At 60.4% G+C, this 101,312-nt stretch carries 91 protein-coding genes, 3 tRNA genes and 1 other RNA gene; 45 read left to right on the top strand and 50 right to left on the bottom strand.

The genetic code is table 11. The features are described from left to right. Positions 1-295 precede the first annotated feature (295 nt). Positions 296-1,672, bottom strand: a complete 1,377-nt coding sequence (asnS, locus tag G453_RS0116025) for an asparagine--tRNA ligase (protein WP_027191871.1) — start codon at positions 1,670-1,672, stop codon at positions 296-298. Between the two features lie 179 nt (positions 1,673-1,851). Here asnS and ftsY point away from each other — a divergent pair, with 179 nt between their 5' ends. The 6 genes from ftsY to G453_RS0115990 all read left to right on the top strand — a co-directional run bounded on the left by ftsY (position 1,852) and on the right by G453_RS0115990 (position 10,788). After that, complete coding sequence (gene ftsY / locus G453_RS0116020; RefSeq protein ID WP_027191870.1) at positions 1,852-3,267, top strand: signal recognition particle-docking protein FtsY; 1,416 nt, start codon at positions 1,852-1,854, stop codon at positions 3,265-3,267. 111 nt (positions 3,268-3,378) lie between these two features. Continuing rightward, entirely contained in the window at positions 3,379-3,912 is a 534-nt protein-coding gene (locus G453_RS24595) for an HD domain-containing protein (RefSeq protein ID WP_027191869.1), read from the top strand. A 495-nt stretch (positions 3,913-4,407) separates the two neighbouring features. Then, entirely contained in the window at positions 4,408-6,333 is a 1,926-nt protein-coding gene (locus tag G453_RS0116010; RefSeq protein ID WP_027191868.1) for a RecQ family ATP-dependent DNA helicase, read from the top strand. 124 nt (positions 6,334-6,457) lie between these two features. Next, on the top strand, positions 6,458-8,647 hold the full coding sequence (locus G453_RS24590) for a tetratricopeptide repeat protein (protein ID WP_084502419.1): 2,190 nt from the start codon (positions 6,458-6,460) through the stop codon (positions 8,645-8,647). Positions 8,648-8,692: 45 nt separating this feature from the next. Next, positions 8,693-10,360, top strand: a complete 1,668-nt coding sequence (locus tag G453_RS0115995) for an ABC1 kinase family protein (RefSeq protein WP_027191866.1) — start codon at positions 8,693-8,695, stop codon at positions 10,358-10,360. Between the two features lie 116 nt (positions 10,361-10,476). After that, positions 10,477-10,788 carry a phasin family protein gene (locus G453_RS0115990; RefSeq protein WP_027191865.1) on the top strand — a complete coding sequence of 104 codons (312 nt, stop codon included), beginning with the start codon at positions 10,477-10,479 and terminating at the stop codon, positions 10,786-10,788. Between the two features lie 580 nt (positions 10,789-11,368). Here the strand turns inward: G453_RS0115990 and G453_RS24585 are convergent. From G453_RS24585 to carB, 3 genes are all read right to left on the bottom strand, one after another. Continuing rightward, positions 11,369-11,704 (bottom strand): hypothetical protein, encoded by a 336-nt coding sequence (locus G453_RS24585; protein ID WP_051272511.1) that lies wholly within the window; start codon positions 11,702-11,704, stop codon positions 11,369-11,371. Between the two features lie 8 nt (positions 11,705-11,712). Continuing rightward, the gene (gene purF / locus G453_RS0115980; RefSeq protein WP_027191864.1) at positions 11,713-13,125 is read right to left on the bottom strand and encodes an amidophosphoribosyltransferase; all 1,413 of its coding nucleotides are present in this window, start codon (positions 13,123-13,125) and stop codon (positions 11,713-11,715) included. 61 nt (positions 13,126-13,186) lie between these two features. Continuing rightward, a complete protein-coding gene (carB, locus tag G453_RS0115975) occupies positions 13,187-16,417 on the bottom strand; it encodes a carbamoyl-phosphate synthase large subunit (RefSeq protein ID WP_027191863.1) in 3,231 nt (1,076 codons plus the stop codon). Between the two features lie 202 nt (positions 16,418-16,619). Here carB and lspA point away from each other — a divergent pair, with 202 nt between their 5' ends. The 6 genes from lspA (at position 16,620) to G453_RS0115945 (ending at position 19,989) form a co-directional block, all read left to right on the top strand. Further along, the gene (lspA, locus tag G453_RS0115970; protein ID WP_027191862.1) at positions 16,620-17,099 is read left to right on the top strand and encodes a signal peptidase II; all 480 of its coding nucleotides are present in this window, start codon (positions 16,620-16,622) and stop codon (positions 17,097-17,099) included. Between the two features lie 88 nt (positions 17,100-17,187). Next, complete coding sequence (locus G453_RS0115965) at positions 17,188-17,409, top strand: PLDc N-terminal domain-containing protein (RefSeq protein ID WP_051272510.1); 222 nt, start codon at positions 17,188-17,190, stop codon at positions 17,407-17,409. Further along, positions 17,406-18,257 carry a tol-pal system protein YbgF gene (ybgF, locus tag G453_RS26570; RefSeq protein ID WP_027191860.1) on the top strand — a complete coding sequence of 284 codons (852 nt, stop codon included), beginning with the start codon at positions 17,406-17,408 and terminating at the stop codon, positions 18,255-18,257. The genes G453_RS0115965 and ybgF overlap by 4 nt, the downstream gene beginning before the upstream one ends. A gap of 12 nt (positions 18,258-18,269) precedes the next feature. Next, complete coding sequence (locus G453_RS0115955; protein WP_027191859.1) at positions 18,270-18,698, top strand: NIL domain-containing protein; 429 nt, start codon at positions 18,270-18,272, stop codon at positions 18,696-18,698. A gap of 20 nt (positions 18,699-18,718) precedes the next feature. Then, entirely contained in the window at positions 18,719-19,255 is a 537-nt protein-coding gene (locus tag G453_RS0115950; protein ID WP_027191858.1) for a PilZ domain-containing protein, read from the top strand. Next, positions 19,255-19,989, top strand: a complete 735-nt coding sequence (locus G453_RS0115945; RefSeq protein WP_027191857.1) for a protein phosphatase CheZ — start codon at positions 19,255-19,257, stop codon at positions 19,987-19,989. Before G453_RS0115950 ends, G453_RS0115945 begins: the two co-directional genes overlap by 1 nt. Before the next feature lie 309 nt (positions 19,990-20,298). Here G453_RS0115945 and G453_RS0115940 read toward each other — a convergent pair whose 3' ends face one another. The 7 genes from G453_RS0115940 to G453_RS0115915 all read right to left on the bottom strand — a co-directional run bounded on the left by G453_RS0115940 (position 20,299) and on the right by G453_RS0115915 (position 25,802). Then, positions 20,299-20,667, bottom strand: a complete 369-nt coding sequence (locus G453_RS0115940; RefSeq protein ID WP_027191856.1) for a pyridoxamine 5'-phosphate oxidase family protein — start codon at positions 20,665-20,667, stop codon at positions 20,299-20,301. Between the two features lie 249 nt (positions 20,668-20,916). Continuing rightward, positions 20,917-21,828 carry an aminotransferase-like domain-containing protein gene (locus tag G453_RS28875; protein ID WP_328285408.1) on the bottom strand — a complete coding sequence of 304 codons (912 nt, stop codon included), beginning with the start codon at positions 21,826-21,828 and terminating at the stop codon, positions 20,917-20,919. Positions 21,829-21,834: 6 nt separating this feature from the next. Further along, complete coding sequence (locus G453_RS28870) at positions 21,835-22,362, bottom strand: GntR family transcriptional regulator (protein WP_235731780.1); 528 nt, start codon at positions 22,360-22,362, stop codon at positions 21,835-21,837. A 143-nt stretch (positions 22,363-22,505) separates the two neighbouring features. After that, on the bottom strand, positions 22,506-22,694 hold the full coding sequence (locus G453_RS0115930; protein WP_027191855.1) for a hypothetical protein: 189 nt from the start codon (positions 22,692-22,694) through the stop codon (positions 22,506-22,508). Further along, positions 22,691-23,209, bottom strand: a complete 519-nt coding sequence (locus G453_RS0115925) for a zeta toxin family protein (protein WP_027191854.1) — start codon at positions 23,207-23,209, stop codon at positions 22,691-22,693. Before G453_RS0115925 ends, G453_RS0115930 begins: the two co-directional genes overlap by 4 nt. Positions 23,210-23,211: 2 nt before the next feature. Then, positions 23,212-24,486, bottom strand: coding sequence for a CgeB family protein (locus G453_RS0115920; RefSeq protein WP_027191853.1), 1,275 nt, complete (start codon positions 24,484-24,486; stop codon positions 23,212-23,214). After that, complete coding sequence (locus G453_RS0115915; RefSeq protein WP_235731779.1) at positions 24,483-25,802, bottom strand: glycosyltransferase family 9 protein; 1,320 nt, start codon at positions 25,800-25,802, stop codon at positions 24,483-24,485. Before G453_RS0115915 ends, G453_RS0115920 begins: the two co-directional genes overlap by 4 nt. On the opposite strand from G453_RS0115915, the gene G453_RS0115910 reads away from it, so the two are divergent. Genes G453_RS0115910 through G453_RS26565 form a run of 8 tightly spaced genes read left to right on the top strand, consistent with a single transcriptional unit; the run spans position 25,801 to position 31,825 of the window. Beyond that, positions 25,801-26,478, top strand: a complete 678-nt coding sequence (locus tag G453_RS0115910) for a precorrin-2 dehydrogenase/sirohydrochlorin ferrochelatase family protein (protein WP_027191851.1) — start codon at positions 25,801-25,803, stop codon at positions 26,476-26,478. The two genes, G453_RS0115915 and G453_RS0115910, sit on opposite strands and share 2 nt — an antisense overlap. Then, positions 26,465-27,289, top strand: coding sequence for a cytochrome C assembly family protein (locus G453_RS0115905; protein ID WP_027191850.1), 825 nt, complete (start codon positions 26,465-26,467; stop codon positions 27,287-27,289). Before G453_RS0115910 ends, G453_RS0115905 begins: the two co-directional genes overlap by 14 nt. Beyond that, entirely contained in the window at positions 27,289-28,611 is a 1,323-nt protein-coding gene (gene hemA / locus G453_RS0115900) for a glutamyl-tRNA reductase (RefSeq protein WP_027191849.1), read from the top strand. Before G453_RS0115905 ends, hemA begins: the two co-directional genes overlap by 1 nt. Then, positions 28,612-28,947 carry a hypothetical protein gene (locus G453_RS0115895; protein ID WP_027191848.1) on the top strand — a complete coding sequence of 112 codons (336 nt, stop codon included), beginning with the start codon at positions 28,612-28,614 and terminating at the stop codon, positions 28,945-28,947. A 9-nt stretch (positions 28,948-28,956) separates the two neighbouring features. Next, positions 28,957-29,364, top strand: a complete 408-nt coding sequence (locus G453_RS0115890; RefSeq protein ID WP_027191847.1) for a bacteriohemerythrin — start codon at positions 28,957-28,959, stop codon at positions 29,362-29,364. Between the two features lie 4 nt (positions 29,365-29,368). After that, on the top strand, positions 29,369-30,436 hold the full coding sequence (gene tilS, locus G453_RS28865; RefSeq protein WP_235731778.1) for a tRNA lysidine(34) synthetase TilS: 1,068 nt from the start codon (positions 29,369-29,371) through the stop codon (positions 30,434-30,436). A gap of 39 nt (positions 30,437-30,475) precedes the next feature. After that, complete coding sequence (locus tag G453_RS28860) at positions 30,476-31,147, top strand: adenylate kinase (protein WP_027191846.1); 672 nt, start codon at positions 30,476-30,478, stop codon at positions 31,145-31,147. Between the two features lie 57 nt (positions 31,148-31,204). Continuing rightward, the gene (locus tag G453_RS26565; protein ID WP_027191845.1) at positions 31,205-31,825 is read left to right on the top strand and encodes a uracil-DNA glycosylase; all 621 of its coding nucleotides are present in this window, start codon (positions 31,205-31,207) and stop codon (positions 31,823-31,825) included. 25 nt (positions 31,826-31,850) lie between these two features. Here G453_RS26565 and G453_RS0115870 read toward each other — a convergent pair whose 3' ends face one another. After that, positions 31,851-32,984: a glycosyltransferase gene (locus G453_RS0115870; protein WP_027191844.1), complete on the bottom strand. Its 1,134-nt coding sequence runs from the start codon at positions 32,982-32,984 to the stop codon at positions 31,851-31,853. Further along, entirely contained in the window at positions 32,977-34,620 is a 1,644-nt protein-coding gene (locus G453_RS0115865) for a glycosyltransferase family 4 protein (protein WP_027191843.1), read from the bottom strand. The genes G453_RS0115870 and G453_RS0115865 overlap by 8 nt, the downstream gene beginning before the upstream one ends. A 124-nt stretch (positions 34,621-34,744) precedes the next feature. Between G453_RS0115865 and G453_RS0115860 the strand changes: the two genes are divergently transcribed. From G453_RS0115860 to G453_RS26560, 3 genes are all read left to right on the top strand, one after another. Beyond that, positions 34,745-36,232, top strand: a complete 1,488-nt coding sequence (locus G453_RS0115860) for a GGDEF domain-containing protein (RefSeq protein ID WP_027191842.1) — start codon at positions 34,745-34,747, stop codon at positions 36,230-36,232. A 37-nt stretch (positions 36,233-36,269) separates the two neighbouring features. Then, positions 36,270-36,346, top strand: a tRNA-Arg gene (locus G453_RS0115855). Between the two features lie 106 nt (positions 36,347-36,452). Beyond that, on the top strand, positions 36,453-37,613 hold the full coding sequence (locus G453_RS26560) for a tyrosine-type recombinase/integrase (protein WP_156920975.1): 1,161 nt from the start codon (positions 36,453-36,455) through the stop codon (positions 37,611-37,613). Here G453_RS26560 and G453_RS29125 read toward each other — a convergent pair. Beyond that, positions 37,585-37,824, bottom strand: coding sequence for a helix-turn-helix transcriptional regulator (locus G453_RS29125; protein WP_328285407.1), 240 nt, complete (start codon positions 37,822-37,824; stop codon positions 37,585-37,587). The genes G453_RS26560 and G453_RS29125 overlap by 29 nt on opposite strands. A 469-nt stretch (positions 37,825-38,293) precedes the next feature. Here G453_RS29125 and G453_RS0115845 point away from each other — a divergent pair, with 469 nt between their 5' ends. After that, positions 38,294-38,701 carry a KilA-N domain-containing protein gene (locus G453_RS0115845; protein ID WP_084502417.1) on the top strand — a complete coding sequence of 136 codons (408 nt, stop codon included), beginning with the start codon at positions 38,294-38,296 and terminating at the stop codon, positions 38,699-38,701. A gap of 21 nt (positions 38,702-38,722) precedes the next feature. On the opposite strand, the gene G453_RS0115840 is transcribed toward G453_RS0115845, so the two are convergent. After that, positions 38,723-39,127: a hypothetical protein gene (locus G453_RS0115840; protein ID WP_043646067.1), complete on the bottom strand. Its 405-nt coding sequence runs from the start codon at positions 39,125-39,127 to the stop codon at positions 38,723-38,725. A 385-nt stretch (positions 39,128-39,512) separates the two neighbouring features. Between G453_RS0115840 and G453_RS24555 the strand changes: the two genes are divergently transcribed. After that, on the top strand, positions 39,513-40,103 hold the full coding sequence (locus G453_RS24555; RefSeq protein WP_043646065.1) for a tetratricopeptide repeat protein: 591 nt from the start codon (positions 39,513-39,515) through the stop codon (positions 40,101-40,103). 1,096 nt (positions 40,104-41,199) lie between these two features. Here G453_RS24555 and G453_RS0115825 read toward each other — a convergent pair. From G453_RS0115825 to G453_RS24545, 4 genes are all read right to left on the bottom strand, one after another. Next, complete coding sequence (locus G453_RS0115825; protein WP_027191838.1) at positions 41,200-42,021, bottom strand: helix-turn-helix domain-containing protein; 822 nt, start codon at positions 42,019-42,021, stop codon at positions 41,200-41,202. A 482-nt stretch (positions 42,022-42,503) separates the two neighbouring features. Further along, a complete protein-coding gene (locus G453_RS0115815) occupies positions 42,504-43,049 on the bottom strand; it encodes a hypothetical protein (protein WP_027191836.1) in 546 nt (181 codons plus the stop codon). Further along, positions 43,049-43,432, bottom strand: coding sequence for a hypothetical protein (locus G453_RS0115810; protein WP_027191835.1), 384 nt, complete (start codon positions 43,430-43,432; stop codon positions 43,049-43,051). Before G453_RS0115810 ends, G453_RS0115815 begins: the two co-directional genes overlap by 1 nt. A gap of 978 nt (positions 43,433-44,410) precedes the next feature. Beyond that, positions 44,411-44,986: a recombinase family protein gene (locus G453_RS24545; protein ID WP_043646061.1), complete on the bottom strand. Its 576-nt coding sequence runs from the start codon at positions 44,984-44,986 to the stop codon at positions 44,411-44,413. Between the two features lie 894 nt (positions 44,987-45,880). On the opposite strand from G453_RS24545, the gene G453_RS26555 reads away from it, so the two are divergent. Further along, positions 45,881-49,147, top strand: coding sequence for a PAS domain-containing protein (locus tag G453_RS26555; RefSeq protein WP_156920973.1), 3,267 nt, complete (start codon positions 45,881-45,883; stop codon positions 49,145-49,147). Positions 49,148-49,207: 60 nt separating this feature from the next. Here the strand turns inward: G453_RS26555 and G453_RS0115790 are convergent, their stop codons facing one another. The 6 genes from G453_RS0115790 to G453_RS24535 form a co-directional block, all read right to left on the bottom strand. Beyond that, positions 49,208-50,977: a methyl-accepting chemotaxis protein gene (locus tag G453_RS0115790; RefSeq protein ID WP_027191833.1), complete on the bottom strand. Its 1,770-nt coding sequence runs from the start codon at positions 50,975-50,977 to the stop codon at positions 49,208-49,210. Positions 50,978-51,043: 66 nt separating this feature from the next. Next, the gene (locus G453_RS0115785; RefSeq protein ID WP_084502415.1) at positions 51,044-51,553 is read right to left on the bottom strand and encodes a chemotaxis protein CheW; all 510 of its coding nucleotides are present in this window, start codon (positions 51,551-51,553) and stop codon (positions 51,044-51,046) included. Beyond that, positions 51,550-51,828 carry a hypothetical protein gene (locus tag G453_RS28110; protein ID WP_156920972.1) on the bottom strand — a complete coding sequence of 93 codons (279 nt, stop codon included), beginning with the start codon at positions 51,826-51,828 and terminating at the stop codon, positions 51,550-51,552. Before G453_RS28110 ends, G453_RS0115785 begins: the two co-directional genes overlap by 4 nt. 23 nt (positions 51,829-51,851) lie before the next feature. Further along, entirely contained in the window at positions 51,852-52,883 is a 1,032-nt protein-coding gene (locus G453_RS0115775) for an HD domain-containing phosphohydrolase (RefSeq protein WP_027191830.1), read from the bottom strand. Between the two features lie 241 nt (positions 52,884-53,124). Beyond that, positions 53,125-54,513 (bottom strand): sigma-54-dependent transcriptional regulator, encoded by a 1,389-nt coding sequence (locus G453_RS0115770; protein WP_027191829.1) that lies wholly within the window; start codon positions 54,511-54,513, stop codon positions 53,125-53,127. Further along, positions 54,510-54,920 carry a response regulator gene (locus G453_RS24535; protein WP_051272507.1) on the bottom strand — a complete coding sequence of 137 codons (411 nt, stop codon included), beginning with the start codon at positions 54,918-54,920 and terminating at the stop codon, positions 54,510-54,512. Before G453_RS24535 ends, G453_RS0115770 begins: the two co-directional genes overlap by 4 nt. 1,708 nt (positions 54,921-56,628) lie before the next feature. Here G453_RS24535 and G453_RS26550 point away from each other — a divergent pair. From G453_RS26550 to G453_RS0115735, 4 genes are all read left to right on the top strand, one after another. Further along, the gene (locus G453_RS26550; RefSeq protein ID WP_084502413.1) at positions 56,629-59,181 is read left to right on the top strand and encodes a PAS domain-containing protein; all 2,553 of its coding nucleotides are present in this window, start codon (positions 56,629-56,631) and stop codon (positions 59,179-59,181) included. Positions 59,182-59,500: 319 nt separating this feature from the next. Continuing rightward, on the top strand, positions 59,501-61,246 hold the full coding sequence (locus G453_RS24520; protein ID WP_051272505.1) for a sensor histidine kinase: 1,746 nt from the start codon (positions 59,501-59,503) through the stop codon (positions 61,244-61,246). Between the two features lie 146 nt (positions 61,247-61,392). Then, positions 61,393-61,863, top strand: a complete 471-nt coding sequence (locus G453_RS0115740) for an RpiB/LacA/LacB family sugar-phosphate isomerase (protein WP_027191828.1) — start codon at positions 61,393-61,395, stop codon at positions 61,861-61,863. Between the two features lies 1 nt (position 61,864). Next, positions 61,865-62,479 carry an HAD family hydrolase gene (locus tag G453_RS0115735; protein WP_027191827.1) on the top strand — a complete coding sequence of 205 codons (615 nt, stop codon included), beginning with the start codon at positions 61,865-61,867 and terminating at the stop codon, positions 62,477-62,479. A 78-nt stretch (positions 62,480-62,557) separates the two neighbouring features. Here the strand turns inward: G453_RS0115735 and G453_RS0115730 are convergent, their stop codons facing one another. Further along, positions 62,558-64,855: a hypothetical protein gene (locus tag G453_RS0115730; protein ID WP_027191826.1), complete on the bottom strand. Its 2,298-nt coding sequence runs from the start codon at positions 64,853-64,855 to the stop codon at positions 62,558-62,560. A 184-nt stretch (positions 64,856-65,039) separates the two neighbouring features. Here G453_RS0115730 and G453_RS0115725 point away from each other — a divergent pair, with 184 nt between their 5' ends. The 7 genes from G453_RS0115725 to cysS all read left to right on the top strand — a co-directional run bounded on the left by G453_RS0115725 (position 65,040) and on the right by cysS (position 71,530). Then, on the top strand, positions 65,040-65,939 hold the full coding sequence (locus G453_RS0115725) for an NAD(P)/FAD-dependent oxidoreductase (protein WP_027191825.1): 900 nt from the start codon (positions 65,040-65,042) through the stop codon (positions 65,937-65,939). 71 nt (positions 65,940-66,010) lie between these two features. Beyond that, positions 66,011-66,086 (top strand) — tRNA-Ile (locus G453_RS0115720). Positions 66,087-66,213: 127 nt separating this feature from the next. Next, positions 66,214-67,233: a Nif3-like dinuclear metal center hexameric protein gene (locus tag G453_RS0115715; protein WP_027191824.1), complete on the top strand. Its 1,020-nt coding sequence runs from the start codon at positions 66,214-66,216 to the stop codon at positions 67,231-67,233. Positions 67,234-67,397: 164 nt separating this feature from the next. Then, positions 67,398-68,150 carry a zinc ribbon domain-containing protein gene (locus tag G453_RS0115710; protein WP_027191823.1) on the top strand — a complete coding sequence of 251 codons (753 nt, stop codon included), beginning with the start codon at positions 67,398-67,400 and terminating at the stop codon, positions 68,148-68,150. An 81-nt stretch (positions 68,151-68,231) separates the two neighbouring features. Then, positions 68,232-68,601, top strand: an RNA gene (gene rnpB / locus G453_RS26575) — RNase P RNA component class A. 139 nt (positions 68,602-68,740) lie between these two features. After that, a complete protein-coding gene (gene ispD, locus G453_RS24515) occupies positions 68,741-69,976 on the top strand; it encodes a 2-C-methyl-D-erythritol 4-phosphate cytidylyltransferase (RefSeq protein ID WP_051272504.1) in 1,236 nt (411 codons plus the stop codon). Between the two features lie 96 nt (positions 69,977-70,072). After that, positions 70,073-71,530, top strand: coding sequence for a cysteine--tRNA ligase (gene cysS / locus G453_RS0115700; protein ID WP_027191822.1), 1,458 nt, complete (start codon positions 70,073-70,075; stop codon positions 71,528-71,530). Here cysS and G453_RS0115695 read toward each other — a convergent pair. Beyond that, entirely contained in the window at positions 71,527-72,099 is a 573-nt protein-coding gene (locus G453_RS0115695) for a hypothetical protein (RefSeq protein ID WP_156920971.1), read from the bottom strand. The genes cysS and G453_RS0115695 overlap by 4 nt on opposite strands. Before the next feature lie 227 nt (positions 72,100-72,326). Beyond that, complete coding sequence (locus G453_RS0115690; protein WP_235731777.1) at positions 72,327-72,932, bottom strand: FkbM family methyltransferase; 606 nt, start codon at positions 72,930-72,932, stop codon at positions 72,327-72,329. Between the two features lie 221 nt (positions 72,933-73,153). Here G453_RS0115690 and G453_RS26545 point away from each other — a divergent pair, with 221 nt between their 5' ends. After that, complete coding sequence (locus G453_RS26545; RefSeq protein WP_051272503.1) at positions 73,154-73,627, top strand: tetratricopeptide repeat protein; 474 nt, start codon at positions 73,154-73,156, stop codon at positions 73,625-73,627. 85 nt (positions 73,628-73,712) lie between these two features. On the opposite strand, the gene G453_RS24510 is transcribed toward G453_RS26545, so the two are convergent. Continuing rightward, positions 73,713-75,179 carry a response regulator gene (locus tag G453_RS24510; protein ID WP_051272502.1) on the bottom strand — a complete coding sequence of 489 codons (1,467 nt, stop codon included), beginning with the start codon at positions 75,177-75,179 and terminating at the stop codon, positions 73,713-73,715. A 445-nt stretch (positions 75,180-75,624) separates the two neighbouring features. Here G453_RS24510 and G453_RS0115675 point away from each other — a divergent pair, with 445 nt between their 5' ends. The 5 genes from G453_RS0115675 to G453_RS0115655 all read left to right on the top strand — a co-directional run bounded on the left by G453_RS0115675 (position 75,625) and on the right by G453_RS0115655 (position 80,763). Further along, on the top strand, positions 75,625-76,836 hold the full coding sequence (locus tag G453_RS0115675) for an ammonium transporter (protein ID WP_027191818.1): 1,212 nt from the start codon (positions 75,625-75,627) through the stop codon (positions 76,834-76,836). A 12-nt stretch (positions 76,837-76,848) separates the two neighbouring features. After that, on the top strand, positions 76,849-77,187 hold the full coding sequence (locus G453_RS0115670) for a P-II family nitrogen regulator (RefSeq protein ID WP_027191817.1): 339 nt from the start codon (positions 76,849-76,851) through the stop codon (positions 77,185-77,187). 43 nt (positions 77,188-77,230) lie between these two features. After that, complete coding sequence (gene glnD / locus G453_RS24505) at positions 77,231-79,807, top strand: [protein-PII] uridylyltransferase (protein ID WP_043646057.1); 2,577 nt, start codon at positions 77,231-77,233, stop codon at positions 79,805-79,807. 63 nt (positions 79,808-79,870) lie between these two features. Continuing rightward, positions 79,871-80,539, top strand: coding sequence for a peroxiredoxin (locus tag G453_RS0115660; protein WP_051272501.1), 669 nt, complete (start codon positions 79,871-79,873; stop codon positions 80,537-80,539). Then, a complete protein-coding gene (locus G453_RS0115655; protein WP_156920970.1) occupies positions 80,503-80,763 on the top strand; it encodes a hypothetical protein in 261 nt (86 codons plus the stop codon). Before G453_RS0115660 ends, G453_RS0115655 begins: the two co-directional genes overlap by 37 nt. Before the next feature lie 445 nt (positions 80,764-81,208). Here the strand turns inward: G453_RS0115655 and G453_RS0115650 are convergent, their stop codons facing one another. The 7 genes from G453_RS0115650 to G453_RS0115620 all read right to left on the bottom strand — a co-directional run bounded on the left by G453_RS0115650 (position 81,209) and on the right by G453_RS0115620 (position 88,751). Continuing rightward, positions 81,209-84,052 carry an FAD-binding and (Fe-S)-binding domain-containing protein gene (locus tag G453_RS0115650; RefSeq protein WP_027191814.1) on the bottom strand — a complete coding sequence of 948 codons (2,844 nt, stop codon included), beginning with the start codon at positions 84,050-84,052 and terminating at the stop codon, positions 81,209-81,211. 521 nt (positions 84,053-84,573) lie between these two features. Next, positions 84,574-85,296 (bottom strand): FAD-dependent thymidylate synthase, encoded by a 723-nt coding sequence (gene thyX / locus G453_RS0115645; protein WP_027191813.1) that lies wholly within the window; start codon positions 85,294-85,296, stop codon positions 84,574-84,576. A 3-nt stretch (positions 85,297-85,299) separates the two neighbouring features. Continuing rightward, positions 85,300-86,274 (bottom strand): Holliday junction branch migration DNA helicase RuvB, encoded by a 975-nt coding sequence (ruvB, locus tag G453_RS0115640; RefSeq protein ID WP_027191812.1) that lies wholly within the window; start codon positions 86,272-86,274, stop codon positions 85,300-85,302. Then, a complete protein-coding gene (gene ruvA, locus G453_RS0115635; RefSeq protein WP_027191811.1) occupies positions 86,271-86,885 on the bottom strand; it encodes a Holliday junction branch migration protein RuvA in 615 nt (204 codons plus the stop codon). The genes ruvB and ruvA overlap by 4 nt, the downstream gene beginning before the upstream one ends. Further along, complete coding sequence (ruvC, locus tag G453_RS0115630) at positions 86,882-87,382, bottom strand: crossover junction endodeoxyribonuclease RuvC (protein WP_027191810.1); 501 nt, start codon at positions 87,380-87,382, stop codon at positions 86,882-86,884. Before ruvC ends, ruvA begins: the two co-directional genes overlap by 4 nt. A 10-nt stretch (positions 87,383-87,392) precedes the next feature. After that, positions 87,393-88,139 (bottom strand): YebC/PmpR family DNA-binding transcriptional regulator, encoded by a 747-nt coding sequence (locus tag G453_RS0115625; protein WP_027191809.1) that lies wholly within the window; start codon positions 88,137-88,139, stop codon positions 87,393-87,395. After that, positions 88,140-88,751 (bottom strand): RlmE family RNA methyltransferase, encoded by a 612-nt coding sequence (locus G453_RS0115620; RefSeq protein WP_027191808.1) that lies wholly within the window; start codon positions 88,749-88,751, stop codon positions 88,140-88,142. A 40-nt stretch (positions 88,752-88,791) separates the two neighbouring features. Here G453_RS0115620 and G453_RS0115615 point away from each other — a divergent pair, with 40 nt between their 5' ends. Both G453_RS0115615 and G453_RS0115610 read left to right on the top strand, forming a co-directional pair. Then, positions 88,792-90,261 (top strand): glycosyltransferase family protein, encoded by a 1,470-nt coding sequence (locus tag G453_RS0115615; RefSeq protein ID WP_027191807.1) that lies wholly within the window; start codon positions 88,792-88,794, stop codon positions 90,259-90,261. Between the two features lie 38 nt (positions 90,262-90,299). Next, positions 90,300-90,375 (top strand) — tRNA-Ala (locus G453_RS0115610). A 128-nt stretch (positions 90,376-90,503) separates the two neighbouring features. On the opposite strand, the gene G453_RS0115605 is transcribed toward G453_RS0115610, so the two are convergent. From G453_RS0115605 to G453_RS0115555, 14 genes are all read right to left on the bottom strand, one after another. Continuing rightward, complete coding sequence (locus tag G453_RS0115605; protein WP_027191806.1) at positions 90,504-91,259, bottom strand: hypothetical protein; 756 nt, start codon at positions 91,257-91,259, stop codon at positions 90,504-90,506. A gap of 3 nt (positions 91,260-91,262) precedes the next feature. Then, positions 91,263-91,661: a hypothetical protein gene (locus G453_RS0115600; protein ID WP_027191805.1), complete on the bottom strand. Its 399-nt coding sequence runs from the start codon at positions 91,659-91,661 to the stop codon at positions 91,263-91,265. Continuing rightward, positions 91,658-92,575 carry a minor capsid protein gene (locus tag G453_RS0115595; RefSeq protein WP_027191804.1) on the bottom strand — a complete coding sequence of 306 codons (918 nt, stop codon included), beginning with the start codon at positions 92,573-92,575 and terminating at the stop codon, positions 91,658-91,660. Before G453_RS0115595 ends, G453_RS0115600 begins: the two co-directional genes overlap by 4 nt. Continuing rightward, entirely contained in the window at positions 92,572-92,931 is a 360-nt protein-coding gene (locus G453_RS28105; protein ID WP_156920969.1) for a hypothetical protein, read from the bottom strand. Before G453_RS28105 ends, G453_RS0115595 begins: the two co-directional genes overlap by 4 nt. A gap of 641 nt (positions 92,932-93,572) precedes the next feature. After that, positions 93,573-94,496, bottom strand: coding sequence for a major capsid protein (locus G453_RS0115590; RefSeq protein ID WP_027191803.1), 924 nt, complete (start codon positions 94,494-94,496; stop codon positions 93,573-93,575). Between the two features lie 3 nt (positions 94,497-94,499). Further along, the gene (locus G453_RS0115585; protein WP_027191802.1) at positions 94,500-94,874 is read right to left on the bottom strand and encodes a hypothetical protein; all 375 of its coding nucleotides are present in this window, start codon (positions 94,872-94,874) and stop codon (positions 94,500-94,502) included. Positions 94,875-94,906: 32 nt separating this feature from the next. After that, positions 94,907-95,326 (bottom strand): hypothetical protein, encoded by a 420-nt coding sequence (locus G453_RS28100; RefSeq protein WP_156920968.1) that lies wholly within the window; start codon positions 95,324-95,326, stop codon positions 94,907-94,909. Then, positions 95,316-96,593 carry a hypothetical protein gene (locus tag G453_RS0115580; protein WP_027191801.1) on the bottom strand — a complete coding sequence of 426 codons (1,278 nt, stop codon included), beginning with the start codon at positions 96,591-96,593 and terminating at the stop codon, positions 95,316-95,318. Before G453_RS0115580 ends, G453_RS28100 begins: the two co-directional genes overlap by 11 nt. After that, positions 96,594-96,992: a hypothetical protein gene (locus G453_RS0115575; protein WP_027191800.1), complete on the bottom strand. Its 399-nt coding sequence runs from the start codon at positions 96,990-96,992 to the stop codon at positions 96,594-96,596. It lies immediately after the preceding gene. Next, the gene (locus G453_RS0115570; protein ID WP_027191799.1) at positions 96,993-98,648 is read right to left on the bottom strand and encodes a hypothetical protein; all 1,656 of its coding nucleotides are present in this window, start codon (positions 98,646-98,648) and stop codon (positions 96,993-96,995) included. Then, on the bottom strand, positions 98,641-98,970 hold the full coding sequence (locus G453_RS0115565) for a hypothetical protein (RefSeq protein WP_027191798.1): 330 nt from the start codon (positions 98,968-98,970) through the stop codon (positions 98,641-98,643). Before G453_RS0115565 ends, G453_RS0115570 begins: the two co-directional genes overlap by 8 nt. 144 nt (positions 98,971-99,114) lie before the next feature. Continuing rightward, positions 99,115-99,774: a recombinase family protein gene (locus tag G453_RS0115560; RefSeq protein ID WP_027191797.1), complete on the bottom strand. Its 660-nt coding sequence runs from the start codon at positions 99,772-99,774 to the stop codon at positions 99,115-99,117. Positions 99,775-100,086: 312 nt separating this feature from the next. Then, positions 100,087-100,521, bottom strand: coding sequence for a hypothetical protein (locus G453_RS28095; protein WP_156920967.1), 435 nt, complete (start codon positions 100,519-100,521; stop codon positions 100,087-100,089). A 16-nt stretch (positions 100,522-100,537) separates the two neighbouring features. Then, positions 100,538-100,792 carry a hypothetical protein gene (locus tag G453_RS0115555; protein WP_027191796.1) on the bottom strand — a complete coding sequence of 85 codons (255 nt, stop codon included), beginning with the start codon at positions 100,790-100,792 and terminating at the stop codon, positions 100,538-100,540. Positions 100,793-101,312: the final 520 nt, after the last annotated feature.

The following is a 101,312-nucleotide window of genomic DNA, read 5'->3' as shown; positions in this document are numbered from 1 at the left end:
AGCGGGAGGGGACTTCTACGTGCGCGCCCCGTTCCCGTCAACAACTTTTTTCATCGTCGCTGACTTTTCGTCCCCGCCGCATCGCAGCGCGAACATTCGGAGCACCCACCAGAGTGCCGCCTCGTCTCCAAGATCAGTTGTAAAAGAGCTTTCCGTCCCCGCCCGCAGCAACTCGCGTCCCCGCAGGCAGAAGGGGGCTTTTAGAGACATGGCGGGCAAAGGTCAACACCTTTTCGGAATTTTTCCCAAACTTCTTCCCGCCACAAGCCCCCGACACCCCCCTCTTCCAAGCCTGCTAGAACTCCAAGTGCTTGTACGTCCTGGGGAACGCGATCACGTCGCGGATGTTGGTCACGCCGGTGGCCAGCATGACCAACCGCTCGAAGCCCAGGCCGAAGCCCGCGTGCGGAGCCGTGCCGAAGCGCCGGGTATCCAGGTACCAGTCGTAGCATTCCATATTGAGGTTCATCTCGGCGATACGCGCTTCCAACCGGTCCAGGCGCTCCTCGCGCGCGCTGCCGCCCACGATCTCGCCGATGCGCGGCACCAGCACGTCCATGGCTGCCACGGTGCGCCCGTCCTCGTTCTGGCGCATGTAGAACGCCTTGATATCCTTGGGATAGTCATACACGATGACCGGCTTCTTGAAGTGCTCTTCCGCCAGATAGCGCTCGTGCTCAGTTTGAATGTCCTTGCCGAAGGCCGCCTCGTACTCGAAGGATTTCGGTGCCTTGCGCAGGATTTCCACGGCCTCGGCGTAGGGGATGCGTTCGAAGGGGTCGGCGACCAGCTTCTCGAGGGTTCCCATGAGCGAGGTGTCCACCCACTTGGCGAACAGCTCCAGGTCCCCTGCCCTGCGTTCCATCACATCCCGGATGCAGTGCTTGAGGAGATCTTCAGCCAGATCCATGTTGTCGGCCAGGTCGGCGAAGGCCATCTCCGGCTCCACCATCCAGAACTCGGCGGCGTGGCGCGCCGTGTCGGAAGGCTCGGCCCGGAAGGTCGGCCCGAAGGTGTACACGTCGCCCAGTGCCAGGGCGAACGGCTCGGCGGAGAGCTGCCCGGACACCGTCAGGTTCGCCTCTTTACCGAAGAAGTCCGCCTTGGCTCCCTCTGGCCCCAGCGGCTGGCCGGGGTGCATGGTGGTCACGCGGAACATCTCGCCCGCGCCCTCGCAGTCAGAGCCCGTTATAATGGGCGACTGCAAATAGAAGAAGCCCCGGTCCTGGAAGAAGCGATGCACGGACAGGGCCAGCTCCGAGCGGATGCGGAAGGCCGCGCCGAACTTGTTGGTGCGCGGGCGCAGGTGCGCGATGGCGCGCAGGAACTCGTCCGAGTGGCGCTTCTTCTGGAGCGGAAAGGTGTCCTGGTCGGCACCGCCGATCAGCTCCACCTCGGAAGCCTTGATCTCCCAGGCCTGGCCCTTGCCCGGCGAGGCGATGAGCGCCCCGGTTACGGCCACGGACGCGCCCGTGCCCATGTCCTTGATATGCTCGTAGCCCTTGGCGTCGGAATCGACCACGGCCTGGATGTTGGCCAGGCAGGAGCCGTCGTTTATCTCCAGGAAGGAGAAATCCTTGGCGTCGCGGCGCGTGCGCACCCATCCTTTGACGATAATCTGCTCCCTGGGGCCGTCGGCCGAGAGCAGAGCGGCAATTTTCGTGCGTTTCATCCCCATATCATAATCCAGCCCCACCGACCGGGGCAAGCCTTGTCTCGGGCGGGACTGTAGGATAGGAGAGACCCCGGCGGCAGTGGGATACACTCTCTGGACTCCACTATGGGCGTCACGCCTGGATTTCGGGCGTTTTCCAGCGCCCACCCCCTCTTTACGCAGACCAAGGAATACCAATGGGATTTTTTTCCAAGCTCTCGTCCTGGCTGGGCGGCAAAAAGCCCGAAGAAGCACCCGGAGCAACGCCCGAAGCTGAAGCTTCCGCATCTGTCGAAGCATCCGAAACACCTGAATCCCCGGCGGCGGAAGTCTCCCCGACCGATGCCGAAGCGCCTCCAGCCGAGGTCGCGCCCACCGATGCGCCCTCGCCCGTCCCTGCGCCGAACCTGGTCACCGAGGACTGGCAGAAGGACCTGACCCTCTCGCTACGCCAGGCCGAACCCAAGCTGTCCGTCTGGCTGGGCATCATCCTGCAAGACGTGGCCGTGGCCGGGCCGGACCTCTGGCAGCGCCTGCGCTTCCTGTTCACCTCGCTGGAGGCTCCCGCAGCGGAAGCCGACGACTTCATCGCGCGCTTCCAGAAGTGGCTTAACAACATGGGCTACGAGGAAGTCGAGGAGTTCCGCTCCGAACTTCAGTACCGCCTTGCCCTGGCCCTGGAACTGGAAGACGAAGAGGACGAGCGTTCGCGCCTGTTCATCAAGCTCTCCGAGGGGCTGGCCAAGACTCGCGAGCAGATCGCCGCGCGCATCGACAACCTGCTCACCTCCCACTCCTCCATGGACGACGACTTCTGGGAGGAGCTGGAAGAGATCCTGATCATGGCGGACGTGGGCTTCGAGCCCGCAGGCAAGCTCCTTGCGCAGCTGAAAAACCGCGCCCGCAAGGCTGGCGTCACCGATCCCGCCGGGTTCAAGGAAATCCTGCGCGAGGAGCTGGCCCAGATTTTCCGCGCCCCCAAAACCATCAAGGCCATCAACCCGCCCGAGGTGGTCATGGTGGTGGGCGTCAACGGCGTGGGCAAGACAACCTCCATCGCCAAGCTGGCCTACCGCGCCCAGCTTCAGGGCCGCAAAGTGCTCATCGTGGCGGGCGACACCTTCCGCGCCGCAGCCATCGAGCAGCTCCAGATCTGGGCTGACCGCGTGGGCGCAGGCTTCTTCTCCAAAGGCGAGGGCGCCGACCCCGCCGCCGTGGCCTTCGAGGCCATGGAACGCTGCCTGGCCGAAGGCTACGACTTGATGCTCCTGGACACCGCCGGGCGTCTGCACACCAAGATCAACCTCATGGAAGAGCTCAAGAAGATCGAGCGCGTGCTCGGCAAGAAGCACGCCGGAGCGCCTCACCGCACCATCCTGGTGGTGGACGCCACCACCGGCCAGAACGCCCTCTCCCAGACCAAGCTCTTCAACGAGGCCGTTGGCGTGGACGAGATCGTGCTCACCAAGCTCGACGGCACGGCCAAGGGCGGCGTGGTGGTGGGCATCGCGCTGGAGCACGCCATCCCCATCACCTTCGTGGGCCTTGGCGAAAAGATGGAAGACATGCGCCCCTTCTCCGGCGAAGACTTTGCCAAGGCGCTCCTGGTGTAGTATGTTCCTGATTGCCGGACGGACCGGCATCCTCAAAGATCAATCACCGCCGCCCCGCCCCCACGGGGCGGCGCTGTAAGAAACCTCCAGCCACTACACCACCTTATGTATATGAGCACACCCACCAGAGCCGATGCCGTCGCCACCCTTGAAAAGCATCTGGGCGACAAGCCCGCCAGGCTCGCCCATTCGCTCAAGGTCGCCGGGCTTGCCGTCACCCTGGGCCAGATGCTGATCGCCAAGGGTATTTCCCTGAACCTGCCCCTGATCGAGGCAGCCGCGATCCTGCACGACATCTGCAAGGGCCAGCCCGACCACGACCGCGCAGGCGGCGAACTCCTGCGCTCGCTGGGCTATCCCGAGGTCGCCGCCATCGTTGAGGTCCACACCCGCCTGGGAGGACGCACCCCCTCTCCCGACGAGCCCCTCTCCGAGGCCGAGGTGGTCTACATGGCCGACAAGAGCTATCGGCGCGTCAACCGCGTCAGCATCGAAGAGCGTTATGGCATCTGGCGCGACACCTGGAAAGACAACCCGGAGCGCCTGGAGAGCCTGACCAACGGCGAGAACCGCGCCAAGGCCGTGCGGGCGCGCATCGAAAAGGCGCTGGGGATGGCGCTTAGCGACGTGAAGAGCGAAGAGTAAGAGCAAGAGAAGATGCCTCCGGCGGCCAAAGAGGAAACTTTTTGGAAAAAGTTTCCTCTCTGGACTCTCCTTCAAAAACTTTCAATGAGCTTCGCATTCCAGCGCGGCAATATGGCGTTCAGGCGAGGCTGGTTGCTGGGAGCCCTTTGGCACTCTTTCGGGGCAAGTTACGTGATCTTCAGGCGGGTGCCGATGGCTGTAACGGTCGCGTCCTGGTCGGCGGGCGACGAATCGTCTTCAAATCGGTTCTAGCCCGCCGACCAGGACGTGAACGGAACAGCCATCGGCACCCGCCTTGCCAGGACACGAACGGGACAGCACCCTGCCAACGACGCAACCCGCAACCACCAGACGCGAAGCTCACTGAGGGTCCAGGGGGATCATCCCCCTGGCGGGTCAAGGGCGGAGCCCTTGCGGGTCCAGGGCAGAGCCCTGGCAGGGTCCGGGACGGAGTCCCGGCAACGCCTGTTCACAACCAGTCACAAACGAGTCCCCATGCAAGTCCCTCCTGTCGTAACCGGCCTGCTGCGAGACACCTTCGGCTTCGATTCCCTGCGCCCCGGCCAGACCGAGGCCATCACCCGCCTGCTTAACGGCAAAAGCGTCCTGGCCATCTTCCCCACGGGCGGCGGCAAGAGCCTGTGCTACCAGCTGCCCGCGCTGGCCCTGCCCGGCGTGACACTGGTCATCTCGCCGCTTATCGCCCTGATGAAGGACCAGATCGACTTCCTGAAGGCGCGCGGCATCGCCGCCGAACGTTATGACTCGAGCCTGGACGCGCAGCAGTCGCGCGACGTGCTGGGCAGGCTCAGGGACGGCCAGCTGAAGCTCCTGTACATCTCGCCGGAACGGCTGGCCAACGAGCGCTTCCTCCAGACCATCCGGCGCGCGGACGTGTCGCTGCTGGCCGTGGACGAGGCCCACTGCATAAGCCAGTGGGGCCACAACTTCCGCCCGGAATACCTGAAGATCGCCCGTGCGGCCAAGGAGCTGAACATCCCGCGCGTGCTGGCCCTGACCGCCACCGCAGACCGCGAGACCGCCGCCGACATCGCCCGGGCCTTCGACATCAACGCCGGAGACATCGTCCACACCGGCTTCTACCGCCCCAACCTGGAGTTGCACGCCTCGCCTGCCAAGCCCGGCGGCAAGAAGGCCCTGTTGCTGGAGCGGCTGCGCTCGCGCCCCAAAGGCCCGGCCATCGTGTACGTCACCTTGCAGCACACGGCGGAAGGCGTGGCCGCGTATCTGGCCGAAAACGGCATCGAGGCGCGCGCCTATCACGCGGGCATGGCTAACGAAGTCCGCTCGGAAGTCCAAGAGGCCTTCATGGCCTCGGACTCCATGGTCATCGTGGCCACCATCGCTTTCGGCATGGGCGTAGACAAGGCCGACATCCGGGCCATCTACCACTACAACCTGCCCAAGGGCGTGGAGAGCTACGCCCAGGAGATCGGGCGCGCCGGGCGCGACGGCAAGCCCTCGGTCTGCGAGATGTTCGTCTGCCTGCAGGACACGCTGGTGCTGGAAAACTTCGTGCTTGGCGACACGCCGGACATCCAGTCCGTCACCTCGCTGTTGGAGGAGCTCTTCGGCGGCGAGGACCACCTGCTGCTCTCCCCGCCCGCCCTGGCCAACCGCCACGACATCCGGGAGCTGGTGGTGCGCACCCTCCTCACCTACCTGGAGCTGGACGGCTACCTGCGCGCGCTCGGGCACATCTATACCAGCTACACGCTCACGCCCAACAAGACCTCCGCCGAGATGCTGGCCCCCTTCGACGAGGCGCGTCAGGCGTTTCTGAAGAAGGTGCTGTCTCGCTGCAAGAAGAAGCGCAACGGCAGCTTCGGGCTGGACGTGGAGGAGGCGGCCCAGGCCATCGGCGAGTCGCGCGACCGGATATTGACCGCGCTGGAATACCTGGAGGGCAAGGGCGATATCGACCTGAAGGCCAGCGGCACACGCCAGCGGTTTCGGGTGGACAGGCGGCCCGTGCATCTGGACGGGCTGGCGCGGGAGCTGGAAGTGCGATTCGCGGAGCGCGAGGGGCGCGAGCTTGAGCGCGTGCGCCAGATGCTGGTGCTGGCCGGGGAGCCGGAGTGCCTGACCATGCGGCTGCTGCAATACTTCGACGAGAAGAGCGGCCCGTGCGGGCACTGCGGGCCGTGCCTGGGGGAGGAACCCTGCGTGCCGCCGCCGTTCGCGCCCAGAAGGCCGCGCGAGCGCTCGCTCAAGAAGCTGGACGCCCTGCTGGCGGAGGGTTTGGCGCAACTTACCACGCCGAGGCGGCTGGCGAAGTTCCTGTGCGGGCTGTCGTCGCCTGCCACGACGCGGCTGAAAGAACACGAAGCGTTCGGGCTGTTCGAGCGCGTGCCCTTCAAGATGGTGCTGGAAATGGCGGAGAGGGTGATGAAGGCGTAGGATGTGTCCGTATTTCTGATACCCTCGAACGCAGGACAAACGCTGGGTTAGCTGTTTGCATATCCTGTTTTCGACTTGCACTCACAATTGACCTCCCTCAGTCATATCATATAACGTAAAGTCTATGCGCAAGCTGAAAGCAATCGCTCGTCATCTCCGCTGGATTTTTGTCTTTCTTGCTCTCATTTTCCTCTCCTGGCTTTTCTATGACTACCTCTTGCACAACGCCAGCCAGGGCATGGGTAACTATCTCATCCAGGTCATCGGCCTTGTAGCCAACATATTTGGCATCCTGGCTGGATTCAGTAAAGACCCAGCTCCTGAGATCAAGAACCATATCGACGCCTCGGCTCATCAGGCAGAGAAATCCCAGCAGACGCGTCATGATGTCATGAATGGTAAACTTGATGCTATTTACGACAAGCTTGCCCAACAGGGTATTGCGGAATCACGTATCCCGGATGTCATCAAGGAGCGAGATGACAAGATACGGGAACTCTCTGAAAAACTTAAGAAGTACGAGGGGCAACCAACAGAACTCCGCAACAAGGCACTCTGCGCCTTACGCGAAGGCAGAACGGAAGAGGCAGAACTATTCTTTAAGAGTGAACAGGGCAGACTAAAATCTTTCGCGCTAGAATATGCAGAGGCCACGTACCAATTGGGGCAAACTCAGTTCGCAGCCTTGAAATTTCATGACGCCCTAGCGTCTTACAAGAGTGCTGTGAATCTCTCCCCAGACAATGTTGAGTATCTCAATAGTCTTGGGAACTTGCTAAACGACTTTGGAGATTTGGATGGCGCAATCCAAGCGCTTCAACAGGCATTAATTGTTATTCAGGAAAGTTTGGATGATAGTCACCCAGATTACGCACCGGTCCTCAACAATCTAGGCTCGGCATGGCAAGCCAAAGGCGACCTGGACAAGGCTATCGACTTCTTTACCCGCTCCCTGGCCGTCAGCGAAAAAACCTTTGGCAAAGAGCATCCAAAGGCCGCCATCAGACTCAACAACCTCGGTTCGGCATGGCGAGACAAAGGCGACCTGGACAAGGCCATCGACTTCTACACTCGAGCCCTGGCCGTCAACGAAAAGACCTTTGGCAAAAAGCATCCCAACATAGCCATAAACCTCAACAATCTCGGCGAGGCATGGCGACACAAAGGCGACCTGGGCAAGGCTATCGACTTCTATACCCGCGCACTGGCCATCGACGAAAAGGCCTTCGGCAAGGAGCATCCCAACGTTGCCAGAGAGTTCAACAATCTCGGCTCGGCATGGCAAGACAAGGGCGACCTGGACAAGGCCATCGACTTCTATAGTCGCTCCCTGGTCATCGTCGAAAATACAAACGGTAAAGACCATCCCAACGTCGCCATCTGCCTCAACAACCTCGGTTCGGCATGGCAAGACAAGGGCGACCTGGACAAGGCCATCGACTTCTATAGTCGCTCCCTGGTCATCGTCGAAAATACAAACGGTAAAGACCATCCCAACGTCGCCATCTGCCTCAACAACCTCGGTTCGGCATGGCAAGACAAGGGCGACCTGGACAAGGCCATCGACTTCTATAGTCGCTCCCTGGTCATCGTCGAAAATACAAACGGTAAAGACCATCCCAACGTCGCCATCTGCCTCAACAACCTCGGTTCGGCATGGCAAGACAAGGGCGACCTGGACAAGGCCATCGACTTCTATAGTCGCTCCCTGGTCATCGTCGAAAATACAAACGGTAAAGACCATCCCAACGTCGCCATCTGCCTCAACAACCTCGGTTCGGCATGGCAAGACAAGGGCGACCTGGACAAGGCCATCGGCTTCTATACCCGCGCACTGGCCATCGACGAAATGACCTTCGGCAAAGAGCATCCTAACGTTGCCAGAGAACTCAACAACCTCGGTGGAGCATGGCAAGCCAAGGGCGACCTGGACGAGGCCATCGACTTCTATACCCGCTCCCTGGCCATCGACGAAAAGACCTTCGGCAAAGAGCATCCTAACGTTGCCAGGGAACTCAACAACCTCGGTTTGGCCTGGCATGACAAGGGCGACCTGGACAAGGCCATCGACTTCTATACCCGCTCCCTGGCCATCGACGAAAAGATCTTCGGCAAAGAGCATCACGAAGTCGCCGCCAGCCTCAACAACCTCGGCGGAGCACGGCAAACGAAAGGCGACCTGGACAAGGCCATCGACTTCTTCACCCGCGCTCATGCCATCATGCTTACTACCTTTGGCTTGGATAATCCCTCCACCCGCATAGTAGCCGCCAACCTCGCCGCCGCCATCGCCGCCCGTGACGCCGCCAAGTAGCTCCCGCTTGTTCCGGCTGAGAATCTACGCTATCAGCCAGATAGCATGAACGCATCCGACCTCATCCGCTACACGCCGCTGGCTTCGGCCAACCGCATGCGCATCATCGTGTCCGTCCTGGCCAAGCACGGCTTTGAGGAGCTCCTCATCCGGCTGGGCCTGCGCCGCCGGTTCCCCTATTTCTGGCGCAAGAGCCCGCCTCCCCCGGCAGCGATTCCCCTATGGAAGCGCCTCAAGCTCATCATCGAAGAGCTCGGCCCCACCGCCGTCAAGATCGGCCAGATCCTCTCCATGCGCCCGGACCTCATCCCGTCCGACCTCTGCGACGAGCTGAAGACCCTCCAGGAGGCGCTGCCCCCGACTCCGTTCGAGGACATCCGCGCCGCCATCGAGAAGGCCTATGGGCGCCCGCTGGAGACACTCTTCTCCGGGTTCGAGCATCATCCCGTGGCCACGGCCTCCATCTCGCAGGTTCACCGGGCGCGCCGCGCGGACGACGCCAGCCTGGTTGCCGTCAAGGTGCAGCTGCCCGATGTGGCCGACACCCTGGCCGCAGACCTGGACATCCTGGAATACCTGGCCGAACTGCTGGAGGAGCGCGCGCCTTCGGTCCGCCCCTTCAAGCCCGTGGAGGTGGTGCGCGAACTTCGCAAGGTGGTGCGCCGCGAGCTCGATTTCACCAACGAGGCCGTGAACATGCTGGCCTTCAACGCCCTCTTCGAGGACAACCCGCGCGTGTTCGCGCCCGCCGTGCATGCGGATCTCGCGCGCCCGGGCGTCCTGGTGATGGAATTCATCGACGGCGAACGCCTGGACGAGTTCCTGGGCACCAGCGAGGAGCGCGCCGAACTGGTCTCCCTGGGGCTTGAATCCACCGTGCGCCAGATCATGCAGGAGGGTTTTTTCCACGCGGACCCGCACCTGGGGAATCTGCGCATCGTGGGCCGCAGCAGGCTCTGCTACCTGGACTTCGGCATGTGCGGACGGCTGGCCCCGGCGCTTCGCAGCGCGCTGGTGGACTGCCTCATCGCGCTGGGCGGCAAGGACACGGCGCGCCTCGCCCGCGTGGTGGAGGACATGTCCTACTCCGCACCGCCGGACCTGGACGTGTTCAGCCTGGAATCGGACCTCATGTTCATCATGCAGAAGTTCCACACGCCCTGCGGACACGGTTTCATGGGGCGGCATATGCTGGACCTGACGGCCATCTGCCGCGAACACGGCCTCTCGCCCCGGCCCGACTTCATCCTGGTGGCGCGTGCGCTGCTGGCCTCCGAATCAGCCCTGAAATCCCTCGACCCGACGCTGAACCCGGCATCAAGCCTCTCCTCCCTGGCTCAGGCGTACTCCATGCGCCGCCTGATCCCCGGCCTGTCGGACCGCTCCATCTGGGCCGAACTGGAAGAAGCCGGTCGGATCATCACCGCCTTCCCTCGCAGGATAGACACCGTGTTGCGCAAACTCAGCGCCGGCCAGCTGACCGTGGAACACAAGCAGCACGACTTCGGCCGCCTGCCCGCCACCTTCCAGCGCATCGGCAACCGCCTGGGCGGCGCGCTGGTCACCTCGGCCCTGGCGGTCTGTTCAGCCGTGATCTTCAGCTCGGACCTGGGGCCGCACCTCTGGGGCATGCCCGTCATCGGGCTGGCCGGATTCGCCCTGTCCGGGATGCTTGGCACATACATCACGTTCAAGATGTTCCGGGATACCTAGTGTCGCGATTTTGAAAAACATGATTTTGTTTTTCAAAATTCAAATCAATGGTTTTGGCTGTTTGTCTTGAAAATCCGTATGGACGGATTTTGAGGACGCAACACTGGAGGATACTCATGAGCGATCTGCTGAAAAAAGGCTTCTATACCGGGCTTGGCGCTGGGCTTTTGCTCAAGGACAAGATCATGGACGCCCTGAACGCGCCCGTTCGGGTGAACGATTCGCACGCCGAGGAACTCAGGCACGCCCTGGACGCCCTCTCCAACAATCTGGAACAGGGCGTGGACGTCGCCAAAGAGGTCGGGCAGGAAGAACTGGACCGGATTCTCAAAAGGCTCGGACTGGTGAAAGCGGAAGACCTGGAAGAGATGAAGGCCCGGATCGCGGAGCTGGAAAAGAAGCTCCAGGAGCGCGAGGGGAAAGGCTGAAGAGGCGGATGCCTCCGGCGGGCAAAGAGGGCTCCGCCCTCTCTGCACTCTCCCGCCTGGGGGGTGATCCCCCTGGACCCTCAATGAGCTTCGCGTAACGAACAGATACGTTTCAGATATCTCGCGAGAAAGCCCTGAAGCGCGCAATGCCGCGCTTCAGGGCTTAATAGTTCATGAAATCACCGCCCACTACGATTTCTGCTGGCTGGGAAGTACTGTGTTGAATGTTTCAATCCGACCACATGCGCCTTCGTCCTGACTCACGTTTCATCGCAGCAGAGCATGCTTTCATTTTGGCAGAATGGATTTTAAATGCGGCAGAGCGTGCGTTCGGCGGGTGCTGCGGGCTGTCACGGTCGGGTTCTGGCGGGTGGGCGACGAATCGTCTTCAAATCGGTTCTAGCACGCCCGCCAGGACACGAACGGGACAGTCACCAGAGCCAGCCATCAGCCCGAATTGCCGCGCGCGACGCGAAGCGGAAAGCCGGGTGCAGGGGAGGCTTCTCCCCTGCCGGGTCCAGGGCAGAGCCCTGGCGGGTCTGGGCGGAGCCCAGCCAGGGTCTGGGACTTAAATCCCAGCCTAAATATACTGTTTCAGCAGCTCGTAAGGCGTGTCTTCGGGGAGGGTGATCCGGTTTTCAGGAAGAAAGCTGGACGCCAGCGCCCCCAGCCATTCACGGCTGAACTCCAGTCGCTCAAAGGCCAGTACGGCCCTGCCGTTTTCGTGCAGCAACCGATACCCTACGATCTCCACCTGAACGACCGTGCTCTCCCCCTTGGGGAGCGCTTCGACCAGCATGGTCTTGTTCGAAGAGTTCAAGGTCAGCTTGAACGAATGGCAGTATTCCTCGAACAATGGCGACAGCTTATTGGTTATGGCCGTCGAGACGGCCATATCCTTGATGGCTCCGAACATCGGGCTACCTACCAGGTGAGGGCGTTGGATTCATCGAGACAGTTCTTGGTGCCCTCGGCGCAGGGAGGGATCGCGTACTCGCCGTTGAAGCAGGCAAGACAGTACTGCGGGTCGTTCAGGTCCGCGCCGACGGAATTGAGCAGCCCGGGTATGGACAGATAATGCAGGCTGTCCAGGCCGATGTAGCGCGCGATGTCTTCCACGGAGTTGTTGGCGGCGATGAGTTCCCCCTTGGAGGAGAAGTCGATGCCGTAGAAGCAGGGGAACTTGATGGGCGGACAGCTGACGCGCATGTGAATCTCGCGCGCGCCGAGCTCGCGCAGCTTCTTCACGCGGGTGCGGATGGTGGTGCCGCGCACGATGGAATCTTCAACGATGATGATGCTCTTGTTCTTGATGAGCGAGCGCACGGGGTTCAACTTCACGCGCACGGAAAAGTCGCGCATGTCCTGCGAAGGCTGGATGAAGGTGCGGCCCACGTAGTGGTTGCGCACCATGGCCACCTCGAAAGGCAGTCCGGACTGCTGGGCATAGCCCACGGCGGCGTACACGCCGGAGTCCGGGAAGGGCATGACGTAGTCCGCGTCCACCGGCGCTTCCAGGGCCAGGGTCTGGCCCATGAGCTTGCGGCGAGAATAAACCACCTCGCCGAAGACCACGGAGTCGGGCCGGGCGAAGTAGACCAGCTCGAAAATGCAGCGGCTGGCCTTGATGGGCTCGCAGAGACGGTAGGAGCGCATGCACTTGTCCTGGATCACCAGCATCTCGCCGGGTTCCACTGCGCGCAGGTACTCTGCCTCGATCAGGTCGAAGGCGCAGGTCTCGGAGGAGATGACGTAGTGGTCGTCCAGACGGCCAAGGGCCAGGGGGCGCACGCCGTGCGGGTCGCGCAGGGCGATCAGCTTGTCGTTGGCCAGGATGAGCAGCGAATAGGAGCCGCGCACCTTCTGGCAGGCCTTGATGACGGCTTCCTCGATGGTGCCGCCGTTCAGGTACTTGGCGATCAGATGGACGAAGATCTCCGAATCCATGGTGGTCTGGAAGATGGAGCCGGAGGCTTCCAGTTCCGCGCGCAGTTCCATGGTGTTCACCAGGTTGCCGTTGTGGGCGATGGCCAGACGCCAGTCGCCGAAGCGCACCAGAAAAGGCTGGGCGTTGCGCAGGAGCGAGGCGCCGGTGGTGGAGTAGCGGACGTGCCCCACGGCGATGGAACCCTTGAGTTCCCGGCTGAGGTGGCGTTCGCTGAACACGTCGGCCACCAGCCCCATGCCCTTCTGCTCACGGATGTTGTCGCCATCCCAGGTGACGATGCCCGCCGACTCCTGCCCGCGATGCTGCAGGGCGTAGAGGCCGAAGTAGGTCATGCGCGCGGCCTCGGGATGGCCGTAAATGCCGAACAATCCGCAGTATTCTTTTTTCATGTCGCTGCTCTCAAGCCTTCTCGTAAAGGCAGACAGATAAGGCCAGAACCTCTGCTGTCAACTAGGCGTAGTGTTCCTGAAGGCTCTTGACGCCAAGACCGGAGCCTTTGAGTTCCTGAATGGCCAGGGCCGCCGCGCGCGCGCCCGCCACTGTGGTGGTGTAGGGCACGCCGTACAGCACCGTGGTCTGGCGCAGTTGCGAGGAGTCCTGCACCGTCTTCTTGCCGGAGACGGTGTTGATCATCAGCTGGATTTCACCGTTGATCACGTGGTCCGCCGCGTTGGGGCGCCCCTCGTAGACCTTGAGCACCTTGGTGGCCGTCACGCCGTTGTCGTTCAGGAACTTGGCGGTGCCGCCGGTTGCGATCACCTTGAAGCCCAGCTCCTGGAAGAGCTTGGCCACGGGCAGCACGGCGTCCTTGTCGCGGTCGTTCACCGAGATGAACACCGTGCCTTCGAGCGGCAGGCGTTGTCCCGCAGCCAGCTGGCTCTTCATGAACGCGCGTCCGAAGTTGGAATCCACGCCCATGACCTCGCCGGTGGAGCGCATTTCGGGTCCCAGCAGCACGTCCACGCCGGGGAAGCGGTTGAAGGGAAACACCGACTCCTTGACGGAGACGTAGCCGGACTTGCGCCCGCTCCAGGGGTCGAGGTCCTTGAGCTTCATGCCCATCATGACCTTGGTGGCCAGCTTGGCCAGGGGCACGCCCGTGGCCTTGGACACGAAGGGAGAGGTGCGCGAGGCGCGGGGGTTGACCTCCAGGATGAACACCTCGCCGTCTTTCAACGCGAACTGGATGTTCATGAGGCCCACCACGTTCAGCTCCAGGGCCAGGGCCTTGGTCTGACGCTCGATCTCGGCGATGACCTCGGCGGAGAGGGTGTGCGGGGGCAGCACGCAGGCCGAGTCGCCGGAGTGGATGCCCGCTTCCTCGATGTGCTCCATGATCCCCGCCACATAGGTCTCTTCGCCGTCGCACACGGCGTCCACGTCAACCTCGATGGCGTTCTCCAGGAACTTGTCGATCAGAATGGGGTGCTCGGGCGAGACCACGGCGGCCTTCTTGAAGTAGGCGGCCAGGCCTTCGTCGTCGTAAACCACTTCCATGGCGCGTCCGCCCAGCACGTAGGAGGGGCGCACCACCACGGGATAGGTGATGTCGTTGGCGATGACGCGGGCCTGCTCCCCGGACATGGCGGTGCCGTTGGGAGGCTGCTTGAGGGCCAGCTTCTTGAGCAGGGCCTGGAAGCGCTCGCGGTCCTCGGCGCGGTCGATGGAATCGGGCGAGGTGCCCAGGATGGGCACGCCTGCGCGCATGAGCGGCACGGCTAGGTTCAGCGGGGTCTGTCCGCCGAACTGCACGATGACGCCCTCGGGCTTCTCGTGCTCGATGATGTTCAGCACGTCCTCGAAGGTCAACGGTTCGAAGTACAGCTTGTCTGACGTATCGTAGTCCGTGGACACGGTCTCCGGGTTGGAGTTGACCATGATGGACTCGATGCCAAGCTCCCGCAGCGCGTAGGAGGCGTGTACGCAGCAGTAGTCGAACTCGATGCCCTGGCCGATGCGGTTGGGACCGCCGCCCAGGATGACCACCTTGCGCTTCTCGGAGGGGGCGATCTCTGCCCCGGTCTCGTAGGTGGAGTAGAAATACGGCGTGTAGGCCTCGAACTCGGCGGCGCAGGTGTCCACCAGGTAGTAGGTAGGCTTGACGTTGAGCTTCTTGCGGATGTCGCGGATATCCAACTCGGACTTCTTCCACAGGGTGGCCAACTGGCGGTCGGAGAAGCCGAACTGCTTGGCCTTGGTCATGACCGGAGCCAACTTGGGGTTGGAGGCGCTGACGGACTCCTCCAGCGCGAAGGCGTGGAGTTCGGCCTCCATGTCCACGATCTCGCGGATCTGGCGCAGGAACCAGGGGTCGATCTTGGTGGCCTCGAAGATTTCCTCTTCAGTCATGCCGCACAGGATGGCCGAGCGCAAATCGAACAGGCGGCGCGAGTTGGGCTTGCGCAGGGAGACCAGCAGGGCTTCCTTGTCCCAGGTGCAGCGGTCGAAGTCCTTGGAGAGGCCGGGCATGCCGACTTCCAGGGAGCGCATGCCTTTCTGCAGGGCTTCCTTGAAGGTGCGCCCGATGCTCATGGCCTCGCCCACGCTCTTCATGGCGGTGGTCAGGAAGTCTTCCGCGCCAGGGAACTTCTCGAAGGTGAAGCGCGGGATCTTGACCACCACATAGTCGATGGTGGGCTCGAAAGAGGCCATGGTCTCGCGGGTGATGTCGTTGGGAATCTCGTCCAGCGTGTAGCCCACGGCCAGCTTGGCCGCGATCTTGGCGATGGGGAAGCCCGTAGCCTTGGAGGCGAGCGCCGAGGAGCGCGACACGCGGGGGTTCATCTCGATGACCACCAGCTCGCCGTCCTCGGGGTTGATGGCGAACTGCACGTTGGAGCCGCCGGTCTCCACGCCGATCTCGCGCATGACGGCCAGTGCGGCGTCGCGCATGCGCTGATATTCATCGTCCGTGAGGGTCTGGGCCGGGGCCACGGTGACGGAGTCGCCGGTGTGCACGCCCATGGGGTCGATGTTCTCGATGGAGCAGATGATGACGCAGTTGTCGCGCACGTCACGCATCACTTCCAGCTCGAACTCCTTCCAGCCCAGCACGGATTGTTCAAGCATCACTTCAGATTTCATGGAGAGGGCCAGCCCGCGCGAGGCGATGGCTTCCAGGTCTTCCATGTTGTAGGCCACGCCGCCGCCGGAACCGCCCATGGTGAAGGCCGGGCGGATGATGATGGGGAACGGGATCTTGCGTCCCCAGGCGCGCACGTCGTCAATGGTGCGGCAGATGCCGGACTCGGGAACCTTGAGGCCGATCTTGATCATGGCCTCGCGGAATTCCTGGCGGCTCTCGGCCTTCTTGATCACGGCCAGGTCAGCTCCGATGAGCTCCACGCCGAACTTCTCCAGCACTCCGGATTCGGCCAGGGCCACGGCCGTGTTCAGGCCGGTCTGCCCGCCCAGGGTGGGCAGCAGGGCGTCCGGGCGCTCTCGCTCGATGATCTTGGCCACGATGTCCGGGTCGATGGGCTCCACATAGGTGCGGTCCGCAAGGCCCGGGTCGGTCATGATGGTGGCCGGATTGGAGTTGACGAGCACCACTTCATAGCCCTCTTCTTTGAGGGCCTTTGTGGCCTGGGAACCGGAATAGTCAAACTCGCAGGCCTGACCGATGACGATAGGGCCGGAGCCGATGATGAGAATCTTTTTGATGTCGGTGCGTTTGGGCATGACTGGCGGGGTTGTGGTTAAGGTTGGGTACGGCGTTGGGTTCCAGAAATGTGACGTGAAATGTCAATTTGGGGTTTTCACCCCGGCGTGGGTTTACGCAACTTATCCCCCCCCGGCAAGATATTTGAGGGCCTCCCGGTGATTGACTTCCCCGCCAGCTTGCATAAAGGAGCAGCAACCGGACACAAATCAAGGAACCCCCGTGAAGCCCCAGTATACCCTGGCCGCAAGCCTGGCCGCCGTCGTGGTCGTTCTGGACCAGATAACCAAGCTCCAGATCCAGAAGCACCTCACCCTTTTCACCTCCGTGGAAGTGATTCCGGGATACTTCAACCTGGTCCACACGTTGAACCGGGGAGCGGCTTTCGGCTTCCTGAACAACCCAGACACCTCCTGGCAGACCTACTTCTTCATGGGCGCCACGGCCATGGCGGTGATGATCATCCTCAACCTGCTCGCCAAGGCCTCCCCCGGCGACAAGCTGCTCATCGTGGCCCTGGGGCTCATCCTGGGCGGAGCCGTCGGCAACCTTATTGACAGGGTCCGCACCGGCGAGGTCATCGACTTCCTCGATTTCGCCATCGGCTCCTATCACTGGCCCGCCTTCAACGTGGCGGACATCGCCATAAGCTGCGGGTCGCTGGCGCTCATCTTCTCGTTCTACGTCCGCAAGAAAGACTGAAGGCCCCGCCGGACCTCCCGGAAGCCAGGCCCCGCAAGCCGCCCCGGCCTTGCAAAATGCACCGGCCAGGCGTAACAAGGACACCCTTATGACGCTCACCACCACCATCGGAGGGTTCCCCCTCTGGTTCTTCCTTGTCCTGGCCCTGCCCGTGTTCCTGAACTTCTGGGCCATCGGGCACGCATTCTACCGCAACTTCCCCACCTATCAGGAAAAGATGGTCTGGTTGTGCCTGTCGGTTTTCGTACCGGTGCTGGGCGGCCTGATCTACCTGTTCGTTGGCAGGAAAAGAGGAACGAAAGAATCATGAACGCACGCATTGCGGCCCTGGCCGCGCTCCTGCTTCTGTCCGGCTGCGCCGGGACCAGCTCCGACAGCCCCGTGAAGGGCAAGCCCATCGATCCCCAGGCCCAGGCCCAGGCCAACCTCCTCGCCGAGGTGGACGGGCTGAAATCCCAGGTGCAGCGCCTCTCCGCCGAAGTGGAGGACCTGAACCTCCAGATCCGCACCATGACCGACGGCGACGGCTCCGGCGGAGCGACCACCCTGCCGGAACTCTCCAAGCGCATCCAGAAGGTCGAGGGCAACCTGAAGCAGATGGGATCCCAGCTTGGCGTGGAGATCGACGGCCAGCAGCCCGGTGCGGGACAGCCCCATGATCCGGGTGCCCCTGCTCCCGGACCCCAGGGCAATCAGGCCCCCGGCCAGCCCCAGGTGAACGCCCCGGCCGCCCAGACCCAAGCCCCCTCGCAGGCCCAGGCCCGCCCCACCGACGTGCCCGCCGCCACCAACGCAGACCCGGCCGAGGCCATCTACGCCAAGGGCATGCAGGCCTTCCAGGCCAAGGACTACGACAAGGCCGCAGGCATGTGGCGGGAAGTGGCCAAGACCTATCCCAAGCATACCCTGGCCCCCAACGCCTATTTCTGGATGGGCGAAGCCTACTTCCAGAAAGGCGACATGGGTCAGGCCGTACTGAACTACAACGAAGTGGTGGAAAAGTTCCCCAAGAGCAACAAGGCCCCCTCGGCCATGCTCAAGATGGGAATGGCCTTCCAGAAGCTGAACAAGAAAGAGGCAGCCCGCCTCATGTTCTCCGACCTCATCAAAAAATTCCCGGATTCAGCCGAGGCGCGCCGGGCCAAGAGCCTCCTCTAAAGGTCTGAACTTATGAACGAAGTCCGCAAAATCGTCCATCTGAGCTTCCCGCCGGATTCCTCCGGCAAGCCGGTTGTCTGCAACATCATCAAGCTTTTCGACCTGTGCTTCAACATCATCAAGGCCCAGATCAACCCCCGCGAGGTGGGCGAGATGGTCCTTGAGATCAACGGCCTGGAGCCTGCCGTCAACGACGGCCTGGCCTACCTGCGCGAGCACGGGCTGACCATAACCCCAGTGGCCCAGACAGTCCGCAAGGACGAGGACTCCTGCGTCCACTGCGGCGTATGCACCGCCCTGTGCCGCCCGCGCGCCCTGGAGATCGACCGCGCCACCTGGAAGGTGCGCTTCGACTCCGAGAAGTGCGTGGCCTGCGGCCTGTGCGTGAAGGTCTGCCCGGTGAAGGCCATGGAAACCCAGTTGGAGAACGGCTATCTGTAACCCCTTCCGGGAGGCCGGCCATGGATGAGGAGCAACGCACCTTCCTGCGCATCCCGACCAATCTGCACGGTCGCATGCGCTTCCTCTCCTCCGGGAAGGAGCTTCAGCTGTTTCGCGAGGCGCCCATCACCAGCACCTCGGTGTCCTCGATGGACCTCAAGGCCGCAGGCGTCAACGAGGCCCTCATAAGCGCCTTGCAGGCCATGGACCGCAAGCTGGACATGCTGATCGGCATCCACAGCCAGGACAGCCTGCAGGAGGATTTCCCGCACCTGTTGGAGGTCGTGGAGATCTCCGGGGCCGGGGTGAAGATCGCCTGCGCCTACCCGCTCACGATTGGCCAGCATGTGGAGGTCGTCATCACCATGACGCAGCTTCCGGTGCGTCTGGCCGGAGCACTGGCCCGCGTGGTGCGCGAGGAGACGCTTGACGGCAGGCAGATCTGGGCGCTTGATTTCACCCGCATCCGCGACCGCGACCTGGAGACCATCGTTCAGTTCGTTTTCCAAACACAGCGCGATGAATTGCGCGTCAAGAAGTGGGAGCAGCACTCGTGATGGCCAACACAGACACCGTGATCGACAGCCTGATGGACCGCTACATGGACGAGATGGTGGAGAACCTGAAAGGGGCCATCACCCAGGCCGTTGAAAAGGAGCTCTCCAAATCGCTGACGCGCTCGCTGCTCCAGAGCGAGTTCTACAAGCGCCTGAGCGACGACATGCGAAACGGCCTCCAGTCCATCTACAAGGAGCTCTCCACCGCCCGGCAGGACGAAGGCGGGTCGGTCATCGTCAAGGAGAAGAAGCGGGCCGACCAGCTTTTCAGCGAAGCCGCCGACCAGCTGGACACCATCCTCTCCACCACCGAGCAGGCCACCGGCGAGATCATGGACGTCGTGGAAAAGCATCTGGAGATGCAGGCCAAGTCCAACACCATCCTGCACAGCCTGAAGTCCGGCGGCGTCACCAAGGAACAGCTCCAGGAGCTGCGCGACATGAGCGACGCGCTCAACGCCGACCTCATGAGCATCATGACCACCCTCTCCTTCCAGGACCTCACCGGCCAGCGCATCAAGCGCATCATAGGGGCCATCAAGAACGTGGAAGCCATCGTGCTGGACCTGTACCTGTCCACCGGCCTCAAGGTGAAAGCCCACGAGGAAGCCCCGGACATGGACCTGGACCAGATCGAGGCGGAAGCGGACAAGAAGGTGTCGGACCTGAAGGGACCGCAGACGGACTCCAACCAGGCGTCCGTGGACGACCTGCTGGCGTCGCTGGGTTTGTAGCGGATCGCGGGAAGATTTTTCGAGCATACAAGGGGGCTTCGGCCCCCTTTTTTTATGGCCGCGAGCTTCTCCCGGATCTGAACGGCGGCAAAGCTCCACCTGCCTGCGCCGCCCTGTTTGCGCCGCCAGCCCGGAGGCACTGGCCGTCTCGGCAGGCATGAGCCCTGGCGGTCTCCGACAATCCGGGTTGATGGCCGGGACCGGAAGGCACTTCCAGTTGAACTGCCTCGCCGGTCCCGGTAGTTGTATCGATCCCGGTCTTTCAGGCCATCTGGGCCGTCCGGATCAACCGGGCCGCATCAGGAAAGGCTAAAGCGTCTGCTCCACGGACGTGACCGTGATCACCAGCGCGGCACGCGCCCACTTGAACTTGGCCACGGCCTCGAAATCCGGGCCGGAGGTCTCGAAAGCGGCCACGCCCCGGATCAGAAAGCCCGTGCCCGGACCGTTTCTTCCGGCCACCTTGCGGCTTCCCACGGTCATCAGCACGTTGTTGTTTCCGGCCACGTTCTTCTCGGTCTTCTGCATTCCGCCCACAGGAATGATGATCCGTTTGCCGTCGGCGATCTTCAGGTAGCTGTTCCAGGTGTTTACCAGATGGGGGCCGTCCGCCCCCTGGGTGGCGATGGCCACCACGCCTTCGTTCTTTATGACTTCGAGCATTTTTTCAGGAATCATTTTCAAACTCTCCATGCTGTCGTGTTTCGCGCGCATACGCCGCCCCGCTCCGGGAATCCGCAGGTCTGGCGGACCGGCAGGCCTTGGCACGCACGCGTCATCGCGGGTGTAGCGAAATCGTCCGGGAATAACAGGGGCAGATGCGAAAAATAACACGGGGTCAGATTCCTGAACGACGCGGCTGGCCCAAAACCGGAACCCGCCGGGAGAAACTCTCCGGCCATGACATCAAAGGCCGAAGCGGCAGGATCAGCCCCCTGCCGCAAAAGGCTCCACGGGCGGGCTCAAACAGACCCTGGACAGCAACTCCACTGCCCGGTCAATCTCCTCGGGTTGCATGGCCCCGAAACCCAGGAGCAGCATGCCGGAATCCTCACCGCCGCCGTCCAGGGTCTCGGAAAACGGGAACAGCCTGACTCCAGCCGCTCCGGCCTTTTTCACGAGTTCCTCCTCGCTCATTGAGACGCCGGAAAGCCGCAGCACGACGTGGAGGCCCGCCCCCTGCCCGATGATGTCGGCGCCGTCTCCGAAATGGCGGTCGATGGCGCGCAGCAAGGCGTCGTGCTTCCTCTTGCAGCCTGTGCGCACGCGCCTGATATGCCGCTCCCAGTGGCCGTGCTCCATGAATCTGGCCAGCGTGCTCTGCTCCAGCAGCGAGGAAGAGGACTGGTAGTCGCCGAAAAGGCGGCGATACGCTGGCAGCACGGCCTGCGGGAGCACCATGTAGCTCAGGCGCAGAGCCGGTGAGAGAATCTTGGAGAATGTCCCCAGGTAGAAGATGTTGCCGTCGGGAGAGAGCCCCTGCAGCGAGGGTATCGGCTCGCCCTTGTACCGCAGTTCGCTGTCGTAATCGTCCTCGATGACGGCGTGCCCCTCCGCCCTGGCCCACTCGATGAGCTTCAGGCGGTTCTCCACGGGCATGACGTGCCCCAACGGGAACTGGTGCGAGGGCGTGACGTAAGCAACGGAGCATCCGCTCTGCCGCAGGGCGTCCAGGTCCATGCCGCCGGAGCGCACGGGAACGGGGACCACCTCCAGGCCGTGGTTTCGCAGTACCGACCGTGGAAGGAAGTAGCCTGGATTCTCTACCGCGACCCTGGGACGGGAGTGCCGGAACAGCCCCGCCACGAGACTCAAGGCGTGCTGCAATCCGGCGCAGATGACGATCTATTCGGGAGTGCAGACCACCCCGCGCGAGCGTTCCAGATAGCCCTGGATGCACAGGCGAAGTCGCTGATGCCCCTGCATCTCGCCGTACACGGCGAGATCGGAGGAATGCTCGCGCAGGCTTTCCAGATAGTACTTGCGCCACAGGGGTGCCGGGAAGCTGTCGCGGTCGAGTCTGGCGGGATGAAAATCGTACCGGAAGACAGGTCGGGTCTGGGGCGGCGCGTCTGCCAGATTTGGCAAGTCTCGCACGTGCGGCCTTGGCCTCGATACCGGCGGCGCGGGCTCGCGGTCCAGGGCGGACACGAAGTAGCCGCTTCGTGGCCTTGCGTAGATGAACCCTTCGGCGTGCAACTCCAGATAGGTGCTTTCAACCGTGTTGCGGCTGACCGAGAGCTCTGCGGCCAGGTCCCTGACCGAAGGAAGCTTGCTGTCCGCAAGCAGCTTCCCGGAGAGCACGCGCTCCCTGATCTGCCGGGAAAGCTGCACATACAGCGGCTCAGGGGCGTTGTGGTCGAGGACGAACATGGCGCTCCGATTTGCTGCCGACTACTCCTGCCTGACCCCGTACTGTTTGCGCCACTCGTCCAGGAACAGAATGGCTGTCTCCACGGGAGAGAACTTACCAGCCCTGGCGCGGGCAGGACCGCCCATCGTGGCGCTGGCCGGATTCAGGGCTCCGAACGGACCTTTACGACTCCCTTCGGCTCCAGGTACTTTTCGACGAGCTTGCCGTTTTCCCAAACCACGAGCGGGGTCCCGTGGAGGCGCGCCGTATCCTTGGCTATTTCAGCAGCACGGCACAAGGCCCTCTCTATGTCTTCCACCTTGAGGGACTTAAATCCCTGTTTGCAATTCATGGATTGCTCCCTTCTTCAACAAGGATTGGCACTTCGCTTGAGTTATCAAACAAGAACCACTTGTTCACCAAAGACTTGTACTTTATTTCAAAGTTATGCAGACCCTTCACAAATCGCCGTGTCACATCACCATCCGGGATCGCATGTCCACCCTGCGCGACACGAAATCGCACACGTTTCAAAGCCGCCTCGCTGCTGGGCAAACGCAGGAATACTAGAGTAACCGTGTAGCCCAAGGCCTGCCATTGCGGTATCTTCCTGGCATAGACAAGCCCGCTCAAGGTTGTTTCAATCGTGAACGACTCCCCCTTCTCAAGCATCCGATCAATCTCCTTGATCATCAGCTTTCCCGCACGAACAGCTCCCAGCTCCGGGGCAAGAGGAGACAATCCTTGAGCAATATAATCAGCATTGATGAACGTGAGGCAACCGCCTTCGCGCGGCAAAAAGGTCCGGGCAAATGTGGTCTTCCCGGCTCCGTTCGGCCCCGCAATGATAAGAATATCCTTGGGCACGCCTACTCCTGCCTGACCCCGTACTGCTTGCGCCACTCGTCCAGGAACAGAATGGCTGTCTCCACGGGGGAGAGCTTCCCGGCCCTGGCGCGAAGCGCCCAGACCAGATCGGAGAACGCGGCGTCCGGCGTCAGGCCAAGCCCGGTCAGAAGCTTTGCCGCCTCCTCGCGGTACTCTTCGGGCAGCACGGACATGGCGTCCTCGTCCTGGCGCGGCTTGGGCCACCCTTCCAGGCGTTCTTCAAGAAATGCGATCAGGGTCCGCATGCGGGACTGATAGGTGTGATCCGCAAGCGCACGCGCACGCGCCTTTCGGGCGTACTCAGCGCGTTCGTCAGGGGCAGCCAGGAAGTGCTGAATCTTCTCGATCAGCTCTTCCATGTTGCCGAACGTGGCAAGCTCGTCCGGGCCGAACATCTCGGGCAGCAGCTGGCGGCGGTCCACCAGTTGGAACGCGCCGCACATGGCCAGTTCGAAGGTGCGCGGATTGACGAAATCCCCGCCTGAGACCAGCTCCTTGGCCGAAACGCTGGAGTGCAGGTTCAGGTTCACAGCCGTGGAGTTAAAAATCTTCACCGAGTCCTCGGAGGAGATGCGCTCGCCCCCGCGCTGCACCAGCGGTGCCAGGATTTCGTCGCCTTCCCAGTCCGAGCCCCAGATCTTCAGGCCAAAGCGCATCAGCTCCTTGAAGGCCGTGCGCCGGTTGGGATAGCCAGCGCCCAGGAAGGCCAGGTCCGCACCGAACTGGCGCTTCTCCACGGGCGAGAGTTCCAGCGGCTTATGAAACTCCGGATCGGCGGCCAGCGGCAGATACAGCCCGTTGGGCTGACCGGCCTCGGCCAGCTTGGAAAGGAGCGGCTCCCTCTGGATCACCGCGAAGGCGTCGTAATGTGCGGCGTAAGCCTCCCAGTAGGTGAACAGCCGGAAGTCCTCCACGAACCACATCACCGAGGGGATGCCAGCCTGGCGCAGGCGTTTGAGCACCTGTTTGGTCAGGGGAGCCTGGGCCATGGCCAGCACCAGGTCAGGCTGAAAGGTCTCGGCCTTGGAGAGGATGGCCTGGGCCACCACCTGCAAAAAGGCGTGCTCCAGGTAGTCCAGGCGCTCCGAGGTGACGCGAAGCCCCTTGAGGGCCGAAAACGCCCCGTGGAACTCGGGTGCCTCGAAGGTCTCCACCACGTGTCCCAGCGAGGCCAGGGCACGCTGGCAGGACCGCCCCACCGGCAGGGAGCCGCCGTAGAGCGGCAGAACCACGAGTATGCGCAGGGGGCGGCTCATAAAATCTCAAGTAACGCTTGATGTTTGTCCAGCATGAAATCAGGCTCCTCCACCAGACGTTCGGCCAGATCGGGCGCGGGCGGCGCGACGCTCCCGGCCTCTATTCCCAGATGCCGCGCCACGAAGGCCCGCACCCTGCGACGCTCGGCCTGTTCGGCCTGCTCGCGGGGAACAGCCCCTGCAAACGGCTCGCACACCACCCCAAGCGCGTCAAAATCGGTTTGGCAGCCAACCAGACCAGCGGGCGGATCTCCCTGCCCTATGCCTCCGGCCAGACGCAGGAATTCGCGCTGGCGGAATACGTCCAGGCAGGCGGTCCCGCAGAGACAGGGCGCAGACTCCAGACACGGTGAACAGTCCTGCACGGCCTGCCAGATGGTGTGCCCCCGGCCGTAGGGGCCTGTCTCGTGGCACCAGGCCGAGGACAGAAACACCGCCGACACCGGCACGCCGAAATGCGCGGCCAGATGCATGATGCCGGTGTCAGGCGTGAGCAGCCGGTCCAGTCCGGCCACCGTGTCGGCCAGCTCCTGCCAGCCGGTGCGCCCGGTGAGGTCCACCACGCGGTCCAGCAGGCGCGCGGGCAACCGCGACATGAGCTCCCTGGCTGCGGGACGCTCGGACGCGGTTCCGAAAAGTGTGATCCTGGCGTCTCCGGCCAGAGGCAGCATGGCCTGCACCACCGGAGCCAGCACCTCCGGCGGCAGGGAGCGTCTGGCGTGGCGACCGGCCATGGCCACGCCCAGGCCCCCGCCTCGCGGCGCGGCGTCCGGATTGACCGATGAAGCATCTGCCATGGGCAGGCTGAACCCGGCCCAGAAGTCCGCCAGATTGACTGCCCCGAGGCGTCGGTTTTTCGTCCAGCGCATGGCCATGGCCGCCCAGGGATCGCGCGTGGGCTGCCCGGACTCCAGGCGGTAGCCGCGCACGGTGTCCGGGTCGAACAGGCTGCTGACGGCCATGCTCAGACCGGCGAAATTGAGGTTGTACACCCGCCCGAACCCGGCGGCAGCCAGACCGGACAGTGAATCAAGCAGCCGCAAGGGGTCCGGCGCGCTGTGCGCGTTCACGGTGTGCACCACGGCGGCCGGGTACAAGAGCCCGGCCAGACTCTTGAGCGAGGCGTCCACCAGGAGGTGCACCTCGCGCCCGGCGCGGATCAGCCCAAGCACCAGCCGCTTGGTCTGCACGAGGTCCCCGAAACGGGCAAGCTGCACAACCAGCACGGGTTTCATGGGAATCTGGGTTATCCCAAGGCCGGGGGGAAAGAAAGTGGCTTTGCGTACAGGGCCGGATTTGTTATGGTGCCTGCCCATGCGATACTACCCCCTGTACGCGGACCTTTCCCGCAAGCGCTGCCTCGTGGTGGGCGCCGGAGAAGTCGGCCGCCGCAAAATCGGAACGCTGGCCGCCTGCGGCGCCAGCGAAGTCCTGGTCCTGGAGACCCGCGCCCCGGACGCGGACCTGCTGGACACCCTGGCCCTGCCCTCCGTGATCTTCGAGCAGCGCTCCTTCAAGGACTCGGACCTGGACGGGCGCTTCCTGGTCATCGCCTCCACCTCCAACGAGGAGCTCAACTGGCGCATCAGCCGCGCCTGCGAGGAGCGCGGCATTCTGTGCAACATCGTGGACCAGCCCGAGAAGTGCAGCTTCATCGTGCCGGCGCTGTTCACCCAGGGCGACCTGACCGTGGCCATCTCCACCGGGGGCGGCTCCCCGGCCCTGGCCCGCAAGATCAGGAAGGAACTGGGCGAGTTCCTGGGGTCGGAATACGGCGCGGTGCTGGTGCTCATGAGCAGGCTTCGGCCCATGGTGCTGGAGCTTGGCCTGGGCTCGCCCAGGAACGCAGCCATCTTCAGGGGCCTCGTGGACTCGGGGCTCCTTGACGCACTGGAACGCAAGGACCAGGCCATGGCCTCGGACCTGCTGGCCGGGCACATTCCCGGCGAACTGCATGCGCGCATCCCGGAGATTCTGGATGGCCTTTGCTGAAATGCTCCCCTACGCGGTTCTGGCCCTGTACCTGATAGGCAGCGGCGGCCACATCTGCGGCATCATCACCCACAGTGAGCGCCCCAAGAGGCTCGGCGGGGCCATCTCAGGAGCGGGCTTCGCCCTGCATGCCCTGACCCTGGGCCTTCAACTGGCGGACAATCCCGCCGTGGCCCTGACCAGCGGCGAATTCTACCTGAGCCTTTTCTCCTGGAGCCTTCTGCTCATCCTGTTCACCCTGTGGATTCGTCTCAAGATGTCCTTCCTCGGGCTCATCGCCACTCCGCTGGCCATGGTGGTGCTGCTGGGCTCCCAGGCGGTCACCTCGGCGCGCGTGCCCCTGCCGTCCTCGCTGGCGGGCCTGTTCTTCGGGCTGCACATCGGCACGCTGTTCGTGTCCATGGGCCTCATGGCCATGGCCGCCGCAGCCGGAGCCGCCTACCTGAAGCTCGAAAAGCGCATCAAGTCCAAGGAAAAGCTGCTGGGAGTCTGGGCGGCCCTGCCCTCGCTGGACAAGCTGGACGCAGCCAACCGCCTTGCGGTCACGGCTGGCTTCCCGCTGTACACCGTGGGCCTGGTCTCGGGCTTTCTCTGGGCGGGACTCACCTGGACCCGCTTCTTCTCCTGGGACCCCAAGGAAGTGGCCGCCGTGTTCATCTGGCTCTTGTTCGCCTACCTCTTCCATCAGCGCGTGGCCCTGGGCTGGCGCGGCAGGAAGACCGCCTGGCTGGCCATCTGGGTTTTCGGGCTGACCCTTGCCTCGATGTTTGGAATCAACTTTCTGGTCAAGACGCACCATAGCTTCACCTGATGCAGCACGACATCCATCTTTTCGGCCTGAATCACCGCACTGCCGACGTAGGCGTGCGGGAGTGCTTCGCCCTCAAGGACCAGGAACGCTTCGAGGAGTGCGTGCGCTCCCTGGGGCGCGCCGTGGACGAGGTGCTGGTGCTCTCCACCTGCAACCGAGTGGAAATCCTGGTGGTGGCCCCTCGCGGCTCGGGAGTTTCCGACAAAGTCCTGGAGTGCTGGGCTCGGGCCAGCGGCAAGGAAGGCCACGAACTGGCCCCCCACGTCTACGAACACCGCGACCTGGACGCCGTGGAGCACCTCTTCCTGGTGGCCTCCGGGCTTGATTCCATGGTGCTTGGCGAGCCGCAGATCCTGGGGCAGCTGAAGCAAGCCTACAAGTCCGCCGTGGACAAGGCCCAGGCCCGCGTGGTGGTCAACCGCATGCTGCACAAGGCCTTTTCAACGGCCAAGCGGGTGCGCACCGAGACCGGCATCGGCACCAGCGCCGTGTCCATCAGCTACGCCGCCGTGGAGCTGGCCAAGCGGATCTTCGGAGAAATGGGCGACAAGAAGGCCATGCTGATCGGCGCGGGCGAGATGGCGGAACTTGCCGCCACCCACCTGGTGGGCGCAGGCGTCAGCTCGCTGTACGTGGTCAACCGGACCCTGTCGCGCGCGGAGGAGCTGGCTTCGCGCTTCAAGGGCAAGGCCTACTCCTTCACGGAGCTCATCGAGCGGCTGCCGGAAGTGGACATCGTCATCAGCTCCACCGGCTCCGCCGAGCCCATCATCCGCGCGCGCGACATCAAGGACGTCCTGAAAAAGCGCAAGTACCGCCCCATGTTCTTCATCGACATCGCCGTGCCGCGCGACATCGATCCCGACATCAACAGCCTGGACAACATCTACCTCTACGACATCGACGACCTCAAGGAAGTGGTGGAGGAAAACAAGGCCCAGCGCCAGAACGAGGCCGAGAAGGCCCGCGAGATCATAAAAAGCGAGACCGCCAAGTTCGGACAGTGGCTGGACTCCCTGGACCTGCAGCCCACCATCGTGGACCTGCTGACGCACGGTGAGGAGCTGGCCCGCAAGGAACTGAAAAGGACGCTCAAGCGCCTGGGCCCCGACTGCGACGACGCGGTCAAGGCTGCGGTGGAGACGCTGGCCCTGTCGCTTTCGCGAAAGCTCTACCACGACCCGCTCACCTTCCTGAAGCGGCGCTCCCAGGAGGAAGGCGGCGAACGTTTCCTGGATCTGGCGCGCCGCATGTTCAACCTCGACGAGGACGCCGTGCCTCCCGAGGCGCACCTGGACCGCAAAAACACCCTGGAGGACTAGATGCGCTCCTACTCCATCGACGAATTGACCGAAGAGGCCGTGGAAAAAATCGAGGAACGCCTGGCCCAAAAGGGCTGGACGGGCTCCATCAAGGGCATGTACTACGTGCCCATACCGGACGACCTGCTTGCGCCGGAGCAGCGCGAACACCTGGAGCCCTGCGGCCCCTTCTTCCTTCCGCTGGAGACCGGCGACGGCTGGGTCCGCCTGGAGCTTCTGGTGCGAGCGCGCCAGATTCTGCGCTGCTCCTGCATCGCCTACGCCAATCCGGCGCTGCGCGAACACATGATTGACATGCTCGACAGCCTTATCAAAGAGTTGGACATCGCCGTTTAGGAGTCTCACATGGCATCCGTTCAATGGTCCGACACCCTTTCGGTCAACATCCCCGAAATCGACCTCCAGCACCGCCAGCTGATCGAACTGGTCGCGGAGCTGGAGAAGGCCCTGGAATCCGGGGCTGACAAGGAAATCATGGGCCGCGTCATCCGCGAGCTCAACACCTACGTCCGTGAGCACTTTTCTGCGGAAGAACGCTGGATGGCGCGCTACCAGTTCCCCGGCCTCAAAGGCCATGCGGCCCAGCACGAGAAATTCGTGGAGACGCTGCTGCACTTCGAGCTGGACTACCTGGCCGACCGCAAGGAGCTCTCCGCCGAACTGCTCGCCTTCCTCATGAGCTGGTTCACGGAGCACATCCTGGGCTACGATCAGCACTACGCCCACTACTTCCTGGAAAAGGGGTACGTCTGAGCCCATGCCCGCCCTGCCGGGACTTCAAGACCTCCCGCCCTGGGCGGCGCACCTGTGCCTGCGGGTCGAATCGTTCCTGACCGGCGTCTTCCCCGAAACGCTTGACGGTCGCCCCGTGGTGCTGGCCGTGTCCGGCGGCCTGGACTCCATCGCTCTGGCCGTCATCTTCCAGGCCCTGTCCAGGCGTCTGGGCTGCTCCCTCACCATCGCCCACATGGACCACGGCCTGCGCGTCGAATCCGGCCAGGACGCGGTCTTCGTGGACGTTTTCTGCAGCGAAGCAGGCCTGTCCTGCCAGAGCGTCCGCCGGGACGTGAGGGCGTTGGCCCAATCCTGGAAAGCCGGCATCGAGGACGCCGGACGCCGGGCGCGCTACGAATGGCTGGAAGAGGTGCGCCAGCAGCGGGGCGCAGCGTGCGTCGTCACGGCCCACCACCTGGACGACCTGGCCGAGGATCAGCTCCTGCGGCTTATTCGCGGCGCAGGCTGGCCCGCGCTTGGCGGCATGCGCGCCTGGGACGGCGCGCGCCGCGTCCTGCGCCCTCTGCTCATGACCCGCAAGGCCGAGCTTCGCCACCTGCTGGAGGACTTGGGCCTCCCCTGGCGCGAAGACGCGAGCAACCAGGACCCGGCCTACGCCCGCAACCGCGTGCGCGCGGACATCCTGCCCCTCCTCACTCGTGAAAATTCTGACTATCTCGGTGCTGCCGCAGAGCTGTGGCGACAGGCCCGACTGGATGAAATCCACTGGAATGACGCCATGTTGGGTGTCTCAACCATCCCACCTGAGGACGGAGGGCCGGTTTTCTTGCCTGACACGACGCTACACTCCAGCTCCCAGGCGCTGCGCCTTCGGCTCTACAAGCGTGCGGTGGAGGCGGCAGGCCCCGGACAAGCCCTGGCCGGGCAGCTGCACAACCTGGATGAAGCGTGGCGCAAACGCCTGACAGGAAAGATTATCCAGTTTCCCGGCGGCAAAGAAGCACGGGTGGAACGAGACGGCATTTCCTTTGCTGCGTCTTTGCCGTCCAACCCGCCTATCAGCGTTGACACCGGCTTGCCCAGACGATAGAAACCACCGATTGTGACTTTTTAAACAAGGAGGCGGCGCGTGAATATCCTGATCTTCGGGCCTAACGGCAGCGGCAAGGGAACCCAGGGTTCCTTGGTGAAGGACAAGTACAACTTGGCCCACATCGAGTCCGGCGGCATCTTCCGCGAACACATCGGCGGCGGCACCGAGCTCGGCAAGAAGGCCAAGGCCTACATCGACCGCGGCGATCTGGTCCCCGACGACATCACCATCCCCATGGTCCTCGAGACCCTGAAGACCCGTGGCGCCGGCGGCTGGCTGCTGGACGGCTTCCCCCGGAGCATCGTGCAGGCCCAGAAGCTTTGGGAGGCCCTGCAGGCCGCGAACGTGAAGCTTGATTACGTCATCGAGATCCTGCTTCCCCGCGAAGTGGCCAAGAACCGCATCATGGGCCGCCGCCTCTGCAAGAACGACAACAACCACCCCAACAACATCTTCATCGACGCCATCAAGCCCAACGGCGACAAGTGCCGCGTCTGCGGCGGCGAACTCTCCGCCCGCGCCGACGACCAGGACGAAGGCGCCATCGGCAAGCGTCACGACATCTACTACGACACCACCACCGGCACCCTGGCCGCAGCCTACTTCTACAAGGACCTGGCCGCCAAGGGCGCGAGCAAGTACATCGAGCTCAACGGCGAAGGTTCCATCGGTTCCATCAAGGACACCCTGCTCGCGCAGCTGTCCTAGTTCCAACAAAGCCATTCCCGCCCCGAGGCCCGCAAAGCCTCGGGGCTTTTTTTCTTTATGAACACACCCATCGAATCGCTTCTGCAGGCACTGGCCGACACCCCGGCCACGAAGACCCTCTTCAACCCGTTCCGGGATGAACGACTCGCGGAAAACCTCAGGTGCTACTTAAACTATCTCGCGGCCCGGCCCATCACCCTGGCCATGATCGGAGAGGCCGCCGGACACCGGGGCTGCGCCCTGACCGGCATGCCCTTCACCAGCCCCGAGACCCTGCGCGATTCTCAAAACGACTTCTTCGCCACACACCGCGACAGGCTGTATCGCCAGGGGGACATCCACGAGCAGAGCGGGCGCTTCGTCTGGGGCGTGGCTGACGCCCAGGGCGTCATGCCCCTGGTCTGGAACGCGCTGCCCCTGCACCCCCACCTGCCGGGCAAACCCCGAACCAACCGCACGCCTACCAAGGCCGAACTGGAACTCGGAGAGCCGCTGCTCCGGCAGGTTCTGGAAATCTTCCGTCCCAAGGTGATCGTGGCGGTTGGGCGCAAAGCCCAGGAATCATTGGGCAAACTGTTCCCGGAGCTGGAGTTCCACACCGTACGCCACCCTGCCATGGGCGGCAGCAACCTGTTCCGCTCGCAGATGGCGGATATTCTCGCGGACATGGCGGGCTAGGGGAGCTGAGCCGACAGCAGCGAAATCAGGCGGAGGGGCGCAGCATGCGCTCGTAAAGCTTTTCGTAGTCCCTGGCCATGCGGGCGGACGTGAAATGCCGGGAGGCCTTATCCCGGCAGCTGTCGCCCATGGCCCTGGACAGCGCCGCATCGTTCAGGATGGTCGTCACCGCCTTGACCAATTTGTCTTCGGCCATCACAGGCGCAAGCAGGCCCTGTTTTCCGTGCTCGATCTGCTCGGGTATCCCCCCCACTGCGTAGGCAGCAACCGGGAGGCCGTGGGCCATGGCCTCCAGCACCACCAGGGGATGGTTGTCCGACAGGCTGGGATACACCAGCACATCCGCCGCGAACAAGAGCGCCTCCAGTTGCTCGCCACCTACGTAGGGCAGGGTCAACAGCCCCTCGCGGCGCTCACCGCCAACACCTCCGGCCACAATGCCCAGTGTCCCCGGCACCATCCCGCCGATGCGCGCCAGCAGGCTCTCCACCAGGTCGCCGCCCTTGTAGGCCGCGTGCGCGCCGCCGTGGGCCAAAAACAGGACAACCCTTGCGGCTGCGGCGATCCCGAAGCGGGAACGGGCCTCGGCCTTGGTCATGTAACGCCCAGGCAGGTCCACCCCGTTGGGGATCACCCGCACCTTCGCCCCCGGCCACTCCTGGCGCAACATTGCGGCCAGCCAGGACGACGGCGACACAAGCACCGGCCTGGCTGCGCTCACGGCGCGCAGCTTCAGGGCGCGGTTCATCTGCGACTGCGGATAGCACCTGGGGCATGGGTCTTCGCAGTTGCGCGAGTGATGCGAACAGAACACCGGGTACACACATCCGCCGGTAATCAGAGAACAATCATGTACGGTCACCAGAAAGGGACGCGCCGCGCCGACAAACCCCGCCAAAAGTCCCGGCCAATCCTGCGTGCCGTGAACATGAACCAGGGAAGCGCCGGGATCATGCCCGCCAACCGCGCCCGCCGCGCACAGGCTGTCGGAGTCATACTGCGGGTCCGCACTGCAGGCGCTGCCGCAATCATCTATCTCGTAGCTCAATCCGGTGCGCCAGCCGCCGCTGTGGTGAGCACTGAGCATGCGGGCCACCCTGACCGCTCCGCCGCGCATGCGCAGCAGCACGTGATGGTGCACTTCCCTGCCGTCAGCCATCCGTACGCTCCATCAGATCGTGTTTGAGGCACCACAACATGTGCGCCTGGGCGTCCTCCTGGCCGAGTCCGGCCACGGCGGCGCGCAGCCGTTCGCACAGGGCATGCGCGTCCACGGGCTTGCGGGCCAGCACCAGCAGGGCGCGCAGGGTTTCCGGGTCGATCATGCCGGAGAGGCCTTCGTACACAATGGGGTAGTCCTGGCCCCGGTACACGGCGTTGCCCAGGCGGCTGAGCGCCACCTGCACACCGGGTCCAAGCAGGGACGTCGGATATCCCCCGAACACCTCCGCATACGCCACGCTGCCGGGATGCTTCGCGGCGGGCTTGTCCGGCACGTCTTCCAGCCAGAGGCTGTCCCAAAGCTCCACGTGCCGGGCGGCAACAGACTCCCAGGAGTAGTTTCCGGCAAGCTGGCGGGCGTTTAGCCCCATGCGGCGGCGGAGCGCAGCGTCCCCTGCCAGCCGTTCCACGGCGGCGGCCATGGCGGCCACGTCCACGGCCAGGCGCTGGGCCAGGATCAGCTGAGTGTGGTTGTCGAACCCCATGGGAGCCATCAGGTCCACCCCGTCGCTCACGGACGGTCCGAGGGTCGGCACCAGTTCGCCGGTATGGCCGTGCTCCACCAGGTCGCGGTACCCGTCGAAATCCGAGGCGATGACCGGCAGCCCCATGGCCTGGGCCTCCAGCAGAGTAAGGCCGAAGGTCTCCTGAAGATTGTCCGACGGCGACAGGAACACGTCCGATGCGGCGTAAAGCTCCCATTTGCGTTGGTCCGAGGGCCTCTCCACCACGGTCAGGGGCAGGCCGATGTTGCGGGCCAGATCGATAAGTATGCGCCCGCCCCAGTCCGCCTCGTCGGTCCATCCGGCCAGGACCAGGCGCACCGAGTCCGCTGGCAGGCCGCCAAGAATCAGACGGTGGAAGGCGCGCAGGATGGGCAGGAAATCCATCTTGGAGCTGTGGCAGAGCCGGGCCAGCACCAGAAAGACCACTTCCCCGCCAAATCCCTGCTCCTGGCGCAAGTGCTCGCGGCGCTGCACGTCCGGAGGCGTATACGCGTCCAGATCCACGCCCAGCGGGATGTGGCGGACCTGCGGCTGCGGGTAGGCGACCGGGTCCAGCCCGTAGCCCTGGCGCAGGGTGCGGTAGTAGGCGTTCACAACGCCCACGGCAGCGCGCGAGGTGGCCACCACGGCGTCGCGCGCGGTGGTGCAAGGGTTTAAGTGCCGCAGGAAATCCTGTCCGTAACGTGCGTAACTGAGCGAATGCGTGACGGAAGTGATGGGAAAGATTTTCCTGGAACAGGCGTTTCGAAGCGCCGCGAGGTGGCTTGGGTTGAGGATACAGTCGGAGAGATGAAAAACGTGATGTTCTTCGGCGGCCAACTGTCCGGGCAGTTCGCGCCGATGCACGACCTGAAGCCGGGCGCTGTCCCACAGGCGGGGCCAGGTTTCTTGCAGCTTCCCGGCCAGTTCGCGGCAAGCCGCATCGGACGCAGGGTAGAAGCGGTATGCGTCGTAGGGGTCAAGGCGCATGAGCGCCTTCAGGAAGGCCGCGTTGGCCTGGGTTCGGCCAAGAACAGGACCTGCTTCAAGGAAGGGATCCAGGCTGGCCCAAATTCGCGTCGTGAGCATGATCGTCAGAAAGCATGGGGTGAAACGGAAGTCAAACGAACTGCAAGCCCAGGGCGCCCTTCACATGGCGCGTGATTTGCAAAGGGTGGTCGGGCACAGCACGCCCAAACCTTGGAGGGACGCCATGCAACGCGCGAACAGACCTGATCTCATCTGGGGCCTCGGGCTCGAAGACTCACTGTGCACGGCCATCGAGGAAGCCCTCGGATCAGGCTATCATCTGCGCAACTGGCCCATCGACGGCCTGCCCTCCAAGCGGGACATGGACAAGGCCAGTCCGCTCACGGTCTGGATTCCGCTCTCGGTGTGGAACGCCCTGCCGCCCTCCTCGCGCAAGCACCTGCGTGACTGGGAGCTGACCCAGCGCGTACTGCTGCTGGACGGCCCTCATGAAGGCCCTGACGTCGAGGAGATCCTGGAACTGGGATTCCTGACGGCCCTCACGCCCCCCATCACCGCCAACAAGATCCGCGACGCAGTGTTCCGGGCCAAGGAAGTGCGCGGTCTCTATGACGACATCTTCAGCATGACCCGCGAAATCATGCTGGAGCGCGAACTTCTGGCGCGCAAAACCGATCAGATCATATTTTTGAACACGGTGCTCACCCGCGCCTCCCAGTCACTGGAACCGGGGACCATCCTGTCCAACGCCCAGGAGGACCTGAGCCTCTTGTTCCCCGTACAGGGGCTTCAGGGCGCATTCTGGCAACCCGCAGAGGACGGCAGGCTCGAATCGGAGCTGTTCCTGGCTCCCGGCCTGGACCAGCACGGCAAGCAACTGTGGGTGGAATACCTGCTGGCCAGTGCGGCCAAGCTGGCGGGCGGCCCAATTGACGCCTTCACCGTGGAGAGCCTCTTCCAGATTTCCCCGGACGCCGTTCTGCCAGAACCGGGCAGCCAGACGGCCATGCTCCTGCCACTCAAGGTGGCCGGGAACTGCTTCGGGTGCCTGGCCATCGCCAAACCCAAAGACGTGCGCCTCGGCAAGGATCAGCTGGTCTCGATGAACGCGGCGGCCAACCACCTGGCCCTGGCTCTCCGCAACGCCATGCTCTTTCGCGAGGTGAAGACCAAGGCCGACCATGACGGCCTGACCCGCATCCACAATCGCCAATCCTTTGACGAGCGCCTGGCGGACGAACTCAAGCGCCACCAACGCTACGCCCACAATCTGACGCTCCTGCTGTTCGACCTGGACCACTTCAAGGCCGTGAACGACACCTACGGCCATCAGGCGGGCGACATGGTGCTTAAAGACGTCGGCATCATCCTGGACGAATCCTGCCGCGACACGGACTTCGCTGCCCGCTTCGGCGGCGAGGAGTTCGTGGTCATCCTGCCCCAGACCAACGAAGACCAGGCCTGGGTGCTGGCCGAGCGCCTGCGCCGCAAGATCGAGCAGAAGCTGTTCCAGTATGCGGGCCGATCCTTCCAGGTCACCGCCTCCATCGGAGTGGCCACCCTGACTCCGGGCTCGCTGGACAAACGCGAGGACCTGATCCGCAAGGCCGACCAGGCCCTGTACCTGGCCAAATCAAGCGGGCGCAACATGGTCTGCGTGTCCCAGGCCGAACAGAAAAAGAAAGCCATGGCCATGGCCCGTCCAGCTTGACAGAGCGCTCCGTCCGGCATACTGGTGACTGCTTCAAGGGCAGTTAGCTCAGATGGATAGAGCGTTGGCCTCCGGAGCCAAAGGCCACAGGTTCGAATCCTGTACTGCCCACCAATGATTACAGGGACTTAGACACATCGTCTGAGTCCCTTTTTCGTTGAAAAGCAACGTATAGGCAACCAGCTTGCGGAGTGGCAACACCTCCGCTATTGGGTTGCTCATGGGAACCAAGCCAAGACAGAAAGCCAATGAACGCTACGGGGGCGTGTATTTTCGCGAACTGGACGCCCTCCACGGCAGCAAGCCAGACCGCTCCTGGGAGATCATCTATCGAGGGCTGAACGCCAAGACGGTCACCGAGAAAGTGGGACGCTCCAGCCAGGGAATGACCGCCCGGAAGGCTTACGAAGCCCTCAACCAGCGAAAAGCAACCGTTGCTTCTGGCGAAGAACCACAGCGCAAGGCTGGCTCCCCTACCCTGGATGACTGCTGGGAGCTCTACCGGACTTGGGCTGAACAGCAGGGCAAGCACCTCCAGCCAGAGGAAGCCCGTTACCGCCTGCACCTTGCCACTCCATTCGGTGGCCGGAAACTCATCCATATCGACCCCAGCGATGTTGCGACCTTCAAGGCCGACAAGCTCCAGACCCTCTCTCCACAGTCGGTGAAGCACATCCTCGCGCTTGCTCGGCGTGTTGTGGCCCATGCCCTTGAGGTCAAACGACGCTGGCGCGACATGAACCCCTTCGAGTTCAACGAAAAGCGTGGGACCAGTGTCGGCAATCTCAATAACGAGCGGGTCCGGTTCTTCACTCCCGGAGAAGTTCAAGCCCTGCTCGAGGAATTAGAGAGGCACTCCCAGCAACTCCATGACATGGCATTGCTCTCCCTCCGCACAGGACTTCGCGCCACAGAGATATTCGGCCTCACGGGGTCGGATATTCAGCCGGAACATGGGGTCATCCACCTGACGAGCAAAGGCGGCAAGCGCGAGGTTGTCCGTATCCATGACCCTAACGGCTCACTCTTCAGCATGCTCAAGAACTATGTCACTGAACCGGGCTCACTCCTGTTCAGAGCCAGAAACGGCAAGCGGATTGTCACCCTGTCCGACACCTTCCAACGTGTCTGTACTGCCCTTGGTCTCAATCAAGACGACACCCCCAACACCATGAAGGTCACCTTCCACACCCTGCGCCATACCTTCGCAAGTTGGCATGCACAGAGCGGAAAGGTGACCCTCTATGAGTTGCAAACACTCCTCAGACATAAGCGCGTGGAGATGACACAGCGTTACGCCCACCTCATACCAGAGGAGTTGTCAGCAAAACAGACCGTTATCCTCGACGTTCTCAATGCTGGTAAGAATCTCGCGTACTGACCCTGGCCTTCAAGAAGAACGATTCAAGGTCATCGACATTGTACCTCACAAGCCGATTCAGCTTGGAGTACGCAGGGCCGGAACCCTTCAGCCGCCAGTCGGCTAGGGTCTTCTCATTCACGCCGTAAACCGCTGCCACCTCGTGAGAGGTGAGGTATCGCTTTGGGATGTTGACTGTTCCAACGCTATGCCTCTGCCGTGCAGTGTCCAACTGCGCCGGACTACCTACCAAGTGTCACCACCGATGGTAAATGATCTTGTGTTCAGTGAGAGTCTTCGCATGCTCATAACGACCTCCATGGAGTTGATCGAGTGGACTTAGCACGGTTCACCTGCCAGTCAACATGTAATTCAATATGCATATGTTCCCGACCAATATGGAATACGGCCCCGTAGTGCAGTGATAGCGCCACATGCTGCAAGCGGCGTGTCGCATTAGTCCACTATTTGCCCCCTAAGATAATTTCAGGCAGGCATGTATCCCACCTGGAACGCCACTTCCCGGCGCGACACCCCCCTGTAAGGCGGACCTGGGGAACGTCTGGCTTCAAAGCCGACCCGGAGTATGGGCGCTCGAAACAGGATGCTTGAAACACCCCCTTACGAACGCCCCTGACACAACCCAAGTCTGACCTCGTGATCATGGGCCGGGACATCCGTCAGAACGACAAGGGGCTGATCTGCTTGACGGACCTTCATATAAGGCGTCTGGTGGTGACCCCAAGAAGTCCCCCGGCCAGTGGACCCGCTACGAGGGGAGCCTCGAATTCATGGCGAAGGTCGCTGCCGAATCCAAAAGTGGGATATCCCACATTTACGAGTCCAAGGCTGGTCGCTACGGCGGAACCTTCGCCCACTGGCAGATCGCCCTGGCTTACGCGAAGTGGCTGTCCCCCGAGCTGCACATGGCGGTCAACGAGACCTACATGCGCTACAAGTCGGGTGACCACACCCTGGCGCTGGAAGTGATCGACAAGCAGACGGACCCCAAGAAGCTGGCTGACATCGAAGTCAGGGCTCGTTCCATCCGCAACTACGTCGGGGCTTATCGTGAGTTCGGCTCATTTCGCCGCCTCAAGTGGCTCTGAAGTTCGGTCAGAGTTTCTACCTTACGGAGCAACAGTGAGGCCAGTCCCCCGATAGGTTATTGACCCAAGACCCATGACAAGGTGTTCGACGTATTCAAGGCCTCGAACCTTATTGAAGTCAGGGTGTGATGCATCCATAATCCTGATGTATCCCCCTCCCAGGGTGTCAACAAAAGAGTGGAACACTCCAGACTTCCGGTACATCAGCTCTCTGTTGTCTCTTGTCTGCCAGTAGTACCTCCCATTTATCTCTATGATGGACACCATGGATTCTTGCTTTTTCGCACCGTCCAGCTTTACAGTATCACATGCATCGTTCACAAGCTCGTCCGGAATCCCCATGAACACTACTTTTTCGGCGATTGCCATCTCTATATGAAAAATTGACATCGCAGCGACCAAAAACAACAACTTGACGCCCTTCATGTGGCCCCTCCCCTGAATAGGTGCCGGGAGCATACCTAATCCGAGAGTGAAAGACCACCGCCCAGGCCAGATTGACCACCGCCAGGCCGACCGGGAGCCTTGGTACTTCGTCCCGGCAGAGCGCCCAGCGGTCATCGAGAGTATTGTGAGGAACGCAACGAGTGCGGCACTTGCCCTTCCAGAACCTCGCTTGAAGGCGCTAGAAGATGAGGTGTCGAAACTGAAGCGGTGAATTCATTCCGGCCCCGGCAACAGTCCGGAAGACGATGACAGACACTGGGTAGGGTCTTCCTACATTGACGGCGGATTCACCTCCGGGCTAACTGCCCGTACTGGTTGACAGTCAACGCCTAGTCCAAGCAAGCAGTTTGATGGAGATACACAGATGAACACTGTGCGAGTGCTGGTCATGTTGGCGATGGTGCTATGTGTGTCTGGTGGTGAGTCTGCTGCTGATCCTTTCAATGAAGCTCGTGAAGCGGTAACGAGCGGAGACTATGAAAAGGCTTTTGGGATGTACAAGGTGTCTGCGGAACAGGGTAATGTGTCGGGAATGTTTTACCTTGGCGTGATGTACGACGACGGCATAGGCATACAAAAGAACTATTATGAAGCTATGAAGTGGTACAACAAAGCTGCTGAACTTGGGGATCACAAGGCAATGTTCAACATAGGGATGATGTACTACATAGGGGAATGGACACCGCAGAACTATGCTGAAGCGATGAGGTGGTTCAGAAAGAGTGCTGAACTTGGAGATGTAAAGGCCATGTTCAACCTTGGGATGATGAACAGCAAGGTCGAAGGCGTAGCACGAGACTACGTCCAGGCTCACAAGTGGTTCAACATCGCTGCTGCTGGCGGGGATGAAACAGCCAGGAAGAACCGCGACGAACTCGCCAAGATGATGACCCCCACCCAGATAGCCCAGGCACAGAAACTCGCGGCAGAGTGGAACTCTGAGGGGAAGCCGTAGGCCGCGCTTCCCATCTCTGTTGCGCCAGACCCCGCCATAAGGCCCCCTGGGGGCATCCTGACCCGGAAGCCTACTCCAGGGATGCTGGTTGACCAACCAGGATACCTGGAGAGGCTCCTTGCGCTGGAATGGTTGTAGGCTACACCCATTTGCTGCCACGCCCACTGGCATCAAAGGGGGAGATTCCGCCCAAACGAACAAGGGCCGGAGCCATGATGACCCCAGCACTTTGCTAATTGTCCGATTCCGGACACTTGACTATATCGCGTCTGTCTCTTCCACCGATTCAGCCTGCGTGACCATGTTCTTCAGGTTCTCCATGAGACATGTCAAACACAACGGCCCTGTGTTTTCCGGCTGGTGCGCGACTTCGACAAGGTGAGTCTCGGACAAGTCAGCGAACTCAGCTTCACAGGCGTAGATGAACGAGACTTCAGCGTCACAAGATGAGCAGATCATGAACCCTCCAGAACGATTTGATGCGCTTGCCTAGCACATCCGGCAGGTAGTGCAAGGAATATATGTAAGAAATTCCGACAGTTGAGTGAGTGGACCACGTGGGGTTCACTGGGTGGTGAGAGAAACGGGTGTAGCCTACACCCTTTTCAGGGCCGGAAGATGAGGACGGGGCCAACTCCACCGCGTGGACATCAAGCCCATCTGTTGGGATAGTCCAAAAGAAGCCCGCTCCCAGAACAACATCGTACGCGCCGAAGGCGAGTACACGCTCTGACGGGTTCCTCCCGGCAGGGCGCAAGGTCTTCTTACCCGGTGGATCAGCAGACCGCAGGACGTAGGACATGTATTCTTCGAGCCAGCTTAACAGCCTTCTTAGTGGGTAATTCTTCCCTCGCCATTTCCCGCGCCTCCTCTCCAAAATCCACCCTGTTTGTCGTACCGCGTGACGTACCGCGTGTTGATCCGTGGGTTGTACGCGGCAGAACAACCTTGAAATATCCTGTAGTGGCAGTGGTTTACAGGGTAAAGGCTGTGGTTCGCCGTGTGTCGTACCGGGTGACGTACCGTGGGTTGTGCCGTGGATCGTGTGTGGGTTCGCATCAGGAAAATCCCTAGGATAGTCATCAATGCCGTAGGCTTAGAGGGAACAAGCCAGCGGGATCGTGTGTGGATCACATGGGGTTTCAAGTGGGGATCGGGCCTGACGGTCAAGGCTTGCATGGGGCCAGAGGTTCACCAGCCAGCCCTGGCCAGTGTCGGTGGAGACTTCACGGATCAGGCCATGAGTCTCCAGGGAGCGCAGGCCCTTCCGCAGAGTCTTCGCGTCCTTGATCCCGCTCTGGGACATGAGCCATTCCACCTCGGCACGGCACAGGTCGAACGGTCTGGACGGGAACCAGCTCTCAAAGTCTGAGCTGCTCGGGCATTCCAGATGGAACCGGGCGGCGTCCTGACCTGTGAAGTGGACAAGGGCATCCTTGTGGTGGAGGTTCCCCGTGCGCCTCATTACTGGATACAGGCTGTGAGCAGCAGACTCTAACTTGGACAGTGTGCCGTCCTTCAACCAGCGTGACACCAGCGGGAACCAGTTCATCTTGGGTCTGACAAGGAAATATTCCCAGTGATTACGTCCGGTGCTTTGGTTCCAAACCTGTTTGGCATGGAACGTGTCGCGCATCTTCTCGCGCAAGTCTTCAGTACCGACCCTCACTTGCTTGGCGGTAATGCCAGTGAGTTCAGCAACCATCCCCTGAGAGGGAAAGGACTTCCCATTGGCGTCAGCGTGTGCTGCGATGCAGAGGAACGAACTCTTGGCAGGACGTTTGAGACTGGCCCACAGGCCACTGTCGATAATTCTGTTTGAGAACTTGTAGAAGATGTCGCGCTCTGTGTGCGTGACTGGGACTGATGACCCATCGACTTGATCTGTTCCCACTGGGAACTGTAGAATACTGACCATGTGCTGCCCTCTTGTTTGATGTTGGTACGTCTCTGGAGGACCAGTTCCAGGGGGTTGCAGCAGGGCGAGACAGTTACCGCCCCACTGCAATGCGGACTAATCGACCAGCCAAGTCCTGACGCGTTGCAAGCCACCATCCCTGCGCCTGGATGCAGAACTGTCCTTCTTGGACTTACGTTCACCCATCAGGGCAGCATAAACGCGCTCGGCTTCTCCAACGGCACGCCTCAGTGCATCTAGCTCGCTCTGCCTGCGTTGTACCTCCTCACGAACTCCCTCCAAGTTGAGCCAACCAGAAGTCATTCGACTGCCAAAGCTGCGGTCTTCAACGATCCAAAATCCGTTTTCATCAGGTGGCATGACGATCTTGAACCCCAAAATCTCTCCATGTTCTGCGAGTGGAACGACCTCTTCACCGAGGACAAGGACGCGTTTCGACCCGTGACCCGGCCCAAGGGAGACCCGTGCAGTCGGGAGTCGCATTAACGGGACGCCCTTACAGCGTCATGCGACAGGCCGTTGACGCCAGACTGGTCGAAGCCAAGTGCAGCGAGAGTCTTCGTGTGAGCCTCGCTCAAGCCAAGCTCTTGGGCACGGTTCGCTAGACTGTTCGAGTGGGACACGAACGCCTTCACCCGTTCCAGGGAGTGCATGAACGCCGCATCACGATGGCGGTCACTGTTGGAACGCTTGGCATTAAAGGTGTCGATGTCGTTCTTGAAGTCCAGCAAGCCAGACAGACCGTCGATGAACAACACCTTGTCCCGCCTGATCTGGTCAACGCGGGCGGCACGTCCCTGCAACTCGCTAAGCGATGCAAGCGCGGTGGTACAGCCCTGGACAGCGATGCGACACTTCTCCAGGCCAACGTGGGCGGCAGTGAAGGATTCAGCGTCGAGCTTGCCCAACCGTGAGGCGGCCAGCAGGCAGGAACTGATGATTTCGGAGTGGTCTGCGGCCTCACGGTTGAGGTCTGTGATCTGGGCTTCAAGGTCTGCTACGCGGGTGGAGACTTCTGCGGTGGTCATTAGCGGTTTCCTCCCTGGAACAAAGAGACGTAGTCCTCGACGGCCTTGGCCTTCAGGGCCTTGCCCAGCATCACACCGAGGGTGGAGGCAATCAGCTTCAAACCGGGATCACTGACGCGATCACCCAGAGCCATGATGTCACGTTCAGTGACCTTGCCAGCCGGGAAGGCCTTGAATGTCTGCCAACCGCCATCGCCAGACTTGGGAGGCTTGACCAGGGCAACCACTTCGGGCCTGTCACTGGTAGTGTCGGCATCGCCGAAGACCATCAGCTCAAGTATGTCGGCCCCGATCTTCACGGCCACGATCTCACTTAGCTGGTAGCCGCGCCGGAACTCAGCCTTGCCGTTCTTCAAGTGGACTAGAATGCGTCGTTTCTGCATGTGAAAACTCCTTGGTTGAGATTTCGATGAAGTAGGCCCCATCGTAAGGAGGGCCTGGGTGAACTCTGATTTGGTTTTGATACCCTGGCATGGGGCGAAACTAGATGGGCGTTGTGGGCCTCTTACGGAGCACTGTACCTAGTAACGCCCCGCCAGCATGGAGCTTTTCCACTGGAGCATCTGGAAGCGTTTGGTTGCCCTGCGATCAACTGCGACGGTTGCCCAGAGCAACAGGTCTTCGACTACTCGCGCCATTGGAAGGCTGGCGTCTGCCGCAATTGCGTAGATGGTGGCCTTGAGTTTGCTGTCAAGACGTGCGCTAAAGTGTTCTCTTGCGATGCTATCACCCCCCTTGTGGGTCGATTTTGTAGATGAACAAGACGCAGCCAAGCGAAGGCCTGGTGCGACAATGTAGATGAACTGGTGCGTAAGAGGGCCACGCTGCGTGGTCAGCACAGCGTGGCCTATGAGGACGGCCCTGGTCAGAGCCTGGAGGCACAAGCGGCGGGCGTTGCGGCCCTTCTCGACGATGAAAGCCTAATATTACCACGAGTCCCGGCTGGTATGTCATTTCCTTAAACATCCTGCCTCGGCGATCAAACAGACAACAATACACGATCTGCCGGGAGGCACTTCCCAACTACTCACAAGTGTTCCCTCGCCCCACAGACCGCGCCAGTCCTAGCTTCAAGGGAAAAGAGCTTGTCAAGTTCTTGTGGACAGGTGGTGGAGAAGGCTGGCAAGGCGCGTGGATGCTAGGTTGAGGGGGTGGAACGTCCTTGAAAGCAAGCCCGTGATTGTTCTGGGTGGGTTCGATAGGCCATGCCCATGACTATGCGCTCCCTAGTGATTACAGCATGTTACGGCATTTCATGCCCAGAAGGTCGCGCATTCTGGTGAAGTTGTGGCGTGGGACGATGAGAAAGCCCCGGCAGTGTGAGTGCCAGGGCCTGGAATGTGCCTGGGTGGCATAAAGGGTCAGGCGGCGGGCTTGCCTACAGCATCCGGGTAGTTCGCATACAGGCTCTGACGGCTGATCCCGAACTCTACGGCCAGGGCCTTCACCGTCTCACCCTTGGCCTTGCGCTCCTTGATCTCCTTCACCTGTTCCGGCGTCAGCATCTTGGAGCGTCCCAGGTGCTTCCCTGCGGCCTTGGCTGCGGCGATCCCTTCACGCTGCCGCTCCTTGATCATGCTCCGCTCGAACTCTGCTACGGCTCCCATGACAGCAAGCTGCAAGTCCTGCATGGGGTTCGGTTCCCCTGTGAAGGTCAGGGCCTCCTTGTGGAACTGGACGGCAACACCGCGCTCGGTGAGTTCCTTCACCAGTCTGAGCAGATCAGCCAGGGAGCGGGCAAGCCGGTCCATCGAATGGACGTGGAGAGTATCGCCCCTGCGGAGGTGCTTCAAACAGCCCTCCAGGCCGGGGCGGTTGGTGTCCTTGCCTGACGCCTTATCCTCAAACCGTTCATCCAGGCTCACCCCATCCAACTGGCGGGCTAGGTTCTGATCCACACTGCTCACCCTGACGTATCCGACATGCTGACCGCTCATGGTGTCCTCCCTGTTGACAGCATCACTCTAGACTAAGGCTGTCACGTGGTCAACTTGGCTCGATTCGACCTTTGTTGACACGGTGAACAGCGGGTTCCGGCGCAGGCCAGGGCGTGACGGGAAAGGTACACTCTGACTGACACACCTGGACTCACTGGAAGTGAACGCGGATGACTTCCACGGGCATGGTCACGACCAGGATCGCTGGAGCCTCGCAAGTGGGCAAACCGGGGTAAGGTGTCACTGCGGGCATCAGAACGCGGCAGACGGGACCGCTGAAGTCATGGTCAGCCAGCCTGGGCGGAGGGTTCGACTGGAGCTGGATGCGTCGAGGGGATGGGGGGGCGTGAGTGGCAGTGGGGGGGCATGTGGACGAGGGGGCGGCGTCTTTTGTGACCTAGTTACCTGTTCACGCGCGCACAGCGATTTTCAGACCCACCCCCATGCTTCCTGTGGATCGACTTGGCTGATATATTTCTGGGTGTTCCTGGGAGCTGTTTCGAGGTGGGAAATGGTCGAGGTGGATATAGCGATGGACATAGTCCTGGGTGTCCAAGGGTGTGTTTGGTGTCCAGGGATGTAGGCAGGAAGCCGCTTAAACATTGGGGAGCGTTGGGTTGGGCCTTGCCTTTCACGCCGTTAACAGGGGTTCAAATCCCCTTGGGAGTAGCGACGAACGTAGCTCTGACTCGGTGATCCTGGGATCCAAGACGCTCCTTTAACGGCTCTGCTGGCATTCGTCGTAAGTCAGGGGTAGCCTTCTCAAGATGTGTCGTTTGCCGCTCTCAACGGACTCGATTCCAATTTACCACACTTGCCATTTTTTTCTGTTTTGCTAATCTTCATAAAGATTTCAACCCTCACATAGATCATTAGCATAAGAATGGAGCTTGCTTGGCAACACCTCCACACATCGATACGGCCTGGAGCATATTGTCCCTTCCTCACGTCAACTGGCTTCCTGGCAATGCAATCCTGGCCTCTATCGCCCTTGTCAGCGTTTGTGTCACCCTGGCCGCACTCCTAGCCTTACTTTCAATGAGGAGGCGCCATGCGAAGCAACTTGCGACAGTAGAAAGTGAACACATCGAAGTCCTTGAGATGCAAAAAACGCTGCTCAAACGCGACGCATGCCTGCGCACCATCCTAAAGCACACCAACACTATTATTTTCATCCTCGACTATGACGGCACGGTACGACTGTCCGAGGGCATGGCTCAGAACGCTGTCAAAGATTCACAAGAAGGGAGCGTCGGCAAGAAGTTTCATGACGCATATCCTGAGCTATCGGATTTGCAGGCCTACCTCCAGCAAAGCATGCAGGGAGAGACTGTTCAGGATTTTGTCTCCTATTCCGGCGGCACGTTCCGACTGCTGACCAGCCCCCTGACGGATGCGGAAGGCAAGGCGGACGGACTGGCGGGCATCCTGCTCGACGTCACCGAGATTGAGCAGGCTCGCGCCCGCATCACGGAAAGCGAGAACATGTTCCGCTCGATTTTTGACAATGCTCCTTATTCCATGGTGGTCCAGCGTATCTCCGACGGCGTCCCCCTTGAAGCAAACCAAGCCTTCCTCAAGCGAATGAACATCACTCGAGTGGACCTGCGCCAATTTGACGCCAACGCCCTCACAGAACTCTCCGATGAGGAGGCCCACGCCTTGCGTCAACACATTGCGAAGCAAGGCGGCCTGCACGGACAAGAGGCGACTACTCGCCGACCCGATGGCAGCATCGCACACGTGATCTACACCTCGGTGCCCATCACCTATGATGGTGAACCCTGCCTGCTCAGCCTGACCGTGGACATCACTCCGCAAAAGGAAGCCCTGCACGCAAAGATGGAAAGTGAGGAAACGCTTCGAACATTATTCAACAACGCCCCACTCGGGATTTTCCGCTCGACGTTCAACGGCCCCACCGAGGAGGTCAACCGCGAGTTGGTTCGAATGCTCGGCTATGAAAACAGGGAAGAACTTCTCGCCGCAAGGCCTCACGCCCTGTATGCGGAACCGCAGGAGAAAAGCGAGTTTCTGGAACAGCTTCTGGCCTCCCCGGCCGGGGTGCGCAGCGAAGTGATCCTCCATCGTAAGGACGGCAACCAACTGCCTGTCGCGATCAGCGCCTCACTTCAACTCGACGCAGAAGGCCGACCCTCTTGGATCAACGGATTCATAGAGGATCTTAGTAAGCGCAAAGAGCATGAGCGCGAGCTCCAGTTCTGGACACGACGTTTTGAGATAGTGAACACTGCGGCGCAGCACATCTTTTACGACTATGACCTACGGTCGGGCAACATGCAGTGGGTCGGCGCAGTGCGAGAGGTACTGGGATTCGAACTTCAAGAGCTAGACGGTCCTGTGCAGAGATGGAAGGATCTGCTCCCCCCGGAAGATGCGCCGGAGGTTTTACTGTGGCTGGAAGAGGTCTGCGCGCACGAAGGGAAATTCGACATTGAATACCGCTTGCGCCACAAGCACGGCCACTATGTCTACGTGCACGACAGCGGCGTAATTCAGGCCGGAAATGGTGGTCAACCTAGACGGATGTTAGGCATCATTCAGGATATTAGCGCGCGGAAGCAAGCGGAATTGGCCCTTGCTGCCAGCGAGAAGATGTACCGCACCCTCTTCGAATCCGCCCAGGACACAATCCTGGTGATGGACGGGCCGACCATCGTGGACTGCAACCCCAGCGCAACCGCCCTCATCGGCTGCACCCGAGAGGAAATGATCGGTCGGGCCCCGGCAGATTTCTCCCCGCGGGTACAGGCAGATGGCGAGGAGACCACCCGGATGATGCGTCGCATCCTTGAGCATGCCGAGGCCGGAGAGCGGCTGCGCTTCGAGTGGTTGTGCCAGAGGGTGGACGGCGGTATTATAGAAGTGGAGACCTCGCTGACGCCCATGGATGTGGGCGGTGCACGGTATCTGTTGGCCCTCACGCGGGATGTTTCCAAAAGCAAAGAGGCCGAACGTAACCTACGCCTCTCAGAAGAGAAGTTCTCCAAAATTTACAATCTTGCGCCGTATAGCATCTCCATCTCACGACTGAGTGACAGTATTATTCTTGACGTGAACGCTGCATTCGAAAAGATCACCGGACACGTTCGGTCTGAGAGCATTGGAAAATCCGGAGACGATCTACAGATTTGGAATGACCATGCAAGTCGCACAGCCTTCCTGGAACAGCTTCACCGCGACGGAACGGTATTCGATTATGAATTTATAATGCGTCGCAAGGACGGCACACTTCGCAACGCCTTGAACTCGTGCCAGTACCTTGAGATCAATGGCGAACGCTGCTCCCTGAACATCGTGCGCGACATCACGGAAATAAAGCTGGCGCAGCAGGCCATGGTACAGACGGAGAAGATGATGTCTCTCGGCGGCCTGGCCGCTGGCATGGCGCACGAGATAAATAACCCCTTGGGGATTATTGCCCAGTCCGTGCAGGGCGTACAGCGTCGACTCGACCCCGCCCTGCCGACCAACCTGGAGGTAGCTCAAACTCTTGACCTGGACATGGAGGCCACCCACGAATACATGCGACGCCGGAATATTCTCCGTTACCTGGAAGGAATTCGAGAAGCGAACGAGCGCGCCACGAGCATCGTGCGAAACATGCTCAACTTCAGCCGCAAGAGCGACTCCGGCTTCGTGGATCGGAATGTATCCGAGCTGGTGCGCCAAGCAGTCTCCCTGGCGGAAAAGGATTATGATCTCAAAAAGAATTACGACTTCCGCCAGATTGCTGTTCACTTAATGCTCTCGGAGTCGCTCCCTTCAATTCCCTGCATCCCCTCCGAGGTCGAACAAGTCCTCCTCAACCTGCTAAGAAATGCTGCACAGGCATTGGCTGAAGCTGGAACTGTGAACCCGACAATCACGGTACGTGCGGCCAGAGAGGACGGCGAGGCCATAATCCAGGTGGAGGACAACGGCCCAGGCATCTCGGCCAACCAGGTCGACAGGGTGTTTGAGCCCTTCTACACCACTAAGAAGGTAGGCGAGGGCACAGGCCTGGGGCTGTCCGTAAGCTATTTCATCATCACCACCACCCACCGGGGCAAGATGAGCGTGGACTCGAAACCCGGCCGGGGAACATGTTTCACTATCCGACTGCCACTTACACGGACGGTCAAGTCGTCCAGCCATTGAGCCAAAGTCCCGCCTGGAACAGAGTCAAGGCGGGACCAGCCAACTTCGTAGATAACGGCCTTACGCGCCGTTCTTCATGCTCTCGATGAGCGTTCGCAGGGTTTGCGCCTGCCTCGCCAGATCTCCCACGGCCTGAGCAGACTGATTCATGGCGCTGGCGGTCTCGCCGGAGATGAGATTGATATCGTCGATGGAGCGATTGATCTCCTCGCTGGCAGCGGACTGCTGCTCGGAGGCCGCCGCGATAGAGCGCACTTGGTCGGTGGACACCTCGACCAGGGTCACGATTTCCTTGAGCGCCGTGCCCGACTCGTTGGCAAGGTTTGTTGCCTGTTCAATAGTGATGACGGAGTGCTCCACGTTCTCCAGGTTCTTGCGGGCACCCTGCTGGATGCCGCTGATAGCCTCGCCCACTTCCTTAGTTGCGGCCATGGTCTTTTCGGCCAACTTACGCACCTCGTCGGCCACAACCGCGAAGCCGCGCCCGGCATCACCTGCACGCGCCGCTTCAATGGCAGCATTTAGCGCAAGGAGGTTTGTCTGATCGGCGATGTCGTTAATGACGTTGATGATCTGGCCAATGCCTTCGGCTTGTTTGCCAAGCACGACCATGTCCCCTTTCAAGGCCACAGACTTACTCTGCAAGTCAGTAATGCTTTCAACTGCTTGGGCAACGACTTTGGCACCCTCAAGAGCCTTGGTGCGGGCGTTGCCCGAGGAGTCCGCCGCCTGGGAGGCGTTCTTAGCCACCTCAAGCACAGTGGCGTTCATTTCCTCCATGGCCGTGGCGGTCTCAGTCACGCGATGGGACTGAACCTCAGCGCCACGACTTGATTGCTCGATCTGAGCCGAGAGTTCCTCACTGGCTGAACTGACGGCCTCGACAATCTTTTCCAACTGATGGGCGGCGGCGATCATGCCTTCGGCCTTAGCCCGTTCCGCCCTGGTCTTGGCCTCATTGGCCTCGTCCGTGGCGATCTGAGCTAGCCGGGCCTGCCCCGCGGCATCGGCGGTTTTCTGTTCAGCTTCGACGATCTTAGATTTCATGGCCTTCACCATGTCCTGCATGACCGCGTAAACGCCACCCTGTCGCTTCTGAGGGCGGAAGGCCACATCAAGGTCGCCGCCAGCGATCTTACCCGCCACGTCTCCCAGATAGCCAGGATCCTCACCTAATTGGGCGGACACACTGGATGTAAGCATAAATCCCAGACCGATGGAGACGATGAAGGACAGGGCCATGACGACCAGCATCATGTTCGTGGCTTTGCTGGCGCTAGCGTTGTTGCCTTCGGAGATCTGCTTGCCTTGCTTCTCATTCTCCTTCATAAGCGCATCAATGCTATCCTGATACTTACGGGCACTGGTGCGCCCATCGGTCGCAAGCAACGCTGCGGCTTCGTCCATGTTCCCCGCAGTCCCCATTGCAAGGACTTTATCCAGAACGGTGATGAATCCATGACGATCTTCCAGCAATTTCTTATACAAGGACCGCTCGTCATCGCTGCTCAGGGTTGCTTCGTACTTGGACAAGCTTTCGCTAATAGCCACCCGGAACTGCTTTATCCTTTCCACATATGCATTGAACGTCGGCATGTCTTTCGCGTTCACGGCCTCCATGGCGTTTGCACGGATGCGCTGCATGTTGATGGCGACTGAGGCTATCTGCCCCAGGGGGACCATACTCTGTTCGTAGAGCCTCGTGCCGTTGTCATCTATCTGGTGCATCTCCATGCTGCCATAAGTTCCTACTGCGAGAGTGAGCAGTGATACGACGAAAAAACTTGTGATTAATTTTGTGCGGAGATTTATGTTACGCAGTGTGTTCATGGTGGCCTCCTCTGGATGAAGTATTGTAGATGCACCGATCCATATGCCCGGCGCAGTCCATTCGGATTACTGATGGATTGCTGGTTGATCGTGGAATGCGTCCATCTCTTCCACTGTCAGCATCTGACCTGAGTCGAGCAATATGAGCAAGCGGCCGTCTCGTTCACCCCCCAGTCGTCCCACTCCACGAATAAATTTTGAGTCCATCCCGGAAATCACTGTCGGGGGCACATCGACCATACTTGCGGGCAGCCTCAACACCTCAGACACGGAATCCACCTGGCAGCCAATGACCCCGCTCTCCAGGGCGAAAACCACGATCCGCGTCTGCGTGTCTGGGGCCTTAGAGGCGAGGCCGAAGCGTTTGCGCATGTCGATGATAGGGATGACCTTGCCGCGCAGATTCAAAATGCCCTCCACAAAGGCCGGTGCGCTAGGCACCTTGGTTAGGCCCGTATGGCGGATGATCTCCTGCACAGAGAGGATGTCCACTCCATATTCCTCCTCAGCCACCTTAAATGTGACGAGTTGGAGCAAGGTGTCCATGGCGCTGCTGATGTTTGCTTCGACGTTCATGCGCCCTCCTTCGCAGGCTCGTGACCGATATTCCAGGCCAACATGTAGGAGACATGGCCGGGGTTCTGGCCGTACATGACATTGACCAGACGCAGCAGGAAGCGCTCGACAAAGCGGAGCAGACTCTCCGGCGGGAAACCCTGCGGCATGCGAGTTCCCCTTACGCCGAGGGAAATGGACTCGGACTGATGCTCAACTCGGCCTGCCAGACGGCGGGCCTGATTGTTGCCGTAGGCAAACAGGTTGCACGGGGGTGCGATGTGTTTTGGATTCATGGTCTTCTCTTTCAGAGCTATTGCTAAAAAATGATCTGCCTGAATGCGTCGACGCATTTCGGACAGAAATGAGTGCCTGCGTTTTTGAAGACGTAGCTGGCGGCATCAACTGGGTTCAACCCTGCCCGGTAGGGGCGATCTGAACAGAGAGCTTCGTAGACATCTGCCACGGCGAGGATGCGTGCTTCCAGGAGGATACCCTCCCCTGCCAACCCCTTGGGATAGCCCGAGCCGTCGTAACGCTCGTGATGCTGCAGAACCAACTCGGCCACGGGGCCGTCGAAAGGGATGTTGCACAGAATGCGGTAGCCGCAAGTGACGTGGCTGCGAATCTCCTCGAGCTCGTCGGGACTCAACGCGATGCGCTTGTTAAGGATGGACTCGGGGACGCCGATCTTGCCGATGTCATGTAGGAGTCCGGCCAGCATGAGCACCTCCTGCTCCTGCTCCCCCAGTCCCAGTGCAATGCCGATGTCCACGGATATGCGGGCAACGCGCTCGTTGTGTCCTGCCGTGTAGGGATCTTTCTCACGTAGGGCGAGGTTCAGTGAACCAATGCTCGTCTTGAGAGCCGCCTCCAAACGTAGCACCGTGTCCTTGTGGCTACTGGACCAGCTTTGCAACTCATGCTCCAGCTCATTAACCCTGCTCTCCAGATTCAGCAGATACTGGCTGGCGTTCCGGCGTTCCCGGGCCTTGTTAAGCATTCTCTCTACTGTCTGCCCCAGGAGAGGCATGTCCTTGAGAGGCTTGGACAGGTAGTCCCAGGCTCCCAGGCGCATGGTCTTAACGGCATCATCCAAGGTGCCAGTACCTGAGATAATGACCACCGGTGTCTCCGGGGCCTCCTCGGCCAGGTGAGTCACAACGAGAAAACCATCCCCGTCGGGCATGCGTAGGTCCGAGAGCACAATGTCTGGCCGATACCTCCGGAAGAGAGTCAGCCCCTCGGCCCCGCTAGATGCCTCCAGCACTTCGTGCCCCATGTCTCCCAGGTAATCGCTGGTGATCAGACGCAAAATTGGCTCATCGTCGATGCACAGAATCTTCGCCATGCTGGGTCCTCCTTGGGCGGCGGTCTCACCCGAAGTAGTCAAGAGCTGTGCCAACACGGCTTTACTGTTTGAAATTAGACACTTAAGACCATTTCACTCGCAAAATGGGGCGACGTAAGGAGAGACCGCTACGGGTTTATTGAGCGGAACGACTGACGTGGGTGGGTACAGTGAAGGGAAACAAGGACTTAACGTACAAACAAGAAATCTTGAGACAATCAGGAAAACTTGATCGGATCGCTCAACCGCGTTTCAAACGTTCGCTCAAAGCCTGGGGGCTTATACCCAGGAGAGCGGCTGCAGCCTTCTGCACGCCCCCGGCACGGCGCATGGCCTCGGCCACCAAGGCGTCTGCAGCGGCCCGTAGACTGGGCAAGACGGGCAGTTCGGCGAATGGCGTTTTGCATGTGACATTCGGGAGTTCTGCTTCAGGTAGGGTGGCAAGAGCGGGGAAGGCCTCCGGCCCGAGAGAGCCATCGATGCTGCGACTAAGGGCGTCATGGGCCATGGCCCTCAGCTCGCGAACGTTTCCCGGGAATGGGTAGGCCTTTAGCTGAGTAAGCAGGCGGGGCTGGCAGTCCGGCACAGGCCGCCCCAGATGGGTACAGGCCTGGACCAGGAAATGTCGAAGCAACAGCGGAATGTCCTCGAGCCGTTCCCGCAGAGGGGGCAGGTCCACGGTATGTGTGGCTAGTCGGAAAAAGAAGTCACTACGGAAATCCGGATCACAACGCAGCACTGCGAGTCTCCGGTTGGTGGCAGCCAGAATTCGAGCCCGCAGAGGACGAAGGCAGTCGCTGCCAAGGGGATGGTATTCTCGCTCTTGAAGCACACGTAGCAAGCGTATCTGTGCCTGCTGGCCCAAGTCGCCCACCTCGTCTAAAAACAGGGTCCCCCCGGCGGCCTTCTCCATGAGTCCCTCGCGAGGTCTGTCGGCCCCGGTGAAGGCTCCCCGCACATGACCGAAAAGCGTGTCCGAGAAGGCTTGGTCATCTAATCCGGCCACGTTAACTGCCACAAAGGGTCCAGTGCAGCGACTGGAGCGGTGCAGGGCCCGGGCCAGCAGTTCTTTGCCTATACCTGTCTCCCCAGTGATGAGCACCGGCTCCGAGCCCTGAGCCACGGCCTCGCAGTAGCGAAAAATGTCGCGCATGCGCGTGCTCGCAGTGAGTATTTGCTCGAAATCCTCCGGCCGCTGCGGCCCTTCGGCCAAAAAGGAACGCGAGAGCATGGCATTGCCGCGCTTGAGTGCGCTTCTTTCCAAGGCGCGATCCACAGCGTGGTCCAATATGGCCATATCAGAGACAGGCTTCTGGATATAATCGAAGGCCCCAGCACGCAGGGCCCTGATGACGTCATCCATCTGCCCCTGGCCGGAAACAATGATAACCGGGACGTCGAGGTCCTCCTGGCGGATTGCGGCGAGAACTGCGTGTCCGTCCATGGGGGCCATGCGCAAATCCAGCGTGATGAGTGCGGGACGCTGGCCACGGAAAAGGTCGAGTCCGGCCTGGCCGTTATCGGCCTCCAGCACCTCAAAGCCCCGGTCGCGCAAGTGGTCGCCTAGGGTGAGTCTCAACATAGGCTCGTCCTCGATGATCAGGATGCTTACCGAGGTCAGGTCGCTCATTTCGCGCGGCCTATGAGATCGAGGATATCCGAAAAATCCTGCATCCTCTCCACGGGCTTGCTGAGCACAGCCATTATCCGGCCCCCCACAAGTTCCTGCTCCACATTGCCACTTGCGTATTCGAGAGAGCCTGTGTGAATAATGTAGCGCAGTTCCGGCCTCAAAAGGCTTGCTTGTTTGATGAACGTATTCCCGTCGATACCTGGCAGGCGAAGGTCGACAATTGCCAAGGTGAAATTGTTCGCGCGCAATGCCTCAAGAGCTGCGGCCCCATCCCCGCAAGAGACAACATGATGCCCCATATCCACGAGATAGTCTTCGAGGGTCTCGCAGATGCGCTCCTCATCATCAAGAATAAGTACGGAATGCTGCACCTGACATGCCCCCAGCCATATACCTAAGAACAATGCACCTCATGTTAAGGCAATATAAAACAAACCAATGTGACAGGCAAGTGCCCGTTCCCTCGAGAGCAATCCTAGTGCAATTTGTGAGAACAGCGCCGAGTATGTCCTTTGGTGGCGTTTTACCCGCAGGTACAGTGCGTAATCATGACACGTCTTGAAAGCACAGGTCATGACATCCTGCCCGGCTTGACGAGGCAGTACTAACTCAGTTTTCGTGGCTGATTACGAAGAGGAGGTCTGCCATGAAAAGATGGCAGTTGACCTCAAAGCCGAAGGGGATTGTTCTCGAAGGCCCTTGAGGATGACCAATCGGCGAACTGTGCAACAAGCATGGCATTATCCAGACGCATTATTACTCGTAACTCGACCGCTTCTTGGAGGATCTTGACCGCTGGAACAACGAGTACAACGTAAACTACCTACACTCTACTTTCGGATACAAGTCGCCTGAGGCCCTCAAGTCAGAGCAACTCAGTCGCGAACTCACCTTGCTGACGTTTGCCAAACTAGTGACAGAACAATGACAACAAACAAATTCTGCATGTATAACATGCAAAACAGCATAAGCCTGCTAGGTTACATGGATTTTATCTGGAAGTAGAGGTATCCGCTCGATTTTGACCGTTGGCCCCGCAGCCCAAAGGCCAAGTAGCAACAAAAAAGCAACAACTCATCCGAGATTCTCGGTCCTCTTCAGAAAAAATGAGAAAATTTTAGTCAACGATTCATGCCACATAGGAACTCGTCGAAACTCATCAGACAGGCTGAAATGGGCCTCCGGAGCCAAAGGCCACAGGTTCGAATCCTGTACTGCCCACCACAAGGAATTCAAGGGGTTGCGACCACAAGTCGCAACCCCTTTTCCTATCTCTGGCTAACGGATGGCTAACGTCGTTGTCAGAAGCGGCACGGTCGTAGAGCTCGCAAAACAGTTTGAGAATTCCTGCAAGATAGTTTGAGAATTCAAAGAGGCGGGCACGGTGGTGTAAGGCGGCGCGCAATTTGGCACTGATTTTCGCGCGATTCGGCACGCTGCCCTGTCAGCCTCCCTCTATTTAAACGCCTCCTCGGCCTTGCGGATTCGCTCGGTGGCGAGGGCCGCACATTCGGTCGACAGTTCCACCCCCGTGAAGCGCCTTCCCGTCTCCATGCAGGCCAACGCCGTAGTGCCCCCCCCATGAACAGGTCCAGCACCATGCCGCCCGGCTGGCTCACTGCCAGATGGTCCTTGATCAGGTCCACTGGCTTGCCCGCAGGTGTACCTTCTGGGCTGTGTTCACCCAATGATCGAGCACTGCAAGGAAACACCGCCAGTGGCTGCTGCCAGTTCCGGGCTGACGTGTTCAGCGGCGGTCGGCGTAGCGATGGCCGTGTCAGTGCTGGCCGCATCCAGGAACTGGCAAGACGAGATACTCCTCCTTGTCGGTCATGGCCCTGCCTGCGTGACCGTCATGCAGAGCGCGAACAGGTCGTCCGCTCAGCCCCCACAATCCAGAAGGACCTGTTCTTGGCCCGGTCAAGAACAGCTCATACATCAGAACGCGACCTCAAGACGATCGACAAACGCTTTTGATTGCGATCCTACAACAAAGGTGAGAGTATCTTTCCGGATAGTGCTTCGACAAGTAACAAGGTGCCTCTGGGGCAAACTCACTCCTCAATATGCGCAGCATACATTATTAACGTGCGAATCTTGAACGAGTAATCTATGAACCTTGGACATAGATGGCGTTCGCTGCGAAAGTCCATGCGCTTCCGGCTTGTCCTGCTGATCGTGGCAAGTGTATTGCCGGTTGGTATAGCCGCCAGTATTCTGGTTTACACACATTATCAGCAAGAGCGCGAAGATATTTCCCAAAGCATGCTTGAGACCACCCGCAGGTACTCCGCAACCATGGACCAGGAGTTGGAGGGTATTCTTGCGACCTTGCAAACGCTGGCCAAATCACCTGCCCTCTCATCGGGCAATCTCACCTGCCTGTACGATCAGACCCTGCTGGCTCTTGTAGGTCGTCCCGGAGCTGACATCATTCTGGCGGACGAGACAGGGCAGCAGTTGGCCAACTCCTATCTTCCTCATGGAGCACCCCTTCCCAAACGCAATATTCCGGATCGAGTCAAACGTCTGTTTGAGACCGGCGAGCCGAGCGTAAGCGACATATTCAAGGGAGCGGTTACAGGCCGTCACCTTGTCGGATTCGATGTCCCGGTCATGAAAGAAGGCCGAGCGATCTACGACCTGGGGATGACCTTGCCCGTGGACACCCTGTTGCAGAACCTATTGCTTCCGAAGCTGCCACCTGAATGGACGGCCACGATCCTGGACAGCAACGGCGTTGTTGCGACCCGCACACGGGACCATGAGAAGTTCGCAGGAACAACGCCCCATATGCCAGTTCTCGCTCGCCACAAAGAAACAGCGCGAGAGGGAGTCTTTGAAGCCCAGGGACTTGCAGGAGTACCGGTCCTGGTAGGGTACAGCCAGTCGACCATCTCGGGATGGACCATGGTCATCAGTGTGCCTATGGCCTCCGTTGAGAAACACTTGTGGCCATGGTTGCTTTGGGGGCTCGGAGGCACGTTCCTTCTTGGGTGCATTGGTGTGGGCATCGCCTTGCGTCTGGGGAACAGTATTTCCCAGTCCATCAATTCCCTCGCAGATGCGGCCATGGCTGTAGGCATGGGAAAACCGGTGGCCAATGGCCACTATGATTTCAGTGAGACCAAGGGGGTGGGCGAATCTCTGGCCAGGGCTTCAGAACTCCTTCAGCAGCGTGATAATGCCCTGCGCGAGAGCCAGTTTTTGCTCCATACGGCCCTGGCGAGCATGTCTGATGCCATGTTCATTTCAGACGTAGACGGAAATTTCCTCGTCTCCAGTGACGCGTTTGCATCGTTTTACAGATTCAATGACAGGCAAAAATGCTTCAAGAATCTGGCTGAGTTCCCAAACGTTTTGGAAGTCTTCACGGAAAACGGAGACTTGGCTCCCTTGGAACAATGGGCTGTCCCCAGAGCATTGCGCGGCGAGACCGGCAAGGATGTCATTTACAACCTTCGGCGCAGAGACACTGGCGAGCGTTGGGTTGGAAGCTACAGTTTCGCTCCGCTATATGACACGAACGGCAAGATTGTCGGCTCGGTAGTGGTAGGACGCGACATAACTAAACGCAAACAGGCCGAACAAGCCTTGAAAGAGAATGAAGAACGACTCGAGCTGGCCTTAGCCGCAACAAATATTGTACTCTGGGATTGGTCACTCAATACTGGCGATATTTTTTTAAGTCCCCAAGCGTTTAGAATGCTGGGGTATGAACCAGGAGAATTCACCCCAAGTTTCGACACATGGCGCGAGCAAGTCCATCCAGATGACCTGCCAAGGGTCTTGCGTAACTTTGAAGAAGCAATGAAGAACTGTGACAGTCGGTTCAATGAAGAATTTAGAATGAAAACTAAACAGGGGCACTACCTCTGGATTGCGCAGAAATCACAGCTAATGGATTTTGATGAGAACAACAAAGCGACGCGCATCATCGGGACCTATGCTGATTTCACCGGCCGCAAGAGGGCTGAGCAGTTCCGAATAGATGTGGAACGCATCATCCGCCACGACATCAAGGCTCCTCTTGCTGGCATTCACTCCCTTGCTCAATATGCCTTGAGCGAAGATCTGGACGGAGAGTTGCGCGCGGAGATTCCACCGCTCCTGCACGGCATCCGCCAAGTGATCAATCTGATTGATTCATCAGATAAAGTCGCTCAAATGGAGCTTGGGGAATACAAGCCTCAATCAAAATGGTTCGACATCAAGGGAGTGGTGCAGAGCATCGAACTGTCGCTGCGAACGTGGATAACGACCAAACGGATCCGCCTTGTCCAGCAGGGAGCGCTCGACCCCGTCGCGCGTCAACTTTCCTTGGTATTTGGAGAAGAATTCCTGATCGAGAACATGCTCCTGAACCTGGTGAAGAATGCAGTGGAAGCCTCGCCAGGGGATAACGACGTGACTATCTCCCTCTCCCACGAGAATGACGAACAGCGCATCGATATCCATAATATGGGAACAATTCCCGAAACTATCCGTGACCGTTTCTTTGAAAAATACGCAACTGAGGGAAAATCACATGGCAAGGGATTGGGAACCTACAGCGCCCAACTCATCGCCAAGGCTCATGGGGGGGGCATTGAGTTCACCACATCGGGCACAGATGGGACCACGGTCAGTGTGATCCTTCCATTTCCTCAGGATGAACGACGGTGACTCTCCCGAGGGAGGCTGTTTATGGCATCGCAATATCTGACCATGATGGACAGTTTTCATACCGCAATAGGAGGATATTGCCGTATTCGTGGACGATATTCACAGTCCGTATCCATACAGACGCCCGTCTCTGAAATTCAATCAACATCGAATGGGACAGGGCGCTCCTGGCACCACCACCCACACTCACCTCAAAAATTGCATTGCGATAGCGAAGAAGCTTTACTAGATAGAGGGCCAACTTCACTATACAGAGACCATAATCAGGCAGCCGTTGCCCTTGCAACGCAAGACGCCCTGATTTGGAGGATAAAGGCGAATGAACTGCACATGTTCCGCCGGGCGCACCGTGGACGAGCGCGAAATGTTCATGGAACTCATCGGGTTGTTGAGTTCCGGCGCAAGTCCCGAAGAAATGCTCACCGCCCTGCTGCCGCTGTTGCAGCACTGGTCCGGCTGCGAGGCGGTGGGAATCCGCCTGCGTACGGGGCATGAGCACCCGTATATCGAGACGGACGGGTTCGCCGAAGACTTCATACACATGGAAAACAGGCTTTGCCCTCCAGGCGAGAAGACCCCCAGCTCCCCACAGACCTTGACGACGTCTCCGGACAAGACCGGCTCACGCGACGTCACTGCGATGTCCGCTCCGACTTTCACGGCCCACGGAACCTTCTGGAACAACGGCGCGTTCTGCATCAGGAATGGCGACCAAGAGGAGGCGTCCCCCCAGGAGCAGGCAGGCAGGAGGCCGTACCAGTCCATGGCCCTGGTGCCCTTGCGCTACAGGGCCGAGACGTTCGGAATCCTTCTTTTCAACGACACGCGACCGGGGCGCTTCACCCCGGAACTCATATCATTTCTGGAAAAACTTGCGGACAACGTCGCCCTGGCCTTGTCGCGCATCCAGGCGGAAAGAGCCCAGAGGGAAAACGAGGATCTCTACAGGGCGATTTTCTGCGTGAACATCGCCCTCAAGCTGCTCATCGATCCCGGCACAGGAGCAATAATCGACGCCAACGCGGCTGCCTGCGAATTTTACGGCTACGCCTACGGCGAGATGACGCAGTTGCGAATCCAGGACATCGACACCATGCCCTCGGAGCAGGTGCTCCAGATTCTCCAGCGGGCCTGGACAGGCACATGCAGGCATTTCCTGTTCAAGCACCGCCTCGCCAGCGGAGAACTCCGCGACGTGGAGGTCTACAGCGGCCCGGTCCAGCGCCAGGGGCGGCCCCTGCTGTTCTCCATCGTTCACGACGTCACCAAGCGCGTCCAGGCGGAGGAGATGCGCCAGCGCGTGGAGGCGATGCTCCGCCACGACCTCAAATCCCCGCTCTCCGGGATACTCGGCCTGAGCAAGCTGGTGGAAGACCGGACGCAGGAAGCAAAGGTCAAGGAATGGGCGGAGGCCATACGCGAATGCAGTGAAGGCATGCTGCAGCTGGTCGAGCTGAACCTGGACATCTTCAAGATTGAGCAGGGTCTTTTCAAGCTGGAGCCGACCCGGTGCGACCTCGCCCGGATGCTCCATCGGCTGCGCCTGGGCATGAGTTCGGCCCTAAGCAACCGCGAACTGGAAATGCGCATCCTGCTGGAGAACGTCCCGCTTGGCCTGGACGTGGCGCTGCCTCTGTCCTGCCACGCCCCGCTGGTGGAAAACATGTTCTCCAACCTGCTCCAGAACGCCCTGGAGGCGTCTCCGCAAAATGGCGCGATCACGGTGCATATCACGCCCAACGGCTCGACCCTGAAGGTGGGAATCCACAACCAGGGGGCAGTGCCCGAAGACATCCGCCACTGCTTCTTCCAGAAATACGCCACCAGCGGCAAAAGAAACGGCACCGGTCTTGGCGCGTACAGCGCCCGGCTGATCGCCCAGGCCCACGGCGGAGCAATCACGTTCTATTCCTCGGAGTCCGAGGGCACGCGCGTGACGGTTACGCTGCCGATCGAACACATCCCCTCGCAAGAAAACAGCCCGGGATTCCCGCAACCGGGGCAGGAATGCGGTTGCGGGAACACCGTCCGAAGCGGCAATGGATGCGCCGCCTGCCGGAACTGAGCATTCGTCGTATCCTTCGCCCCTGTTTCAGGTACGATCAAGGCGAATTTTGAGGACGCTTTCCTGAAATCCTGATACTTCGGGGAATCATCCCGGTTGCTGGTTTGCGTCCAGGCGCATATTCAGCCACCCCAAAGGAGATTCCCATGCGGACGGGCATCGCCGCCGACCACGGCGGTTTCGAACTGAAGCGCATCCTGGCAGAGGCTCTGCGAGCAGACGGGCATGAGGTGGAAGACTTCGGGGCCAAAGCCCTGGACACCGGAGACGACTACCCGGATTTCGGCGCGGCACTGGCCCGCGCGGTGGCCTCCGGGGCCGTGGAACGGGGAATCGCCCTGTGCGGCAGCGGCGTGGGCATCTGCATCGCCGCCAACAAGATTCCCGGCGCGCGGGCCTGCCTGATCACCGACAGCTTCAGCGCGCACCAGGGCGTGGAGGACGACGCCATGAACATCATGTGCCTGGGCAGCCGGGTGACCGGCCCCATGCAGGCCCTGGAACTCTGCAGGATATTCCTGGCCGCGCGCTTCAGCGGAGCCGAAAGGCACGCGCGCAGGCTCGGCAAGGTCAACGCCCTGGAAGCCGGACTGACAGCACCTCCCGGAGGGAACTGACATGGCATCGGAGGTCACCACTCTTTTCCTGGATGTGGGCGGGGTGCTGCTCACCAACGGCTGGGACCGCAAAGGCCGCCGGGCCGCAGCCGAGACCTTCGGACTTGACCTGGACGAAATGGACGAGCGCCATCACCTGACCTTCGACACCTACGAGGAAGGCAAGCTGAGCCTGGACAGCTACCTGGACCGGGTGGTGTTCCACGCGCCGCGCCCCTTCACGCGCGACGACTTCCGCAAGTTCATGTTCTCGTGCTCGCAGCCTCTGCCGGGGATGATCGAATTGGTGAAAGCGCTCAAGAAGCGCCATAATCTCCGGGTAACCGTGGTGAGCAACGAGGGGCGGGAGCTGACCGAGCACCGCATCCGGGCCTTCGGCCTGAACGCGTTCGTGGACAGCTTCGTGGCCTCCTGCTTCGTGCACATCAGAAAGCCCGACACGGACATCTACACCCTGGCCCTGGATGTCTCACAGGTGCGACCGCAGGAGGTGGCCTACCTGGACGACAGGGCCATGTTCGTGGAAGTGGCGCGTTCGCTCCAGATCACGGGCATCCTGCACACGGACCTGGAAACCACCCGCGCAAAGCTTTCCGCCCTGGGGCTTTCGTCCTGAATACAAAAGAGGCGCCCGCCATGCGCGAGCGCCCCTTTTCAAAGTCCACGGCTGGCGTCCAGCCGCGCGCATAGTGCTCTACTTCATGTCTTCTTCCAGTTCCTGGGCCATGGCCATCTGCAAGGCTCGCTCGATATAGGGCGGGATGACCACCCCGGCCCGGGCCAGGTTGTCACGCGCCGAAATCACGCGCGACAGCTCGATGCCCGCCTTGCGCCAGTAGGCGGCCGGGTCGTCCAGGAAGCCCTTCAGCACTGCCAGCGCCTCCGGGTAGGAACTCACCAGATGGCAGCAGTTGACCACCCACATGGGGCCGAGCGCGGGGATATGAACTCCGTTCACCTCGTGGGGCACGGAGATCTCCTGGAACTGCTCGATGGCCTTGCGCCACAGGTGCCCGCCGTCGCCCCCCATGCCCACGGGGTCCACGAACACGTAGGGCGCGGGCAGGCAGTGGCCGATCTTCATGAAGGTAAGCGCCATGTTGATCTCGTAGCAGGTGCCGTAGCCGCCTAGATTGAACACCTTGAACAGAGACCGGCGGTCCAGGATGTCCTGGCGGGTGTTCAGGGCTATGTTCACGAACTGCACCACGGCCTCGGGAGAGAAGTTGGTCTCCTGGCCGATGCGCTCGCCGTCGATGCCCACGCCGATGCGGTAGATGCCGTGGCGGGCCGCCGCGTCGTCCACGGCCTTCATCACGCCCGGCCCGCTGCCGTGGGCCACGGCCAGCCCCTTGCCCAGGCGCTCGTCTCCGGCCAGGGCCGCGAAGAAGTCCTCCAACTGGGCCAGCAGGATGGCCTTGGTCTCGTCCACGGCAGACCCGAAGAAGGCCACTGTGGTGTGCAGGCGGGTGATGCCTTCCTTGCCTTCGGCGGTCACCCAGAAGCCGCTGTAAAATTCGCGAATGTGACTGTGATCCTCGGAACCGAAAATCATGTAGAAGCGCATGCCCTCGCGCCACAGGCGGGCGATTTCCTCATAGGAGGACTGGTCCAGGTAATACTCGGGCTTCTCGCCGTTGCCCGCGCCGCGCATGTTGATGCTGCGGATGACGACCACGCCAACCCCGCTGCGCTTGAGAACGCGCAGGGCGTCCACCGGGGGCAGCGCGTCGGCCACGAACACCTTGGAGAGGCTCTGCTCGCCGCCCACGTACTTGAGGTCGTGCAGGAAGGTGCGGAAACGCTTGGGGATTTCCTCTTCGGCCAGGATGGCCTCGGCCACGTTGCCCCTGGCGCACTCGTACAGGAGCCCCCACTGGAATTCCGGTATCCAGCGCCCGTCCTCCTGCTCCCAGGGAATGTTCACGATGCGCCCGGGCATCATGATGCGCCCGTACAGGCCGCCGCGCCCCGGCGCTTGTGAAATTTCATCGAACAGGGCGTTGCAGGCGGAGGGATTGAATATGTCGGTGATCTCGGCGAAATCCACTCCGCGAGCCAGGATCGTGGTGGCCTTGCCGGGTTTCAAGACGCGCTGGGAGATGGCCGCCACGCGCTCGTCCGCCGGATAGAGCTTGATGCGCACCCGCAGGTCGCGGCAGTTGGCCGCGTCCTCGCCCTGGTTGTAGATTTCCGCCTGGCGCAGGGTGGCAATGCCGGTGGTGCGCACGCCGTCCAGCAGGCGCGAGGCCAGGTGGAACACGCCGGAGTGGCTCAGCTGGCGCGAGATGAAAGCGGTGAACGGCCCGATGGAGATGCGCACGGCGCTTACCATGAACTCCTTGGGCGCGATCTCCTTGGGCAGGCCCGAAGGAGCCGGCTGCTGGAAGGTGGACAGGCCGTGCTTGCCGCGCACGATCATCTCGGCGAAGTTGTTGGGGATGGAGATCAGGCGCTGGGACAGGATGTAGCGCACGTTCTCGAGCGGTATCTCCACCACGCCCTCGGGGCTTATGGTGTGGGTCTCGGGGAGCAGGAGCTCCTCGCGCTCCAGGGCGTCCAGCACCTCGTCTCGCGAGAGCGGCCTCCCCATGGGCACGAACAGCCTGCCGATGTCCACGGGAGCGCGCTGGGTGAGCAGCTGCAAGTCCGATAGGGATTCGGCCAGATGCTTGTTCAGCGCCGTGACCACCACGGGCAGTTCGATGAACTTCTGGGCGTCGGAGACCACCGGTTCGCCATCTCCCAGATGGATGTCGATGCCGATGCGCGAATGGCCGCTACGTCCGCTTATGTCCAGGTAGTTTTCCAGAGGACGGGATTCGTCCCTGGCCCGCCCGGCAATGTCTCGCACCAGTCCGCGCAGGGCGTCGGACACGTGCGTGAAGCGCATGACCCCGAAAAGCTGCGGCGCGGCGAGTTCCTGATTGAAATGGATGACGCTGGCCTCGACCAGCTGCCCGTCGCCGGTAACGAAGGGAGAGTGTTTCATGGAAAGCACAATATCCTTTGCATTACGATTCCAAGTCCGGCTCATTCTTTACGTGGATAAGCCCCCCCTGGCAACCGGGGGCGCGCCCAAAGCCCCGATCCACGCCCCCGGCACGGGAGGCTTCCCATTTTACCGTGCGTGTGTATATTGAACGAATGCTTTTCACCGTTTTTCGGAGGCTTTCATGGAAAAGACCAAATGTCTGATAGTTGGCGGGGGGCCTGCGGGGCTTTCCGCCGCCATTTATACGGCCAGGGCCGGCCTTGACACCCTGGTCCTGGGGTGCGCCCCCAAGATCGAGGGCGACTACGACATCGACAACTATTTCGGCTTCGAGACCACCATCTCCGGGCGCGACCTGATCGAGCGCGGACGCCGCCAGGCCGCGCGCTTCGGGGCGGACATCCGCTGCGAGAAGGTGCTGGGCATCCATCACGGCGACCTGGGCGGCTTCAAGATAAAAACCGACAAGGGCGAATACCAGGCCTGCGCGGTCATCCTGGCCACCGGCGTCAGCCGCACCAAACCCAAGATCCCCGGCATCGCGGATTACGAAGGCAAAGGTGTGTCCTACTGCGTGTCCTGCGACGGCTATTTCTACAAGGGGAAGCCCGTCGTGGTGCTGGGCGAAGGCGTGTTCGCCGCCAACCAGGCCCTGGAGCTCCTGAACTACACCCCCAACGTGAGCATCTGCACCCAGGGCAAGGCCCCCACAATCCCGGCGGAATTCCTGGCGCGCCTTGACGCGGCGGGCGTGTCCGTGACCACCGACACCATCACCGCTCTCTCCGGCCAGCCCGGCTTAAGCGCCGTGACCTTCGGCAGCACCGAAACCCGCGCCGTGGACGGGCTGTTCATCGCCATGGGCGAGGCGTCCTCCACCGACTTCGCCTACACTCTGGGCGTTGCCCGCAACGGCCAGTTCCTCTCGGTGGACAGCGAGATGAAGACCAATATCGAGGGCGTTTTCGCGGCAGGGGACTGCACCGGCGGCTTCCTCCAGATCGCGGTGGCAGTGGGCGAAGGCGCGCTGGCCGCCAAGTCGGCCATCAGCTGGCTCAAGGAAAAATGCCCGAAGGGATAATATTTCGCCCCATGTTCCTTGACAGGACTGCGCGCCAGGGACTATGAATCCTGTTTCAGACTTGAGTTGGGGGGCCTATAGCTCAGTTGGCAGAGCTTCCGGCTCATAACCGGGTGGTCCCAGGTTCGAATCCTGGTGGGCCCACCACTCCCTCGTAAGGATGCTTCGTTGACGAACGACGTGCGATACACCACTTTGGCGGACACCGCACACAACGCTTGCCGGAAGGCGCTTTCCTAGGGGTCCACCCGGAAAGCGCCTTCTTTTTTGACAAATGAACATACGCGAAATCTTTGGCCTCATCGAACAGGCCGCCCCGCCGCACATGGCCGCCTCCTGGGACCGTTGCGGCGTGCAGGTGGCCTCTGTCACCACCGCCGCCTCCAGGCTGGCCGTGGCCCTGGACCCAACCCCCAACATCCTGGCCGAGGCGCTCGAATGGGGCGCGCAGGTGGTGCTCACCCATCATCCGCTGGGCAAGACCCCTCGACTGCCGGACCGCGTCGACGCGCACCACGCGGCCCTCAAGCTGCTCCTGTCGCACGACGCCTGGCTCTTCGCGGCCCACACCTCCCTGGACTGCGCCCCTGGCGGCCCTGCCTCCTGGCTGGCCGACGAACTGGGCCTGATGCAGCGCGCCATCGTCGACCCGCAGGGCGACACGCCGCGCATCATGAGCATCTACAAGGAAGTGGCCACCGACGGCTTCAACGGCCTGGTCTTCCCGGACGAGCTCGACGTGGACCGCATGCATTTCGACCGCGACGCCCTGCGCCACGCCCCGCAGGCCTTCTCCTGTCCGGAGCCGCAGTGGCCCGCCATGCGAAAGATCCTGGCCGACTGCCCCGACGTGTCCTCCATGGCCGGAGCCATCCGCCTGAAGGAACCCGCCGAGCCCTACGGCTACGGCCTGATCGGCAGGCTCGCGCAGCCCCTGGGCTGGGATGAGTTCCTGAAGGCGCTGTGGAAGGCCGTGCCGCGCTCGTTCTTCACCATGATCGGCCAGCAGCCCGAGACCGTTCGCACCGTGGCCTACTGCACGGGGTCAGGCTCGTCCTGCGCGCCCCTGGCCTTCGCCAAGGGAGCCGACGTGTTCCTGACCGGCGACGTGACCCATCACCCGGCCCTGGATCTGGCCCCGCTGGGCCTGACCGTCGACGTGGGACACCGGGTGCTGGAGGAAGAGATGATGCGCCGGTTCGCGGATTCGCTTGCAGGACAGACAAAGGACCGGGACCTTGAGGTGCGCTTCTTCGCCAGCGCCGACCCCATGCGGGCGGTTATAAGGCCCTAGCGCCCGGATTTGATTCGTACCGGATTGCGCAGGCGCGCAATCCGTTGGAATATCGACAGTTTCGAAAGACGATTGACGGTCAAGGTCGGTTCCCTTCACGGCGGACTCCCGCCGACAGCGGGACAAAGCCATGAGGGCGCCGACGAACACACCCGGAGACGGCAATGTACCAGAAGCAGATCGAACAATTGGTGATGCTCCAGCTTATTGACGGCGAAATGATCGCCCTCAAGTCCGAGCTTGCAAACGCCCCCAAGGAAATCCAGGGCCTGGAAAAGAAATTCCAGGACACCGAAGCCGCCAAAGAGCAGGTCAGGGAAAAGCTCAACTACCTGACCGACCAGCTGAGGCGCCTTGAGACCGACCTGGCCGACGACAGCGTCCGCCTGAAGAAGTCCAAGAGCAAGATGATGATGGTTGGCAACTCCAAGGAATATCACGCCATGGTGCGCGAGATGGACTCCCTGGAGAAGCTCAACAGGTCGCGCGACGAGGAAAAGGCCGCTTTCGCCGAAGAGCTGGAGCGCCAGGCCGCAGCCGACCAGGAAGTGACCGCCCAGGCCGACGCCGTGCGCGTGGAGCTCGACGCCGCCCGCGCCGGACTGGCCGAGCGCATGACCGCCGCCGAGAAGCGCCTGGAAGTCCTGAACGGCCAGCGCCGCGAAGCCTGCAAGGTGCTGCCCCCGCCCATCCTGTCGCGCTACGAGTTCATCCGCTCGCGCCTGGCCAACCCGGTCATCGTGTCCGTGGACCTGGGCGTGTGCTCCGGCTGCAACATCTCCATTCCGCCGCAGGCCTACATCGAGCTGCAGAAGGGTCAGCAGATTCTCTCCTGCCCCAACTGCCAGCGCCTGATCTACTGGCAGCAGCACATCGCGCCTGCGCAGACGGAAGAGACCGCCGACGCCAAGGCCTAGTGCAGCCGCATTGCATCACACGGGCAATCCCGAGGACATGACTCTGGACGCCCGGGCCTTCGGGCCATAGTTTCATCGAGGGGAGTCGGACAGGCTGTCGCCGCAGGGAAACCTGGGGAGGAAAGTCCGGACTCCGCAGGGCAGGACGCTGGGTAACCCCCAGGGGGAGCGATCCCCGGAGCAGCGCCACAGAAAGCAGACCGCCCGCCGGTTTCAACCGGCAGGTAAGGGTGAAACGGTGGAGTAAGAGCCCACCAGTTGCCGTGGCGACACGGCAAGCTAGGCATACCCCGTTCGGAGCAAGACCAAATAGAGAAGCGCTTGAGGCTGGCCCGGCCGAAGCTTCCGGGTAGGTTGCTTGAGGCGGCGAGTAATCGCCGCCCTAGAGGAATGACAGCGCCAGGGCCGCAAGGCCCGGGTTACAGAATCCGGCTTATGGCCGACTCCCCTCTCGATATATCGCTCCCCGGCGCGCACGCTCCGGGGAGCTTTTTCTTTGCGCGGCGGGATTAGTCGCCGCAGGTGACAACCGCCCCGGATTGGGGCATCTTCCCGCTTCCGAAACAAGCACCTCAAACGATCGGACACCAATGAACGTCTGGACCATACTCCTGGCCGCCGGAAGCGGCTCGCGCATGGCCGCCGCAGGCCTCTCCACCCGCAAGCAGTTCCTGGACGCGGGCGGCGAGCCGGTCTTCTGGAAATCGGCCCGCGCCTTCGCGCGTACGGCTGGCGTGTCCGGCATGGTCTTCGTGCTGCCGCCCAGCGAGCATGACGCCATGGCCGAAACCATCGCCCGGCTTGACCGCGAAGCGCCGCTTGGCCTGGAGTGGACCACCGCCATAGGCGGAGAGCGCCGCCAGGATTCGCTGGAAAACGGCCTGGCCGCCCTGCCCGCCCTCTGCACCCACGTGCTGGTGCACGACGCCGCGCGCTGCTTCGTCACCCCGGCGGTCATCGTCCGGGTGATCGACGCCTTGCGTGCCGGGGCAAAGGCCGTCATCCCGGCAGTGGCCGTCAAGGACACCATCAAGGAAGTATCCGGCGGCGTGGTCTCGTCCACGCCGGACCGCTCGCGCCTCATGGCGGTGCAGACCCCGCAGGGCGTGGAGCTCCAGACACTGCGCCAGGGCTTCGAGGCGGCGCGCCGCGACAATCTCACCGTCACCGACGACGCGGGGCTGGCCGAGGCGCTGGGCCTGCCCGTGCATGTGGTGGAAGGCTCGGAGGACAACGTGAAGCTGACCACGCCCGAGGACCTGCGCCTGCTGGGCCGTACATCCCCCCAGATCGCCGTGCCCCGCGTGGGCTTCGGCTACGACGTGCACCGCTACGTCACCGCGAAGACGCCCGAATCGACTCCAGGCCGTCCCATGGTCCTTGGCTGCACGCCCATCCCAGGCGCGCCCCAGGTGATCGCCCACTCCGACGGCGACGTGCTCCTGCACGCCCTGGCCGACGCGCTGCTTGGCTGCCTGTGCCAGGGCGACATCGGCCAGCACTTCCCGGACACCGACCAGGCCTATGCGGGCGTGGCAAGCTCCATCCTGGTGAGCGAGGTTCTTGCGAAATTCGGCCCGGCAGGGCTCACGCTCACGCACGTGGACCTGACCATCGTGGCCCAGATTCCGCGCATCGGACCGCACCGCGACCACATCCGCCGCAATGTGGCCGGTCTTCTGGGCCTTGCGCAGGACCGGGTGAACGTGAAGGCCACCACCGAGGAGAAGCTCGGCTTCACCGGTGAGAAGCTGGGGATCAAGGCCTACGCCACGGCCACGGCCATCTCGCTCATGGACGCGGACGCCCTGCGGCCCTGCTCCTGACGCGCCAGAGCTTGGCCCGCCTTGACTTTTGGGCCGCGCTCTGCAACGGATTTTGCCCCGAAACGACTTCCTCCAAGCAGACTTCAAGGACCAAGCATGCAGCTCTACAATACCATCACGCGCTCCAAGGAACTCTTCGTCCCCGTCACCGCAGGCCGGGTGAACATGTATGTCTGCGGCATCACCGCCTACGACTACTGCCACATCGGGCACGCCCGCTCCGCCGTGGTGTTCGACGTGATGGTCCGCTACCTGCGCTCCCAGGGTCTGGAAGTCCGCTTCGCCCGCAACTTCACCGACGTGGACGACAAGATAATAAAGCGCGCCCAGCAGGAGCAGTCCACCTCCGAGGCAGTGTCCGAGAAGTACATCAACGCCTTCTACGAAGACATGGACCGCCTGAACATCCTGCGCGCCGACCTGGAGCCCAAGGCCACCGAGTACATCGGCGAGATGGTCCGGCTGGCCAAGCACCTGATCGACACAGGCTACGCCTACGCCACCCCGTCCGGCGACGTGTATTTCCGCGTGCGCGCCTTCAAGCCCTACGGCAAGCTCTCCGGGCGCAACCTCGAGGAGCTTCAGGCCGGAGCGCGCGTGGCCCCCGGCGAAGAGAAGGAAGACCCGCTGGATTTCGCCCTGTGGAAGTCCGCCAAGCCCGGCGAACCCACCTGGGACAGCCCCTGGGGACCGGGCCGCCCCGGCTGGCATCTCGAATGCTCGGCCATGAGCGAGGACCTGCTGGGCCTGCCCCTGGACATCCACGGCGGCGGCCAGGACCTCATCTTCCCCCACCACGAGAACGAAATCGCCCAGACCGAGGCCGCCGCTGGCAAGGAGTTCTCCAACTTCTGGGTGCACAACGGCTTCGTGCAGATCGACTCCGAGAAGATGTCCAAGTCGCTCGGCAACTTCGTGACCATCCGCGACATCTTCGGCTACTGCCTGCCCGAGGTGCTGCGCTTCTTCCTGGTGACCGCCCACTACCGCTCGCCCCTGGACTACTCCACCGAGGCCCTGGACGAGGCCGAGAAGGGAATCAAGCGCATCTATTCCGCGCTGGCCCAAATGGAGGAAGTGCTGGCCGGGACCAAGTGGGCCGCAACGCCCGCCCCCAAGGAACTCGAGGACGAGCTGTCGCTCCTGGAGGCCGGGTTCGTCCAGGCCATGGAGGACGACCTGAACACCGCCGCCGCACTGGGCCATCTGTTCGGCATGGTGCGCCTGGCCGGGCGCATTATGGAAGACAAGACCCTGCGCAAGAGCCAGGGCGGCAAGGCCATCCTGGAACGCATCAAGGCTGACGTCGCGGGCTATGCCAAAATCCTGGGAGTGCTGGATTCCAACCCGGCCACCTTCCTGATCGACCTGCGCGACAGCAAGGCCAGGCGCAAGGGCATCGAGGCCGCCGCCGTGGAAGCGCTGCTGGCCGCGCGCAAGGACGCCCGCGCCAACAAGGATTTCGCTGCCTCCGACCGCATCCGGGACGAGCTTGCCGCCATGGGGGTGGATGTGAAGGATACCCCTGCCGGGGCAGTGTGGGACGTGGCCTAGCGCACGTCCACGTAGGCCACGCCGCAGGTGATGCCGGATTCACCCGCCAGGATGGCCTCGAACACCGTGAGTCCCGCCGGGTAGGACGCCGACCAGCCCTTAGGCGAATAGACCAGGAACTGCGCGTCGCTGAAAGTGAAGCTCTTGTCCGCCAGATCCACCGAGAAAATCATGCGCAGGAACATCCGCGCGGCCTTCACTTCCCCGCCGTCCCCACGCCTGGGGCAGGCCTGGATCTCCGGCAGGTCCATGCGGTATTCGCCGGTGGCCAGCACGCGGGTCACGCCTTGGGCGTCCACGTACTGCTCCCAGGTGACTTCCTTGAAGCCTGCATAGCTCTTGATGGCCAGCCCCACCGGGGCCGTGGGGTTCATGGGCACCGTGCCGTTCTGGACCAGCTCCACGCCCGGCTGGCCGCAGGCCGACAGAAGCAGGCACACCGACAGCACCGCCCACGTCAGGCAACGCGCGCATGCTGGGGCTTCGCCCCAGACCCCACCAGGGCTCCGCCCTGGACCCGCCAGGGGGATGATCCCCCTGGACCCTGCAATAGGCTTCGCGTCGTTCATCCGCTTTCTCCCAAGTTGCCCGGCACGTGACAAATATGCTGGGAAGTGCCCGCTCTGACCGCAAGGCATCTGCGTCCCTGCCTGAGCCTTGATGTCTTTCGTCCGGTTTCTGCCAAACTGCCCGGCCCGTCGCGAAGCTACTTAAAAGTTTTTGAAGGAGAGTCCAGAGAGGAAAACTTTTTCCAAAAAGTTTCCTCTCTGGCCGCCGGAGGCATCCCCCTCTTTTCTTACTCTTCTCTTCCCGCCACAAACAGCGCATCCGCGGCGATTACGGTGCCGTCCTTGTCGAACCAGGGACCATACAGCCCGTCCAGCCTGAACCCCCGCTCTTCCATCCAGCTTATCACGTCGCCACCGGCAGGTTGTCCCTCGTAGAGATTGGCGAAGGACACCTCACAGAGGACGGCGGCAACACCCCGCAACAGGGCCTCGGCCCCGCGCAACGCCTCAAGCTCGAAACCTTGCAGATCGAGCTTGATGATGTCGGGCGATGCGGCCAGTTCGCAGTCCAGACAGACGACGTCCACCAGCACGGTCTGGGCCACGTCCATGGGCTTTCCCGCGTGCTTGTCGCGGATCCCGGTTGGCGCAAGAAACGACGAACAGGTGGCGCTTTCCAGCACGTTCAGGCAGAGGCGGTCCTGACAACTGCCCAAGGCCGCAGCGCGGACGCTCACGCGGTGATCCTCGGCGAAACGCTTGTGAAGCTTGCGGGCCAGACGCGGCATAGGCTCGTACGCTGCCACGTGCGCCTGCGGGTAAAGGTCCAGAAAACGCGCCACGGTGCGCCCCTTGTTGGCTCCGCCGTCGATGATCCGGCGTGCGTCGGGCACTATGTGCAGCAACCTGGCGAAAGGGTCCTGACGCGAGTTTATAGGCAAGTGCGCTTTGATCATGGGGTTTGTATGGCATGAAACGAAAAAGTGTGAAACAGTGCATTGACATTGAGAATCGTTTTCAATAAACACTCCTCACGCCATGTGGAACAAGTCGGGGCCGGAGTCCATGGGTGGTGTCCGGCCCCGACTCTCCGCAAAAAACCGTGGAGGTGCGTATGACCACGAAATCCAGCATCGGTTCCAAAGCCCGACCCAGCGAGATGTTCTCGACCCTGGTGCGCTCGCGCGCAGTGACCGCGCCAGCCCGGCACAAGTCGGACGGATGCGGCTGCGGGAGCAATTGCAGCTCCCTCGGTGGTCCTGGGTGCGGGTCCAGCTCGTGCGGATGCCGGGCCAAGACCATGACGCGCCTGAACCGACAGGGAATGGACGCCTGCCAGCACGGCGATTTTGATGTGGCGAACCGGCTGCTCTCCGAGGGGATAGGCCTCGCCCGCAGCGCCGGAGTATCCATGTACGAAGCGAAGCTGCGCAACAACCTGGGGCTGGTGCATCTGTTGGCGTCCAGACCGGACGCGGCCGCCCAGGAATTCGGGCAGGCGCTGGCGCTGGTGGAAGGCAAGCTCGGCAGGGAAAATACGCTGTACCGGCGCATCGAGGGGAACCTCAGCCGGGTGGGCTCGCTCTGAGCCTGAGCGTCGCTCGAAAGACCAAAATGTGAAGTGCGGCGGTTTTACCGGAAGCGCAATTCCGGGGGACTCGCAGGCAGAGCCTTCAGCGCTGGCTCTTGAAGCCGGTCGGGCCGTGCTCGCCGCGCGGGACGCTCATGGTGTAGAACCCCTTGCCGTCGCGCTGTTCAAAGGCCAGCGCGCCGCCCATGGTGCGCAGCAGCCGATAGCAGAACGGCAGCCCTATGGTGTCCCCCCCTTCGTCAAAGGGCAGAAACACCTTTTCCACGTCTTCCACCGGCGCGGCCTGATCCCCGCCGATCTCCAGATGCAGGAACTGCTCGCTCACGAAAGCCCGTATCCACATGCGGCCCTGCGGCGCCAACGTGGTGAGGGTGGAACGGATGAGGTTTATGACCACCTGGGTCAACAGGTCAGGGTCTTCCTCCACGGCGGTGATGTCCGGCTCCACATCCAATGAGGGGCTCACTCCGTTGGCGTCCAGTTCCGGCGAGAGCAATTCCAGGCAGTCGCGCACCACGTCCGAGAGCAGGATGGCGGTCCGGTGCAGTCGCACGGGGCTCAGGTAGTCCCGGATACGGTCCAGGATGCGCTCCAGGCGTTGTGCCTCCCCGAGAATGATCTCGGCTTCAGCCAAACCCGGAGACTTTTTCAGGAGCCTGCGCGCGAACCCCCCGATGGACATGAGCGGGTTGCGTATCTCATGAGCCACTTCGGCGGAGATCGCTCCCAGCGTCTTCACCTTCTCCTTCTGCACCAGATACTTTTCCAGCATCAGCCGATCGGTTATGTCCAGGATGATTCCTTCCACCACGGGACGGCCGTACCCTGCGTCGCAACTGCCCAAAGGCACGGACTTCAGGATGCCGTGGACTACGCGCCCGGTCCTGTGAAGCAGGCGGCAGGTTTTGGAAAACGTGAGGGTGCAGTCGTCCAGGCTGCCCTGGAGCACCTGACGGACGCGGTCCCGGTCGTCGGGGTGGATGCGTTCCAGCAGCCAGCCGGGCGACTCCAGGGCCTCCTCGCGGGAGAAACCGAGCATGCTCTGGCTGGCACGGTTCACGAACTGAAGGTTGAGGTTCTCATCCAGGCTGAAGATCACCAGCGGTATGTTCTGGACCAGATTGGTATAGCGCGCCTCGGCCTGCCGGATCTTCAAGGCCATATCCCGGCGTTCGAAGATCACTGATACCGCGTGTTCCAGCAGCTCGAAGCTCTCGATGGGCTTGGTGATGTAATCCCAGGCTCCCAGGCGGAAGGCGCGGATGGCGTCCTGCAGGTCCGCCCTGCCGGAGACAACGATGACGGGTGTGTCGTCTCCGAGCCTCTTCTTTTCATCCAGGAAGGCAAGGCCGTCCATGACCGGCATGCGAAGGTCCAGAAGGACGAGGTCGGGCTTGTGTTGCGCGAGCTTTTCCAATCCCTCCACGCCGCTTGAGGCCTGTATGGGTGTGTACCCTGTGTCCTCGATCCAGGCGGCTATGGTGGCCCGCACGGAAATGTCGTCGTCCACGGTGAGTATGCATTTGGCAGCAGGGAGCGTTTCGGCCATGTGAGTTCCTGAAATGGTTTACAGGCTTATCCGTATCTTTGTCCCAAACCAGCGGGCATGGCAAGCTGGTAAACGACAAAAGTTCCTGCTCCAGGATGGCCTGTTTCTGCACCCACCTGGACGAAACCGCTCCAATTGAAAAAATTTGCATATTTTGTAAAAAAATATCCACACGAAACCAAGGGCCACTTGCCAAAAAAAACATACTAATTTAAGCAATTAACAGCCAAATCTCACCATGCTGACATTTTTGAACCGCTTATCCTGAAAATGTCTGATTCCACAAAAAACTTGCAAAAGTGTAAAAACGTCGTTAATTCTCTAGCCGTGCCGCCCAAGCCGGACAGAGCAGGCAGGAAACTCCCGGTTACAACAAAGGCAGGCACGAGGCTTCCGGCAGGGGAGTCCTGCCGGAAGCCAGCATCGAAAACAGGAGGGTTATCTGATGAACGCGGCGGACACAGCTTTCATTCTCATCTCGGCTGCCCTGGTATTGCTCATGACTCCCGGGCTTGGTCTTTTCTACGGCGGCATGGTCCGCTCCAAAAACGTCCTGGCCACCCTGATGCACAGCTATGTGCTCATCGGCCTGATCTCCATCGAGTGGGCCATCCTCGGCTACACCATGGCCTTCGGGTCCGACATCGGCGGCATCGTGGGCGGCCTGGACTACCTCAACCTGGCGGGCATGGATAAGCCCAACGACCTCGCCAAGACCGTGCCCCACCTGGCCTTCATGGCCTTCCAGATGATGTTCGCAGTCATCACCCCGGCACTCATTTCCGGCGCCTTCGCGGAACGCATCCGCTTCAGCGCCTTCCTTCTTTTCAGCCTGATCTGGGCCATCTGCATCTACAACCCCCTTGCCCACTGGGTGTGGGGCGGCGGCTGGCTGGCCGGCCTTGGCGCGCTCGACTTCGCCGGCGGCGCGGTCGTCCACATGAGCTCCGGCGCTTCCGCCCTGGCCTTCTGCCTCTTCCTGGGCAAGCGCAAGAACTACGGCCGCGAGCCCTTCATCCCTCATAACCTGCCGATGACCATCCTCGGCGCCGGTATCCTGTGGTTCGGCTGGTTCGGCTTCAACGCAGGCAGCGCGCTGTCCGCTGGCGATCTGGCCGCCTCGGCCTTCGTCACCACCCACCTGGCCGCCGCCGCCGCTTCCCTCTCCTGGATCTTCGCGGAGTGGATGCATCGCGGCAAGCCCACCACCCTGGGCCTGGCCTCCGGCGCGGTCGCCGGTCTGGTCGCCATCACCCCGGCCGCTGGTTTCGTCACCCCCATGGCCTCCATCATCATCGGTCTGGTCGGCGGCCTGGTGTGCTATTTGGGTGTTAACATGAAGCACATCTTCAAGTATGATGACGCCCTGGACGTTGTGGGCGTGCACGGCCTGGGCGGCACCTGGGGCGCGCTGGCCACCGGCCTGTTCGCCACCAAGGCCGTGAACGAGGTCGGCAACGACGGCCTGCTTTACGGCAACCCCGATCTGCTCTGGAGCCAGTTCATCTCCGTGGTGGCCACCTGGGTGTTCTGCTTCGTGGGCACGCTCGTCATCCTGTACATCGTGAACGCGATCATCAAGGTCCGCGTCAACGAGGAAGACGAGAACAAGGGTCTGGACGTCAGCCAGCACGGCGAAACCGGCTATCAGAACTAAGGAGTCTAACCCATGCGCAAGATTGAAATCATTACCCGGCCCTACAAGCTGGAAGACATCAAGAAGGCCCTCACCGATGCGGGCGTCAAGGGCATGACCGTCTCCGAGGTCAAAGGCTTTGGCCGCCAGCGCGGACACAAGGAAATCTACCGCGGCGCTGAGTACCAGGTGGACTTCGTCCCCAAGATCAAGATCGAGCTGGTCATCGACGCAGCCATCGTGCCCACGGTCCTCAAGGCCATCGAAGGAGCGGCTCGCACCGGCGAGGTAGGCGACGGCAAGATCTTCATCACCCCGGTGGAGGAAGTCGTGCGCATCCGCACCGGCGAAACCGGCAAGGACGCCATCTAACCCGACTCACACGGAGGGGCCGCGCTGCGGCCCCTCCTTTTTCATGGCACGCCCCACCTCAAAAGCAGTCCGCAGCCTGGACAGAAAACGCCGGAAGCTCCTGGAAGCCCCCGGCGTCGGTTTTTGTCAAAAACACGCAATTGCCTTCGACGACTATTTCCGAAACCGCCTGACGGAACTCCCCCCCAGCACGATCCCTTTCGCCGTCGTGGCCGTAGGCGGCTACGGGCGCTCCGAACTGTGTCCACGCTCGGACATAGACGTGCTGCTGCTTTACGGGCGTTCAGTCCCCGAGGAAGCCAAGGAACTGGCCAAGGCTGTGTTCTTCCCGCTGTGGGACCTGGGGGCCGACCTGGGACATGGAGTACGCTCAACCGACGAATGCCTGGAACTTGCCGCCACGGACTGGCAGGTATTCGCCTCCCTGATCGACACGCGTTTTCTGGCCGGAGACCGGCAAATATTCGACGATTTCGTCAAACGTCGCGACAAAAAGCTCCTGCCCGGACGCGCAACGGACTTCAAGACCTGGCTGGAAGGGCAGAACAGAAGCCGCGCATCCCGCTACGGCGACGCGTCGGGGATGCTTGAGCCCAATCTCAAGGAAGCCCTGGGCGGCCTTCGCGACGTGCATCAGGTACGCTGGTTGGACACGCTCTCGCGCCTGAGCGGCGCAGGGCTCCCCGCCGAATGGCTCGCCGTCCTGGAAGGACATCTGGAATTTCTGCTCGTGGTGCGCAACCACCTCCACGTGGTGCTGAACCGCAAGGACGACCATCTGAGCCTGGACGCCCAGCGCGAACTGGCCCGCCGCCTGGGTTTCGAGGCAGCCGGAGCCATCCGCGGCGTCGAGGCCTTCCTGACAGAACTGCACCGCATCATGGCCGAGATCCGCACCCTGCACCGCGCCCTCTGGCCGCTGCTTGGCAACGCCGTCCCCCCTGCCCCCGCGCCAGCCAAGCCGCTGGGCGCAAACGTTGTGCTCACCCGAGACGGCCTGGACTTCACCGAAGGGCTCAGTTCGGTCAGCCCCGGCGACGTCCTGGACATTTTCGGCCACTCCCTGCGCCTGGGAGAGCCGCTCTCGCTTTCCGCGCGGCGTGGCATAGAGGCCGCCATCCCCGAGATCGCCAGCTTCGCGGCCACCGCCGAGGGCGGCGAGCGGGCCTTCGCGCTGCTGCGCAAGGCGCTCCTGGAACCCGGCGGCGACGCGGCACTCACCGACATGCTGGAGACCGGTGTGCTCGGGGCGCTGGTCCCCGAATTCGGGCGTGTGCAGCACATGGTGCAGTACGACGTGTTCCACATCCATCCGGTAGGCCGACACACCCTGGAGACCATCCTCGAACTCAAGAAGGCCGCGCTGCCGGAGCATCCCTGGCATCACGTCTACGCCCGGCTGCCACACCCCGAGCGCCTTTTCCTGGGGGCGCTCTTCCACGACATCGGCAAGGGCCTGGGCGGCGCGCACTCCGAGAAGGGCGTGGACCTGACCCGCGAGGCCCTGTCCCGCTTCGGCCTGGACGAGGACGCCCTCTCCGACGTGAGCTTTTTGGTGCTGCGCCATCTGCTGCTGGCCGACACCGCCATGCGCCGCGACATCTCCGACCGCGACGTGCTGGCCGCCACGGCCCAGCGCGTCTCCACGCCCGAGCGCCTGGACATGCTGCTGCTCCTGACCATGGCCGACTCCCAGGCCACCGGCCCCTCCGCCTGGAACGACTGGAAGGCCAGCCTCATCGGCGGCCTGCACGCGCGGGTGTTCTCCATGCTGGAGGGAGGCTCCCTGTTTGACGCTGGAGACGCCCAGGCCATGCTGCACCTTCGCGACGACCTGTACGCCAAGGCCAAGGACCTCTTCTCTGCGGAACGGCTGGAAGCCTGCCTGGACGCCATGCCTCCCCGCTACCTGCTCTCCCGCTCCGCCACCGACATTCTTGGCGACCTGCATCTGCTGGCCCGACTGGACGAAGCCCTGGAAGAGGACTCGCGCATGCGCCCCGCCAGCAAGGCCGGGATCGGAGTGGCCATCATCGAGGCCACCCCCTCCCCCGCAGGCGACGGCTGGAGCGTTACGCTCGCAGCGAGGCACCAGCCCGGGCTCTTCGCCACCATGGCCGGGGTGCTGGCCCTGCACGGCATCAACATCCGTTCCGCCGATTTCTTCCTCTGGAGCGACGCAACCGAGCTCCACACCTACCAGACCGCCAATCCGCCGGACAACCTCTTCCCGGACGAACTCTGGGCCAGGGTGCGCCGCGCGCTGCGCTACGCCCTCACCGGCAAGCTCTCGCTGGACTACCGCATCCAGGAGAAGCGCGCCTCCCCCCTGACGCCGCGCCCGCCCGACATGGGCATCCGGCCCAGCGTCGGCGTGGACAATGACTCATCCGAGTACTTCACCCGCCTGGAAGTCAAAGCCTCCGATCGGCTGGGAAGGCTCTACGACATCGCCGTGGCCCTGGATTCATTGGAGCTTGACGTGCACATGGCCAAGATCGACACCCACGGGCTGGAGGTCTACGACGTGTTCTACGTGCGCGCCCAGAAAGGCCGCAAAGTCACAGACTCCCAGCGCATCGACGAAATCACGCACATTCTCCTGGCCGGTCTGGCCTGAGGTGGACTTTTCCTCTCCTGATGGGCTATCAAGAAACTATCCCTAGCCCTTCAGGAGGAATTCATGGACCAGAATATATCCCCAGGCATCTCCCCCTGCCCGCCCCGCCTGCCGCGCATCGGCGACCCCGCCCCCGCCTTCGAGGCCGAATCCACACACGGCGTGCTGCGCCTGGAAGACTTCAAAGGTTCCTGGCTGGTCTTCTTCTCCCATCCGGCGGACTTCACCCCGGTCTGCACCACCGAATTCCTGGCCTTCGCCGCCATCCACGGTGAGCTTCGCGCCAGAAACTGCGAACTCCTGGGCCTGTCCATCGACTCCATCTTCTCGCACATCGCCTGGGTGCGCAGCATCGAGGAAAAATTCGGGACCAAAATCGAATTTCCCCTGGTGGCCGACCTCTCGCGTCAGGTGGCCGAACTCTACGGCATGATAATGCCCGGCGAATCCAAGACCGAGACCTCGCGCTGCGTGTTCGTCATCGACCCCAAGCTCACCGTGCGCGCCGTGATCTACTATCCCCTGACCACCGGACGAAACACCGACGAGATTCTTCGACTCGTTGACGCGCTTCAGGTCACCGACGCCAACTCCGTGGGCACCCCCGCCAACTGGAGGCCCGGAGACAAGGTGATCATGCCGCCGCCACGCACCCAGGACGCCGCTGACGAGCGCGTGAAGGCCGAAGGCATCGAATGCGTGGACTGGTTCTTTTGCAAGAAGAGCCTGTAGCCGTGGCCTGCGTCAAACCCGACGGGACCCTCACCGAACTCGGACGCCAGGGACTGGAAGCACTGGCCGCCCACGGCAACGTCGACAACGCTGCCGCAGCGACCAAGCTCCCCCTGTACCGGGTGCGGATGCTGACCCGCGCCCTTATCGACGAGGGCCTTCTGGAAGAAGCCGGGGGCACGCTGCGTCCTACGCCGCTTGGGCAGGAGAAGCTGAAATTGTGAGAGGCTGGCGGGGCTTCGCCCCGGACCCCACCAGGGCTCTGCCCTGGACCCGCCAGGGGGATGATCCCCCTGGACCCTGCATTAGCTTCGCGTAACATACTGCTACAGCTTTAAATATTGCCCAATTAAAAACCCTGAAGCGCGCAAAGCCGCGCTTCAGGGTTTTTAATTCTTGAAATCGCCTTTTTCCGACCCCGCCCCCCGACTCCGACCAGAACCGGAGACTGGGGCTGGAGGCTGGGGCTGTCACGGTCGGGTTCTGGCGGGCGGGCGACGAATCGTCTTCAAATCGGTTCTCGCCCGCCCGCCAGGACACGAACGGGACAGTCCCCAGCCTCCAGACCCGCCCACCACAACACTCCCGCGCACGGCGCGAAGCGGAAAGCCGGGTCCAGGGGGAGGCTTCTCCCCCTGGCCGCCGGAGGCATCTTCTCTTATATCTTCCTCACTTAGCCACAGTACAACGATCCACCAGATACACTATCGACTGATACGGAATATCCGCATTGCGCGACAGCCCGATCTCGCAGGTGCGGCTGTTGGAGTAGCCGCGCGTGGTCTCAGGCGGCAGCTGTTCCACCAGCCCGTCCAGGGCGGCCTCGTTCAGTTCGGGGAAGTTGAAGCCGCGATCGCCAGCGAAGCCGCAGCAGTTGATGTTGCGCGGCACGGTCACGGTCTCGGCGCAGGCTTCGGCCACGGCCTTGAACTTGCCTGCGAGGCCCATCTTGATGGAGCTGCACGTGACGTGAATGGTGGCTGCTTCCGGGCTCTTGGTGAAGTGCAGCTTGTCCATGAGATTATCGTGAATGAACTCAACGATCTCGTAGATCTTGAGATCAGGTTCGATTTTCTTGCGCATGGTGTACAGGCAGGGGCTGGTGTCGAAGAGGATGGGGATGGTCCCGCCCTCGCTCACGCGTCGCAGTTCCGCCTCCAGTTCTCGGGCCTTCTGGTCGGCCTGCTCGAAGAAGCCCTTGGACTCGAAGGTCAGGCCACAGCAGAGCTCGGCCATGTTGTGCGGGAAGATCACGTCGTACCCGGCCTTGCGCAGCACGGAGAGCGTGGCCTCGTACAGGGCGCGCTGCTCCGGGTCGTCCTTGGCGGGCCCCATGGAGCGGGCCACGCAGCTGGGGAAATAGACCACCTTGAGGCCCTTGCCGCGCAGGGTGTCCGTGAAGGCCGGAGGCGTGATACCCACGGGCATCCACTTGGTCCACAGGGGGATGCGCCCTCCGGAGAGTTCGCGGAAGGATTCGGCCAGCTGCCCCATGAGCTTGGAGCCGATCAGCCTGTGCACGCCGCCCGCGACCTTGAGGCCCTGGCGCACGATGTTCAGGGTCGTGCCGTAGTTGTCGGCCACCCACTGGGCGATCTTGTGGGCGCGGGGGCTTGCGCGCTGGCCGCGCAGTTTCTTGGTGAAGCTGCCGGTGTCGATGGACACGGGGCAGACCGTGGCGCACAGGCCGTCTGCGGCGCAGGTCTGCTCGCCGAAGTATGTGTAGTGCTCCCAGAACTCCTTCATGAGGTCGTCGTCGTGGGCATGCTTGAGGCGCGCCATATGTCGTTGCAGGGCGATGCGCTGCCGCGGCGTGGAGGTGATGGAGCGCGACGGGCAGACCGGCTCGCAGAAGCCGCACTCGATGCAGCGGTCGATGATCTCGTTCACCGCAGGCATGGGTTTGAGGTTTTCCAGGTAGACCTTGGGGTTGTCGTTGATGATGACACCAGGGTTCAGCAGGTTCTCGGGGTCGAAGGCGTTTTTCAGGCGCACCATGTAGGCGTAGGCCTGCTCGCCCCACTCCATCTCCACGAAGGGTGCCATGTTGCGCCCGGTGCCGTGCTCGCCCTTGAGGGAGCCGTCGTAGCGGCCCACCACCATCTCGGCGGTCTCTTCCATGAGGAGCTGGTAGTTCTTGATCATCTGCGGCGAGCTGAAGTCCGGACAGAACACGAAGTGCAGGTTCCCCTCCAGGGCGTGTCCGAAGATGATGCCCTCGGGGAAACCGTGCCTGTGCATGAGCTCCTGGAGCTCCACGGTGCCGTGGGCCAGCTTCTCGATGGGGAAGACCACGTCCTCGATGACCACGGTGGTGCCGGGATTGCGCACCGCGCCAACAGCCGGGAACAGGCCTTTGCGGATGTTCCAGAGCTTGTTGTAGTCGGCGGGCTGGTCCATGAACACGATGGGATGGATGGGATCGATGTTGGCGACCAGGGCCTGGATGTCCTCTATCTGGCGCAGCAGGGTCTTGTCGTCGGCGGCGCGGGTCTCCACCAGGATGGCGGCTGCTGTGTCGGGCAGGCCTTTCAGGAAGGCGGGCATGCCGGGCTTGTCCTCCACGGAGCGCAGGGAGGCGCGGTCCATGAGCTCCACCGCCGAGACCGGCCCCTTCTTGAGCTGGATGGTGGCGTTGCAGGCGTCGGCGATGGTCGGGTAGTACATCATGGCCGAGGCCTTGTGCGGATGCTCCACCACGGTGCGGTAGGTGACCTCGGAGATAAAGGCCAGGGTTCCCTCGGAGCCGATCATCAAGTGCAGCAGGATGTCGATGGGGTCCGTGAAGTCCACGAAGGAGTTGATGCCGTAGCCGGTGGTGTTTTTGATCTTGAACTTGTGGCGGATGCGCTTGGAAAGCGTCTTGTTGTTGGCTATCTCATCGCGGATGGCCGCGAGTTCGCCCACAAGTTTGGGATGGCTCTTGATGAAGGCCTCGCGCGAGGCGGCGTCGGCTGTATCCAGCACGGAACCGTCCACGAAGATGAGCTTCATGGATTCCACGGTCTTGTAGCTGTTCTCGGCCGTGCCGCAGCACATGCCCGAGGCGTTGTTGGCCGCGATGCCGCCGATCATGGCCGCGTTTATCGAGGCTGGGTCCGGGCCGATCTTCTTGCCGTGCGGGGCCAATTGGACGTTGGCCTCCGCGCCGATGACGCCCGGCTCCAGGCTGATGTGCGTGGCGTGGTCATGGATGTGCAGGCCCTTCCAGGCTCCGGCCAGATAGATGAGCACCGAATCGGTGAGCGCCTGCCCGGAGAGGCTGGTCCCGGCGGTGCGGAAGGTGACCGGCACCTTGAGCTCGCTGGCGATGGCCAGCATCTTGGAGACCTCCTCGGGCGTGCGGGCCTTGACCACGATCTTGGGCACCAGCCGGTAGAAGCTGGCGTCGTCCCCGTAGGCCAGGTTGGTGAACGGGCCGCAAAACAACCTGTCCTGCGGGATGAAGGCCGCGATGCGGGCATGGTATTCCTGATAGACGCCAGGAAGCTTGGAGCAGTCGTCTTTGAGCATCGGAGGGTCTCCTTGGGAGCGTCTACCGGCGGGCGACGCAAAAAATAGTCAGGACTGCTTTCTGATTAACGCGAAAATACTGATTTGGGAAGCGACGACTCGAATTTCAGGCGCAGGAAGACCCAGGCGCGGGGCATTGGTTCCGGTGAGATGTCTTGGGGCTGTCGGGACACTCGTTCAGCCCTGTCAGGGCGCAGAGCACGACAAATCGGGTGAGGGTCCGCATTGGGGAGGACACCCGGAGAGAGTAACCTCGCTCACGATAAGCAGGCAGGCAAGCAGGAGCAGCACACGCAGGAGGGCCATACATGCTGTGTGGACCTGCATCCGGGGAAGGTCAAGGGAAAGGAAAGTCGCTTTGCCGCAGTGTCGCGTTTGTGAAAGACATGAACATGTTTTTCACAAACAAAATCAATGGTTCTCTTGGCTTAAGGCCATGTAGTGTAAGAACGTATTTTGAGAACGCCACACGAGCGAAAGGTGGGAGAGCCGGAGGCGCGGCCGGTCCACAAAGCTCTATACTACGGCAGCGGATACCTGCCGCAGGTGAACTTCTCGCCCTCGGGGCAGTAGCCCAGGCGCTCGCACTTGGCCCCGGCCACGGCGAACACCTCGGGCACGGTCAGGCGGCACAGGGAGAGCATCTTGTCGGCCAGGGCGCGTATCTCCCACTGGGCGCGGGTGCAGCAGCGCTGCTCGAAGAAGTTGAACAGGGCGCGGCAGTTCATGGTGGTCACGATGCGGGTCTCGGCGGCCTGGGGCAGCACGAAACGGGCGTCCTCCTTGGCCTTGTCCTTCCTGCCGTTGTCCTCGAGTATCGCTTTAAGATCGCGGTAGGCCGTGCCGACTTCTTCCATGAAGGCCTCGAAGCGGGCTCTGGCTTCGGGGATCTTTTTAATCGCCGGGGGCATGATGTAGTCGAAGGAGGAGGCGTCCACGTAGCGCTGGGACTGCTGGGAGTAGCTGGCGATGCGGTGGCGCACCAGCTGGTGCGTGAGCGCCCGCGACACGCCCTCGATGGCGAAGGTGAAGCTCACGTGCTCGATGGGGCTCACGTGCCCGGACTCCAGCACCTTGGCCACGAACTCGGCCTGCTTCTCGCGCGGGATTTCCCCGGCCAGCAGGCGAGGCCACATGTCGGCCACGAAACCGGCGTGGTAGCACTGGCGGAAGGCCGCGTAGATCACCGAGAGCGGCTCCGGGGTGAAGGCCAACAGGGATACGTCGAGTCTTTTGGCGGGCATGTTCTAACCTAACGGATGAATTTTCAGATGCTGGTAGGCCTTGGCCGTGGCCACGCGCCCACGCGGGGTGCGCTGTATCAGGCCGCACTGGATGAGATACGGCTCGTAGATGTCCTCCAGGGTGCGCACCTCTTCGGAGCAGGCCACGGCCAGGGTCTTCACCCCCACCGGCCCGCCCCCGAACTGCTCCACCAGGCAGGAGAGAATCTTGCGGTCCATCTGGTCCAGGCCGTGCGGGTCCACGTCCATGCGGCCAAGGGCCACGCGGGCCAGCTCCTGGTCGATGACGGGGCTACCCTGCACCACGGCGAAATCACGCACGCGCCGAAGGAGCCGACCTGATATGCGCGGCGTGCCGCGCGAGCGCTTGCCGATCTCCAGGGCCGCCTCTGGCGTGAGCGACACTCCGAGGATTTTCGCGGCGCGGGTGACGATGGCCGAGAGCTCCTGCGGGGAGTAGAAATCCAGGCGGAAGATCACCCCGAAGCGGTCACGCAGCGGCGAGGTCAGAAGCCCGATGCGGGTGGTGGCCCCAACCAGGGTGAAGGGTTCCAGGTCGATCTTCACGGTGCGCGCGCCCGGCCCCTGGCCGATGATGAGGTCCAGCTTGAAGTCCTCCATGGCCGGATAGAGGATCTCCTCAACGGCTGGGGGCATGCGGTGGATCTCGTCGATGAACAGGATGTCGTGGCGGCCCAGGTTGGTGAGGATAGCGGCCAGATCGCCGCCGCGCTCCAGCACCGGCCCGGAGGTGGTGATGAGATTCACCCCGAGCTCCGAGGACATGATCTGGGCCAGGGTGGTCTTGCCCAGGCCCGGAGGCCCGTAAAAGAGTGTGTGGTCCAGGGCCTTGCCGCGCTCGGTGGCGCTGGAAAGATACACCTGGAGGTTGGCGCGCAGGTCCTGCTGGCCGATGAAATCAGCCAGGCGCTTGGGACGGATGGTGTCGTCCGGGAGGGCGGTGGGTGTGGTCGTCATGCCTTGGCCGCCGCGATCTTCTTCAGGCACACACGGATGGCCTGGGCCACGTCAAGATCGGGCTCGGCGTCCAGGACGTCGCGCAGCAGGGGCGCGGCCTCGGACTCGGCGTAGCCCAGGTTTGTGAGCGCGGCCAGGGCGTCTCGCATCACCGAGCCGGCGGCCATGCCTCCCATCGAGGGCGTGAACGAACTGGTCTCGGAGATGTCGGCCAGGGCGTACTTGATCTCCAGGATCATGCGCTGGGCGCTCTTCTTGCCGATGCCCGGCACCTGGGACAGTGCCGTGACGTCCTCGCGGGCCGCGATCTGGGACAGGTCGTTCACGGAATAGCAGGACAGCATGGACAGCGCGGTCTTGGGGCCGAGCTTGGGGATGCCTATCAGAGCGCGGAAGGCCCGGCGCTCGTCCCCGGTCTGGAAGCCGAACAGGCGCGTGCCGTCCTCGCCGGTCTGGGCGTGCACGAAGAAGGAGGCCTCCTCGCCGCGCGCGGGCAGATTCGCCGCAGTGGGCGTGGACACGGCAAGCTCGTAGCCCACGCCGGAGGCGGTGAGCACCAGGCAGCCCTTGTCGGACTTCTCCAGCAGTTCTCCGCGCAGATAGGCGATCACAGCTCCCCCAAGAGGCGCTTGAAGCGCCGCTGATTCAGATGACACACGGCCACGGCCAGCGCGTCCGAAGCGTCGGCGGCCAGGGGTTTTCGGCATCCAAGCACCTGCGCGACCATGAAGGCCACCTGCGTTTTTTCGGCCCGACCCACGCCCACCAGACTCTTTTTCACCACCGTCGGCTCATAGGCGTGCACGCGGATTCCGGCCACGGCGCAGGCGGCCATGGCCGCGCCGCGCGCCTGACCAAGCTTGAGCGCCGAGGACGGGTTCTTGGAGACGAACACGTCCTCCATGGCGGCCTCGCCGGGCTGATGCCTGGCCAGAAGCCCGGCCAGGGCCTCGAAGATGGCCCCCAGGCGCAGGTCCATGTCGCCAAGGGACTGCACGCGGATGACCCCGGCGTCCACCAGGGTTGCCACGCCGGACTCCTCGCGCACGATGCCCCAGCCGGTGTTGCGCGAACCGGGGTCCAGGCCGAGGATGGTGACGGCGGCCATTCTTTCGGGCCTAGCCCAGTTCCGCCAGCAATTCCTCGGGCAACTCGAAGTTGGCGTGGGTCTGCTGCACGTCGTCGTTATCGTCCAGGTTGTCCATGAGCTTCAGGAGCCTGCGCCCGGTCTCCACGTCCACGTCCACGGTGTTCTTGGGGGACATGGTGACCTCGGCGGAGAGAAGCTCCATGCCAGCGTCTTCCAGGGCCTGGCGCACGGTCTCGAAAACCTCGGGAGCGGTGCTGACTTCCCAGGTGTCGTCCTGGTCCACCACGTCATCGGCTCCGGCCTCGAGAGCGGCCTCCATCAGCTGGTCCTCGGCGTACTTGGCCTTGTCCAGGGTGATGATGCCCTTCTTCTCGAACATCCAGGCCACGCAGCCGGACTCGCCCAGGGAGCCGCCGCCCTTGCCCAGAATGTGGCGGATTTCAGCCACGGTGCGGTTGCGGTTGTCCGTGGCGGCTTCCACCAGGATGGCCACGCCGCCGGGACCGTAGCCCTCATAGGTGATCTCGTCGATGTTGCCCCCGCCGAGTTCGCCCGTGCCCTTCTTGACAGCGGTCTCGATCTTGTCCTTGGGCAGGTTCACGGCCTTGGCGGCCGCGATGGCCGAACGCAGGCGGGCGTTGATGCCGGGGTCGCCGCCTCCGGCCTTGGCCGCCAGCATCAGCTCCTTGGTGACCTTGGTGAAAACCTTGCCCTTCTTGGCGTCCTGGGCGCCCTTGCGCACCTGGATGTTCTTCCATTTCGAATGTCCAGCCATCTACTCCTCCGGATATTTCTGAAGGCCCTTGAAACCGAGCCCCACGATGAACTGTTCGAAGCTCTCCGAGCGGGAGCTTTTGGGTTTGGCGGTCTTGACCTTTTCAAAGGCCCCGCGCATTGAGTCCGTAAAGGGTTTCACATCGGGACCCATGAAGATCTTGGCGACGAAGTGGCCGCCGTGTATCAGGCAAGTCCCGGCCAGGGCAAGGGCCTGCTCCACCAGCTCCAGGGAGCGGCACTGGTCGGTGACCCGCTGGCCCGTGGTTTTGGGAGCCATGTCGCTCACCACCAGCTGGAATGGTTTCCACTCCTGAAGCACGGCAGTGAACTCCGGGCCGGGGTTCAGCGCGTCCGCCACCATGAAGGTGACGTTCTCCGGGAAGGCAGTGTCCGTGGGGTTTATGTCCACGCCGAGCACTCTCCCCGTGGGACCAACCTTCTTGGCCGCGAACAGCGTCCAGGAGCCGGGCGTGGCTCCCAGGTCGAGCACCTTGATGCCGGGGCGGAGCAGCCGGAATTCGGAGTCCAGCTCCTGGAGCTTGTAGACCGAGCGGGCCGGATAGTTTTCCTGCCGGGCTCGGTTGAAATAATGGTCATGTCGTTTTTTCATGTCCCCCCCAACCTGGAACTGTAGCAAAGGGCACACGCAGATGCAAAGCCCCCCCAGGCGCCTACGCCTGACCGACGAGCTCGGGACACCCAAGACGCCAGGCCCCGGCCATGATATCGTCAGGACCTCGCGCCACAATGACTGGCTCGTCCTGGGCCTCGGCCCGGAACCAGCCGCGCTGGCCGCGTCGCTGCCTCCCGACGCGTCGGTGCGCTATCTCGAATGCCCCGCCTTCGCCGAACAGGCCGGGGAGGACTGGCGCGCCGCCATTCCGAAGAACTGGCGCGCCGTCACCTGCTTCGATCCCCACGACGACTCCAACGTGGCCGTATCCCAGAGCGCCCTGCGCCTGTTTCCGGGTTTCTGGGGGCCGGTACTGGCCGCGCTGACCCTGCCCCAGCCCGAACTGACCGACCGCTTCCCGGACAGGACCGTGTTCATGCCCGCCTCGCAGGATCGGCTCATCGTGCGCGAGGTGGCCGAAGCCCTGGGCGGACTCGGCTATCAGGTGCAGAACGTGGCCTGGGAGCACCTTCCATCCCTACTCAAGGAAGGCCGCCCCGATCTGTATCTGTCAGTCAACTTTTCAGGTCTGGACGCCTACGGGCAGGCCTTCTCGCTGCTGGAGCGCGCGGGCGTTCCCGTGGCAGTCTGGTGCGTGGACAATCCCTTCAACGCGTTGAGCGGGTTGAAAAGCCAGTTCTGGAAGGACGTGAGCCTCTTCGTCACAGACGACTGGTTCATAGGTCCTCTCAAAAGCCACGGGGCGCGCAACGTGCACCATCTCCCCCTGGCTGCGAGCCCCGCATTCTTCCGGACCGAACCGGACGCGCCGGAGCTTGCCGGGAAGCTCCTGTTCGCTGGGCGGAGCGCGTTTCCAGGCCGCGACGATTTTTTCGCGGGGCTTAAGCTCCCGGAGGCCGCCCTGGCCGAGGCCGCCAGCCTTTTTGCCCGCGGCCAGAGGCCGGACTTCGCGTGGTGGTGCAAGCGCACGGGCATCGAGCGCTACTGGCCGGGAAAACAGGCCCGGCTGGCCGCGCTGGGAGCGGAGGAAACGGGCCGAATGTGGCGCACGGCGGTCATCGAGGCGGCTGCCTCAGCCGGAGACCTGGTGCTGTGCGGGGACGATGCGTGGCGGAGCCTGGTGGATGCGAACTACTCCCTGATGCCCCCGGTGGACTACTACGGCCCCCTGGCCGGAATGTACGCATCAGCGCGATGCGTGGTGGGAGCCACCAGCCCGCTTTTGCCACGCGGACTGACCCAGCGCCATTTCGACGTGTGGGCTGCGGGGGGGCGGCTCATAAGCGATGCAACCCCCGGCCTGGAACTCTTCCCGCGCGAACTGACGGCCCCCATCACCTACAAGACACCAGCGCACGTCGCAGGAGCCGTGGCCTCCCTGGAAGAGGCCGGACCAGCCCTGGCGCAGGCATGGCGTGAGCTTATCCTGAATGAACACACCTACTCCCATCGAATCAGTTCCATCCTTGCACGCATTAAGACTTGACCCCGAGAGCAGGAATCCCTAAAGTCCACGCTTCCCAAGGGGGCGTAGCTCAGCTGGGAGAGCGCAGCGTTCGCAACGCTGAGGTCGTGAGTTCGATCCTCATCGCCTCCACCAAAGATTACGGGCACTTAGAAGAAGTTCTAGGTGCCCTTTTCTTGCTTTGTGGCACAGATTTTCGGGGATTGTGGCACAGGCTCATGTGGCACAGGCCAAAAGGGGGGCCGAAGCCCCCCACTCGCGCATTAGTTCATGCTGATTTGTGTCTGATATTCAGGGTTGGCGAGAACGTCAGGGACCGTCACCGCCTTAGTCTTTCCGTTGCCGTAGGTCAGAGTGACCTTACCGTCCTGAGTATTGATAGTCACCCCGCCGTTTAAAAAGTAACCCTGTTGCGTTTTGATCCGCCTGTGGACCGTTTCGGGGTTGTCCGGGTTAATCAGCTTCGCAATCTGGTTAGCTGGACGGCCACTAAGTTGAACCAGAAGCCATTCAGCAAGTCCCGCTGGCAGGCGTTTGTCAGAGACAAAATCATAAAGCGGCTTCATTCTATGCCAAGTGTTAAGCAAATCGGCAATGTTATTGAAAGCGGCTTCAGAATCTCTAATTGCCTGCCCCACTGAATTGATGGTATTGAAGCCGAACTCTTCTTGAATCTGCTCATATGTACGCCCAAGCACGTTTCTTGCCACATAGATAGCAAGATACTTTGGGGCTTCTGCCCTAAGCTCTTCCCACCTGTCTTTGAACTCTTCCTCATCCATTTGTTCAACCATGTCTTTCATATATGTTTCATCACCAAAGCTAGAAAAACTGATTTCTTTATCGCTTCTGTTCTTACAATAGACAGTCTCTCCCTTGCTGTTCCTAATATCCTGTCCACTTGTTTCACCGCTAAGAATCTGCTTCATAGGAAAACAGACGGCATACTCGCCGCTAGGCAGTTGCGTTCTTCCACAATCCTTAGTCTTCTTCAGGTCGCATTGATTACACATGCTCATAAATCATCGACTCCTTTTCACGGTCCTAATGGTTAAATACCCAGACAACAACGCCATTGCCATTTCACTATATTGCTTCACTTGACTTGATTTCCAATCAATAGAAACCCCGTCAAGATCGACTTTAGAGATATTCGTTGCAGATTGGTCAAGGTCATTCTTTACTTCATACAACGCCTGCTCACATTGTGCTTGTGATATGCTGGCTAGAAAGTCATACGAATTTAGCTCTACAGAGAGAGACAACAGGCAGAGCTTTCTATATGCTGATATCAATGCAATCTCTTTCTGGTCATCATCCAAGGCAAACCAAGCATCCCCACGAATCCTAGTGGTGAAATACTCATCGGCATAGTCAACATCAATATATGAATTAAATCCTACAGTAGGGAAAACAATCATTTTGCATATTCCTTTACGAAGTCGGCTACATCTTCAGCCGTATTGAGTTTAGTTGCCATCTCCATCCCGTCAGGCGTGTACTTACCTGAAGCGAATAGATCATAGCGGGGGCCTAGTATTGCTTTGAGAAGGTCAACCCGCCCCGCCGCCTGCATCCGTTCAAGCCACTCCCGATAAGTCTGAACTTGGGTTGGCGAGACATATGGGACCAACCGAGAACGGCAACGTGGATGCAAGGGCGGGACAGGAAGATTGGGGGAGTTCGCCGGGTAGGTCTTCCCGTGAAGGCTCCTACAGATTCGGCTAGTCCGGCTATCCAGTATGGCAATGAACGTAAGAGTCTGGGGCATTGTCTGGGGGTTGGCTTCGATCAGTGCAAGCTCGAAAGCCTGTCTGTCATACCTGATAGAAGTTCCCGTTATGGCATCAAGCCCAGGCTTCCCCAAGTTCAGGGACTCACGGGCAGCATTTAAAGTTGACTTGGAATCAACTTTAATCTTCTCAGCGAGGCGGGACTTCAGAGAATCCCCCAACCCCCCAACCCATTCGGTCAGATTCTTCCCGTCAATTACCATTCCACCAGCCTGAAAGGCGGGGATACTCTTGAACTTAAGATCAAAAGCTTCAAAGATCGGGGGTAAGACTCCAACTATTGATGCACCAGACTGCACAAGCTGCTGTTGTATGCGGTCATAGGTTACAGAAATTGCACTTCCGGTTACGTTTTTGTAATCGGCTATGACCGCTTGACGCTGTAAAATCGGGGCTTTTTGGTACTTATCGGCGTAGATGCTGAGATAAGCAAGGATGACGGGTAGCAGTTTGTCTACTTTATCATTTATACTAGCAAGCACCGTGCCAGAATATCCCTCAATCGCGTGTTCTAGGATGATGTATTTGTCTTCGGTGTTCATCCGCGTACCTGAATGGCATACGAAGACTCGAACGCATCACTTCTAACAGAAATAATGCTGTAAACGCGATTGTCAAGTACCAAAGTATCAGTTTTTTTCGGCTTGAAGTCACACCAGCTAGATTTTGTAAGCAGTCTCAGATCGTCAAAGAGAATATTTGTGTTGTCTACCTGACTTGACTTGTAGCGTCTGGAAATTACGCTTGCAGTAAATGACTTCTCAACAACCGTTACTTCCCCTGTTTCAGGGTCATAGTCGGAAGACTCCACACGCTTGAAGGTCGCTTCTTGAAGAGCAAATTGACAATCATTCATCAGTGCAGTTACGGCAGAGTCAACTTGTGATTTTGAAATCATACATCCCCCATTCTGGTTGAAAGTTATTGGTGAAAAGGGCGTCCACTACTAGGACACCCTTCGTTTTCGGCATCACCGTACCGGAGTCCACCATTTTATGCGGGAGGAGGAGGGAGAACCGCAGGGGCTAGCGAAAATGGCACATGGAAGACTCAAGCACCCCATGTCTCAGCGAAGTACGTCTTTTGAATTAGGATGCGAGATTTGCCCCGTTTTTGCCGTCCTGTGCTTTGCCTAAGCCCTGTTTTTTGGCCTGCTCTGACCGCTTCTGTCTGGTTGCTTCAGAGACATTGGGCGACTTCCCCAAACGGTACGGCCAGAGGGGGCAAGGCTTATGAAATTCGTAAGGCTCGAAGGCGTCACAGGATTCAGCCCCATTGGGCATACAGTCCAGGCAACGGGCTTTGATTTGCTTCAGTAGATTGCGGGAAGCTTTGGGGGGGATTTCTCCCCCCTTGTAAGGGAACAAGGCGCACTCGACTGAGTTGCAATCGTGTGCAGTGCCAGACATACACCAATGGCAAAATGCCTTCATGGCCTCTAGTGGAGTGCGCTTCTTCCCTTCAAACATATTGAAATCCTAAGAAGTGCAGTGTGGGAGGAATCCCGACTCCCCCCACTTTTGCACTTGAGTTCAGAAGTTAGGCGTTCTTGATGGCCTTCAGACGGGCAACAGAGTGGCCGTGCTGGATAGTCAGGCCGCAGTACCACTCCACCAGAATCTTACGCCAAATCTCGGAATTGCCCTGGTCATCCACGTTCATGGAGCCATTCTGGATACCGCACACGCCTTCCCCACCCATCGAAAGGGCATAGATGCTAGTGCAAGAAGCGGCAGCGGGTACGGCCTGGCCGTCCTTCTCATCGAAAGCGAGGATTTCCGCCCCGGTGTTGTCCTTGCCCACGATGCCAATCGGCACGCCCGCGTAAGCCGGGATTTGCTGGCCGAAGACACCAGAGACGGTTTCGGTAGCCTGACCAGCCGCACGCATGAGGGAGTTGACCTTGCGGCGCATGGTTTTGTTCATCAGGAGGACAGTGGGGGCAAAATCGAGGCGGTCAATCAATTCGTCCAGCATGGCGAGAGTCAGAGCAGCACCACCCGCCGCAGTGCCAGCGGTCATAAGCTGATCACCAGCAACGCGCAGTTCGAGGCCGTCGAACTCTTCGGGGGTTCCGGTAGCATCTCCCTTGATAAACGCCTTCTCAAAGCGGCGAGACATAGCCCGCACCTTCATGGCGGTCTGTTCAGCCAGAATGTCAGTGCCGTTGCTGGACTGCATAGCCAGAAGAGCGCGGTCGATCTTGATAAGACCACCGCCAATCTTGAGGGCTTCAGACTGAGGGTTGATTACTCCCTGGTCTGCCGTATATTCGGCGTTAATCGCACGGAATCCCACATTCGGGGGGGTATCTTCCAGGTTGTAGCTGTAGCTGTTGCCGTCGATACTACGGAAGGGAAGATACTGAAGAATTGCAGAGTTGGCGGGGAAAAGCTGGACAATCCCGCGCTGCAAAGGGTTCTGGTAGTATTTCAGCGATTCAACAAGAGTCATGGTAGCCATTTGTTATTTCCTTTCGGCGGCCTGATTCAGGCCGAGTGTGATTTGTTCCATTGGAGACATGGTGGAGAAGTCCACGCTTGGCTTGCCTCCCGGCCTTTTCGAGTCGGGGCCATTCGGCTCCGCTTTTTCAGTGAACATGCCCGCCTTGCTGGCAGTACGAATCCACTTCACCTGATCGGCAGGGGGAAGATTCGGGACAAGTTCCCTAAACTTTTCGGGGATGTCCTCTTTCAGTTCCTCAACCAGTGATTGAAGGGTTTCTTCTGCCTGCTTCTTGGCTGTGTTCACTTGATCGAATCTGGACTTGGGAATCATCTTCTCGCTGTTGTCGGTAGCGTTGCCGTTGTTGTCCTGATTCTGAATCTGTTCTTCGCTCATGTGTGATGCTCCTATTTAACGTCTGGCGACGATTATTTAGATTGAGCTTTCGCCCAAGCTTCATTTACAATGTCATCCCACTCTTCAATGCTAATGCGTACCATTCCAGTAGGGGCTTTGTTAGAAAAGCCATACTCAAGTGGGACGATGTAGTTCAGATTATTGCACAGTGACACAAAGCCATCTGATAGCTTCCACTTGCTCAATACATCCCGCACTTTATTGATAGTAGCCGTGCCTTCTTTGTCGTATTGATTAAGGGAGCGGTCTTCGATGTAACGTCCATTGGCGGGTTGCCAGTTGGCTTTAGCCCTTCCAGTATCAACAGGTGTTCGTTGAATGATTCGTGTGAACAGTTCGATAACCGCTTCACGAAAAGGCTTTTCAAACTCTGCCATTAGCATTTCTTCAAACTGCTTTGGCGTATGTGAGAATGTGACATTAAACTTCATTGGTAATGGCCTTCCGTTCCTGTTGCAGTTCGACCAGATACGCTAGGGCATCTTCTCTAGTTGCTATGTCTGGGTTTCGCTCCATAACAATATCAACCTGACTGATAACCCCCAAAGCAATGAGTGCTTCCCACGCTGAAGCCTGTTCAGTAGGGGAAATGACGGGCTTGTTGTCGAAGAAGTCAATGCTGAGAGTAGCCTTGTCGGAAAGCTTCTTTGTGTTGTGGACGTTGTTGACGATACGGAAGATGTCGAATAGTTGCCTCTCGTATGTACGCCAGAGTTCACAATCATCCCGCCGAAGTTCTTCAAGCTCAGAATTGGATACCTGTTTGGATATGCCAGACTCTTCTACAGGATCAGTAGAGAGGGAAGCAGCGGGAAGCCCGTTGGTTATGGCTGTCCACTTGAGAAGCTGGTCAATGGCCTGGATAGTCTCTGTGATCTTGGCTTCTTGAGACTCGAACCCCAAAGCCCCATCCTCCGGCAGTTCAACCAGGGAGCCAGGGTCAACCCGGAGATGACCGGAACCAGCAACCCCACGAATCCACCCAACCCCGAAAGCCTGATGCCGAAGCACATGGAGCAGATCGACCAGCTTGGAGTTGACGGCAAGCTGGCAGCTAATGAGGTCATCACCACCAGGGAGCCAGAAATCAGAGGCGGGGGCGTAATCCCAACAGGCTATGAAGGGGACTTGCTTGTATGGGTTGGGGATGCTTTCGAGAACAGTCCCCCGGTAGTCCTTCAGGACGTAGGTTTCAGCGGTCCAGATAGAGAAAGTCACTTCATCAGGACGGCCAAGACTCCCCCAATTCGTGACAATGACCTTGAGCAGTTCGGACGGGGTATCCCCCCACTCGCAATCAACGAAGTCAGGGGTCAGAATGTCCAAGTCCATCTTGTTGGAACGCCAGACAGGACGAATCAGGACGGTCTTCAACAGCTTGGTATAGCGGGAAGCCTGCTTGAGCTTGATGTCAAGCATTGAAGACTCCACAATCTGAGCGAAGACTTCCTTATCAGAATCAGTGCCATCTACCACGCGACGGGGCGGCTCTTGGTAAGTCTGTGCAAGCTGGTTGATGCACTTCTTGACTATGTTCAATGAGGCCAGTTGCAGAAGCTCAGGCTCGGAAAAGTCTTTCAACTGGTTCAGGGTATGGAGTTCGTGTATATCGTGGTATAGCTCTAAACGCTTTTGAGCCTCTTCCTTACGCTGATTGTCAGGGAATTTGATGTCTTGGATTACTGGATAATATAACATTTACATGCCTTGGTAATAGTAGAATGGAACACAGACGCTATGCATGAAAGCAAACTCTGAAGCCCCCAAGTCGTCTGTGTAGGGTTGCTCCGTATAGATGCCGCCTATCTCTTTGACTCTGAACAGGGCTTGTATTTCGTCTGCAACATCAAGCCCCTTCATCCCGCCGAACTTCAATGGAGTGTGAACGTCAAAGATGGCGATTCCAGGGATTCTTGTAAGTGGTTCGTCTTCTCCTTTCTCAAGGATAGAACCCCGCCCCGTTTTGACTGTGACTCTCACCCACTGAACTTCCCGCTTGATGCTATGGGGAACTGCTTGGGCGTATTCGACTTCACAAGAATTGAACTTGAGAACAAAATAGGCTTGAAGTGCTTTTGTAACTTGAGCGGATGTCATCTAAACCGCCTGTGAGATTCGTGCGCCGTCAAGTTTGACGTAGCTACTGAAGAAGTTTGGGATATCTGTTTCTTGAAGCGTCAATGCTGCATAGTGCTGGTGCATTTTCTCAACTTGGCTGTATGCGTGGCATCCTGTCTTACATACGAGTTCCAAAGAACCCCCAAGCAGGAAACACAGAGACTTCTTCGGGCTTTTGTTTCTGCAAAGGATGTTGCCAATGCGGTACATGCTGAGAACTGCATTACGAGCAGCGAAGATAGACCAGCAGGCAGAGTAAACCCTATCGTCTGGGAAGTTCCGCTTGTTAGAACTGCCGAACTGGAACTTTCCAGTCTTCGACTCACTGTAGATGAAGGTTCGCATCTCAGTGATTAGGGGGGCGTTGGTTGGAATATGAAGCCGCCCTTCTTTTGCAACCCGGTGCATCTCAAGAAATGCGGAGTTCTGACGGGTATTGGTCGCTGATACAGATTCGTTGGGAATCTTCTGGGAATCGAGCCACGGCGTTATATCGTGCGTCTCGTAATCTTCCATCGTTACGTTGGTCAGTGTGTAACGCTCATGGTCTTCAAGTATGGCCTTCTTGATTTCAGCGGCAGTGTTGGGGGCTATTGCCTTCTGGTTGAGAACGTAGACATGAGGCTCCCCAGAGATTGAGGCAACTTTAAGCGTGACAGTCCAGATAGTACCATCGCCGCCCCACAACTTTTTAGCCCGGTCAAGTCCACCTGTGACGATGTACTGTCTACCGCCCACAAGCTCCTTCAGGGCTTCAGCAGATACGGGCATTGTGTAAGAATCTTTGCACTTCTCTAAAACGTCTGAAGGGAAAAGGTCATGCACTCCTGACCCACGCTTCCCCAACGTATCCCGCTGAAACTCTGCATCTAGCGTTACTGCCCTGTTTGTTGCCGCCGTGTTGCGGTCAATCCAGCGAGGAGCCTTTTCACAATACTCCTCAAAATCTTTATATTCTAGGTGCTTTGAGTAGATGCGGGGGTTTTCGGCGGCTTCTACTTGCAGGGAATGAACAGGGCCACCTATTACGTCAACGTTTGTGTCAATAAGTACAATAGAGTTCTTCGAGTCCATCAAACCAGCTAGAAAAGCATTGAATGGGCGCAAATCAGGGGAGATGTGCATGTCACTTGTCCAAAGGACACTGACCTTATCTCCAAAGGCACTTGCAGGGTTGGGCGCGACAATAGTAATGCTTCCGCCCATCTCATCAAACTGAATAGTACCACGGGACGGAAACACCTTGAAATGCGGGGAAAGCTTGGGCGTGTGAGAGATAATACCAGCCATCGGCTTGAACATCGTCCGTAATCCGTGGTCATCGGTGCAAGGTAGAGCTATAATGTTCTGGTTCTCCCTGGACATTACAAGCCAGAGAATCACCAACTGCCACATGGTAGACTTGGAATGCCTACGGGGCATACAGGTCATTATGATATTGTGGCTGAAGTTACCGCGCTCATCCACGGCCAAAGCATCCCGCAGGATGTCAGTTTGCCACTGCTCCAGTTGCAAGGGATGGAAAAGCCCGTCATCGTGTTTTATGTGGGGCTTGATGTCCTGAAGCCAGTTCTTGAACCCCGCATAGCCGGGGGCGTTCCAACGGGTTAGAGCCAGGTCTTTCTTACTAGCCAACAGCAGCCCCCCAGAAGTCAGATTCAGGTGCAGGGGTAGGCTCTACAGGATGGGGTTGGGGGATGGCCTTGGGCTTCGGAAGGAGTTTGAAGGTCTTATTGAAGAGCTTGAGCGTCCTGTTATACTCAGGGCCAAGACCACCAGCAGCCTCTAGTCTGTCGAGTTCCACACGCAATGCGGCCAGTGTGCGGCAAACGTCCTTAGAGAACTGAGTTTTGCACTCAAGATCAATTTCATACTTGGCCTGATATATCCTGGCCCGCTTCTCCAGTGGGTGAAGCTTCGGATTGTTGCGGCTTGCTGCTCTTGGCATGTTCATCATTCCCGGTGTTCCTGTTGTGTTCCTGTACTGTACCCTTGTAATAGTATATGCAATGGTATCTTTAGCAGTTCTACCTTGTATAGCTTGAGGCAATAAAAAAGCCCCCATGTAGGGGGCTAGTGCGTATCGTATGGCGGGGGATGGCTACTTTATATCAAGCCGGGATAGTACACGCTGGACTTGGAGTAAGCCCCACTGCTTCCCGCGTACAGTCAGGATGCCAAGGGCGTTCAGTTCGTCCACCATGCGCCTCTGAGTGAATCCCTGTGCCTTGAACCCCGTCAGTACAGGGCGCAACCTTTCAGCATCTTCCATAGCCTGCGAGCGTTGCATAGCAGCCATTTCCTTGATGCGGGGATTGCCTAACTGCTTCCCTCTGGCCTTCACTTGAGCAAGGGCTTCCTTGGTTCTGGCAGAGATACGCTGTGCCTCATGCTCCGCAAACGCGGCCATAATGTGAATGGTCATGTTGTTGGCCTCTGGGAGATCACAGGCAACAAATGGGACTTTTGCTTCCATTAAGCCGCTGATAAAATTCACATTCCTTGCCAGACGGTCTAGCTTGGCAATAATGAGCTTGGCCTTGTTCTTCTTACAGAAGGCCATAGCCTCCCGAAGCTGGGGGCGTTTGGAGAGGGCGTTGCTGCCCTTGCCTGTTTCAACCTCTGTGAACTCCCTCAAGAGCGTCCACTTCCCGCCATTAAGGTAGGAGGTTACGGCTTCTTTTTGAGCGTCCAGGCCAAGGCCGGATGACCCCTGGCGGGCTGTCGAGACTCGATAATATGCGACAAACTTGCCTTCCATGACCATTCCCCCTTGCTTGACTAAAACTCTATACGAAGGTTTGTATGTAGTCAAGCTAGAAAATGCCCAGGAATCTGGGCTATTACTGGGTTTTGTGGCGTTTCCCGCTGGGATATCGTGTAGTGGTGAAGACGATAGATGCTATTTAAAATTTCTATAGAATGGGGAGGGGCGAAGGCTGGGAGAGTTACCGTTTTTCAGTGTCCGGGATTATTTCTGAGTCGGGAAATACCGTCAGTAACATAGCTAGGGACGGTAATGTAAGAAAGGGCCTAACAGCCCTTTCTTCGTGGTCCAAACTAAATGAATAGGCTATTCATCGAAGTATGATTTCATAACGCCGTTTCGAATTATGTCTATACTGAATGCACTAACTCTCGATTTCCACTCTACAAGCTTAGGATCGAGTGGAGTCGGTAGCGTTACAATCTTCCTTATTAAAGATCGTACTGTCTCTTTACAGGAATTGCATGGATAAAATTCTTCATCGACTAACTCAGAAATTTCCTTAATAACGTCAAATGAACAGGAAGCATCTTTTCCAATGTGTGTGTTGAAAGCATTCTTCAGGTGCTCGATAAGAGTGCGCGTTTTGTTGCTTTCTTCAGCATGAAAGCTGTCTTCATAATAGCCCTCATCTTTAAGTTCTTGAACCAAGTCCCACCCATTTTCACATTCAGACTTGTTAGGGTCTTGTTTAAAGTTTACGAACTTCGAACATGTTTCGATGGCAAATTCCAGTCCCATAAAAATATCCTTCTTGTTAGATTGTTACTCCGAAAATGTGGGCGCGAAGTTCGGGGTTGTTGACTACTTCTTCACAACAAAGCTCAATCTCGAAATCCACTACATCCCCCCAGGTCACAGGCTCCAGGGGAACCCCGCCGTCTGTGTAGTTTGTGAGCTGCAAGGGATGCATACCGCTGTCAAAAAGCTCCTTTGCTGTTGGACGATAAGCAAGCCCTTTCATCCCCGAACGCTCTTCCCATTCCTTTTCCGTCTGAGACACTTTGTCCATAAAGCCTCCTTTCCTCTGTGTTGATGGCGATACATTCTCATACTACAGAGGTTTTGTCAAGGGGAGAATTGAGGGGGCGGGAGAATAATTGAATGAGTGTCAGACGTCAAGAGAATTATATGTTTTAGATATATTTTTGTTGACGGGTTTTGAGGAAAGCACAAATGTCGGATTATCTGTCGGCGACCGCCCCTATGGGTCCATTCGATGTTCACCCAATGGAGCCACCGGATGTTCACCTAATGGAGCCACCCAGTGCTCACGCAATGGGGCCATTTGATGATCAGGTAATGGAGCCAGTCTAGCCTGGCCGAACCGGGTTTCGGACCTTCGAGATGCCACGTATTTCCGCCGGATTCACGAGCGGGAGGTACGCGGGATGTCCAATCGGAGGTTCGAGATGTTTGAATATCGCCATGCTCTTGTCCGGATGCGCCTTGGCGAATCGGACAGGCAGATAGCCAAGACACACCTCATGGGCCGCAGAAAGCTGGCCCAGGTCCGAGAGATAGCCGAAACT

It is taken from the genome of Fundidesulfovibrio putealis DSM 16056 (assembly GCF_000429325.1).
Lineage (GTDB): Bacteria > Desulfobacterota > Desulfovibrionia > Desulfovibrionales > Desulfovibrionaceae > Fundidesulfovibrio > Fundidesulfovibrio putealis.
Note: the sequence above shows the minus strand (reverse complement) of the source record. Positions and strands in the feature narration are given on the sequence as shown.

Bases quoted from the DNA above. Each gene is read 5' to 3' on its own strand.
- G453_RS0115740 (WP_027191828.1), top strand. From the start codon at position 61,393: ATGCGGACGGGCATCGCCGCCGACCACGGCGGTTTCGAACTGAAGCGC.
- G453_RS28870 (WP_235731780.1), bottom strand. From the start codon at position 22,362: ATGTTCGTCCTCGACCACAACGCCCCTGAGCCGCTGTATGTGCAGCTT.
- G453_RS0115920 (WP_027191853.1), bottom strand. From the start codon at position 24,486: ATGAGCCGCCCCCTGCGCATACTCGTGGTTCTGCCGCTCTACGGCGGC.
- G453_RS26550 (WP_084502413.1), top strand. From the start codon at position 56,629: ATGAACCTTGGACATAGATGGCGTTCGCTGCGAAAGTCCATGCGCTTC.
- G453_RS0115770 (WP_027191829.1), bottom strand. From the start codon at position 54,513: ATGAGCGACCTGACCTCGGTAAGCATCCTGATCATCGAGGACGAGCCT.
- G453_RS0115860 (WP_027191842.1), top strand. From the start codon at position 34,745: ATGCAACGCGCGAACAGACCTGATCTCATCTGGGGCCTCGGGCTCGAA.
- G453_RS0115905 (WP_027191850.1), top strand. From the start codon at position 26,465: ATGGCCTTTGCTGAAATGCTCCCCTACGCGGTTCTGGCCCTGTACCTG.
- G453_RS0115695 (WP_156920971.1), bottom strand. From the start codon at position 72,099: ATGAACGACGCGAAGCCTATTGCAGGGTCCAGGGGGATCATCCCCCTG.
- G453_RS0115950 (WP_027191858.1), top strand. From the start codon at position 18,719: ATGGATGAGGAGCAACGCACCTTCCTGCGCATCCCGACCAATCTGCAC.
- G453_RS0115810 (WP_027191835.1), bottom strand. From the start codon at position 43,432: ATGCAGAAACGACGCATTCTAGTCCACTTGAAGAACGGCAAGGCTGAG.
- G453_RS0115660 (WP_051272501.1), top strand. From the start codon at position 79,871: ATGGACCAGAATATATCCCCAGGCATCTCCCCCTGCCCGCCCCGCCTG.
- G453_RS0115965 (WP_051272510.1), top strand. From the start codon at position 17,188: ATGACGCTCACCACCACCATCGGAGGGTTCCCCCTCTGGTTCTTCCTT.
- G453_RS0115865 (WP_027191843.1), bottom strand. From the start codon at position 34,620: ATGCTCACGACGCGAATTTGGGCCAGCCTGGATCCCTTCCTTGAAGCA.
- G453_RS28110 (WP_156920972.1), bottom strand. From the start codon at position 51,828: ATGAATCCAAAACACATCGCACCCCCGTGCAACCTGTTTGCCTACGGC.
- G453_RS0115715 (WP_027191824.1), top strand. From the start codon at position 66,214: ATGAACATACGCGAAATCTTTGGCCTCATCGAACAGGCCGCCCCGCCG.
- G453_RS0115815 (WP_027191836.1), bottom strand. From the start codon at position 43,049: ATGACCACCGCAGAAGTCTCCACCCGCGTAGCAGACCTTGAAGCCCAG.
- G453_RS24585 (WP_051272511.1), bottom strand. From the start codon at position 11,704: ATGTTCGGAGCCATCAAGGATATGGCCGTCTCGACGGCCATAACCAAT.
- G453_RS0115585 (WP_027191802.1), bottom strand. From the start codon at position 94,874: ATGAGCGAAGAACAGATTCAGAATCAGGACAACAACGGCAACGCTACC.
- G453_RS24595 (WP_027191869.1), top strand. From the start codon at position 3,379: ATGAGCACACCCACCAGAGCCGATGCCGTCGCCACCCTTGAAAAGCAT.
- G453_RS0115990 (WP_027191865.1), top strand. From the start codon at position 10,477: ATGAGCGATCTGCTGAAAAAAGGCTTCTATACCGGGCTTGGCGCTGGG.
- G453_RS0115785 (WP_084502415.1), bottom strand. From the start codon at position 51,553: ATGAACGTCGAAGCAAACATCAGCAGCGCCATGGACACCTTGCTCCAA.
- ybgF (WP_027191860.1), top strand. From the start codon at position 17,406: ATGAACGCACGCATTGCGGCCCTGGCCGCGCTCCTGCTTCTGTCCGGC.
- G453_RS0115615 (WP_027191807.1), top strand. From the start codon at position 88,792: ATGCAAAGCCCCCCCAGGCGCCTACGCCTGACCGACGAGCTCGGGACA.
- G453_RS0115710 (WP_027191823.1), top strand. From the start codon at position 67,398: ATGTACCAGAAGCAGATCGAACAATTGGTGATGCTCCAGCTTATTGAC.
- hemA (WP_027191849.1), top strand. From the start codon at position 27,289: ATGCAGCACGACATCCATCTTTTCGGCCTGAATCACCGCACTGCCGAC.
- G453_RS26560 (WP_156920975.1), top strand. From the start codon at position 36,453: ATGGGAACCAAGCCAAGACAGAAAGCCAATGAACGCTACGGGGGCGTG.
- G453_RS28105 (WP_156920969.1), bottom strand. From the start codon at position 92,931: ATGATTTCAAAATCACAAGTTGACTCTGCCGTAACTGCACTGATGAAT.
- ruvB (WP_027191812.1), bottom strand. From the start codon at position 86,274: ATGACGACCACACCCACCGCCCTCCCGGACGACACCATCCGTCCCAAG.
- G453_RS0115675 (WP_027191818.1), top strand. From the start codon at position 75,625: ATGAACGCGGCGGACACAGCTTTCATTCTCATCTCGGCTGCCCTGGTA.
- G453_RS0115910 (WP_027191851.1), top strand. From the start codon at position 25,801: ATGCGATACTACCCCCTGTACGCGGACCTTTCCCGCAAGCGCTGCCTC.
- G453_RS24545 (WP_043646061.1), bottom strand. From the start codon at position 44,986: ATGAGCGGTCAGCATGTCGGATACGTCAGGGTGAGCAGTGTGGATCAG.
- G453_RS0115600 (WP_027191805.1), bottom strand. From the start codon at position 91,661: ATGATTGTTTTCCCTACTGTAGGATTTAATTCATATATTGATGTTGAC.
- G453_RS0115620 (WP_027191808.1), bottom strand. From the start codon at position 88,751: ATGAAAAAACGACATGACCATTATTTCAACCGAGCCCGGCAGGAAAAC.
- G453_RS28100 (WP_156920968.1), bottom strand. From the start codon at position 95,326: ATGAAGTTTAATGTCACATTCTCACATACGCCAAAGCAGTTTGAAGAA.
- G453_RS0115735 (WP_027191827.1), top strand. From the start codon at position 61,865: ATGGCATCGGAGGTCACCACTCTTTTCCTGGATGTGGGCGGGGTGCTG.
- asnS (WP_027191871.1), bottom strand. From the start codon at position 1,672: ATGAAACGCACGAAAATTGCCGCTCTGCTCTCGGCCGACGGCCCCAGG.
- G453_RS0116010 (WP_027191868.1), top strand. From the start codon at position 4,408: ATGCAAGTCCCTCCTGTCGTAACCGGCCTGCTGCGAGACACCTTCGGC.
- glnD (WP_043646057.1), top strand. From the start codon at position 77,231: ATGGCACGCCCCACCTCAAAAGCAGTCCGCAGCCTGGACAGAAAACGC.
- G453_RS0115580 (WP_027191801.1), bottom strand. From the start codon at position 96,593: ATGTTATATTATCCAGTAATCCAAGACATCAAATTCCCTGACAATCAG.
- G453_RS0115775 (WP_027191830.1), bottom strand. From the start codon at position 52,883: ATGGCGAAGATTCTGTGCATCGACGATGAGCCAATTTTGCGTCTGATC.
- G453_RS0115870 (WP_027191844.1), bottom strand. From the start codon at position 32,984: ATGGCTGACGGCAGGGAAGTGCACCATCACGTGCTGCTGCGCATGCGC.
- purF (WP_027191864.1), bottom strand. From the start codon at position 13,125: ATGAAAAAAGAATACTGCGGATTGTTCGGCATTTACGGCCATCCCGAG.
- G453_RS26565 (WP_027191845.1), top strand. From the start codon at position 31,205: ATGAACACACCCATCGAATCGCTTCTGCAGGCACTGGCCGACACCCCG.
- G453_RS0115955 (WP_027191859.1), top strand. From the start codon at position 18,270: ATGAACGAAGTCCGCAAAATCGTCCATCTGAGCTTCCCGCCGGATTCC.
- G453_RS0115730 (WP_027191826.1), bottom strand. From the start codon at position 64,855: ATGAAACACTCTCCCTTCGTTACCGGCGACGGGCAGCTGGTCGAGGCC.
- G453_RS24555 (WP_043646065.1), top strand. From the start codon at position 39,513: ATGAACACTGTGCGAGTGCTGGTCATGTTGGCGATGGTGCTATGTGTG.
- tilS (WP_235731778.1), top strand. From the start codon at position 29,369: ATGCCCGCCCTGCCGGGACTTCAAGACCTCCCGCCCTGGGCGGCGCAC.
- G453_RS0115670 (WP_027191817.1), top strand. From the start codon at position 76,849: ATGCGCAAGATTGAAATCATTACCCGGCCCTACAAGCTGGAAGACATC.
- G453_RS0115625 (WP_027191809.1), bottom strand. From the start codon at position 88,139: ATGGCTGGACATTCGAAATGGAAGAACATCCAGGTGCGCAAGGGCGCC.
- G453_RS24590 (WP_084502419.1), top strand. From the start codon at position 6,458: ATGCGCAAGCTGAAAGCAATCGCTCGTCATCTCCGCTGGATTTTTGTC.
- G453_RS0115605 (WP_027191806.1), bottom strand. From the start codon at position 91,259: ATGAGCATGTGTAATCAATGCGACCTGAAGAAGACTAAGGATTGTGGA.
- carB (WP_027191863.1), bottom strand. From the start codon at position 16,417: ATGCCCAAACGCACCGACATCAAAAAGATTCTCATCATCGGCTCCGGC.
- G453_RS0115825 (WP_027191838.1), bottom strand. From the start codon at position 42,021: ATGGTCAGTATTCTACAGTTCCCAGTGGGAACAGATCAAGTCGATGGG.
- G453_RS0115575 (WP_027191800.1), bottom strand. From the start codon at position 96,992: ATGACATCCGCTCAAGTTACAAAAGCACTTCAAGCCTATTTTGTTCTC.
- G453_RS0115725 (WP_027191825.1), top strand. From the start codon at position 65,040: ATGGAAAAGACCAAATGTCTGATAGTTGGCGGGGGGCCTGCGGGGCTT.
- G453_RS0115945 (WP_027191857.1), top strand. From the start codon at position 19,255: ATGGCCAACACAGACACCGTGATCGACAGCCTGATGGACCGCTACATG.
- G453_RS0115595 (WP_027191804.1), bottom strand. From the start codon at position 92,575: ATGAACACCGAAGACAAATACATCATCCTAGAACACGCGATTGAGGGA.
- G453_RS0115840 (WP_043646067.1), bottom strand. From the start codon at position 39,127: ATGAAGGGCGTCAAGTTGTTGTTTTTGGTCGCTGCGATGTCAATTTTT.
- G453_RS0115555 (WP_027191796.1), bottom strand. From the start codon at position 100,792: ATGGACAAAGTGTCTCAGACGGAAAAGGAATGGGAAGAGCGTTCGGGG.
- ftsY (WP_027191870.1), top strand. From the start codon at position 1,852: ATGGGATTTTTTTCCAAGCTCTCGTCCTGGCTGGGCGGCAAAAAGCCC.
- G453_RS0115930 (WP_027191855.1), bottom strand. From the start codon at position 22,694: ATGAATTGCAAACAGGGATTTAAGTCCCTCAAGGTGGAAGACATAGAG.
- G453_RS0115895 (WP_027191848.1), top strand. From the start codon at position 28,612: ATGCGCTCCTACTCCATCGACGAATTGACCGAAGAGGCCGTGGAAAAA.
- G453_RS0115915 (WP_235731779.1), bottom strand. From the start codon at position 25,802: ATGGGCAGGCACCATAACAAATCCGGCCCTGTACGCAAAGCCACTTTC.
- ispD (WP_051272504.1), top strand. From the start codon at position 68,741: ATGAACGTCTGGACCATACTCCTGGCCGCCGGAAGCGGCTCGCGCATG.
- G453_RS24520 (WP_051272505.1), top strand. From the start codon at position 59,501: ATGAACTGCACATGTTCCGCCGGGCGCACCGTGGACGAGCGCGAAATG.
- G453_RS28095 (WP_156920967.1), bottom strand. From the start codon at position 100,521: ATGGGACTGGAATTTGCCATCGAAACATGTTCGAAGTTCGTAAACTTT.
- G453_RS0115890 (WP_027191847.1), top strand. From the start codon at position 28,957: ATGGCATCCGTTCAATGGTCCGACACCCTTTCGGTCAACATCCCCGAA.
- G453_RS24510 (WP_051272502.1), bottom strand. From the start codon at position 75,179: ATGGCCGAAACGCTCCCTGCTGCCAAATGCATACTCACCGTGGACGAC.
- G453_RS0115655 (WP_156920970.1), top strand. From the start codon at position 80,503: ATGCGTGGACTGGTTCTTTTGCAAGAAGAGCCTGTAGCCGTGGCCTGC.
- G453_RS0115940 (WP_027191856.1), bottom strand. From the start codon at position 20,667: ATGATTCCTGAAAAAATGCTCGAAGTCATAAAGAACGAAGGCGTGGTG.
- thyX (WP_027191813.1), bottom strand. From the start codon at position 85,296: ATGCCCGCCAAAAGACTCGACGTATCCCTGTTGGCCTTCACCCCGGAG.
- G453_RS26545 (WP_051272503.1), top strand. From the start codon at position 73,154: ATGACCACGAAATCCAGCATCGGTTCCAAAGCCCGACCCAGCGAGATG.
- G453_RS0115560 (WP_027191797.1), bottom strand. From the start codon at position 99,774: ATGGAAGGCAAGTTTGTCGCATATTATCGAGTCTCGACAGCCCGCCAG.
- cysS (WP_027191822.1), top strand. From the start codon at position 70,073: ATGCAGCTCTACAATACCATCACGCGCTCCAAGGAACTCTTCGTCCCC.
- G453_RS0115650 (WP_027191814.1), bottom strand. From the start codon at position 84,052: ATGCTCAAAGACGACTGCTCCAAGCTTCCTGGCGTCTATCAGGAATAC.
- G453_RS0115995 (WP_027191866.1), top strand. From the start codon at position 8,693: ATGAACGCATCCGACCTCATCCGCTACACGCCGCTGGCTTCGGCCAAC.
- G453_RS0115790 (WP_027191833.1), bottom strand. From the start codon at position 50,977: ATGAACACACTGCGTAACATAAATCTCCGCACAAAATTAATCACAAGT.
- ruvC (WP_027191810.1), bottom strand. From the start codon at position 87,382: ATGGCCGCCGTCACCATCCTCGGCCTGGACCCCGGTTCGCGCAACACC.
- G453_RS0115565 (WP_027191798.1), bottom strand. From the start codon at position 98,970: ATGATGAACATGCCAAGAGCAGCAAGCCGCAACAATCCGAAGCTTCAC.
- G453_RS0115590 (WP_027191803.1), bottom strand. From the start codon at position 94,496: ATGGCTACCATGACTCTTGTTGAATCGCTGAAATACTACCAGAACCCT.